Source organism: Pseudomonas sp. UBA6323, from assembly GCF_002439135.1.
Lineage (GTDB): Bacteria > Pseudomonadota > Gammaproteobacteria > Pseudomonadales > Pseudomonadaceae > Aquipseudomonas.
This window is the reverse complement of record NZ_DJSX01000034.1, coordinates 167051-258972: the sequence shown is the minus strand read 5'-3', so window position 1 is coordinate 258972 and position 91922 is coordinate 167051. Positions and strand designations below refer to the sequence as shown.

Annotated in this window: 76 protein-coding genes, 3 tRNA genes and 1 pseudogene; 39 read left to right on the top strand and 41 right to left on the bottom strand. The window is 62.7% G+C overall.

What is annotated here, in order from left to right:
- The 5 genes from pepN to B3P22_RS07870 form a co-directional block, all read left to right on the top strand.
- The coding region (gene pepN, locus B3P22_RS07890; RefSeq protein WP_296270601.1) for an aminopeptidase N at positions 1-2133 on the top strand (2133 nt) is incomplete at its 5' end.
- A gap of 473 nt (positions 2134-2606) precedes the next feature.
- On the top strand, positions 2607-4577 hold the full coding sequence (locus B3P22_RS07885) for a DUF1302 domain-containing protein (RefSeq protein ID WP_280087215.1): 1971 nt from the start codon (positions 2607-2609) through the stop codon (positions 4575-4577).
- A 68-nt stretch (positions 4578-4645) separates the two neighbouring features.
- Positions 4646-6016: a DUF1329 domain-containing protein gene (locus tag B3P22_RS07880; RefSeq protein WP_296270600.1), complete on the top strand. Its 1371-nt coding sequence runs from the start codon at positions 4646-4648 to the stop codon at positions 6014-6016.
- 198 nt (positions 6017-6214) lie between these two features.
- A complete protein-coding gene (locus B3P22_RS07875) occupies positions 6215-7309 on the top strand; it encodes a WD40/YVTN/BNR-like repeat-containing protein (RefSeq protein WP_296270599.1) in 1095 nt (364 codons plus the stop codon).
- An 18-nt stretch (positions 7310-7327) separates the two neighbouring features.
- Positions 7328-9682 carry an efflux RND transporter permease subunit gene (locus tag B3P22_RS07870; protein WP_296270598.1) on the top strand — a complete coding sequence of 785 codons (2355 nt, stop codon included), beginning with the start codon at positions 7328-7330 and terminating at the stop codon, positions 9680-9682.
- 507 nt (positions 9683-10189) lie between these two features.
- Here B3P22_RS07870 and B3P22_RS07865 read toward each other — a convergent pair.
- The 9 genes from B3P22_RS07865 to B3P22_RS07825 form a co-directional block, all read right to left on the bottom strand.
- Positions 10190-11830 (bottom strand): BatD family protein, encoded by a 1641-nt coding sequence (locus B3P22_RS07865; protein WP_296270597.1) that lies wholly within the window; start codon positions 11828-11830, stop codon positions 10190-10192.
- Positions 11827-13587, bottom strand: a complete 1761-nt coding sequence (locus B3P22_RS07860; RefSeq protein WP_296270596.1) for a VWA domain-containing protein — start codon at positions 13585-13587, stop codon at positions 11827-11829. The genes B3P22_RS07865 and B3P22_RS07860 overlap by 4 nt, the downstream gene beginning before the upstream one ends.
- On the bottom strand, positions 13584-14588 hold the full coding sequence (locus B3P22_RS07855) for a vWA domain-containing protein (RefSeq protein ID WP_275546240.1): 1005 nt from the start codon (positions 14586-14588) through the stop codon (positions 13584-13586). The genes B3P22_RS07860 and B3P22_RS07855 overlap by 4 nt, the downstream gene beginning before the upstream one ends.
- Positions 14581-15075, bottom strand: coding sequence for a DUF4381 domain-containing protein (locus tag B3P22_RS07850; RefSeq protein WP_296270595.1), 495 nt, complete (start codon positions 15073-15075; stop codon positions 14581-14583). Before B3P22_RS07850 ends, B3P22_RS07855 begins: the two co-directional genes overlap by 8 nt.
- On the bottom strand, positions 15072-16019 hold the full coding sequence (locus B3P22_RS07845; RefSeq protein ID WP_296270594.1) for a DUF58 domain-containing protein: 948 nt from the start codon (positions 16017-16019) through the stop codon (positions 15072-15074). Before B3P22_RS07845 ends, B3P22_RS07850 begins: the two co-directional genes overlap by 4 nt.
- A gap of 98 nt (positions 16020-16117) precedes the next feature.
- Positions 16118-17077 carry an AAA family ATPase gene (locus tag B3P22_RS07840; RefSeq protein ID WP_013716305.1) on the bottom strand — a complete coding sequence of 320 codons (960 nt, stop codon included), beginning with the start codon at positions 17075-17077 and terminating at the stop codon, positions 16118-16120.
- A gap of 184 nt (positions 17078-17261) precedes the next feature.
- Positions 17262-18191: a biotin-dependent carboxyltransferase family protein gene (locus tag B3P22_RS07835; protein ID WP_296270593.1), complete on the bottom strand. Its 930-nt coding sequence runs from the start codon at positions 18189-18191 to the stop codon at positions 17262-17264.
- On the bottom strand, positions 18188-18901 hold the full coding sequence (locus tag B3P22_RS07830) for a 5-oxoprolinase subunit B family protein (protein ID WP_296270592.1): 714 nt from the start codon (positions 18899-18901) through the stop codon (positions 18188-18190). The genes B3P22_RS07835 and B3P22_RS07830 overlap by 4 nt, the downstream gene beginning before the upstream one ends.
- Positions 18898-19650 carry a 5-oxoprolinase subunit PxpA gene (locus B3P22_RS07825; protein WP_143497831.1) on the bottom strand — a complete coding sequence of 251 codons (753 nt, stop codon included), beginning with the start codon at positions 19648-19650 and terminating at the stop codon, positions 18898-18900. The genes B3P22_RS07830 and B3P22_RS07825 overlap by 4 nt, the downstream gene beginning before the upstream one ends.
- Positions 19651-20039: 389 nt before the next feature.
- Here B3P22_RS07825 and B3P22_RS07820 point away from each other — a divergent pair, with 389 nt between their 5' ends.
- The gene (locus B3P22_RS07820) at positions 20040-20981 is read left to right on the top strand and encodes a TRAP transporter substrate-binding protein (RefSeq protein WP_296270591.1); all 942 of its coding nucleotides are present in this window, start codon (positions 20040-20042) and stop codon (positions 20979-20981) included.
- Between the two features lie 50 nt (positions 20982-21031).
- Here B3P22_RS07820 and B3P22_RS07815 read toward each other — a convergent pair whose 3' ends face one another.
- Positions 21032-22915: a methyl-accepting chemotaxis protein gene (locus tag B3P22_RS07815; RefSeq protein WP_296270590.1), complete on the bottom strand. Its 1884-nt coding sequence runs from the start codon at positions 22913-22915 to the stop codon at positions 21032-21034.
- A gap of 138 nt (positions 22916-23053) precedes the next feature.
- Positions 23054-24277: an OprD family porin gene (locus tag B3P22_RS07810; RefSeq protein ID WP_296270589.1), complete on the bottom strand. Its 1224-nt coding sequence runs from the start codon at positions 24275-24277 to the stop codon at positions 23054-23056.
- Positions 24278-24548: 271 nt separating this feature from the next.
- Here B3P22_RS07810 and B3P22_RS07805 point away from each other — a divergent pair, with 271 nt between their 5' ends.
- The 5 genes from B3P22_RS07805 to B3P22_RS07785 all read left to right on the top strand — a co-directional run bounded on the left by B3P22_RS07805 (position 24549) and on the right by B3P22_RS07785 (position 33736).
- Positions 24549-25493 carry a LysR family transcriptional regulator gene (locus B3P22_RS07805; protein WP_197857949.1) on the top strand — a complete coding sequence of 315 codons (945 nt, stop codon included), beginning with the start codon at positions 24549-24551 and terminating at the stop codon, positions 25491-25493.
- A 208-nt stretch (positions 25494-25701) separates the two neighbouring features.
- Positions 25702-26679, top strand: coding sequence for a TRAP transporter substrate-binding protein (locus B3P22_RS07800; protein WP_296270588.1), 978 nt, complete (start codon positions 25702-25704; stop codon positions 26677-26679).
- Between the two features lie 66 nt (positions 26680-26745).
- A complete protein-coding gene (locus B3P22_RS07795; protein ID WP_197857951.1) occupies positions 26746-27252 on the top strand; it encodes a TRAP transporter small permease in 507 nt (168 codons plus the stop codon).
- A gap of 58 nt (positions 27253-27310) precedes the next feature.
- Positions 27311-28615 (top strand): TRAP transporter large permease, encoded by a 1305-nt coding sequence (locus B3P22_RS07790; protein ID WP_296270587.1) that lies wholly within the window; start codon positions 27311-27313, stop codon positions 28613-28615.
- Between the two features lie 279 nt (positions 28616-28894).
- Positions 28895-33736 (top strand): NAD-glutamate dehydrogenase, encoded by a 4842-nt coding sequence (locus B3P22_RS07785; RefSeq protein WP_296270586.1) that lies wholly within the window; start codon positions 28895-28897, stop codon positions 33734-33736.
- 497 nt (positions 33737-34233) lie between these two features.
- Here the strand turns inward: B3P22_RS07785 and B3P22_RS07780 are convergent, their stop codons facing one another.
- A complete protein-coding gene (locus B3P22_RS07780) occupies positions 34234-35667 on the bottom strand; it encodes a M48 family metalloprotease (protein WP_296270585.1) in 1434 nt (477 codons plus the stop codon).
- A 108-nt stretch (positions 35668-35775) separates the two neighbouring features.
- Here B3P22_RS07780 and B3P22_RS07775 point away from each other — a divergent pair, with 108 nt between their 5' ends.
- Both B3P22_RS07775 and B3P22_RS07770 read left to right on the top strand, forming a co-directional pair.
- Positions 35776-36015: a sulfurtransferase TusA family protein gene (locus tag B3P22_RS07775; protein ID WP_296270584.1), complete on the top strand. Its 240-nt coding sequence runs from the start codon at positions 35776-35778 to the stop codon at positions 36013-36015.
- Between the two features lie 63 nt (positions 36016-36078).
- Complete coding sequence (locus tag B3P22_RS07770; protein ID WP_296270583.1) at positions 36079-37143, top strand: AI-2E family transporter; 1065 nt, start codon at positions 36079-36081, stop codon at positions 37141-37143.
- Between the two features lie 62 nt (positions 37144-37205).
- On the opposite strand, the gene B3P22_RS07765 is transcribed toward B3P22_RS07770, so the two are convergent.
- Both B3P22_RS07765 and B3P22_RS07760 read right to left on the bottom strand, forming a co-directional pair.
- Positions 37206-37679: a peroxiredoxin gene (locus B3P22_RS07765; protein WP_296270582.1), complete on the bottom strand. Its 474-nt coding sequence runs from the start codon at positions 37677-37679 to the stop codon at positions 37206-37208.
- Between the two features lie 171 nt (positions 37680-37850).
- Entirely contained in the window at positions 37851-38408 is a 558-nt protein-coding gene (locus B3P22_RS07760) for a glycine cleavage system protein R (protein WP_296270581.1), read from the bottom strand.
- 200 nt (positions 38409-38608) lie between these two features.
- Between B3P22_RS07760 and dapA the strand changes: the two genes are divergently transcribed.
- From dapA to B3P22_RS07735, 5 genes are all read left to right on the top strand, one after another.
- A complete protein-coding gene (gene dapA, locus B3P22_RS07755) occupies positions 38609-39487 on the top strand; it encodes a 4-hydroxy-tetrahydrodipicolinate synthase (RefSeq protein ID WP_296270580.1) in 879 nt (292 codons plus the stop codon).
- A gap of 16 nt (positions 39488-39503) precedes the next feature.
- A complete protein-coding gene (gene bamC / locus B3P22_RS07750) occupies positions 39504-40625 on the top strand; it encodes an outer membrane protein assembly factor BamC (RefSeq protein ID WP_296270579.1) in 1122 nt (373 codons plus the stop codon).
- An 89-nt stretch (positions 40626-40714) separates the two neighbouring features.
- Positions 40715-41584: a phosphoribosylaminoimidazolesuccinocarboxamide synthase gene (locus B3P22_RS07745; protein WP_275546224.1), complete on the top strand. Its 870-nt coding sequence runs from the start codon at positions 40715-40717 to the stop codon at positions 41582-41584.
- Between the two features lie 126 nt (positions 41585-41710).
- Positions 41711-41800, top strand: a tRNA-Ser gene (locus B3P22_RS07740).
- A gap of 243 nt (positions 41801-42043) precedes the next feature.
- On the top strand, positions 42044-42424 hold the full coding sequence (locus B3P22_RS07735; protein ID WP_349681626.1) for an HNH endonuclease: 381 nt from the start codon (positions 42044-42046) through the stop codon (positions 42422-42424).
- Here B3P22_RS07735 and B3P22_RS07730 read toward each other — a convergent pair.
- The 6 genes from B3P22_RS07730 to B3P22_RS07705 form a co-directional block, all read right to left on the bottom strand.
- Positions 42369-43382, bottom strand: coding sequence for a phage integrase (locus B3P22_RS07730; protein ID WP_296270578.1), 1014 nt, complete (start codon positions 43380-43382; stop codon positions 42369-42371). The genes B3P22_RS07735 and B3P22_RS07730 overlap by 56 nt on opposite strands.
- Entirely contained in the window at positions 43382-44659 is a 1278-nt protein-coding gene (locus B3P22_RS07725) for a hypothetical protein (RefSeq protein ID WP_296270577.1), read from the bottom strand. Before B3P22_RS07725 ends, B3P22_RS07730 begins: the two co-directional genes overlap by 1 nt.
- A gap of 452 nt (positions 44660-45111) precedes the next feature.
- A complete protein-coding gene (locus tag B3P22_RS07720) occupies positions 45112-45510 on the bottom strand; it encodes a hypothetical protein (RefSeq protein WP_296270576.1) in 399 nt (132 codons plus the stop codon).
- The gene (locus B3P22_RS07715) at positions 45503-45844 is read right to left on the bottom strand and encodes a hypothetical protein (protein ID WP_296270575.1); all 342 of its coding nucleotides are present in this window, start codon (positions 45842-45844) and stop codon (positions 45503-45505) included. Before B3P22_RS07715 ends, B3P22_RS07720 begins: the two co-directional genes overlap by 8 nt.
- Positions 45837-46052 (bottom strand): hypothetical protein, encoded by a 216-nt coding sequence (locus tag B3P22_RS07710; RefSeq protein ID WP_220803498.1) that lies wholly within the window; start codon positions 46050-46052, stop codon positions 45837-45839. Before B3P22_RS07710 ends, B3P22_RS07715 begins: the two co-directional genes overlap by 8 nt.
- Positions 46049-46267 (bottom strand): hypothetical protein, encoded by a 219-nt coding sequence (locus tag B3P22_RS07705; RefSeq protein WP_074937196.1) that lies wholly within the window; start codon positions 46265-46267, stop codon positions 46049-46051. The genes B3P22_RS07710 and B3P22_RS07705 overlap by 4 nt, the downstream gene beginning before the upstream one ends.
- 456 nt (positions 46268-46723) lie before the next feature.
- On the opposite strand from B3P22_RS07705, the gene B3P22_RS07700 reads away from it, so the two are divergent.
- The gene (locus B3P22_RS07700) at positions 46724-47272 is read left to right on the top strand and encodes a hypothetical protein (RefSeq protein ID WP_296270574.1); all 549 of its coding nucleotides are present in this window, start codon (positions 46724-46726) and stop codon (positions 47270-47272) included.
- A gap of 71 nt (positions 47273-47343) precedes the next feature.
- On the opposite strand, the gene B3P22_RS07695 is transcribed toward B3P22_RS07700, so the two are convergent.
- The 6 genes from B3P22_RS07695 to metR all read right to left on the bottom strand — a co-directional run bounded on the left by B3P22_RS07695 (position 47344) and on the right by metR (position 56247).
- Positions 47344-48204, bottom strand: coding sequence for a hypothetical protein (locus B3P22_RS07695; RefSeq protein ID WP_296270573.1), 861 nt, complete (start codon positions 48202-48204; stop codon positions 47344-47346).
- A gap of 492 nt (positions 48205-48696) precedes the next feature.
- Positions 48697-49536, bottom strand: coding sequence for a glutathione-dependent disulfide-bond oxidoreductase (gene yghU / locus B3P22_RS07690; protein ID WP_296270572.1), 840 nt, complete (start codon positions 49534-49536; stop codon positions 48697-48699).
- Between the two features lie 566 nt (positions 49537-50102).
- Positions 50103-53258 (bottom strand): efflux RND transporter permease subunit, encoded by a 3156-nt coding sequence (locus tag B3P22_RS07685; RefSeq protein WP_296270571.1) that lies wholly within the window; start codon positions 53256-53258, stop codon positions 50103-50105.
- A gap of 1 nt (position 53259) precedes the next feature.
- Positions 53260-54348 (bottom strand): efflux RND transporter periplasmic adaptor subunit, encoded by a 1089-nt coding sequence (locus B3P22_RS07680; RefSeq protein ID WP_296270570.1) that lies wholly within the window; start codon positions 54346-54348, stop codon positions 53260-53262.
- 9 nt (positions 54349-54357) lie between these two features.
- Positions 54358-55014 carry a TetR/AcrR family transcriptional regulator gene (locus tag B3P22_RS07675; protein ID WP_197856735.1) on the bottom strand — a complete coding sequence of 219 codons (657 nt, stop codon included), beginning with the start codon at positions 55012-55014 and terminating at the stop codon, positions 54358-54360.
- Between the two features lie 315 nt (positions 55015-55329).
- Positions 55330-56247: a transcriptional regulator MetR gene (metR, locus tag B3P22_RS07670; RefSeq protein WP_197856742.1), complete on the bottom strand. Its 918-nt coding sequence runs from the start codon at positions 56245-56247 to the stop codon at positions 55330-55332.
- A gap of 167 nt (positions 56248-56414) precedes the next feature.
- On the opposite strand from metR, the gene metE reads away from it, so the two are divergent.
- The gene (metE, locus tag B3P22_RS07665) at positions 56415-58703 is read left to right on the top strand and encodes a 5-methyltetrahydropteroyltriglutamate--homocysteine S-methyltransferase (RefSeq protein ID WP_296270569.1); all 2289 of its coding nucleotides are present in this window, start codon (positions 56415-56417) and stop codon (positions 58701-58703) included.
- Between the two features lie 198 nt (positions 58704-58901).
- Positions 58902-59891, top strand: coding sequence for an alpha/beta fold hydrolase (locus B3P22_RS07660; RefSeq protein ID WP_296270568.1), 990 nt, complete (start codon positions 58902-58904; stop codon positions 59889-59891).
- An 11-nt stretch (positions 59892-59902) separates the two neighbouring features.
- On the opposite strand, the gene B3P22_RS07655 is transcribed toward B3P22_RS07660, so the two are convergent.
- Positions 59903-60163, bottom strand: a complete 261-nt coding sequence (locus tag B3P22_RS07655; RefSeq protein WP_296270567.1) for a DUF6316 family protein — start codon at positions 60161-60163, stop codon at positions 59903-59905.
- Between the two features lie 276 nt (positions 60164-60439).
- Here B3P22_RS07655 and B3P22_RS07650 point away from each other — a divergent pair, with 276 nt between their 5' ends.
- Positions 60440-61390: a DMT family transporter gene (locus tag B3P22_RS07650; protein WP_296270566.1), complete on the top strand. Its 951-nt coding sequence runs from the start codon at positions 60440-60442 to the stop codon at positions 61388-61390.
- Positions 61391-61395: 5 nt separating this feature from the next.
- On the opposite strand, the gene B3P22_RS07645 is transcribed toward B3P22_RS07650, so the two are convergent.
- The 3 genes from B3P22_RS07645 to B3P22_RS07635 form a co-directional block, all read right to left on the bottom strand.
- Complete coding sequence (locus B3P22_RS07645) at positions 61396-62013, bottom strand: NAD(P)H-dependent oxidoreductase (RefSeq protein WP_296270565.1); 618 nt, start codon at positions 62011-62013, stop codon at positions 61396-61398.
- Positions 62006-63400: a class II fumarate hydratase gene (locus B3P22_RS07640; RefSeq protein ID WP_296270564.1), complete on the bottom strand. Its 1395-nt coding sequence runs from the start codon at positions 63398-63400 to the stop codon at positions 62006-62008. Before B3P22_RS07640 ends, B3P22_RS07645 begins: the two co-directional genes overlap by 8 nt.
- 84 nt (positions 63401-63484) lie before the next feature.
- The gene (locus tag B3P22_RS07635) at positions 63485-64495 is read right to left on the bottom strand and encodes a DUF2804 domain-containing protein (protein ID WP_296270563.1); all 1011 of its coding nucleotides are present in this window, start codon (positions 64493-64495) and stop codon (positions 63485-63487) included.
- A 275-nt stretch (positions 64496-64770) separates the two neighbouring features.
- On the opposite strand from B3P22_RS07635, the gene B3P22_RS07630 reads away from it, so the two are divergent.
- The 5 genes from B3P22_RS07630 to B3P22_RS07605 all read left to right on the top strand — a co-directional run bounded on the left by B3P22_RS07630 (position 64771) and on the right by B3P22_RS07605 (position 69291).
- Positions 64771-65268, top strand: coding sequence for a DUF2059 domain-containing protein (locus B3P22_RS07630; RefSeq protein ID WP_197856727.1), 498 nt, complete (start codon positions 64771-64773; stop codon positions 65266-65268).
- Positions 65269-65279: 11 nt separating this feature from the next.
- The gene (locus tag B3P22_RS07625) at positions 65280-65573 is read left to right on the top strand and encodes a BolA family protein (protein ID WP_275546214.1); all 294 of its coding nucleotides are present in this window, start codon (positions 65280-65282) and stop codon (positions 65571-65573) included.
- Positions 65574-65942: 369 nt separating this feature from the next.
- On the top strand, positions 65943-66866 hold the full coding sequence (locus B3P22_RS07615) for a rhodanese-related sulfurtransferase (protein ID WP_296270562.1): 924 nt from the start codon (positions 65943-65945) through the stop codon (positions 66864-66866).
- 18 nt (positions 66867-66884) lie between these two features.
- On the top strand, positions 66885-67517 hold the full coding sequence (locus B3P22_RS07610) for a DsbA family protein (protein ID WP_296270561.1): 633 nt from the start codon (positions 66885-66887) through the stop codon (positions 67515-67517).
- A complete protein-coding gene (locus tag B3P22_RS07605; RefSeq protein ID WP_296270560.1) occupies positions 67510-69291 on the top strand; it encodes an ABC transporter ATP-binding protein in 1782 nt (593 codons plus the stop codon). The genes B3P22_RS07610 and B3P22_RS07605 overlap by 8 nt, the downstream gene beginning before the upstream one ends.
- Before the next feature lie 292 nt (positions 69292-69583).
- Here the strand turns inward: B3P22_RS07605 and B3P22_RS07600 are convergent, their stop codons facing one another.
- Positions 69584-70447, bottom strand: coding sequence for a LysR family transcriptional regulator (locus tag B3P22_RS07600; RefSeq protein ID WP_296270559.1), 864 nt, complete (start codon positions 70445-70447; stop codon positions 69584-69586).
- Between the two features lie 96 nt (positions 70448-70543).
- Here B3P22_RS07600 and B3P22_RS07595 point away from each other — a divergent pair, with 96 nt between their 5' ends.
- The 9 genes and pseudogenes from B3P22_RS07595 (at position 70544) to B3P22_RS23840 (ending at position 79705) form a co-directional block, all read left to right on the top strand.
- On the top strand, positions 70544-71281 hold the full coding sequence (locus B3P22_RS07595) for a CTP synthase C-terminal region-related (seleno)protein (protein WP_197856721.1): 738 nt from the start codon (positions 70544-70546) through the stop codon (positions 71279-71281).
- Positions 71278-71604 carry an antibiotic biosynthesis monooxygenase family protein gene (locus B3P22_RS07590; protein ID WP_197856720.1) on the top strand — a complete coding sequence of 109 codons (327 nt, stop codon included), beginning with the start codon at positions 71278-71280 and terminating at the stop codon, positions 71602-71604. The genes B3P22_RS07595 and B3P22_RS07590 overlap by 4 nt, the downstream gene beginning before the upstream one ends.
- 224 nt (positions 71605-71828) lie before the next feature.
- On the top strand, positions 71829-72926 hold the full coding sequence (hppD, locus tag B3P22_RS07585) for a 4-hydroxyphenylpyruvate dioxygenase (RefSeq protein ID WP_296270558.1): 1098 nt from the start codon (positions 71829-71831) through the stop codon (positions 72924-72926).
- A 4-nt stretch (positions 72927-72930) separates the two neighbouring features.
- Positions 72931-74064, top strand: coding sequence for a homogentisate 1,2-dioxygenase (locus B3P22_RS07580; RefSeq protein WP_197856718.1), 1134 nt, complete (start codon positions 72931-72933; stop codon positions 74062-74064).
- 103 nt (positions 74065-74167) lie between these two features.
- Positions 74168-75151, top strand: a complete 984-nt coding sequence (locus B3P22_RS07575; RefSeq protein ID WP_197856717.1) for a fumarylacetoacetate hydrolase family protein — start codon at positions 74168-74170, stop codon at positions 75149-75151.
- An 87-nt stretch (positions 75152-75238) separates the two neighbouring features.
- Complete coding sequence (maiA, locus tag B3P22_RS07570; RefSeq protein ID WP_197856716.1) at positions 75239-75889, top strand: maleylacetoacetate isomerase; 651 nt, start codon at positions 75239-75241, stop codon at positions 75887-75889.
- 91 nt (positions 75890-75980) lie between these two features.
- A complete protein-coding gene (locus tag B3P22_RS07565) occupies positions 75981-77441 on the top strand; it encodes a sodium-dependent transporter (protein WP_296270557.1) in 1461 nt (486 codons plus the stop codon).
- Between the two features lie 314 nt (positions 77442-77755).
- Positions 77756-78847, top strand: a pseudogene (locus B3P22_RS23845) (HAMP domain-containing protein); the annotation flags it as partial.
- A complete protein-coding gene (locus B3P22_RS23840) occupies positions 78833-79705 on the top strand; it encodes a methyl-accepting chemotaxis protein (RefSeq protein ID WP_419096423.1) in 873 nt (290 codons plus the stop codon). The pseudogene B3P22_RS23845 and the gene B3P22_RS23840, both read left to right, overlap by 15 nt.
- A gap of 3 nt (positions 79706-79708) precedes the next feature.
- Here the strand turns inward: B3P22_RS23840 and B3P22_RS07555 are convergent, their stop codons facing one another.
- The 7 genes from B3P22_RS07555 to B3P22_RS07525 all read right to left on the bottom strand — a co-directional run bounded on the left by B3P22_RS07555 (position 79709) and on the right by B3P22_RS07525 (position 84505).
- Entirely contained in the window at positions 79709-80482 is a 774-nt protein-coding gene (locus tag B3P22_RS07555; RefSeq protein WP_296270555.1) for an SDR family oxidoreductase, read from the bottom strand.
- Between the two features lie 93 nt (positions 80483-80575).
- Positions 80576-81277 (bottom strand): tRNA (N6-threonylcarbamoyladenosine(37)-N6)-methyltransferase TrmO, encoded by a 702-nt coding sequence (tsaA, locus tag B3P22_RS07550; RefSeq protein WP_296270554.1) that lies wholly within the window; start codon positions 81275-81277, stop codon positions 80576-80578.
- A gap of 10 nt (positions 81278-81287) precedes the next feature.
- Positions 81288-81494 (bottom strand): hypothetical protein, encoded by a 207-nt coding sequence (locus tag B3P22_RS07545; RefSeq protein WP_197856711.1) that lies wholly within the window; start codon positions 81492-81494, stop codon positions 81288-81290.
- A 43-nt stretch (positions 81495-81537) separates the two neighbouring features.
- Positions 81538-82248 carry an RNA pseudouridine synthase gene (locus tag B3P22_RS07540; RefSeq protein WP_296270553.1) on the bottom strand — a complete coding sequence of 237 codons (711 nt, stop codon included), beginning with the start codon at positions 82246-82248 and terminating at the stop codon, positions 81538-81540.
- A 523-nt stretch (positions 82249-82771) separates the two neighbouring features.
- Complete coding sequence (rimO, locus tag B3P22_RS07535; protein ID WP_296270552.1) at positions 82772-84094, bottom strand: 30S ribosomal protein S12 methylthiotransferase RimO; 1323 nt, start codon at positions 84092-84094, stop codon at positions 82772-82774.
- A 142-nt stretch (positions 84095-84236) separates the two neighbouring features.
- Positions 84237-84313 (bottom strand) — tRNA-Met (locus B3P22_RS07530).
- Between the two features lie 115 nt (positions 84314-84428).
- Positions 84429-84505 (bottom strand) — tRNA-Met (locus B3P22_RS07525).
- 144 nt (positions 84506-84649) lie between these two features.
- Between B3P22_RS07525 and dinB the strand changes: the two genes are divergently transcribed.
- Positions 84650-85702, top strand: coding sequence for a DNA polymerase IV (dinB, locus tag B3P22_RS07520; RefSeq protein WP_296270551.1), 1053 nt, complete (start codon positions 84650-84652; stop codon positions 85700-85702).
- Positions 85703-85928: 226 nt separating this feature from the next.
- Here dinB and B3P22_RS07515 read toward each other — a convergent pair whose 3' ends face one another.
- The 3 genes from B3P22_RS07515 to B3P22_RS07505 all read right to left on the bottom strand — a co-directional run bounded on the left by B3P22_RS07515 (position 85929) and on the right by B3P22_RS07505 (position 89681).
- Positions 85929-86327, bottom strand: a complete 399-nt coding sequence (locus tag B3P22_RS07515; RefSeq protein ID WP_296270550.1) for an META domain-containing protein — start codon at positions 86325-86327, stop codon at positions 85929-85931.
- 4 nt (positions 86328-86331) lie between these two features.
- A complete protein-coding gene (locus B3P22_RS07510; protein WP_296270549.1) occupies positions 86332-86763 on the bottom strand; it encodes a hypothetical protein in 432 nt (143 codons plus the stop codon).
- A 167-nt stretch (positions 86764-86930) separates the two neighbouring features.
- The gene (locus B3P22_RS07505) at positions 86931-89681 is read right to left on the bottom strand and encodes a response regulator (RefSeq protein ID WP_296270548.1); all 2751 of its coding nucleotides are present in this window, start codon (positions 89679-89681) and stop codon (positions 86931-86933) included.
- Between the two features lie 119 nt (positions 89682-89800).
- Here B3P22_RS07505 and B3P22_RS07500 point away from each other — a divergent pair, with 119 nt between their 5' ends.
- Both B3P22_RS07500 and B3P22_RS07495 read left to right on the top strand, forming a co-directional pair.
- On the top strand, positions 89801-90511 hold the full coding sequence (locus B3P22_RS07500) for a response regulator transcription factor (protein ID WP_296270547.1): 711 nt from the start codon (positions 89801-89803) through the stop codon (positions 90509-90511).
- Entirely contained in the window at positions 90508-91845 is a 1338-nt protein-coding gene (locus B3P22_RS07495) for a sensor histidine kinase (RefSeq protein ID WP_296270546.1), read from the top strand. Before B3P22_RS07500 ends, B3P22_RS07495 begins: the two co-directional genes overlap by 4 nt.
- The last annotated feature ends 77 nt before the right edge of the window (positions 91846-91922 follow it).

Genomic DNA, 91922 nt, shown 5'->3' with positions numbered 1-91922 from the left:
GGTCGTCATTGGGCCACCTGGGAAGACCCGTTCAAGAAACCGGCCTACCTGTTCGCCCTGGTCGCCGGTGACCTCTGGTGCGTGGAGGACAGCTTCACCACCATGAGCAACCGCGAAGTGGCGCTGCGCATTTATGTCGAGCCGGAGAACATCGACAAGGTGCAGCACGCCATGGACAGCCTCAAGCGCTCGATGAAATGGGACGAGGAGGTCTACGGCCGTGAGTACGACCTGGACATCTTCATGATCGTGGCGGTCAACGACTTCAACATGGGCGCCATGGAGAACAAGGGCCTCAACATCTTCAACTCCAGCTGCGTGCTGGCCAAGGCTGAGACCGCCACCGATGCTGCGCACCAGCGCGTCGAGGCGGTGGTAGCGCATGAATACTTCCACAACTGGTCGGGCAACCGCGTGACCTGTCGCGACTGGTTCCAGCTGTCGCTCAAGGAAGGCTTCACTGTGTTCCGCGACAGCGAGTTCTCCGCCGATACCCACTCGCGCGTGGTCAAGCGTATCGAAGACGTGGCCTACCTGCGCACCCACCAGTTCGCCGAAGACGCCGGCCCCATGGCCCACCCGGTGCGCCCGGACGCGTACATGGAAATCTCCAACTTCTACACCCTGACCATCTACGAGAAGGGTGCCGAAGTGCTGCGGATGATACACACCCTGCTCGGGCCGCAGTTGTTCCGCAAGGGCTCGGATCTGTACTTCGAGCGCCACGACGGCCAGGCCGTGACCTGCGACGATTTCGTCAAGGCCATGGAGGATGCCAGCGGTATCGATCTGACCCAGTTCAAGCGCTGGTACACCCAGGCCGGCACGCCGCGCCTGGAGGTCAGCGAAGCTTATGACGCCGCCGCGCAGACCTACAGCCTGACCTTCCGACAGAGCTGCCCGGCCACACCGGGGCAGAGCGAGAAGCTGTCGTTCGTGATTCCGGTTGCGCTCGGCCTGCTCGATGCTCAAGGCAATGAGCTGCCGCTGCGCCTGCTGGGCGAAAGCGCCGCACAGGGCACCAGTCGTGTTTTGTCGGTGACTGAAGCCGAGCAGACCTTCACCTTCGAAGGCGTCGCCGAGAAGCCACTGCCCTCCTTGCTGCGCGGCTTCAGTGCGCCGGTCAAGCTGCACTTCCCCTACAGCCGTGACCAACTGATGTTCCTCATGCAGCACGACAGTGATGGCTTCAACCGCTGGGAGGCCGGCCAGCAGCTTTCTGTACAAGTGCTGCAGGAGCTGATTGGCCAGCACCAGCGTGGCGAAGCCCTGGTGCTGGATCAGCGCCTGGTCGCCGCGCTGCGTACCCTGCTTGAAGACGAGTCGCTGGATCAGGCCATGGTCGCCGAGATGCTCTCGCTGCCGGGCGAGGCCTACCTGACCGAGATCAGCGAGGTCGCAGATGTCGAGGCCATCCACGCCGCGCGCGAATTCGCCCGCAAGGAGCTGGCTTCCGCGCTGTTCGCCCCGCTGTGGGCGCGCTACCAAGCCAATCGTGAAGTCTCCAAGGCCACCCCTTACGTGGCCGAGGCCGCGCACTTCGCTCGCCGCAGCCTGCAGAACATCGCGTTGTCCTATCTGATGCTCAGCGAGAAGCCCGAGGTGCTGGCGGCCTGCGTCGACCAGTTCGACAGCGCCGACAACATGACCGAGCGCCTGGCGGCGCTGGCGGTGCTGGTCAACTCCCCGTTCGAGGTTGAGCGCAGCCAAGCGCTGGCGTCCTTCGCCGAGTTCTTCAAGGACAACGCGCTGGTCATGGATCAGTGGTTCAGCGTGCAGGCTGGTTGCCCGCTGCCGGGTGGTCTGGAGCGTGTGCATGCACTGATGCAGCACGAAGCCTTCACCCTGAAGAACCCGAACAAGGTGCGCGCGCTGATCGGTGCTTTTGCCAATCAGAACCTGATCAACTTTCACCGCGCGGACGGGGCGGGCTACCGCTTTCTTGCCGACCAGGTGATCACCCTCAATGCCCTCAACCCGCAGATCGCTTCGCGTCTGCTGGCTCCGCTGACCCGCTGGCGCAAGTACGGTTCGGCGCGTCAGGCACTGATGAAGGCCGAGCTGGAGCGCATCCTCGCTTCCGGCGAGCTTTCCAGTGATGTCTATGAAGTGGTGAGTAAAAGCCTGGCGTAAGACGGTTTTGGCTTTACAGGAAGTGTTACCGGCCTATGGCTGGTAACACTTTTTTGTTACCCAACGAAATATGCGGGCCGCTGGTTATGTGTTTGTACACTTAAATTCGAGTGTCGGTGCTTGACAATGAGACGTTATTTTTAGCCGCTAACCCATGCATAGCAGGGGGGGATTGGCATAAATCGTCGGATCGTAGGACAAAGTGCGCCACTTTTTCTCGTCTTTTGGTCAGTGGCTGATCAGTCACGAAAAGAAACCACCCAGCGGCTCTCCCACGGCTGTTTGCGCTGATACAACTGTTTGAATTGGCACCATGGTTGCAGTACTGAGCAGGACTTGACCGCGTGCAAGCTCTCGCTGGTCGTTGGAACATGTCGCTACAAAATAAAAACACAAGCCGTCGTCAGTACGGCAATTCGCGACCCGGCTACGGGATCGCCCAAAAGAATGATCTGTCCACGGAGTGAGTCTCGATGGAAATTAAGTCCCGCAAGCCCGTTCTACGTTTTGCCCCGGCCAAGGCCGGCTTTGCGTTCGCAGGCGTTCTGCCGTTGCTGGTCGCCGCCCAGGCTCAAGCGGTGGAGTTCAGCTTCGCCGATAACGAAATCACCGGTTCCATTGACACCACCATCTCCTACGGCCAGCTGTGGCGCGTACAGGGGCAGGACAAGACCAACAACGATATCAACATCAACGACGGCAACCGTAATTTCGATACCGGCCTGGTTTCCGAAGTGTTCAAAATTACCTCGGATCTCGAGGCGTCTTACCGTAACTACGGCGTCTTTATCCGTGGTACTGCGTTCTATGACACCCAGATCATGGATAAGCGCAACGACTATTACGACGCCAACACGCCGGCTCAGCCCAGCCAAAGCTATCCGCGGGATAACAGCTTCACTCGCGAAACCCGCCACAAGGCAGGTCGCGATGCGCAGATTCTTGACGCCTACGTCTATGGCAACTGGGACGTGGCCAACATGCCGGTCTCCGGTCGTTTCGGTAAGCAGGTATTCAACTGGGGTGAAGGTTTGTACTACCGTGGTGGGGTGAACACCACCAACCCGGTCGATGCTGCCAAGTTCCGCCTTCCAGGCTCCGAAGTGAAAGAAGTATTGGTGCCGGTCGAGGCTTTGAGCTTCAACATCGGTTTGACCGATAACTTGTCGATGGAAGCGTTCTACCAGTTCAACTGGAAAGAGTCTGCTATCGATCCGGTCGGTACCTATTTCTCGGAGACCGACTTGTTCGCTGATGGCGGCCATACCGCTTATAACGAAAGTGGTGCGCTAGCTGGGGCCCTGACACCGAACCCGCTGTTCGGTGGTCTTTCGCTTTATCAAGCCTCCGTATTGAACCCTGCTTATGGGCTGAATGGGAGTTCATTTGCCACGTCTGACGCTTTCAAGGTCGCCTCTATCAAGAGCGACCTTAACGCCAAGAATGATGGGCAATTTGGCGTTGCATTCCGCTATATCGCCGAAGAGCTCAACTCGACAGAGTTTGGCTTCTACTTCGTGAATTACCACGCGAAAGAGCCATCCATCTATGCTCAGCTCGATGACTCTTACGCTGGGCTAACGCCTGTACAGTTTGGTGCGCTGGTCGGTAGCACTCCGGTACAAGGGGCGGCCGGCGGTGATGCTGCACTTGCGCAGCAAATTGCCGGTGGCTTGGTCTCGGTTGACGTAGCTAATCAGATCCAGGCAAGCCGTCAGTACGCTGAAGACATTCGAATGATGGGTCTGAGCTTCAACACCACCGTGGGCAATGCGTCGGTATTCGGCGAATTTTCCTATCGTCCCAACCTGCCAATCGGTATCGCGACTACCAACGACCTTCTTGGGCAGGTACTTCAGCAAGCACCGCAGATCGCTCTGGGACAGCAGGTTCAGGTCGGTGGCCAAACGGTAAGTTTGGGCAACCGTCGTTTGAGCAACTACGAGCGCGTAGAAGCGTTCAATACCTCCTTGGGCACCATCTATAACTTCGGCCCGACGCTCGGATTCGACTCCTTGTTTGGTGTGGCGGAGCTCGGCTCCGAACACATTCGCGGCAGCAGCCTCAAGTACACGGACTTCCAGGGTAATACGCGTTACTACTCTGGCCGTGCGAACGGGTCCTACGTCTCCGGCTACGATCGCGACGACCAGATCAACAAGAACGCTTACGGCTATACCCTGGTGCTCTCCGGCACCTGGAACGACGTTTACGCTGGCGTGAACCTGTCGCCCTTCGCCGTGTTCAAGCACGACTTCGAAGGCAACTCGCACCAGACCGGCAACTTCATCGAAGGTCGTAAGGCGTACACCGTCGGTATGCGCGCTAGCTACCTGAACAGCCTGGAAGCCGAGATTCAGTACACCGAGTTCTATGGCGCTGGCCAGAACAACGGTGCGCGCGATCGCGACAATATCGGCGTCAACGTCAAGTACTCCTTCTAATAACCAAAATCGGAAAGAACGCCGGGCGCTTGCGGGCGCCCGTCACGACTCTTCATGGAGAATTACCCATGCTGAACAAGCACAGGCTGATGGCCGTAGCCGTTGCGCTGGCATTTTCCGCCAGCTCCGCGCTGGCTGCCGTTTCCCCGCAGGAAGCCGCCAAGCTCGGCGATACCCTGACCCCCTTCGGCGCCGAAAAAGCCGGCAACGCTGCCGGCACCATTCCGGCCTGGACCGGCGGCATCACCCAGGCGCCGGCTGGCTACACCCGTTCGGGCCAGCACCACGTCAATCCGTTCCCGGAAGACAAGCCGCTGTTCACCATCACCGCGGCCAACCTGAGCCAGTACGAGGCCAATCTGACGCCGGGTCAGATCGCCATGTTCAAGGCTTACCCGGAAACCTATCAGATGCCGGTCTACCAGACCCGCCGCTCCGGCTCCGCGCCGCAGTGGGTCTATGACAACACCATCAAGAACGCCACCAGCGCCAAGCTGGCCGATGGTGGTAACGGCTTTATCGACGCTTACGGCGGTATTCCGTTCCCGATTCCGCAGAGCGGTGTCGAGGCGCTGTGGAACCACATCGCCCGTTACCGTGGCACCTACATCGTGCGCCGTGCCTCGGAAGTGGCCGTGCAGCGCAATGGCGCCTATTCGCTGGTGACCTCGCAGCAGGAAGCGCTGTTCAAGTACTACCTGCAGAACGGCTCGTTCGCCGATCTGAACAACATCATGTTCTATTACCTGTCGTTCACCACCAGCCCGGCACGTCTGGCCGGTGGCGCGACCCTGGTTCATGAAACCCTCGATCAGGTGAAGGAACCGCGTCAGGCCTGGGGTTACAACGCCGGCCAGCGCCGTGTGCGTCGTGCGCCCAACCTGGCCTACGACACCCCGATTGCCGCCGCCGATGGCCTGCGTACCGCCGATGACACCGACATGTTCAACGGTGCCCCGGATCGCTATGACTGGAAGCTGATCGGCAAGAAGGAAATCTACATCCCGTACAACAACTACCAGGTCACCAGCCCTGACGTTAAGTACAAGGATCTGCTGCAGGTCGGTCACCTCAATCCGGCGCTGACCCGCAACGAGCTGCACCGCGTTTGGGTCGTCGAGGGCACGCTGAAATCCGGCGCCCGCCATATCTACTCCAAGCGTACCCTGTTCCTCGATGAGGACAGCTGGCAGGCTGCGGTAGTGGATCAGTACGACGGTCGTGGTGAGCTGTGGCGCGTGTCCATCGCCTACCTGAAGAACTACTACGACCTGCCGACCACCTGGTCTGCACTCGATGTGTTCCACGATCTGCAGGCGCGTCGTTACCACGTGCAGAACCTGGATAACGAAGAGAGCAACACCATCGACTTCACCCAGGCAGTGCCGGACGACGGCTATTTCAAGCCGGCCGCCCTGCGTCGCCGCGGCACCCGATAATAGTTGTGTAGTCTCGCGCCAAGGCCGCTACAGTAGTAGCGGCCTTTTCGTATCAGCTTGGCGAATAGGCTTCTATAACGCGGGTTCTGCCTTAACAAAACATAACGTCGCGCCAATTGTCAGGGCTTTCCGAAGCTCGCTAGGATGAGCGGCCTGCTAATCAGCAGTACCGCCTATAACAAGAAAGGGGGAAGGTATATGAGTGAGCCCGTCATGCGGCGCACCCAGTCCGGTCTGGCGCCCAACCTGGCGCGCAAATCGGCGCTCCGTGTCCATTCACCGCTGGCTAAAGCGCTCTCGCTGTGCAGTGTGCTTTCCATTCTGGCTTTCGCTGCCGCACCCTTGCAGGCCGAGACCTCGGCTGCGGCTGACGCCGGTTACGCCATCGAGTCGCCCAAGGCCGTGCATAGCCTGCTGCTCGATGTGGTCAACACCGGTGAGCGCCTGGTTGCCGTGGGCGACCGTGGCCACATTCTCTATTCCAACGATCAGGGACAAAGCTGGCAGCAGGCCAAGGTGCCTACGCGGCAGATGCTGACTTCGCTGTTCTTCGTCGATGCTCAGCATGGCTGGGTGGTCGGTCATGATGCGCAGGTTCTCACGACGGCCGATGGCGGCCTGACCTGGACTAAACAGTACGAAGATCTTGAGCTCGAAGCGCCGCTGCTGGATGTCTGGTTCAAGGATCTTCAGACCGGTTACGCCGTGGGCGCCTATGGCGTGCTGCTGGAAACCACCGACGGTGGCCAGAACTGGGAAGACGTCAGCGACCGTCTCGACAACGAAGACGCCTATCACCTCAACGCCATCACCGCGGTGAAGGGCGCCGGGCTGTTCGTTGTCGGCGAGCTGGGTGGCATGTTCCGTTCGCGCGACTGGGGCGAAACCTGGGAGACCGTCGAAGACAAACCCTACGAGGGCTCGCTGTTCGGCGCGCTGGGCACCGACGAAGCCGGCACGCTGCTGGTTTACGGCCTGCGCGGCCACCTGTTCCGCTCCACCGATTTCGGTGACAGCTGGCAGCAGATCTCCCTCAACACACCGAACAATGGTCCGCTGGAATTCGGTCTCGCCGATGGCACGCTGCTCGGCGATGGTAGCGTCGCGGTGGTGGGGCATGGCGGTACGGTGCTGCGCAGCACGGATCACGGCCAGACGTTCAGCCTGATCAATCGTCCCGACCGCCTTTCGCTGGCCGGGGTAACTGCACTGGATAACGGCAACCTGATCCTGGTGGGGCAGGGCGGCGTTCACCTCGCCGCTTCGACCGGCGCCGATCTGGGCCAACAATAACAAGCCGGGAGCCTTTGCATGACCAAGCATCAACAACAGCCCGCGTCCTTCCTCGAGCGGCTGATTTTCAACAATCGCCCGGCGGTGATCCTGATCTGCCTGCTGATCAGCATCTTCCTGTTCTATCAGGCTGCGCAGGTACGCCCGCAGACCAGCTTCGAGAAGATGATCCCGCTGGGCCATCCGTACATCCAGAAGATGCTCGAACACCGTAACGACCTGGCCAACCTGGGCAACACGGTGCGTATCTCGGTGGAAGCCACCGATGGCGACATTTTCAGCAAGGATTACATGGAAACGCTGCGGCAGATCCATGACGAGGCCTTCTACATCCCCGGCGTCGACCGCTCCGGTCTGAAGTCGTTGTGGAGCCCCAGCGTGCGCTGGACCGAAGTGACCGAGGAAGGCTTCGCCGGTGGCGAGGTGATCCCGCAGACCTACGACGGTTCTACCGACAGCCTCGAGGATCTGCGTAGCAACATTCTCAAGTCCGGGCAGATCGGTCGTCTGGTGGCGAATAACTTCAAGTCCACCATCGTCGATATCCCGCTGCTGGAGTCCTATCCGGACCCGAACGACCAGAGCAAGCTGATCAAACTGGACTATCAGAAGTTCTCCCACGAGCTGGAAGAGAAGATTCGCGACAAGTACGAAGCGCAGAATCCCAATGTCCAGGTGCACATCATCGGCTTCGCCAAGAAGGTCGGTGACCTGATCGACGGCCTGGTGGGCGTGGCACTGTTCTTCGCCGTGGCCATCGGCATCACCTTCGTGCTGCTGCTGTGGTTCACCCATTGCTTCAAGAGCACCCTGGCAGTGGTCATCACCACGCTGATCGCGGTGATCTGGCAGCTGGGCCTGCTGCATACCCTGGGCTTCGGCCTCGACCCCTACTCGATGCTGGTGCCGTTCCTGGTATTTGCCATCGGTATTTCCCACGGTGTGCAGAAGATCAACGGCATCGCCATGGCGTCCGGCGAGGCGACTGACGCCTTGTCTGCTGCGCGCATGGCGTTCCGTCAGCTGTTCATTCCCGGGCTGGTGGCGCTGCTGTCCGATGCGGTCGGCTTCGTGACCCTGCTGCTGATCGATATCGGCGTGATTCGCGAACTGGCCATCGGCGCGTCGATGGGCGTTGCGGTGATCATCCTGACCAACCTGATCCTGCTGCCGGTGATGATTTCCTACATCGGTATCAGCCAGAAGGCGGTTAAGATCAGCCGCGAAGAGGCTGCCAAGGATCATCCGTTCTGGCGCGCGATTTCCAATTGCGCCCATCCGATGGTCGCGCCCATTTCCGTCGTGGTTGCCGTGGTGGCGCTGGCTGGCGGTGTCTGGTACGGGCAGAACCTGAAGATCGGCGACCTCGATCAGGGTGCGCCGGAACTGCACCCGGACTCGCGCTACAACCTGGATAACGACTTCGTCATCCGCAACTACTCGACCAGCTCCGACGTGCTGGTGGTGATGATCAAGACGCCCACCGAGGGCTGCTCCACCTACGAAGCGCTGTCCGCCATGGATGAGCTGATGTGGAAGATGGAGAACACCGCAGGCGTGCAGTCGGCCATCTCCATGGTCACCGTGTCCAAGCAGGTGATCAAGGGCATGAACGAGGGCAACCTGAAATGGGAAACCCTGTCGCGCAATCAGGACGTGCTGAACAACTCCATCGCCCGTGCTGAAGGCCTGTACAACGCAGACTGCTCGGTTGCGCCGGTGCTGATCTTCCTTGAGGACCACAAGGCCGAAACCCTGTCGCGCGCCGTGGCCGCTGCCGAAGAGTTCGCCGCGCAGCACAGCACCGACGAGCTGCAGGTGGTACTGGCAGCGGGTAACGCCGGTATCGAGGCTGCCACCAACGAGGTGATCGCGGCGTCCGAGACCACCATGCTGATCGCGGTCTATGCGGCGGTGCGCATCATGTGCCTGCTGACCTTCCGTTCGCTGGCGGCGACCCTCTGCGTGATCCTGCCGCTGGTGCTGACTTCGGTGCTGGGCAACGCGCTGATGGCCTTCATGGGCATCGGCGTGAAGGTCGCCACCCTGCCGGTGATCGCCCTGGGTGTGGGGATCGGTGTCGACTACGGCATCTACATCTACAGCCGTCTGGAGACCTACCTGCGTCAGGGCATGCCGCTGCAGGAAGCCTACTACGAGACCCTGAAGTCCACCGGTAAGGCGGTGCTGTTCACCGGCGTCTGCCTGGCCATCGGCGTGGCGACCTGGATCTTCTCGGCGATCAAGTTCCAGGCCGACATGGGCCTGATGCTGACCTTCATGTTCCTGTGGAACATGATCGGCGCGATCTGGCTGCTGCCGGCACTGGCCCGCTTCCTGATCAACCCAGAGAAGCTGCGCGCCAAGGGCTGATGCCCTTTGCGCAAAACGAAAACCGCGGCCCTGGCCGCGGTTTTTTGTTTTAAGGCTCTGCAGTGACGAGACGGCTGCATGGCCTGCCCGAGCCAGTCGGTAGCCCGGATGAAATCCTGGGCTTCGCCGGCAATTATGTCGACAAGGCCAGGGTCAGGCTGCGTGAGTGAGTTTACGGCTATCGACCAGGCGAATGCTCGATTGCCGGCCAGGGCGCCGCCCTGATGGGCACAGCGCCGTGATCGATCGTTCCCACGCTCTGCGGGAGAGTGCAGCCCAGGACGCTTCGCGTCCGCTACGGTCTGTAAGACATCCCGTGCTGCCAAGCACGACGCGCAGCGTGCCAAAAACAGGTGCCCACGCAGAGCGTGGTTACTATCTCCATAGATCCAGCGGCCTACTACGTACCTGTAGGAGCGGATTTATCCGCGATCCTTGCCAGCCCATACGAGTCACTCGCACCGGCAAGCGCTTGAAACAATCGACAAGACTGCACGCGCTTACCCGCTAGCGCGGGTACAGCGGCGGCAGTGCACTGTTGTCCTGCGGCGCAGCGCTTGGTTCCTGCGTGGCAGGCAGGTTGCGAATCGCTTTCCACAGCTCCTCGCCTTGCCACTGCTGGCCCGTTTCGCTGTACAGCGCGCCATTGAGGCCGTCCAGTGCGTCCGACAGCGGCACGTAGCGCGCCGCCATGTCGGCGAGCGTCTCCGGTTGCTGTCGCGCCCAGGCATCGAGGGCATGGCGGGTCGCCTGGGCGTCGCCAGCCTGACAGGCACGCTTGAGGTCGTCGAGCAGCGTGCGCGGGCTCGGGCCCGCCTGCGCTGCGCGCTGGATCGCCGGTTGCCGGCGCGCGTGCCACCACAGGCCGAAGCCGAGCAGGGTGGTCAGGCCCAGCAGGGCGCAGGCCAGTTGCCAGGGCCAGAGTTCCGGCCCCTCGATCACCTGCGTCGTCACCATCGGCGTGTTGGGTTGCTCGTCGTTCTGCAACTGCGGGTTCTCCGCAACCTGCAGGGTACGGGCAGAAAGTGTGGTGCGTTCCAGCGTGTCGGTCTGGGTGTTCCACCAAAACACTTCCAGCGGTGGCAGGTCGAAACTGCCGGCACGGCTGGGCACCAGCGCTTCGCGTTCTTCGCGGGTGCCGATGATGCCGTTCTCGCTTTTCTGATCATCCATCTGCGGCTGATCCGGATAACGCCGCAGGCCGTCGACCTGCGTCGCTGGCAGCGGCGGCAGCTGGGCGCTGGAGAGGCCGTCGACCTTGAGAATCAGGCGGCGGGTCAGCGAGTCGCCGACCTGGCTCTGCTCTGGCTGCGGGTTCCAGGTTTCCGCCAGGCCCAGGGCCCGCGCCGGTAACCAGGGCGCGTCGGCGGGATAGTCGGCGGGCTTGGGTTTGACCTGCAGGGAAATGTCCGGCGATTTGACCCGCGTGACCTTGCCGGAGCGCGGCCCGAAGGGCAGGAAGTCATTATTGCGCGAGCGGTCGACCAGCGTGGCGCTGAAGGTCTGCCCGGGGATCAGCAGTTGGCCACTGCGTTGCGGATAGATGGCGTACTGCAGTTCGATCACGCCGTGCAGCACACCACCGATGCTCTTCTCGTAGGTGCGCGGCTCGCCCAGTTGTTCGGCGCGTGCGTCCTCGATGCGCAGAGGCGTCAGGTTGCTGTCGTCATACATCGAAACCGAGTGATAGATGCGCAGGGTCAGCACCGCCTGAGCCTGTACGTAGACGCTTGGCTGATCGAGGCTGGCATCGATGAACACCGGCGCCAGCTTGTCGCCATCGCCAGCGCTGACGGCCTCCTCGACGTTCAGCGTAATGGGCAGGGTTTCGGCATCCTCCAGGCGAATCGCCGGGATGATCACCTCGCCGCTGTGGCGCGGTTGCAGGGTGAGGATCCAGCGGGTGCTGGCACGTGGCGTATCGCCAATGCTGCTCAGGCGGTTGACCTGGCGGCTGCCGAGCACCTCGAAGTCCTTGTCCAGCGGGCTCAGGTCGGGGCGACCGAAGCGGGTCGGGTCGGTGGACTCCAGCGTCAGCACCACGGTCTCGCCTTCGCTCAGGCGGGCGCGATCGACGCTGGCGAAAAAGCCTTCGGCACAAGCCTGCCCGGCGAGCAGTAGAAGAAGCAGGGAGAGCAGATGCTTCATCGGTTGGAGTCCTGACGCTGTTGCTGTTCATACCAGAATTTGCGCCGCAGCAGCTCGGCCGGGTCGTCCGGGATTTGCCGCAGCCATTGTTCCAGCGCTTGTCGCCGTTCGGCCGCGGTGCCCAGGTCGATTTCCGCACGGGGTTGCGCAACGGGCTCCGCGGCGTCCAGGGTTTCATTGTCGGTGCCTGGCTGAGTGTCGTCTTCGCCGGCGCCGTTAGCGCTGCGCGGCGTTTCGCTGCTTTCACTGTTCTCGCCGCTGCTGCCCGCTTGGGCCGGCTGCGCGGTAGCGCCCTCGGCGGGCTGGCCGGCCGAAGATTCATTCGCCTGCGGCTGCTCGTCGGCAGGCTCCTGTTGCTCGTCCGCATCGCCATTGCCGCTCTGCTGCTGATTGTCGCGTTGGCGCAGGGCTTCTTCCACCAGTGCCTTATTGTACTGCGCGGCGGCCAGCTCCGGCTGGCGCTCCAGCGCCTGCTCGTAGGCATCCAGCGCTGCCTCCAGCTCTCCGGCCTTGGCCAGGGCGTTGCCGCGGTTGTAATGGTCGGTAGCGCTGTCGCCCTTGGCGAAACGTTCTGCAGCGGCTGAGTAATCTGCAGCCTCGTAGAGCGCCTTGCCTTGCCACTGTGGATCGACGAAGCGTTGCGCGGCCTCGGCCGGACGTTGAGCTTGCAGCAGGCGCTGGCCCTGTTGATCGGGGCGCAGCCAGAGGTCGTCGAACTCGAAGGCCTGGCTGCTTTGCGGTGGCAGCATCAGCAACAGCGGCAGGCAGAACAGCCAGCCGCGGCGCCCGGCGCAGGCGGCCAGCAACAGCAGCGGCAGCAACAGCCAGTAGCCCTGGTCGATACGGCTGTCGAGCCGTGTCGGCTCCCCGGCGGCGCGCATGGCCTGCGGGCCGTCGAGTAGGCCGAGGCGGCGCAGGTCTTCGTCGTCCAGGCGGATCGGCGCGTAGCGGCCACCATGAGCCTCGGCGGCTTCCCGCAGGCCATGGGCATCGAGGCGCGGGATCAGGATGGCGCCGCGCGAGTCCTTGAGAAAGCTGCCGTCCTCCTGCACCACCGGAGCGCCTTCACGGCTGCCCACGCCGAGCACCAGCAGCGGTACCGAGCGCTTTGCCAGCGCTTGCTGGATGCCGCTGCGCTCCTCGTCATCCAGGGCGCTGGTGATCAGCAGCAGGCGACCCTGACCCAGTTGCGCCTGGTCGAGCAGTTGCAGTGCGCGCGCCACGGCCAGGTCGGCGCGCCGGCCCGGCTCGGGCATCAGTGAGGGTTTCAGTGCCTCGAGCAGGTTGCGGCTGGTGGCCAGGTCATCGGACAGCGGCACCAGGCTGTGCGCACTGCCGGCATAGACGATGATCGCCGTCTGCGCATCGCGGCGCGCCTCGAGCAGATCGAGCAGCTTGCGCCGGGTCTGTTCCAGGCGATTGGGGCGGCCGTCGGTGGCGAGCATTTGCGGGGTCAGTTCGAGCAGAATCACCAACGGATCGGCGGGCTTCTGGTTGCTTTGCTCGACGCGCTGCCAGCTGGGGCCGAGCAGCGCCAGCACCGCCAGCAGCCAGGCCAGGCCGAGTGCCAGCCAGGGCAATTTGCTGGAGCGGCCACTGCCGCCCTTGAGCAGCGCCTGGTGGAACGCCGCCGGCAACAACAGTTGCCAGCGCCCGCTCTGGCGCTCGCGATGCCACAGGCGCCAGAGCAACCAGGCCAGCACGGGTACGGCCAGCAGCCACAATGGACGCAGCCATTCCGGCCAGAGCATGCTCATGTCCGTCTCCTTAGCCGCAGCAGCAAGTCAGGCCAGAGCACCTGGCCGACCAGCAGCAGCGAGCCCAGCAGCGCCAGCGTCAGTGGCCAGGCGTAAAGCGCCTGGGCAGGGCGGGCGAGGGTGGGTTGCTGGGCGACCGGCTCGAGGCGGTCGAGGGTCAGCTCGATCTGCTGCAGCTCGGCCTGATTGCGTGCGCGGAAATACTCGCCGCCGGTGGTGTCGCTGATCGCACGCAGGCTGGTCTCATCCAGGTCCAGCGCGCTGAAGCCGAAGCTGCCGTACGCGCCGCTTTGTTGTGGATCGGCGCCGATGCCGATGGTGTAGATGCGTACACCTTCATCGGCGGCGAGTTGCGCGGCGACCAGCGGATCGATTTCGCCGCCGTTGTTCGCGCCGTCGGTGATCAGCACCAGCACCCGGCTTTGCGCCGGACGTTGGCGCAGGCGCTTGACTGCCAGGCCGATGGCGTCGCCGATGGCGGTGTTCTTGCCGGCGATGCCGATCAGCGCCTCGTCCAGCCAGGTGCGCACAGTGTGGCGGTCGAAGGTCAGCGGTGCCTGCAGATAGGCCTGGCTGCCGAACAGGATCAGGCCGACGCGATCACCACGGCGACCTTCGATAAAGTCGCCGAGCAAGCGTTTGACCAGATCCAGGCGGCTGATCGGCTCGTCGTCCCACTGCATGTCGGCGTAATCCATGGAGCCGGAGACATCGACCGCGAGCAGCAAATCACGGCCGCTGGCTGGCAGCGGCAGCGGCTCGCCGACCCATTGCGGCCGCGCCGCAGCGCACAACAGCAGGCACCAGAGCAGCACCAGCGGCGCTTGCTGGCGCCAGCTGGGCAGGGCGGCGCGGGCGCGGCGACCGCTGAGTGCCTGCAGTTCGTCCAAAAAACCGACCCGCAGCGCCGCATCACCACTGTCGGCTGCGGGCAGCAGCAGACGCAGCAGCCAGGGCAGTGGCGCGAGCAGAAAGACCCAGGGCCAGGCGAACTCAAACATGCTTGCGAATCCAGGTGGCGACGGCCTGATCGAGTTCTACGATGGCTTTGTCGCTCAGCGTGCATTGCGGCCTGTAGCTGCCGTCGACGAGGATCATCCAGCGGGTCAGGCCGGCTGCCGGGCAGCGGTTGTCGAGAAAGGCCAGCCAGGCGCGGCTGCTTAGGGTGTGGCTGGCGCTGTCCGGGTAGCGTTCGCGGCACAGGCGCTTGAGAAGGGCATTGAGCTGCTGTAGCCAGGGGCCGGCAGGTGCTCCGTCGTAGGGTTTGCGCAAGCTGGCCAACTCGTCGAGTGCCGCCTGGCGCAGTGGCTCTAGCGCCTGCTGCGTGGTCATCTTGGGCGGACACCGCCGCCAGTTGCGCAGCGCGCGCCAGAGTCCCCAGCCCAGCAGCGGCAGCAGCACGGCAAGCAACCACCAGCCCGGTGCAGGCGGCCACCAGGGCACGGGCGCTGGGTCGATCAGCGGCTGCAACTGGTCGATGGGGTTCATAGGGATCTTCTCGCGTGCAGGGGGCTGAGCTGTTCCTGCAATTGCTCGACCAGTTCGAACTGCGTGCTCAACGGTAGCAGCGGCACGCCGAGTTTCTGCGCCAGACGCTGCCAGAGTGCCTCGCGCGCCTGCGCCTGGGCGCGATAAGCCTGACGCAAATCGCCGTTATGGCTGTCGAGCTCAAGCTGCGCGCCATTTTGGGTGAAGCGCAGCAGGCCAGCTGCCGGCAGGGCGTGATCAAGTGGATCGGACAACGGCAGCAGCAATAGATCGGTGTGGCGGGCGAGCAGCGTCAGTTGCTGCTCGGCATTGTCGCTAAGGGCACGCTCATCGCACAGTACGATCACCAGGCTGCCCGGGCGCAGCACCTCGCGGGCGCGACGCAGGGCCAGGCCGAAGTTGTCGCGGCCGGCACTGGCCTGGCTCTCCGGTCCGAGCGCCTGGTTGGCGCGGGCCAGCAGGTTGAGCAGTTGCAGCAGGCTCTGCTTGCTGCGCCGTGGTTTGACCTCATGATGCTCGTTGTCGGCGAATACCAGGCCGCCGATACGGTCGTTGTGGCCCAGCGCGGCCCAGCCGATCAGCGCCGCGGCGCGTGCGGCCAGCACCGACTTGAAGCACAGGCCGGAGCCGAAGAACAGGCGTTGGCTCTGCTCGCTGATGATGAAGATGGGGCGCTCGCGCTCCTCATGGAACAGCTTGGTGTGCGGCTCCTGGGTGCGCGCGGTGACGCGCCAGTCGATGGTGCGCACGTCGTCGCCCGGTTGGTAGACGCGCACTTGGTCGAAGTCCACGCCGCGCCCACGCAGCTTGGAGTGATGCAGGCCGGTCAGCGGGCTGCGCCGCGCCGGAGTGGAGAACAGCGGCACTTCATGCACCTTGTGGCGCATGTCGATGAGCTCGCCGAGGGCGATATGGATGCCGGGTGTCGGGGTTGGGCTGGACATACTTCAGTCCGTAGCCCGGATGCAATCCGGGGAAGACACGCGAGCGGTCCCGGATTGCATCCGGGCTACGCAAGACAAGCGCGGAGCGCGCGGCTGCATCAGGCCACCGCCACCACGTCGAGGATGCGCTGGATCACGCGATCCTGATCGACGCCCGAGGCCTCGGCCTCGAAGGACAGGATGATGCGGTGGCGCAGCACGTCGAACAGCACCGCCTGGATGTCTTCCGGGCTGACGAAGTCGCGTCCGGCCAGCCAGGCATGGGCACGCGCGCAGCGGTCGAGGGCGATGGAGCCGCGCGGGCTGGCGCCGTAGGCGATCCAGTCGGCCAGCTCGGCGTCGAACTTGGCCGGGGTGCGGCTGGCCATCACCAGTTGCACCAGGTATTCCTCCACCGCATCGGCCATGTACAGGCCGAGGATTTCCTTGCGTGCGGCGAACACCGCCTGCTGGCTGACCCGGTGCTCGGGTTTGACCTCGCCATTGAGCGCATCGCCCCGGGCCTGGGCGAGGATCTTGCGCTCCACCGCCGCGTCAGGAAAACCGATCTTCACGTGCATCAGGAAGCGGTCGAGCTGGGCCTCGGGCAGCGGGTAGGTGCCTTCCTGCTCGATGGGGTTCTGCGTGGCCATGACCAGAAACAGCGGCGACAGGTCATAGGTCGAGCGGCCGACCGAGACCTGGCGCTCGGCCATGGCCTCAAGCAGTGCCGATTGCACTTTGGCCGGTGCGCGGTTGATCTCGTCGGCCAGCACCAGGTTGTGGAAGATCGGCCCCTGCTGGAACACGAAGCTCCCGGTTTCCGGACGGTAGATCTCGGTGCCGGTGATGTCCGCAGGCAGCAGGTCCGGGGTGAACTGGATGCGATGGAACTCGCCTTCGATGCCTTCGGCCAGTTCCTTGATCGCCTTGGTCTTGGCCAGACCGGGGGCGCCTTCGACCAGCAGATGGCCGTCGGCGAGCAGGGCGATCAGCAAACGCTCGATAAGCTTTTCCTGGCCGAGAATCTGGGTGGAGAGAAATTGGCGTAACGCGACCAGCGCTTCACGGTGTTCCATCGTCGGGCTCTTGTGGCGGATGAGCGGGCTTGCGAAGCCGCGCGTGCAGACCGTCGACTTTAATGCATTTGCCGCTTCAGCCGCTATCTGCGGCGCGGGTCATGAACCGTCCGGCAGCAGAAATGCGAGGTATGTCGCTAGCGCTGAAATGCCCGCCATCAATGATGGCGGGACGGGCGCGAGCTTATTGCCACTGCATCAGTAACCGGCGCTGGGCAAACTGTGCGCTGTCCTGCGTGATGGGCGTCAGGTACAGCGTCTGGCCTGGCAGGCATTGCGCCAGCCGCGCCACGGCTTGCGGCGTCAGTGCGCCCAGGCGCGGGTAACCACCGATGGTCTGGCGGTCGTTGAGCAGGATGATGGGCTGGCCGTCCGGCGGCACCTGCACGGCGCCCAAAGGGATGCCCTCGGAGATCATCGAGCCACGCTGGCATTGCAGCTGCGGACCGTTGAGACGGATGCCCATGCGGTCGGCGCGCTGGTCGATCAGCCACTCGCTGTTGAAGGCATCGAACAGGCTCTGTCCGCGAAAATCGCCAATCTGCGCGCCCAGCACCAAGTGCAGGCGGGGCGTGGTCTGGTACTCGGGAATGAACTCGGCGGGCATCTGCCGTGTTGCATCGGCATTGCCACTCCAGCCCAGAGCATCGCCGACAGCGATGGCGCGGCCATCGCCGTGCAGACCCCCTAGGCCTTCACGCAGCATGCTCGCGCAACTGCCAAGCACCACTGGCGCCTGGAATCCACCTGGTGCGGCCAGGTAGGCACGCGCGCCCTGGCGCGGCTGGGCGAAGCTCAGGCGCTGGCCTTTGCGCACTTCGAAGCTGCGCCAAGGGGCCAGCAATTGGTCATCCAGCCGTGCGCCGAGATCGGCCCCGGTCAGCGCGAGGGTCGCGTCGCGAGTGCATTCGAACTCGGCGTTGCCCAGGGTGATCTCTACCACCGCGGCGGTAAGAGCGTTACCCAGCAGCCAGTTGGCCCAGCGATGGGCGATCCAGTCCAGGGCGCCGCACTGGGTCACACCAAGATGACGCACACCGAAGCGGCCAGCATCCTGGAGTTGAATGAAAGGGCTGCTGCGCAATACACGCAGGCCACCATCGATGGCACTCATTGACTGGCCTCCAGCGGGCTGTCGTCGCCGCCGAGGCGGATGAATTCGGCGCGCTCGATGGGCACGAAACGCACACGGTCACCCGGTTGCAGCAGGCTGTAGCCTTCGATATCGCTGCCGAACAGACGACTGGGCGTGCGCCCGATCAGGTTCCAGCCGCCGGGCGATACCACCGGGTACGCGGCCGTCTGCCGTTCGGCGATACCGACGCTGCCAGCGGCGATGCGCTTGCGCGGCGTGCTCAGGCGCGGCGCTGCGAGGATTTCCTCGACCAGGCCCATGAAGGCGAAGCCGGGGGCGAAGCCCAGGGCGAATACCTGATAGGCATGGCCGCTGTGTCGGGCGATCACTTCGGCTTCGCTCAGCCCGCTGCGTCGGGCCAGCAGTTGCAGCTCCGGGCCGACGCTGCGGTCGTACCAGGTGGGCAACTGGTGCTCGCGGCCGCCGTGCAGATCGGCAGGCTGCAAGCCATCGAGCGCCCCGGCGATCTTCGCTCGCGCCTGCTCGCTGTCTAGCTGGCACAGGTCGTAATGCAGCAGCAGCGTGGTGTAGGAGGGCACCAGGTCCAGCAGTGCACTGCCGAATGCCTCCTGCAGGCGCGTGCGCGCTGCCAGCATCCACGGCATGTTGGCTTCATCGATATGGTCGAACAGGCGCAGGATCAGGCTGTCGATGCCGGCGACTTCCAGCCGGGCGTTGGGCGACTTCATGCCTGTGTCAGGCCGTCGAAGGCCTGCCGGATACGTTGCACGGCAGCCACCGAACTGGCGTTGTCGCCATGCACGCACAAGGTCTGCGCGTTCAGATACAGCGCGCTGCCGTCGCTGGTCTGCAGCGCCTCGCCACGTGCCAGGGTGACCGCCTGATTGACGATCACTTCGCTGTCGTGATGCACGGCGCCCGGCAGGCTGCGGCTGACCAGGAAGCCGGCGGCATCATAGGCGCGGTCGGCGAACGCCTCGAACCACAGGGTCAGGCCGAATTCGTCGCCGAGTGCCTGCGCCGCGCTGTTGTCGCGGGTGCACATCAGCATCAGCGGCAGGTGGCGATTGTACTTCGCGACTGCACTCATCACCGCGCGCAGGGTGGCCGGCTTGCGCATCATGTCCTGATACAGCGCGCCGTGCGGTTTGACGTAGCTGACGTGGGCGCCCTGGCTGCGGCAGAGGCCTTCCAGCGCGCCGATCTGGTAGAGCATCAGGTCTTCGACCTCCTGCGGTGTGCAGTCCATCGAACGGCGGCCGAAACCGACCAGGTCCTGATAGGCCGTGTGCGCACCGATGCGTACGTCGTGGGCCACGGCCAGGGCCACGGTCTTGCGCATCACGCTGGGGTCGGAGGCGTGGAAGCCGCAGGCGATGTTGGCGCAGTCGATATAGGGCATGACCTCGGCGTCCAGGCCCATGGTCCAGGCGCCGAAGCTTTCACCGATGTCGCAATTCAAAAGCAGGCTGTTCAAGTGAGCATCCTAATCATGAGGTGCATGGATAGGGTCCGACAGCTTTGAGCTGTTCTGGCAGTGGCTTCATTTTTCCGACGCCGCCTGGGGGCGTCCAACTAATAAAAACATCCGCCGGAGATAGGAAAAGCTGATGGTGTCGGGCATCGGATTTTCTGATCGCCAGGCGCCGGTTTTTCCCGTTGGACAGTGGCGGCCGTCGCGCTCGACAGTGAATCGGGTGAACGCTCCCTGGCGCCGTTCTGGCGCACCCCCGGTGTGTCCCGCACCCGGGGGCTTTTGCGTTCCTTTCGAGTCGACTCAGTACCTGGCCACCAGTCTACGGGGGAATCCCAGTGAAGACCGCACCCTGTCTGTCCGCGTTCTGCGCGTTGCTTGTCGCTCTACCCATGGCTTTACCCGTTTACGGCAGCGAACGCTGGTCGATGTCGGTGGAGCAGCCAGCCGGCAATTTCATCAGTCGCGTGGCGGTGGAGTTTGCCAGGAATGTTCGCCAGGCGACCAACGGCCAGCTGAACATTCGCGTTCACCCCAACTCCACGCTGTACCGCCGCCCTGAGGTGAAGGCAGCGGTGACCCGTGGTGATATTCAGCTTGGCGACGTGTTCATGTCTGCGCTGGGCAATGAGGATCCGATTTTCGAGCTGGACAGCCTGCCGTTTCTCGCCAGCGACTACGAGCAGGCCCGCAAGCTCTGGGCGGTAAGCCGTGAGGCGGTGGAGCAGCGCCTGCTGGCCGATGGCGTGCGCCTGGTTTACGCCGTGCCGTGGCCGGCACAGAGCCTGTTCAGCAATCGCCCGCTGCAGGCCGTCGAGGATGTTCGCGACCTGCGCTTTCGCAGCTACAACCCGACCATCTCGCGCCTGGCCCATTTGCTCCATGCCCAGCCGACGACCATCAACACCGAGGATGTGCCGCAGGCGTTTCGCGATGGCCTGGTGGATATCATGCTGACCTCCAGCGCCACAGGCATGGACCTGCGCGCCTGGGACTTCGTCTCGCACTTCTACGACGTGCGCGCCTTTATCCCGAAGAACATCGTCATCGTCAACGAGCACGCCTTCCAGCGTCTACCCGAGGCTCAGCGCCAGGCGCTGCTGCATGCCGGTGAACGGGCCGAGCGGGCGGGGTGGGAGTTGTCCTGGGCATTGACCGGCTATCAGACGCGGATGCTCGCCAGGCGTGGCATGACCGTGGTGCAGGCGATCAACCCGCAGCTGCGCCAGGAACTGATCGAGGTCGGCCAGCAGATTACCGAGGAATGGCTGGCGCGTGCCGGCGAAGAGCACGCGCAGGTTATCGAGGCGTATCTCGACGGGCAGCCGCGTTAGCCGGCCCGTGCGAATGCCCGGTCGCCATTGCGACCGGGCTCTCGCCGTACTCAGGCGAGGCGGAACTGGCTGGCGCTGCGCCCGAGGGCGTCGACCTGGGACGACAGGCCCTCGGTATGGCCGCCCAGAGTGTGGCGCATTTCCTTGCTCTGTCCGGTATGTACGTGGATGGTTTCGATCTTGTCGGCGATGTCCTCGGTGGTGGTGGAGACCTCTTCGATGGCCACCACCACCTGGTTCATTTCGCCGGTCAATCGCTCCATCGCCGAGGTGATGGAGGTGATCGCATCGGCCACCTGAGCGGCATGTCGTTCGCTGTCGGCGGCCAGGTTCAGGCCGTTGCTCATCAATTGGTGCATGTGCCGGGTCTGCTGCTGGAACTCACCGACGATGGCGCTGATATCGGTGGTCGCCGCGACGGTCTTCTGCGCCAGGGAGCGCACCTCATCGGCGACCACCGAGAAGCCTCGACCGGCCTCGCCGGCACGGGCAGCCTCGATGGCCGCGTTGAGCGCGAGCAGGTTGGTCTGATCGGCGAGGCTGTTGATCACGTCGACGATACCGTTGACCCGTGCACTGCTCTGGCCAAGGGCGTCGACCTGACTGTGGGTGTCCTGGATCAGCTGCGCCAGGCGACTCATGCTGTCGACGCTGGCAGCTATCACTTCGCCGCCATTGCGCGCGGCATCGTAGGCGCTGGTGGTGGCGCTGCCGACTTCGGCCGTACGCTGCGCCATGTCGTTGAGAGTGGCGCTGATCTGGTGCGAGGCCGAGGCAGCCTGCTCGGTCTGCATCTCCACCTGGGTGCTGTTGTCGCCCAACTGGCGCATGGCGTCGCCCAGGTGGTTGTGCAGGCGGCTCAGTTCGCCATTGGCTCGCACCACTTCGGCAACGATGCCGCCGATGCCTTGAATCATGCGATTGGCAGCGTCGGCCAACTGGTTGAATTCGTCGCGCGGGTTGCTGCCCACCGGCAACTTGCCGGTGAGATCGCCGGAGGCGACCTGGCTGAGCAATTGAATGACGTTACGCAGCCGAGTGACCAGGGTGCGTGACGCTTGCAGCAGGGTGAAGCAGAGCAGGGCGGCGACGGCGAGGAAGCTCAGCCCCATCACCCACAGTGCCGACAGGCGCGCCTGTTCGGCCTCCTGCGTGCGGCGCAGCAACAGGCCGCTTTGCAGGGCCTGTGCCTGCTCATCGATACGCGCCTGCAGTTGCTCGCCGAGCTGGCGCAGGTGCTGATTGGTCGCATTGATGCGCTCGATGCTGCCATTGGCATCGGCGAAGGCCTGCGCGTAGCCCTGCACGTTCTTGCCGATCGGCGTGTCCTGCCATTCCAGGTCGGCGATCTGCTCCTGCAGCTTGCCGATGGCCGTCAGGGCGATCTGCGCGAACGCCGGGTCGAAGGTCGACAGATAGTCGCGCTGGCCGCTCAGGGCGCCGGTAATGAAGGGTTTGATCAGGTCGAAACTGATTGCCTCCAGAGCCTTGCCTTTCTCGCTCAGCATTTTGCGCTGGCCTTCAAAAGGCGTCAGCCCCAGCGCCTGGTTGAGGCTCAGCCATTGGCGCTGCTGGGCCAGCTCCTCCAGCAGCACGGCCTGAATCTGCTGGGCATGCTGCAAGGTGGCGTCGTCTTCCAACGCTTGCGCTTGTGTCAACAGTTGTCCGACGAGTTCCTGCAGTTCACCGAGGCCCTCATCGAAGGCTTGCTGCCGCTCTGGGGTGATCTGCTGGCGCAACGCGTTCTGCCGCCACCAGTGGTTCATCAGCTCGGTACTGGCGCTGGCGTAGGCGGCTGCCTGTTCCCTTGCCTGTGATGCACTGCTGACGCTATGGCTGGCCCACAGGGAGGCAATGGCCATGAGCATCAGGCTGATCAGGGTGAGCGCGATAAGGGCGCGGAATTTTTGTTGCCAGGACAGTAAAAAGCTCACGATAACGCCTCGCCATCTTCTTCAGGATGATTCTCAGGAATCGGCAAGTTGTCATACAACTTTATTAAAAGTCTATGGCCTTCTTGCTTTCCGAGAAATGCGAACGGGGCCGCGAGGGCCCCGTCATCGGTTGAGTGCTTACCAAAGCGGCAGGGTATAACTGAGAATCAGGCGATTCTCGTCGAGATCGTTGGCGAAATTGGAGCGAACGGTGGCGTTACGCCATTTCAGCCCCAGATTCTTCAGCGGGCCGTTCTGCACCACGTAGGCAATATCAGTATTGCGTTCCCATTCCTTGCCTTCGCTGCTACGGCCGGCGACTTCGACGTTGTCACCGGAGATATAGCGGGTCATGAAGGTCAGACCGGGTATGCCGATGCTGGCGAAGTTGTAGTCGTAGCGGACCTGCCAGGAGCGTTCCTCGACGTTGGCGAAGTCGTTGATCTGCACGAAGTTGACCAGGAACGGGTCGCTGCTGGCGATGTACGGGAACGGGTCGTCACCGCTCATGCGCTGGTAGCCCGCGCCGAAGGCGTGACCGCCCAGGCTGTAGGTGAACATGGCGCCGAAGGCCTTGTTGTCGAGGTCGCGGAAGTTACCGTCCTCGCGGCTTTGCGAGTAGCGCAGGTCGCTCTTGAACGACTGGCCATCGCCCAGCGGCAGTACGTGCACCAGAGTGCCGTAGTACTGCTGGTAAATGTCCTCCAGGGTCCCGTAATGCAGGCCGGCCGTAAGCTGCGGAGTGATCTTGTACTCGCCGCCGCCGAACACGAAGGAGTCGCTGCTGCCGCCGATGCGGTTGCCGGTCATCTCGGTGTAGTCGGTGGAGCTGTTGGCCTTGATGCGGTTGATCTTGCCGCCCTGCAGGGTAAGGTTGTCGATCTCCTGAACGTTGAGCAGCGCGCCCTGGAAAGTCTGCGGCAGCAGGCGCGAGTCGTTGGCCGAGACGATCGGGCTGCGAAAGTGCAGGGCGCCAGCTTTCAGCGTGCTGTTGGAGACCTTCACTTTGGCGGTCAGGCCGAGCTTGGAGTACTCATCCTGCGAACCGCCGGAACGGTCGGCCGGGAGCAGGCCGCTGCCAGCGGTGCCGTCGCCGGAATCGAGTTTCAGGCCGAGCATCCCCAATGCGTCGATACCGAAACCGACGGTGCCCTCGGTGTAGCCCGACTCCATGCGCAGCAGAAAGCCTTGCGCCCATTCCTCGGCCTTGTCACGGGCGCCGCTCTGGCGGAAATCACGGTTGAAATAGAAGTTGCGCATCTCGACGCTGGCTTTGCTGTCAGCGATGAAATCGGCATGCGCGAGGATTGGCAGGCCGCCGCCGAGCAGCAGTGCGGATGCCAATGGGTAATGGGGTTTCATGGTGCGGTGTCTCCTGTTGGGAGCGCGCAGCCGACGTGAGCGGCTGCTTGGCAGAGCGCGTTTTGAATGATGTTGTTGTGGTCTGCGCAGAGCGCGGCGCCATTCTTCAAAGCGTTGTTCGGCGGCGTCCAACGAGAAAAAACAGGGGGCCAGCGATAGGAAAATTCATCGGCTGGGCGAAAAACCTCTGGCATACAACCTGCTACGCCTGAGGCAGCGTGGGCGCTGCCAATCAGCCCCTGAGAAGAACATTGCGAAGAGGCGTTGCGGCATGAACCTGAGATTTCTCGAAACCTTCGTTTGGGTGGCACGGCTCAAGAGTTTCCGCCTGACAGCCGAGAAGCTGTTCAGCACCCAGGCGTCCATTTCCAGCCGTATCGCTGCGCTCGAGGATGAACTCGGTACCCGCCTTTTCCTGCGCGATTCAAAGGGCGTATCGCTGACTCCGGAAGGGCAGAAGGTGCTCGAATATGCCGAGCGCATGATCGACACCATGCAGGCTCTGAAGCAGTCGATCAGCGACACCGGCAACATCCAGGGGCGCATACGTGTCGGCGCGATGGATACCGTCATTCACACCTGGTTGAGTCCGTTCGTAACACGGGTGATGGAGCGCTACCCCGCGGTGGAGATCGAACTGACGGCCGACACCGCGCGCAACCTCAACGAGCAATTGCTCAAGGGCTATCTGGATATCGTGTTCCAGACCGACATGGTCAACGGCGACAGCGTGCGCAATCTGGAGCTGGCTGCCTTTCCAGTGCGCTGGATCGTGCCGACCGGCTCGCTGTACCACCGCAGCTATGCCTCGATGGAGGAACTGGCCCGCGAGCGCATCATCACCTTCTCGAAGAATTCGCGACCGCATCAGGACATTCTCAACCTGCTGCATGCCGGCAGCGTCAGTGCGCCACGCATCAACTGCGTCAATTCCATCGCCGCGATGACCCGTCTTATCCGTGATGGTTTCGGCATCGGCGCGCTGCCGCCGGCGCTGGTGCATGACGAACTCAAGCAGGGGCTGCTGACCATTCTCGACGAGGTACCCGAGCCGCCGCCCTTGCCGGTGGTCGCCACCTGGCGCACGGGCGTGGGCCTGGAACTCAGTGAAGACATCATCGCCCTGGCCTGCGAAGCACTCGATGTCTACGCCGAGGAAATGGGCGAGGCCTGCATGGCGCGAGTCGCGCCAGCGCCTGAGCAGCAGAGCGCCTGAACACCTTCATCGAACGGCTGCGGGCCCGGAAACGGTTGCCCGCTGCTGGTGCATTCGCAGCAGAAATGCCCCCTTTCATCCCATAACGATTTCCGATCATGCGCCTCCGGTTTTTCTAGTTGGACAGGGTAGGGCGATGCGCTGAGACTCGAAATCGTCTTCCAGCCGCGCCATGCGGCGCACAAAAAACAATGAACAGGAGAGCACCATGAAAAGCATCGCATCGCGTTTCGCCATGACCGCCCTGGCTTGCGCACTGGGCTTCGGCGCCCAGGCCGCCGAACGCTGGAACATGACCGCCGAGAACCCCGACGGCAATTTCATCACCACCGTGGCCAAGGAGTTCGCCCAGGATGTGGAGAAGGCCAGCAATGGCGAGCTGCAGATTCGTGTGCACGGCAACTCGGTGCTGTTCAAGCGTCCGGAGGTCAAGCGCGCCGTGCAGACCGGCCAGGTGCAGGTGGGTGACGTACTGATGTCGGTGCTGGGCAACGAAGATCCGATCTTCGAGATCGACAGCGTGCCGTTCCTGGTGCGCAACTACGAGCAGGCCCTGGCCCTGTGGGCGGCGAGCCGCCCGGCGGTGGAAGAGCGCTTGAACAAGCAGGGCATCAAGCTGTTGTACGCCATGCCCTGGTCGCCGCAGAGCATCTTCACCAAAACGCCGGTGACTAGCATGGATGACTTCAAGGGCATGAAATTCCGAGCCTACAACCCGGCCACCTCGCGCATGACCGAGCTGATGGGAGCCGTGCCGACGGTCATCCAGACCGGCGAAATCCCGCAGGCCTTCAGCACCGGCATGATCAACGGCATGCTCACGTCGCCGACCACTGGCGTGGACTCCCAGGCCTGGGATTTCTCCTCCTACTATTATGACGTCAAGGCCTTCATTCCGAAGAACTTCGTCATCGTCAACGCCCGTGCCTTCGCCCGCCTGCCGGAAGCGACCCAGACAGCGGTGCTGGAGGCGGCCAAGCGTGCCGAGGAACGTGGCTGGGCGATTGCCCAGGAGAAGACCGGTGAGCTGGTCAAGACCCTGGCCGACAATGGCATGCAGGTGGCCGAGCAGGCGCCCGCGGCGGTGGAGAGCGGCTTCGAGCAGATCGGTCAGACCATGACCGAAGAGTGGCTCAAGCGCGCCGGAGCCGATGGCAAGGCGATTCTCGATAGCTACCAGCGTTGATCCTGTTGCCCGCCGCGCTGATTGCGGCGGGCTTTTCTTGTGGCTTGCCCAGGGAGCCCGTAGTTCATGACCCCACTGCACAAGCTCTACACCCTGTCCGGATGGTTGTCCGGTGTGTTTCTCGTCCTGATCTGCCTGCTCGTCGTGGCGCAGATCGTCGCCCGCCAGTTGGGCACCATGGTGCCCGCTGCCGATGAGTTCGCCGCCTACGCGATGGCTGCGTCGGGGTTTCTCGCTTTGCCCTACGCGCTACAGCGCGGCGCGCACATCCGCGTGGAACTGATGTTGCGGCTGCTGCCTGCTGGCGGCCGGCGCGTGATCGATGTGCTGGCCACGTTGGTTGGTCTGGGTATCGCCGGCTATATGGCCTGGTACTGCGCGTTGTTCGTTCTGGAGTCCTACGAGTTCAAGGAGGTGTCTTCCGGTCTGCTGCCGATTCCGATGTGGTTGCCGCAGCTGCCGATGTTGCTTGGCACGCTGATTCTGGTGGTGGCGATGGCCGAGCGCCTGGTGCTGACCTGCCAGGGCAAGCGCTTCGAAGCTGCCGAAGCCGGCACGGCGATGAGCGAGTGAGCCTGCGCGCTCGACCTTTAATTGCGGCCATCGCCGCACTGCATTCGTGAGTGAACCCGTGGACTACACAATCATTACAATCACCCTGCTGCTGGCGCTGTTCGTGCTGCTTGGCGGTGGCGTCTGGGTTGCCCTGTCGTTGCTTGGCGTCGGCATCATCGGCATGGAGCTGTTCGGTGGTGCGCCGGCCGGCTCGATTCTCGCTTCCACCAGTTGGGCTTCCAGCGCCAGCTGGACATTGACGGCACTGCCGCTGTTCATCTGGATGGGCGAGATTCTCTATCGCACCCGACTTTCCGAAGACATGTTCAACGGTCTGGCGCCCTGGATGCGTGGGCTACCGGGGCGGTTGCTGCACGTCAACGTGTTCGGCTGCGGCATGTTCGCGGCGGTCAGCGGCTCTTCCGCAGCGACGGCGGCCACCATCGGCCGTATCTCCCTACCGGAGCTGAAGTCGCGCGGCTACCCCGAGTCCATCGCCATGGGCTCGCTGGCCGGTGCCGGCACGCTCGGCCTGCTGATCCCGCCTTCGATCATGATGATCGTCTACGGTGTGGCGGCGCAGGTCTCGATCTCGCGCCTGTTCATCGCGGGCATCCTGCCGGGGCTGTTGCTGCTGGCCATCTTCAGCGGCTACCTGATGCTCTGGGCCGCCTGCAATCGCAGCAAGCTGCCGGAAGAGGGCGAACGCCTGCCGTTCTTGGACAAACTGCGTCGGGCCAAACTGCTGATTCCGGTATTGGGCCTGATCGTCGCGGTGATCGGATCGATCTACGGTGGCATCGCCACGGCCACCGAGGCGGCTGCAGTTGGCGTGGTTGGCGCGCTGCTGATCGCGCTTTGCTCAGGTGCGCTGACTCGTGAAACCTTCATGGCCAGTCTGATGGGGGCGGTGTCCACGTCGTGCATGATCTTCTTCATCCTGCTCGGTGCGGCGTACCTGACCTCGGCCATGAGTTTCACCGGCCTGCCGGCGGCGCTGGCCGACTGGATCATCGCCAAGCAGCTTTCGCCTTACCTGTTGCTGCTGGCGCTGACGCTGTTCTTCATCGCCCTGGGCTGCTTCCTTGACGGCATCTCCATCATCCTGCTTACCACTGCAGTGATTCTGCCGGCGGTGCAGGCCGCAGGGATCGACCTGCTGTGGTTCGGCATCTTCGTCATCCTGGTGGTGGAAATGGCGCAGATCACCCCACCAGTGGGGTTCAACCTGTTCGTCATCCAGAACCTGACCGGGCGCAACCTGGGCGCCGTTGCGCGCGCCAGTTTTCCGTTCTTCCTGCTGCTGGTGCTGGCGGCAATCCTCATCACCCTGTTCCCGCAGATCGTGCTGGCGCTGCCCGAAGCCATGCGCGGCGCCTGACCTCTCGCCATGGCTCATTCGCTCTCTGGTGGCGGGCCATGGCTTCTCTTTTTGCACCGTATCGGTGCAGCCTTGAAAGAAAATGTCGCAGCGTCGCAAGCGGCCTTCCGGTGTCCCTCGTTAAGCTCGTCGGCTATATGTGACCAGTCGGTCGCTCCTTTCGCCGGTCCGCATGCGACTCGCAAGTGTCATTGTCGCTTCATGGACTAACGTTGAACTAACACCCAGCGGCAGCGATCCAGACGTCCTGTCGAACCACCAGCCCAATGGAGCAAAACCATGGCGTTCTTTACGGCGGCCAGCAAAGCCGACTTCCAGCACCAACTGCAAGCGGCCCTGGCACAGCACGTGAGTGAGCAGGCATTACCTCAAGTCGTCCTTTTCGCCGAACAGTTCTTCGGCATCGTCGCCCTCGAGGAGCTGACCCAGCGGCGCCTGTCCGATCTGGTCGGTTCCACCTTGTCGGCCTGGCGCATGCTGGAGCAGTTCGATCACGCCAAGCCGCAAGTGCGCGCCTTCAATCCCGATTACGAGAAGCACGGCTGGCAGTCCACCCACACCGCGGTGGAAATCCTGCATGGCGACATTCCGTTCCTGGTCGACTCGGTGCGCATGGAGCTCAACCGCCACGGCTACAGCATTCACACACTGCAGAACAGCGTATTCAGCGTGCGACGTGACCAGAACGGTCAGTTGCTGGAAATTCTGCCGCGCGGCACCCAGGGCGAGGGCGTGCTGCAGGAAGCGCTGATGTTCCTGGAGATCGACCGCTGCTCCAGCGCTGCCGAGCTGAAAACCCTGGAGAAAGCCATCCATGAGGTCTTCGGCGACGTGCGCATGAGCGTCGCCGACTTCCAGCCGATGAAGGCCAAGGCACGCGAGCTGCTGGCTTGGCTGGATCGCGCCAAGCTCAATGTGGACAAGACCGAGCTGGATGAAATCAAGGTCTACCTCAACTGGCTGCTGGACAACCACTTCACCTTCCTCGGTTACGAAGAGTTCACCGTCGCGCCGACCGCCGATGGCGGCACCATGGTCTATGACGAGAAATCCCTGCTCGGCCTGTCCAAGCGCCTGCGCACCGGATTGTCCGCCGAGGAGCTGCATATCGAACCGGAAGCGGTGGCCTACCTGCGTGAACCGCAGCTGCTGTCGTTCGCCAAGGCTGCGGTGCCCAGCCGTGTGCATCGCCCGGCCTACCCGGATTTCGTCTCCATTCGTGAACTCGATGCCAAGGGCAACGTGGTCAAGGAATGCCGCTTCATGGGCTTGTACACCTCGGCGGTCTACGCCGAGAGCGTGTGGAACATCCCCTACATCCGCCGCAAGGTGGATGTGATCAAGCAGCGCTCGGGCTTCGACAGCAGTGCCCACCTCGGCAAGGAACTGGCCCAGGTGCTGGAAGTGCTGCCGCGCGACGATCTGTTCCAGACACCGGTGGACGACCTGTTCAACACCGCGCTGGCCATCGTGCAGATCCAGGAGCGCAACAAGATCCGTGTGTTCCTGCGCCGCGACCCGTACGGCCGTTTCTGCTACTGCCTGGCCTACGTGCCGCGCGACGTCTACTCCACCGAAACGCGGATGAAGATCCAGCAGGTGCTGATGGAGCGCCTACAGGCCACCGATTGCGAGTTCTGGACCTTCTTCTCCGAGTCGGTGCTGGCGCGGGTGCAGTTCATCCTGCGCGTCGACCCGAAGAACAAGACCCAGATCGACCCGGTGCGTCTGGAGAAGGAAGTCGTTCAGGCCTGCCGTTCGTGGAAGGACGACTATGCCGGCCTGATGGTGGAAAGCCTCGGCGAAGCCCAGGGCACCAGTGTGTTGGCCGATTTCCCCGGCGGCTTCCCCGCCGGCTATCGCGAGCGTTTCGCCCCGCATTCGGCCGTGGTGGACATGCAGCACCTGCTCAGCCTGAGCAACGACAAGCCGCTGGTGATGAGCTTCTACCAGCCGCTGGCGCAGGGCGACCAGCAACTGCACTGCAAGCTGTATCACGCCGACACGCCGCTGCCGCTGTCCGACGTGCTGCCGATTCTGGAGAACCTCGGCCTGCGTGTGCTCGGCGAATTCCCCTACAAGCTGCGTCGTGCCGATGGTCGCGAGTTCTGGATTCATGACTTCGCCTTCACCTACGCCGAAGGGCTCGACGTCGATATCCAGCAGCTCAACGACACCCTGCAGGACGCCTTCATCCATATCGTCGGCGGCGATGCCGAGAACGATGCGTTCAACCGCCTGGTGCTCACCGCCGCCATGCCCTGGCGCGAGGTGGCGCTGCTGCGCGCCTATGCCCGCTATCTCAAGCAGATTCGCCTGGGCTTCGATCTGAGCTACATCGCCTCGACCCTGATCAACCACGCCGATATCGCCAAGGAGCTGGTGCGTCTGTTCCGCACCCGTTTCTACCTCGCGCGCAAGCTCACCGCCGAGGACCTGGAAGACAAACAGCAGAAGCTCGAGCAGGCCATCCTGGCTGCGCTGGACAACGTCGCCGTGCTCAACGAAGACCGCATCCTGCGCCGCTACCTGGACCTGATCAAGGCGACCCTGCGCACCAACTTCTTCCAGGCCGATGCCAGTGGCGCGGCCAAGTCCTATTTCAGCTTCAAGCTCAGCCCGCGCCTGATTCCGGAAATCCCGCGGCCGGTGCCGAAGTTCGAGATTTTCGTCTACAGCCCGCGCGTCGAGGGTGTGCACCTGCGCTTCGGCGACGTTGCTCGCGGCGGCCTGCGCTGGTCGGATCGCGAAGAGGACTTCCGCACCGAAGTGCTCGGCCTAGTCAAGGCGCAGCAGGTGAAGAACGCGGTGATCGTACCCATGGGCGCCAAGGGCGGCTTCGTGCCGCGCCGTATGCCGGTCGGCGGTTCGCGTGACGAGGTGATGGCCGAGGGCATCGCCTGCTACCGCATCTTCATCAGCGGCCTGCTGGACATCACCGACAATCTCAAGGAAGGCGAAGTGGTGCCGCCGCAGAATGTGGTGCGTCACGACGCTGACGACCCCTACCTAGTGGTGGCGGCGGACAAGGGCACCGCGACCTTCTCCGATATCGCCAACGGCATCGCTGCCGAGTACGGCTTCTGGCTCGGCGACGCGTTTGCCTCAGGCGGCTCGGCCGGTTACGACCACAAGGGCATGGGCATCACCGCCAAGGGCGGTTGGGTTTCGGTGCAGCGTCACTTCCGCGAGCGCGGCATCGACGTGCAGAAGGACAACGTTACCGTGATCGGCATCGGTGACATGGCCGGCGACGTTTTCGGCAACGGCCTGTTGCTGTCGCAAAGCCTCCAGCTGGTGGCGGCGTTCAACCACCTGCACATCTTCATCGACCCGAACCCGGACGCGGCCAAAAGCTTCGCCGAGCGCAAGCGCCTGTTCGAGTTGCCGCGTTCGAGCTGGGCCGACTACGACAGCAAGCTGATCTCCGAAGGTGGCGGCATCTTCCTGCGCAGCGCCAAGAGCATCGCCATCACCCCGCAGATGAAGGCGCGCTTCGACATCACGGCCGACAAGCTGGCGCCCACCGAGCTGCTCAACGCGCTGCTCAAGGCCCCGGTCGACCTGCTGTGGAACGGCGGCATCGGCACCTACGTCAAGTCCAGCAAGGAAAGCCACGCCGACGTCGGCGACAAGGCCAACGATGCGCTGCGCGTGGACGGTCGTGAACTGCGCGCCAAGGTGGTGGGCGAGGGTGGCAACCTGGGTATGACCCAGCTCGGCCGCGTCGAGTTCGGCCTGCATGGCGGCGCCAGCAACACCGACTTCATCGACAACGCTGGTGGCGTGGACTGCTCCGACCACGAAGTGAACATCAAGATTCTGCTGGGCGAGATCGTCTCCGGTGGCGACATGACCGAGAAGCAGCGCAACAAGCTGCTGGCCGAGATGACCGATGACGTGTCCGAGCTGGTGCTGGGCAACAACTACAAGCAGACCCAGGCGCTGTCACTGGCCGAGCGTCGCGCCCGCGAGCGCGTCGGCGAGTACAAGCGCCTGATGAATGCACTGGAAAGCGCCGGCAAGCTGGACCGCGCCCTGGAGTTCCTGCCCTCGGACGAGGAGCTGAACGAGCGCGCCACCAACGGCCAGGGCCTGACCCGCCCGGAGCTATCGGTGCTGATCTCCTACAGCAAGATCGACCTCAAGGAATCCTTGCTCAAGTCCCTGGTGCCGGACGACGACTACCTGGCGCGCGAGATGGAGACCGCCTTCCCGGAAATCCTCACCGAGAAATTCGGCGACGCCATGCGCCGTCATCGCCTCAAGCGCGAGATCGTCAGCACGCAGATCGCCAACGACCTGGTCAACCACATGGGCATCACCTTCGTGCAGCGCCTGAAGGAGTCCACCGGCATGAGCGCGGCCAACGTCGCCGGCGCCTACGTCATCGTGCGTGATCTGTTCCGCCTGCCGCACTGGTGGGCACAGATCGAGGCGCTGGACTACAAGGTGCCGGCCGAGCTGCAACTGCAGCTGATGGACGAGCTGATGCGTCTGGGCCGTCGTGCCACCCGCTGGTTCCTGCGCAGCCGCCGTAACGAGCTGGACGCCGCCCGCGATGTGGCACATTTCACACCGCGTATCGAAGCGCTGGTCGGTCGTCTGGACGAGCTGCTCGAAGGCCCGGCTCGCGAGCAGTGGCTGGCGCGTTACCAGAGCTTCGTCGAAGCCGGCACGCCGGAGGAGCTGGCGCGCGTCGTCGCCGGCACCAGCCACCTGTATACGCTGCTGCCGATCATCGAAGCCGCGGACGTCACCGGCAAGGACACCAGTGAAGTGGCGACGGCTTACTTCGCCGTTGGCGGTGCGCTGGAGCTGTCCTGGTACCTGCAGCAGATTACCAACCTGCCGGTGGAGAACAACTGGCAGGCGCTGGCTCGCGAAGCCTTCCGTGACGATCTGGACTGGCAGCAGCGAGCGATCACCGTGTCGGTGCTGCAGATGGCCGAGGGGCCGCAGGAGATTGAGGCGCGCGTGGCCCTGTGGCTCGATCAGCATCAACGCCTGGTCGACCGCTGGAAGGCGATGCTGGCCGAGCTGCGCTCTGCGACCGGCACCGACTACGCCATGTATGCGGTGGCCAACCGTGAGTTGATGGACCTGGCGCAAAGCGCCTGAGGCGTCCGCTGAAATGAAAGAGCCCCGCCAAGTGCGGGGCTTCTTTTTGTTGGGGAGCGAAGGAAGCTGGGCGCGCTGACAGTAATGGCGGATTTGTAGCCGCAGCCTTGTGGGAACAGACGGCGAGGGCGGGCTCTGTGAGGAGCGGACTTGTCCGCGAACAGGGTGCAGAAGAAATATCGCGGCCGAGGCCGCTCCCACAGTTTCGTAGCCGGATCAATCCGGGGATTTCCGACCGTTGCCCCGGATTGCATCCGTGCTATCCGCTTCTTTCAATTTGGGGATGAGCCTGTCGTGCGCTGAATGTGAGGGCGGGTTTGTAGCTGCAGTCTTGTGGAGCAGGTTGCGAGGACGGGCTCTGTGGGAGCGGACTTGTCCGCGAACGGGGTGCAGAAGAAACATCGCGGCCAAGGCCGCTCCCACAGTTTTGTAGCCGGATCAATCCGGGGTCAGGCTCAGGAACGCCCCCGGATTTCATCCGGGCTACGCACCCAAGCTCAACGCAGCATCTGCTCGACCAGGCGTTTCTCCTCGGCGAGTTCGCGTTGCCGCGCATCAATGCGCGAGGCCAGCTGGAAGTTGTTGCTGGCGCGGCGCTTGGCGAAGTCCAGTTGCTCGATGGCCTGGTTGTAATCGCCGACCAGGGCGAAGAACTCCGCGCGTGCCTGGTGCAGGCCGATGGTGTTGCCGCTCAGGCCGCGTACCTCGGCGACCTGATACCAGATGTCCGGATCCTTGGTGCGGCTCTTGAGCAGATCGTCCAGGGCGCGTTCGGCGTCGGCGATGCGCCGTTGCTTGAGCAGCAGGTCGATTTGCGTCTGCTGCAGCGGGTAGTTGCTCGGGTAGAGGGTGAGCAGGCGTTTCTGCCGGCGCTCGGCGGCATCCAGGCGATTGGCCGCCATGTCCAGCTCGATCTGCGCCAGGTTGTAGGTGATGTCGTCCGGGGCCTTGCTCAGCAGCGGTGCCAGGGTTTCGCCGGCCTCGGCGAGCTGGCCGGTTTTCATCTGCGCCAGTACCAGGCCGTAGCGAGCGGCATCGAGGCCGGGGTTCTCGTCGAGCATGGCGCGAAAGCGCTTGGCGGCGACGCCCGGGGTTTCCTCGTAGGTCAGTTGTACGCGGGCGCGCATCAGCTGGTAGCGCAGGCTGTCTTCACGCCCCTGGGCCGGGTACTGTTCAGCGCGGTTGCGGGTATCGGCGATACGCGATTCCGACACCGGGTGAGTCAGCAGAAATTCCGGCGGCTTGGCGTCGTAGCGGTATTGACGCATCAGCCGTTCGAACATCATCGGCATGGCACGCGGGTCGTAACCGGCTTTTTCCAGGTTGACCAGGCCGATGCGGTCGGCCTCCTGCTCGTTCTGTCGGGAGAAGCGCCGTTGCTCCTGAATCGCTGCGGCCTGGGTCGACATGATGGTGGCGATACCGGCGTCACCCGCACCTGTCGCCGCGGCGACGATGCCTGCGAGCATCGCTGCCATCAGCGGTAACTGCATGCGTTGCTGGGCCTCGACGCCACGGGCGAAGTGGCGTTGCGACAAGTGCGCCAGTTCGTGCGCCATGACCGACGCGTACTCGGCTTCGGTCTGCGCATAAAGGAACAGGCCGCCGTTGACCCCGACTATCCCGCCGGGTGCGGCAAAGGCGTTCAACTGGGGGCTGTTGAGCAGCACGAACTCCAGGCGGCGGTCCTGCAACTGGCTGGTTTCCGACAGGCGATAGACGCTGGACTCGACGAAGTCCTTGAGTTGTGGGTCGTCCAGTTGCGAAACCTGACCACGCAGCAGGCCGAGCCAGGCGCGGCCTAGCTGGTGTTCTTGCTGCGGCGAGACGATCGAGGAGCTGGCGTCGCCAAGCGACGGCAGATCACTGGCGCCCGTATGGGCGGCGAACAGGCAGGCCAGCGTCAGCAGGGTGGGGCGCAGAAAAGTCATGCACTCAGGGTTCTCGAGAAGCAAAGTCGTTACTGTAGCCGGCCAGCTACCGCGCTGGCCAGGGTTGCGGCGCCTTGGTTATCCTAGCCGGCCTATCAGGAGTAGATGATGACAGACGTACCGGCCTTCGATGCCGAACTCGATGCCTGCGGGCTGAACTGCCCGCTGCCTTTGCTCAAAGCCAAGCTCGAGCTCAATCGCCTGACCAGCGGCGCCGTACTCAAGGTCAGCGCCACTGATGCCGGCTCGCAGCGTGATTTTCGCGCCTTCGCCAGTCTCGCCGGGCATGCGCTGCTGCATGAAGAGGTCGAGGCGGGTATTTATCGTTACTGGTTGCGTAAGGCCTGAACCGCGCTCGGTGCAGCAGGCTAGAAGATAGCGAGCGCTCTTTTGCAGATTTAAGGATTGTTGATGGTCAAGGTTATTCGCGACTGGTTGTACCGCTACTTCTCCGATGAGCAGGCCGTGGTGCTGGCGGTGCTACTGGTGTTGGGCTTTGCGGTGGTGCTGACGCTGGGCGGCATGCTCGCGCCAGTGCTGACCGGCCTGGTGCTGGCCTTCCTCATGCAGGGTCTGGTCAACGGTCTGGAACGTCTCAAGGTGCCGCAGGTGCTGGCGGTCTGGCTGGTGTTCACCCTGTTCATGGGCGGCCTGGCGGTGTTCTTGCTGGTGCTGATGCCGCTGCTGTGGCAGCAATTGAGCACGCTGTTCAATGAACTGCCGCGCATGGCCGCCGAATGGCAGGCGGTATTCCTGCTGCTGCCGGAGCGTTACCCGAACCTGATCACTGATGCGCAAGTTGTGCAACTGATCGACAGCACGCGGGGTGAAGCCGGCAAATTTGGCCAGTGGGCGCTGTCGTTCTCCCTGTCCAGCCTGCCGGTGCTGGTCAGCGTGATGATCTATCTGGTGCTGGTGCCGATTCTGGTGTTCTTCTTCCTCAAGGACCGCGAGCAGATCGGCCAGTGGTTCCGCGGCTACCTGCCGCGCGAGCGTGCGCTGATCACCCAGGTGGCGCAGGAGATGAACCAGCAGATCGCCAACTACATCCGCGGCAAGTTCATCGAGATCATCATTTGCGGCGTGGTCACCTACATCGCTTTCGCCTACCTGGGGCTCAACTATGCGGCGCTGTTGGCCTTGCTGGTCGGGCTGTCGGTGGTGGTGCCTTATATCGGCGCGGTGGTGGTGACGGTGCCGGTGGCGCTGATCGGCCTGTTCCAATGGGGCTGGAGCGACCAGTTTCTCTACCTGATGGTGATCTACGGCATCATCCAGGCGCTCGACGGCAACGTACTGGTGCCGTTGCTGTTCTCCGAGGCCGTCAACCTGCATCCGGTGGCGATCATCTGCGCGGTGCTGCTGTTCGGCGGGCTGTGGGGCTTCTGGGGCGTATTCTTCGCCATTCCGCTGGCGACCCTCTTCAAGGCCGTGATCAACGCCTGGCCGCGTACCGAGCTTGTGGCTGTCGAGTAAAGGTGGAATACGCAGATAGAAAGAAGGCCGCAATAGCGGCCTTTTTTCGATAGCGGCGAGGGTCAGGCCTTGTTCAGAGCCTCGGCCGCTGCCAGCACCTTGTCGACATGGCCAGCGACCTTGAGGTTGCGCCACTCCTGACGCAGCACGCCGTCCTTGTCGATGAGGAAGGTGCTGCGCACGATGCCCATGTATTCCTTGCCGTAGTTCTTCTTCAGCTGATAAACGCCGAACTGATCGCACAGCTGATGCTCTTCGTCGCTGATCAGCTCGAAGGGGAAGGCCTGCTTGCACTTGAAGCTCTCGTGCTTCTTGAGGCTGTCCATCGACACGCCGAAGATCAGCGTGTTGGCTGCCTTGAACTGCTCGAAGCGGGCACTGAAGTCCATCCCTTCGGTGGTGCAGCCCGGAGTGGCGTCCTTCGGGTAGAAATACAGCACGACCTGTTGGCCCTTGAGGGCGGACAGCTTGACCTGCTGGCCGCTGGTGGCCTCGGCCTGGAAGTCGGCAACGGGTTTGTCGAGTTCAACGGACATGGAAGCTCCTTCATTCATACGTCAACGGCGATCTCGCGAGCCAGAGCCATGCAATATCGACGGCGGCCCCGAAGCCGATGAAGGTCGCTCGGCGTCACGCTCGACTCTGCGAGTTTTAATCAGCACGCCGAACCCGTTGCTAACGCGGCAGGGCCGGCGCGCAGCAGGGCGTTAGGGATTCTGCGGGCGCCAGGGTTCGATCAGTGCATCCAGGTTCAGCGCGTCGGCGAAGTCGAGGAACTGATCGCGCAGCCAGCTGATCTGCGTGCCGGCCGGCAGCGTTACGGTCAGCGTGGCGTTGAGCATGGTGCCGCCGGTCTGTGGCGCCTGATAAGTGTCGCAGGTCAGGCTTTCCAGCTCGACGCGGTGATCGATGAAGAACTGGCACAACTCGTTGAGAATGTCCGGGCGGTACACGGCGCTGACGTAGGCCACATAAGGCAGCGCCTGCGGGCGCACTTCAGCGGCGGCGCTGCGAACCAGGTCCACGGTGAAGTCATGCTTCTTGGCCAGCAGCGGCAGGCTCGACTCCAGGCGCGCCAGCGCATCCCAACTGCCCGACACCTGCAGCACCAGGGCGCTGAATTCACCGTGACGGCTCAGACGGGTGCCGATCACCGCGCAACGGTTCTCGTGGCTGGTGCGGCTGAGCAGGTTGGTCAGGGCCATGGCATCGCGGCCGAGAGCACTGATGACGAGGAATTGTTCGCGAACGGGGGGGGGGGACATGCAGCCTTCCTAAAGCGATGAACGATCCGCGCACGAGTAGCCGCAGATCAAAGGCAGCAGGTTAGCGAAAAGCGTCGCCAAGGGGAATGGCACCGCCATGTCCATCGGACGACGGCCAGCAGGTATAACGGGCCGTTGCTTGTGCCGGACTGGTGGCCCCAGTACCATTACGGCTCAATTTTTCCGGCAGGAGCGGTTGCATGATTGCGGGCAGTATGGTGGCACTGGTCACGCCCATGGATGCGCAGGGTGGTCTGGATTGGGAGGCCCTGAGCAAATTGGTGGATTTCCACCTTCAGGAGGGCACCAATGCCATCGTCGCGGTCGGCACCACTGGTGAGTCCGCCACGCTGGAAGTGGCTGAGCACATCGAAGTGATCAAGCGGGTGGTCAAGCAGGTCGCCGGTCGTGTCCCGGTGATCGCCGGTACCGGCGGCAACTCCACTCGCGAGTCGGTCGAGCTGACCCGTGCCGCCCAGGAAGTCGGCGCCGACGCGGCCCTGCTGGTCACCCCGTACTACAACAAGCCGACTCAGGAAGGCCTGTACCTGCACTTCCGCCATATCGCCGAAGCCGTATCCATCCCGCAGATTCTGTACAACGTGCCGGGTCGCACCGTGTGCGACATGCTGCCGGAGACCGTCGAGCGCCTGTCGAAGATCGACAACATCATCGGCATCAAGGAAGCCACCGGCGATCTGCAACGCGCTCAGGACGTGCTGGATCGCGTCAGCAAGGACTTCCTCGTCTACTCCGGTGACGACGCCACCGCTGTCGAGCTGATGCTGCTGGGCGGCAAGGGCAACATCTCGGTTACCGCCAACGTTGCGCCGCGCGCCATGAGCGACCTGTGCGCGGCTGCCATGCGTGGCGAGGCGGCCATCGCCCGCGCCATCAACGACCGTCTGATGCCGCTGCACAAGGCGCTGTTCCTCGAATCCAACCCGATTCCGGTGAAATGGGCGCTGCACGAAATGGGCTTGATGGGCGACGGTATTCGCCTGCCGCTGACCTGGCTCAGCCCGCGCTGTCACGAACCGCTGCGCCAGGCCATGCGCCAGTGCGGTGTATTGGCTTAACTCAAGGATTCTACGCATGAAGCGACTGGCCGGATTCTCCGCCCTTGCTCTGATCGTCTCCAGCACCAGCGGTTGCGGCTGGCTCTGGGGTGAAAATGGCTACTTCCGTGATCGCGGCAGCGACTACCTGGAAGCGCGCCAGACTGCACCGATGCAATTGCCGGCCGACGTCCAGGCCAAGCGCCTCGATCCGCTGCTGCCAGTGCCTGCGCAGGTTGCCAGCAGCACCGAAACCTCCGGCAAGTTCGACGTACCGCGTCCGCAAGGCCTGCAGGTACGTGCCGACGAGCGCGAGTTCAGCCTGCAGCGCAGCGGCGACTCGCGTTGGGTGGTGGCCCAGCGCGTGCCGGCCGAAGTCTGGCCGCTGGCGCGTCAGTTCTTCGAAGACAACGGCTTCCGCATCGCCAACGAGCGCCCGCAGGTCGGTGAGTTCACTACCTCCTGGCAGCGTTTCGACGAACTCTCCACTGGCATGGCCAGCCGCCTGAGCAGCCGCGTTTCCGGTGTTGCGCCGGATGCGGAAACCCGCGTGCGCGTGCGCATCGAGCCGGGCGTGCAACGCAATACCAGCGAAGTCTTCGTCACCAGCGCCGAGCGTCCTGCCGGCAGCACGGCCGATGTCGATTTCGCATCGCGTAGCGGCAATGCCAGCCTCGAAGCTGCACTGCTCGACGAAATGCTGGTGAGCATGGCCCGTGGCGTGGAGCAGGGCGGTTCCGTTTCGCTGCTCGCCGCGCGCGACTTCGACGCTCCCAGCCGCGTCAGTCTGAGCGAAGACGGCAACGGCAATCCGGTGCTCAACCTGGGCGCCGATTTCGACCGCGCCTGGTCCGGTGTCGGTCGCTCGTTGGAGCTTGGCGACGTACGCGTCGACGACCTCAACCGCAGCCTCGGCCTGTACTACATCAACATGGCCGAAGGCGCTCAGGTCAACGAGGAGAAGCCCGGCTTCTTCGGTCGCCTGTTCGGCAGCGCGCCGAGCAAGGAAGAGATCGAAGCCCGCGCAGAACGCTATCAGGTGCGCTTGACTCCGGTTGGCGATGGCGTTCAGGTCACCGTGGAAAAAGACCTCAACACTATTGCCCCGGCCGATGTATCGCGCCGCGTGCTGAGCCTGATTCAGGATAACCTTGGCTGATCGGGTGCAACGCGCCTCCAGCCGTTAATCGATGGGCGAAACCCTACAAGGTTTCGCCTGTTTTGTTTGCCAGAAACGGAAATGCCGACATGAGCACACCCACCACCCTGAGCCTGAAGAAGATCTACTCGGGCAAGGTCCGCGACCTCTACGAAATCGACGACAAGCGCATGCTGATGGTGGCCACCGATCGTCTGTCGGCATTCGACGTCATCCTCGAACAGCCGATCCCGGAGAAGGGCAAGATCCTCACCGCGATTTCCAACTTCTGGTTCGACAAGCTGGCTGACGTAGTGCCCAACCACTTCACTGGCGATAAGGTCGAGGACGTCGTATCGGCTGCCGAGCTGCCGCTGGTCGAAGGCCGCGCGGTCGTCGCCAAGCGCCTCAAACCCGTCGCCGTGGAGGCCATCGTGCGTGGCTACATCGTCGGTTCCGGTTGGAAGGAATACCAGAAGAGCGGCACCGTCTGCGGTATCGTGCTGCCGGCTGGCCTGAAGGAAGCGGCCAAGCTGCCGCAACCGATCTTCACTCCCTCGACCAAGGCCGCTGTGGGCGACCATGACGAGAACATCAGCTTCGAACAGTGCGAAGCCATCATCGGCGCCGAACTGGCCGCCAAGGTGCGTGATACGGCGATCAAGCTGTACACCACGGCAGTCGAGTACGCCGCTACCCGCGGCATCATCATCGCCGATACCAAGTTCGAATTCGGCCTGGACGAAGACGGCACCCTGACCCTTATGGACGAAGTGCTGACCCCTGATTCCAGCCGCTTCTGGCCGGCTGACAGCTATGCCGAAGGCAGCAACCCGCCGAGCTTCGACAAACAGTTCGTGCGCGACTGGCTGGAATCCACCGGCTGGAACAAGCAGGCCCCGGCCCCGGCAGTGCCGGCAGACGTGGCGCAGAAAACCGCTGACAAGTACCGCGAAGCGCTGACTCGTCTGACGGCCTGAGGCTGAAGCCCTCTACTGAAAAGGCCGAGCACTGCTCGGTTTTTTCACAAGCGCCTGATAGAACAAGAAAAATTTTAAAAATAAGCTTCGCCAAAGCGCATTCAGCTGTTATCATGCGCGCCGCTTGGGAAGATGCCGGAGTGGTCGAACGGGACGGATTCGAAATCCGTTGTGTCAGCAATGGCACCTAGGGTTCAAATCCCTATCTTCCCGCCATATCTCAAGCGTAAGCCCCTGAAATTCCTAGAGTTTCGGGGGCTTTTGCTATCTGCGGCATGCAAGGTGTCGAAGAAGTGTCGAAAAATCGCAGGGTTGCACTAATCATCCTTGTAAGGATATTTTCGATTTGCTGTCGCCATAAGGCGCAGTGCTTAGCCAGACAGCGTAAACCTGCTGGCACCGTCTAGTTCCAGCTATTGGGCAGCGGATTCCTTCTTTATCATTGGAGGGCCGTCGGCCATGTCGAATCTTCAAAAACTCCGCAAATCCGCATTCATGCAGCAGAACGGCAAATGCTGTTATTGCAGTTTCCATATGTGGCTGGACTCAGCCGAATCCTTCGCAAAGCTGCATGGAATCACCACCAAGCAAGCCAGGCATTTTCAGTGCACTGCTGAGCATCTCCACGCTCGCCAAGACGGTGGGCGGGATGTTCGCGAAAACATTGCGGCAGCGTGCATCCGATGCAACCAGCTAAGGCACCAGCGGAAAAAGCCTATGGCTCCTGAGCAGTATCAGCAGCATGTGATAAGCCGCGTGCACAAAGGTGGCTGGCATCCATTGCCTAAGTCGGCCATGTGTCGAAGAAGCTCTGATAGTCAGATACAGGGCCGAGCTTAACAGCGTCCTGCAGGTGATCAGGTGCAAGGTGCGTATAGCGCATGGTCATGGCCAGGGTGGTATGACCCAGGATTTTCTGTAGCGTCAGGATATTCCCGCCGTTCATTACAAACCGGCTGGCGAAGGTGTGCCGCAGCACGTGTGAGGACTGGCCAGCAGGGACGGGCAAGCGAGACTCAGCCAAGGCCTTGTCGAAGCTGTTCAGGCAGTTGCTGAACAGGCCGTGCAGCTTGAAATGCCGGTGTATCTGCTGCTGCAGCTCCAGGGCGATGGGAATCGAGCGGACCCGCTTGCCTTTGGTGTTCACGAATGTAACCAGCTGGTTGCGTACCTTGTCAGGAGTCAGGGCCTGAGCCTCACCCCAACGGGCACCCGTAGCCAAGCAGATAGCGGCGACCATGGCGACATGAGGTGTCCGGCAATAGCGGTGAATGGTGGTGAACAGCGTCTCTATCTGGTCATCGGTCAGGTAGGTCAGTTCCTTTTCCTGCAGACGCAGCGGTCGGACGCGAGCAAGCGGATTGGCATAGTCGATTTCACCAAGCTGGTACAGCACATTGAACACCGAACGCAGGTAGCCAAGGCGGTTGTTCAAGGTCTTGGGGTTGATGCCGGCCTTGATCGCCTGGGTTCGATGTTCGGCGTACTCGTTGCCAGTCATCTTGATGGCTACCGGGTCGCCGAGCTCTTTGGCCAGCGCATCCAGAAGACGACGCCTTGCCTGACCATCGCTCAAGGTGTGTGCATGCAGTGCTGCCCAGCGGTCGATTAACTGGGAGAGCCTACGGCGGTCCTTTGGCTTGGGTGCCCAATCAGGTGCAGTGATAACTTTGGCGCGGCAGGTCGCTTCGAAGCGTTGAGCTTCGCTCTTGGTTTTGAAGGTCTTGCGAAAGCGCTTGCCCTTGATGGGTTCAACGTCGACTTTCCAGCGCCCATCAGGCAGTTGCTCTATTGCCATCAGACAGCACGCCCCCAGCGTACATGCCGTTCCTCAAGGATGCCTTTGATGTGCTTATACAGCCCGTCTTCATCCATGCCCTTGGCGGCATAGTGGTCGCGGATCACCGGCCAGCACTCCCAATCCTTGAGCCGGTAGAAAGCCTTTCTAGCGCCCACTCGCTCCCGTGCCAGCAGGCTGACGAAGTTTCCCAGGAATAGCTCGACGTTCTTACCGGAGAAGCCCCGCGAGGTCTTGTATTGGCGCTTGTACTCGGTTTCATCCACCAGGGAATCGACTGGCAGATCTACGCGCACGTCATCACGGATCAGGGTCCAAATGGGCTCAAAGTAGCCAGGGCGAGCCAGTAGCTTGAATTGGCGCAGGCCATAGCGCCACAGGCCATCTAGGTGCGGAGCAAAGGCGGCATAGCTGTTGGTTTCGATGGTCTCGCCGGTGTGCAGGTCGAACGAGCCGGAGGCGAATTGCTGGATCACCGAGTGGTGGTAACGCAGCTCTACGCGCCACACGTCTTGCTCGGGGTTGTAGTTATCAGGGTCGGCTTCGTCGAAGCTGTCGCGGCGTCTCCAGACGTTTTCCCAGTAGTCGAGCTTGTCGATGGAACGGGCCTGTTCGGTCTTGTTGTAGATCCCGAGCTGGACGCCACCAGCCGAGCCGAACAGGTAGGACTGACCTTTGCCGTAGGTGGCAGACTCCAGGGTCCACTGGATTTCCTTGATGCCGGAGATATCACGGGCGGCGCGTGCGCGGCAGTGCATGCGGGCGACCAGATCGGCGGGCGGTTGCCAGCCTTGGAGGTCTAGCGCGAGGTGGACAGCGCATTGGTTGCGCTCGATGTTGGTCAGCACGTGGTCGGCGTAGTAGTCCAGGCGCTCTTGCAGGCGCTCGGGGCAGAACTGGTCGATGGCATGGGGTGACACTTCGATTTTCAGGTGAGGGCCGATGTTCTCGATTTTGGCGTTGAAGTTCTTCACCAGCAGGATGATGCCCAGGTCAGCGTTCTGCAGCTTGTACTGGTACCCGGAATCCTTGCTGACACGCCCGGAGTGCCAACGCTGGCCAGCGAAGTCGACGATGGTCCCTGGCTTCTCGAACAGGCACATGATTTCCGGGCGGATCAGGCCGCGATACAACTGGCGGACGGTATCGACGCTGCAGGCCAGGATTTTGGCTTTCGACAGATCGACGATTTCAGCAGTACCAGGATCAACGAAGATTCGTCCAAGGCTGTTGTGCTCACCGTTGAGGTCGAGACGGGCAAAATCTTTGATCTTCATGCTTTGGTTTCCTTACTGGCCATTACTTGCCATTTCGAAATCGGTTTATCTGACGTGCTACAGGGACGTCAGCGGGCCGGCGGCGCGCACCCGCGCTCGTGCCTCGCACGCAACCCCACCGCCGGCCCGCATCCTTCTTCTGTCACTGTCCAGGCATAGGGCGAAGGACTTCCCGGGCTCATCATGGCCACCCACCCGTTGCCCCAGGCGGAGAGAATCAGGAACAGGATCAACGCGAGAAAACCCGGCAAGGTGTCGGGCGTAGGCGGTAGGAGGTGCAGGCGGGAACGCCCAGGATCGGGCGTGGAGCTGGTGCGGCGCTGGCGGGCGTTGAAGATCAACACCAAGGGCTTTGCCCTTGTCATCCCACTCTTGCCGCCGAGGGCTCGGGAGCGCGGGGTGGTGAAGCTACCCCACACTCCCGTGGTCAGGCTGATAGTCATGGTGGAGGGTCAAGGGTGCGCTTCGCCCGTGCTTCCGTTCGCCGGAACGGTGAAGCTGTTCCGACGAGCCGGGAGCGCGGCCCCTGACCCGGAACCATCGGGGGAATGGGTCAGGGTCATGCGGTCCAGTACGTTGCCGGAACCATGCCGGTCGCGGTGCCGCATCGCCCTGATAGAGCAGATATCGTCGAAGTAGAACTCGTTTGGGTTGCGCGTGCTGGAGCTGAGTTCGACACCCAGGAAGCACGGGGCGCCCTGCATATCCGGCGTCGGGATCAGCACGCCCACAATCTGGATGCATTGCCAGAAGGATTCCGGCTCAGCATCCCAGGCGGTTTCGACCAGTACGGTCTGGCCGACATAGCTAAGAGCGGTGGCAGAATCGAGCTGGATACGTGGCTTACGCATGGTGGCGTTCTCCTTCCTTGGTTTGGCCCTGGAGCAATTGCGGCAGCGGCAGGCGGTCCAGCACCTTGCCGACTGCATGACGGTCGCGAATGCTCTGGATGGTGTTGATGCTGTCGAAGTAGACCTCTAGCGGTAGGTCTTCGCCGCCATCGAACGGCATGATCAGGAAGTAGCCTTGTTCGAATACACCCGGCACCGGAAGCACCACGCCTACGATGTGGTAGCAGCGCCAAAGCATTTCGTTGTCGTCGTCCCAGCGCAGTTCCATAAGCACGGTCTGGCCGATGAAGCCGATAGCGGTGATGGGATCGAACACCAGCGCGGGCTTAGACATGGGCGTAGTCCCCTGCGCTGAATACGGTTTTGCCCTTCTCCAGATCGGCCCGGAGGCGGGCGAGGTTGACCATGCGGAAGTCGGCCAGCTTCATGCTGGGGATGGTCTGGCTGTCTACCCAGTTGATGACCTCTTCGACCGTCACGCCGCTTAGCTCGGCGAAGGTCTTCACGCTGCACAGGTCGAGGCTTTCGTTCGTGGCGGTCATTCGTCCCACTCCTGTTCCAACAACTTTTGAGTGAGCAGCGCGACGTTAACCATCACGTGGCGCCCGACCTTGCGGTGCGGGATGTAGCCGTTGCGCATCCAGCCGCGAACGGTGTCGTGGTCTTCACTCATGCGAATCCAGTTTGCGAACTCGCGCCACGGCATCATCGGCGGCGGGTTCACAAGGTCTTTCAGCGTCAGGGGGATTCCTTCCATCGGAGTGGCCTTTGTTGCACTATGTTGGTCTTTGTTGGCAAAGCTAAGCTTTGCGTAAAATTTACTCCTGCGTAATATTTACACGGCATCGCGTCTGCGTAAAGGTTACGCATAATGATTTGTGTCTATATGGACTCTGTTCGAGATAGAGCGCTTCAATTGATTAGGGCCGTAGGGCCGAAACGCCTAAGCGAAAAGGGCGGGAAGAATTACGACCGCTGGCGGAACATCAGCAGCGAGAAAATTCGTATCGGTACGGAGGAAATCGGCATCCTTGCAGAGGCCTTTCCTGAGTACGCGCTTTGGCTTGTGAGCGGCAGGGTTGAGCCCGAGGGCGGACACAGAAGCCCGGATTACGACGAGGCCAACCGAAACTTGACCGATCAAGACGCGGGATAGCGATCACCCAGGAAGTAGCTAGGCGCTGGTATGCCCGTAAGGAAGGGAGATTCAAGGATGAAGGCTGACAGAGAAGACGCACCGGAATGGCTGACCAGCAAACCGCGCAAAAGCGTCAACATGGCCGCAATAGTAGCTGGGGTGATAGGCATGGTCATCACCCTTGGCGCCCTAACACTGGGCGGCCAGGCGTTCATGAAGAACACCGTGAAGAACCTGGCTGCGAACAGTCAGCAGCCGAAGCCCAAGCCGGTTGCAGAAATCACCCGATCAGAGCCAACGCCCAGGAGCGACTGGGACAGGATCGTAGAAGAACAGGCAAGGCGAGACGCAATGTCTCAGCAGCAAACTGAGCAGCCCACTGGCTCAGATAACCCAGCAGTCAAACAAACCGTATTCAACGATCAGAACTACACCCCGAGAGGGGCTGACAACGTGCTCAGCCTTCACGATACTTATCAGCCCGCAGAACCGGAAAAACAGGCTGGAAAGGTACGTGTAACGGTTATCAAGGAAACCAAGGATCAAACGTGCTGGCCTCTGAAAGAAGGGAGCATTGAGCGACGTAACTGTAAGTCACATATTGGGCTTAATTACAGGGACTAACGTTTGGTTAAGGGGCGGGCTTTAGCCCCGTCCCAGTGAACGAAGTGAGCGGTTTGAACCACTTGCTAGGCTTACCTATCACGTTTAATGAAATCGTTAAATTGTTTTTCATTTAACTTACTTAGAACATCCAGCAGCTCGACAGCTGTAAACTCTATTTCCTCTTTTTCATCAATGAAAAAATCAATATCAAGTTTAGATATCATGATCAAAAAATGCTCAACACAAGTTAAAAATAGCCAAAGCTTATCTTTAAACCATTCATCATATTCTTTTGTTGCTGTGATTGTTTCGTCAAAATAATAATTTATTTTAGGAGAAAACAAACACTCTCCTTCATCCGTTGTCTCACCTTTGCTCGCTTGCGCATAAAATTTAATGCCCGCTGGGTTAGGATGTAAAAGCAAGCTTAACTCATCATATACTGCCTTATACGGAATATAAGATTCATCTAACTTGCTCACTAAAGTGTTTATGTTGATAACTGTTTTTAAATCCTTTGCCTTTGATCTATCTTCATTGAGGGTTAAGTGTTCCTTTGCGTATGCCTTATCTAAAAGAAATTTATTAAGCAAGGCATTTAACTCAACCTGTGATCTAACAGCCTGAATAAAAACAGTTAAGTTATATGGTTTCAAGCCCAGCAAAATAGCTCGTAAGTTTTCGTTTACTTTTGAAAAGAGAAAGTTATAAACAATTTGCGATGTTTTTTTATATCGCGAACCCTGAATTACTCGAAGATAATGAAGAGCATGAATTTCTTTAAAGTAATAACTAAAGTAATTCTTTTGATTTCTATCTAACGACTTCGAATTTACCAGCTTTCGCCACTTCCTAAAGTAGATCATCCGAATGGTAAATTTTTCTGCTTTACTTAATTTATCAAAACAATGATAAGGGTATTTTTGAGGATCATATTTTTTATCATCCATTAACTCTAAGCCTCATCAATGTAAGCCTAACAGTGATTAGATAGTATTACGTACTAATACATTAGCTAGGAAAGCGGTATAACTCCGGGAAAAGGCAGCGCCAAAATCAGAAAAAAGAGCTGTCTTTCAATGGCTTGGAAAACGCAGCACAGATAAAGACGTATTCGCTTGACCTCAACATTCCACGATTTCATTACTACTGGATAGGTATACACAAAGGCACAGGGAAGGTGCAAGGTAGGCGAGGAAAACGTGTCGAAAAAGTGTCGAAATCAATGGGCGGCAGAGTGCTGCAATGGGCAGATGGCATCTGGCGAAAGCCCCGATTTTGCTGGCTTTGGGCAACGATGGGCAGCAACGGGCACACGCCAAAACGGGTTCAAATCCCCATCTTTCCCGCCACATCAAAAGCCCCGAATCGTAATAAGGTTCGGGGCTTTTTCGTGTCTGGGAATCAGCAGCTTTTGTTCCGGTGCTTTCCCGTATCAGGTCTTAATCCAAATCAGCAGGTTGATGCCGTTCGGGCACTTGCTCTGATTGGTCGCCCCATGTGCGATTGACGCGGCGGCCGCGTTGTACGGCTTCGCGTTTGGCGATCTCTTCGGCCCAGCGCAGTACGTGCGGGTATTCATGAACGGCGAGGAACTCCGCTGCCGAGTAGACGTTGTTCCTGACCACTTCACCGTACCAGGGCCATACGGCGATATCGGCGATGGTGTAGGTGTCACCGGCCAGGTAGCGGTTATTGGCGAGGCGCTGGTTAAGCACGTCGAGCTGGCGCTTGGCTTCCATGGTGAAGCGGTTGATGGCGTATTCGAACTTCTCCGGGGCATAGACGTAAAAGTGCCCGAAGCCGCCGCCCAGGTAGGGCGCCGAGCCCATTTGCCAGAACAGCCAGTTGAGGGTTTCGGTGCGGCCTGCCGGATCCTTTGGCAGGAAGGCGCCGAATTTCTCCGCTAGGTAGAGCAGGATCGAGCCGGATTCGAACACGCGGATGGGGGTAGCCGTGCTGCGGTCGAGCAGGGCGGGGATCTTCGAGTTCGGATTGACCCCGACGAAGCCGCTGGAGAACTGGTCGCCCTCGCCAATGCGGATAAGCCAGGCATCGTATTCGGCGCCGCTGTGTCCCAGCGCGAGCAGCTCTTCCAGCAGTATGGTCACCTTCACGCCGTTGGGGGTGGCCAGGGAGTAGAGCTGCAGCGGGTGCTTGCCGACCGGCAATTCCTTCTCGTGGGTGGCGCCTGCGACAGGGCGGTTGATCTTGGAGAACTGGCCGCCGGACGCTTCCAGATGTTGCCAGACCTTCGGCGGTACGTAGGTGGATTGGGTCATCGCTGCCTCGCTTTGTCGACGTGTGAAGGGTGCTGTCGCAGCCAAGACTATCTGGATTGCGCCCGACATTTGAATGCTGTCGGTGCATTTGAATTATCGGCCTGGGTGATAGCGCTGGTCGGCATAGATATCAGCAGGCGTTGGCAATCGCTGCTAGGCAGGAAAACGGCCGCGCGTTCGACCTGATCGGCTTCGGATACCTGTATGCGCAGCTGCTGCAGGAGTTTTGTGTTGCGCAGAGCAGTTTCAAGCTTCTCTCGACAGGCTTCGCCCCAAAGACATTGGCACAATGCCACCGTCTGGACTACTCTCTGGTCACCGGGCTAACGAAGTGGCCTACAGGCAGGACGCCGACCCCACACACTTCGTTAGCTCGGTGTTTATTGCTTGCGCTGGCCGATGTGAGGCAAGCGGAAAAACAAAGCCCTCCGAGAGAGGGCTTTGTCGTTTCTGCGATGCGCATCGTGTTGATAAAGCATCCCTGCTGCTTTTCCATTCCCGCCCTTAACCTTCATTGCTGATTAGCCTAGGCGATATCTGGCGTTTTGCCATATCGCCCGCTCGCATCAGTCGGTGCGTTGAAGGTGCGACTTTCCCTCGCCACGGGCAATGAGATGCTCGGGCAGGTCGAGCAGGTCGGTGTCGTAGCTCTCCAGCGGTGGCGGGCGGCGTTCGAAGCGGGCGCCCAGCACCAGCAGGCAGGGCGTGAGCAGCAGGGTCAGCACCGTGGCAAAGGCCAGGCCGCCGGCGATGGCGCTCGACAGTTGCGTCCACCATTGAGTCGAGGGGGCACCAAAGCCAAGGCTTGGGGTTACCAGGTCGACGTTGATGCTGAGTACCATCGGCATCAGGCCGAGGATGGTGGTCACCGCGGTGAGCAGCACCGGGCGCAGGCGCAGGCAGCCGGTTTCCAGCGCCGCTTCGCGCGGCTGCAGGCCCTGAAGGCGTAGCTGGTTGTAAGTGTCGATTAGGATGATGTTGTTGTTCACCACGATGCCGGCCAGGGCGATCAGGCCCATGCCAACCATGACGATGCCGAACGACTGGCCGTTGACCAGCAGCCCCATCAGCACGCCGGCGGTGGACAGGACGATGGCCGACAGTACCAGTGCCGCCTGGTAGAGACTGTTGAACTGGGTCACCAGGATGATCGCCATGAGGAAGATGGCGACGACGAAGGCGGTCATCAGGAAGGTGGCGGCCTCACGCTGGTCGGCATCTTCACCGGCAAATTGCACCTTGACCTCGGCCGGTACATCGCCGAGTGCTCCGCGCAGCGCCCTGAGACGTTCGTCGAGGCGGGCGCCTTCAGCCAGATCGGCCTGCAGGGTGATGGTGCGGTCGCCGTCGACGCGGCGCAGGGTACCGACCTTGGGTGCCGGCTGCAGGTCGACGAAGTTGCTCAGCGGCACCTGGCCGGAAGGCGTGTTGAGCGTCAGGCGGCCGAGTTGGTCGAGCGAACGCCAGTTGCCGGGCAGGCGCACGCGGATGTCGACCTCATCGGTGGCATCCTCGGGCCGGTAGGTGGCCAGCTTCAGGCCGTTGGTGATCATCTGCACCGCGTTGCCGACGCTGAGCACATCGGCGCCGAAGCGCGCGGCGGCCTCGCGATCGACCTTGATGCGCCACTCGATGCCGGGCAGGGCGCGGTCGTCCTCGATATCGACGAAACCGCCGAGACGCTGCATTTCGCCGCGGATGCGTTCGACCCATTGCTCGCCCAGCGCCGGGTCCAGCGAGCTGATCTGCAGCTTCACCGGCTTGCCCTCCGTGGGCCCCTGTTCCTGCTTGCGAAATTCCAGAATGACGCCGGGAATGCCTGCGGTGCGCTGGCTCATTTCGGCGAGAATCTCCTTGGCTGGCCGGCGCTGGTGCCAGTCGACGAACTGGAACTGCAGGGTGCCGATCACGTCGGCGCCGAGCTGGCCCTGCTGGCCTTCCGGCTGGGCCAGAGAGCGTGCATACAGCGCCTTGACTTCACGCATGCCGATCACCTGTTTTTCCACCTGCTGGAGCAGAGCGTCCTTCTCCTGCACCGACAGATCACCGCGGGCGCGCAGCCAGATCTGCGCGCTTTCCGGCTCGACGTCGGGGAAGAATTCCACGCCATGGTTGAAGCGCCCGTAACCGACGTAGATCAGGGCGATCAGCGCCAGCATGCCGAGTAGGGTCAGGCCTGGGCGCTTGAGCAGCGTCGCAAGCAGGTTACGGTAGGCGTTGCCGGCGCGGTTGGCGGCGGGAGCTTGTGGACGTGCCTGGCCGCCGGTGACGGCGCCGAGCACGGGCAGGAACACCAGCGCCATGGCCAGCGATGCCAGCAGGCAGAGAATTACCGTCGCCGGCAGATACTTCATGAATTGGCCGACCACGCCGGGCCAGAACAGCAGTGGCAGGAACACCACGAGGGTGGTGGCGGTGGAGGCGATCACCGGCCAGGCCATCCGTGTGGCCGCGTTGGCCCAGGCCTGGCGTGGCGTCTGGCCCTGTTGCAGATAGCGGTCGGCCAGCTCGGAGACGACGATGGCGCCATCCACCAGCATGCCCGCCACCAGAATCAGGCTGAACAGCACGACGATATTGAGGGTGAAGCCGAGCATCCAGATCAGCAGGATGCCGCTGAGGAAGGCGCCGGGAATGGTCAGGCCGACCAGCAGCGCCGAGCGCATACCCATGCTTGCCACGACCAGAATCAGCACCAGAACGATGGCGGTCAGCACGTTGTTGAGGAGGTCGCCGAGCATGCTCTGCACCTCCTGCGACTGGTCCATGATGTAGCTGACTTCCACGCCCGGCGGCAGCAGGGGTTTGGCCTGTTCCATCAGCGCCTTGACCTGGTCGATGGTCTCGATGATGTTGGCGCCGCTGCGCTTGGCCACTTCTAGCACGATGGCCGGCTGGCCGTTGATGCGGGCGAAGCCAGTAGGGTCCTTGAAGGTGCGGCGGATGGTGGCGACGTCGGCGAAGGTGACCACGCTGGTGCCGACCACCTTGATCGGCATGCGCATCACGTCTTCGAGGTCTTCGATGACGCCGGGCACCTTCATGCTCATACGCCCGGCGCCGGTATCCAGGCTGCCAGCGGCGACCAAGCGGTTGTTGCGGCTGACCAGATTGAACAGCTCGTTGTAGTCGATGCCGTAGCTGTCCAGCACTTGCGGGTCGACGACGATTTCCAGCAGGTCTTCGCGGTCGCCACCGATTTCCACCGACAGCACCTCGGCGATGCCCTCAATGTTCTCCTTCAGGCGCCGGGCGATGTACACCAGTTCGGTTTCGGCAATCGGCCCGGACAAGCCCACCGACAGCACCGGGAACAGCGCCACGTTGACCTCGGTGACGGTCGGCTCGTCGGCCTCCTCGGGCAGCTTGCTGCGCGCGGTGTCGACCTTCTCGCGGACGTCGGCCAGCGCCACCTTGGCGTCGAAGCCGGCATCGAACTCCAGGATCACCGAGGCGTGACCCTCGCTGGACATCGAGCGCATTTCCTTGACCCCTTCCAGGCTGCGCAGCTCCTGCTCCAGTGGGCGCACCAGCAGGCGCTCGCCATCTTCCGGGCTGATGCCTTCGAGGGTCACCGAGACGTAGATCATCGGGATGGTGACGTCGGGATTGGATTCCTTGGGCATGGCGACGTAGGCCACCAGCCCGCCGCAGAGCAGGAACAATAGGATCAGGATGGTGGTGCGGCTGCGGTCGAGCGCGGCGGCGATCAGTGCGTGCATTTCAACTGCCCTCTGCCGCGAGTTGCGCATTCACCTGCTGGCCGGGCTGGACGAAGCCCTGGCCAAGGGTGATCAACGCCACCTTGGACGGCAGGCCGCTGACCCAGGCGCCCTGGTTGTCGACGCTGATCAGCTCGACTGGGGTGAACTCCACGCGCTGCGCATCGTTGACCCACTTGACTCCGTGGCGGCCGTTTTCGTCCAGGCTAAGCAGGGCAGGGGAGAGACGATGAGCCATGGCTTCGCCGGTCTGGATATGCAGGGTGGCGCTGGCACCGGCCAGGCGCAGGCCGTCCGGGTTGTCCACTTTGACCTCGATGCGGAAGCTGCGCGAGCCCGGGTCGGCGGCGGCAGCGATGAAGTGCAGTTCGCCCTGCAGCGTGCGGCCGTCAAGCAGCTCCGCTTTCACCGGCTGGCCCAGTTCGAGCTGGGTCACCTGCTGCTGGGCGATCTGCGCGCTGACCTTGAGGCGGTCGATGTCCACCAGGGTCAGCAGGCTCTGGCCGGGTTGAACGAAGTCGCCCAGCTCGACCATGCGCTGGTCGTAGATGCCGGCGAACGGTGCCCTGATCTTGGTGTTGCGTTGCTGCAGGCGGGCGCTGTCGAGTTCGGCGCGGGCCTTGGCCAGCTCGCTCTCCAGGCGCATCAGTTCGTTGGCCGAAACCAGGCTGCGCTCACGCAGGCGTTTGGCCGCGGTGACGTCGCTTTGCCGCTGACGAACATCGGCCTCGCTGCGCGCGACCTGGGCCGGGCGGTCATCCGGCGAGAGGCTGAGCAGCACCTGGTCGGCGGCGACGCGGTTGCCCTTGTCCTGATCCAGATTCTGCACGCTGCCGCTGACCTGGGCGCGCAGTTCCACGCGGCGCCAGGCCTCGATCTGCCCCTGCACCACATGCTGGCGCTGCATGGGCTGAGCTGTCAGCCATGTCACTTCTACACGGGCCGGTTCGGCGCTCGTGGCCGGTTTATCGGGTTCGGCCTCTACCTTGTCGCGTGCGACGAAGCGGTCGCCGCTGAGCAGCCAGAGCAGCAGCACGATGGCGATAATGACGGCGATGATCCAGGGACGTTTGCTGAGTTGCGCGAACATGGCGATGGCTTACTCGTTGGTGGCGGGCGCTGCCAGCAGCGCGGCAGCCTGGCCCTGCAGGCCGGCGATGATGAAGTCGGTAACGCGGTCGAAGTACGCGCCCAGTTCGATGTATTCGGCCCAGTGCGCGAAACCGCCGGAGGCGATGCGCGTCATGACGCCGTTGACGCAGGCCTCCACGCCCCACAAAAGGTGTTGGCAGTGCGCGGGGGAGAGCTGCAGGTCGCTGAAGCTGTCTTGCAGAAGGCCGCTGAACAGCTTCATGTAATGGCCTTCCAACTCGACGAACTGGGCGCGGTAGGGCGCCTCCAGGCGCTCCTGAAAGGCCGGGCGGTCACACAGCAGGCAAAGCTGCGCCTGCAGTGGGTCGGCCTGCAGCAATTCGAAGGCGCGGCGAATGACCCGGCGCATGGCAGTTTCCGTGGGCGCGTTGCGGGCGATGTCCTGCAGCTCGGCCAGGTGCTGGCGCGAGCAATCCAGCACCAGGCGCGCATAGAGCGCTTCCTTGCTGGAGAAGTGCTTGTAAACGGTGCCTTTACCGATGCCGGCATGGCGCGCCACCTCGGCAATGGTGACGCGATCCCAGGAGTGATTCTGGAACAGCTGGCGGGCGGCTTCGAGCAGAGCGCTTTCGCGTTGCTGGAAGAGTTGATCCTGGTAGCGCATGGGCTTTCCACCAAAGATTGTGACCGGTGGTCATGATATGACTGTTGGTCACGATGCGGCAAGGTGGGAGTTGTAACAAGGAAATTGGTGAGTGGCCGTTCACTGCCTCATTCGCCGCGAGGCGCGGCTCCTACAGGGGATATTTGAGTGTAGGAGCCCCGCCCCGGGGCGAAGCCTCTAACCCACCAGGCGATGAAACGCGTTGCGCCGATGGCGGGTACGCCGCAGCAGACATTGCAGGGTTGATTGCGGAAAGGGGCAGGCGGCTAACCCGCCCTACGACTGTCGCTCGATCCTTGCCCCGTGAGGCGACACCTAGCGCGCCACGCTGACACCCTCAAGGCTGGCGAAGGAGGTGTCCTTGGCCGTCAGCAGGAAGTCGCGCATGAAGGGCGCGTCGAGCATGTCGCTGCGGATCGCCGCGTACAGCGTGCAGTACAGGCCTTTTTCGCCCAGACGCTTGGCGCTGACGTAGCCCCGCGAGCTGTATTCGTGCAGCGCCCAGTTGGGTAGGCCACAGACGCCACGGCCGCTGGCCACCAGTTGCATCATCATTACCGTCAGCTCGGAGGTACGAACCTGCGCCGGCTCGACGTCGGCTGGTTCGAGAAAGCGGGTGAAGATGTCCAGGCGGTCGCGCTCGATGGGGTAGGTGATCAGGGTTTCACTGGCCAGGTCCTCGGGCTGGATGAAGGCCCTGGAGGCCAGGCGATGCTGATTGGCGACCGCCAGCTGGGCTTCGTAGGTGAACAGCGGCACGTATGTGATGCCCGCCAGCTCGATCGGATCTGAGGTCACCACCAGATCCAGGTCGCCACGGGCCAGTGCCGGCAGCGGGGCGAAGGAGAAACCCGAGGCCAGGTCCAGCTCCACTTCCGGCCAGGCATCGCGGAACTGGTCGATGGTCGGCATCAGCCACTGGAAGCAGCTGTGGCATTCGATGGCCATATGCAGGCGGCCGGCAGTGCCGCCGGCCAGGCGCGCCAGGTCGCGTTCGGCGCCGCGCAGCAGGGGCAGGGTAGCGTCGGCCAGCTGCAGCAGGCGCAGGCCGGCACTGGTGAAGCGCACCGGCTTGGTCTTGCGCACGAACAACTGCAGGCCAAGGCGCTCCTCCAGTTCCTTGAACTGATGAGACAGGGCCGACTGGGTCAGGTGCAAGCGCTCGGCTGCCTCTACCAGGCTGTCGGTTTCGCGCAGGGCGTGCAGGGTCTTCAAGTGGCGTAGCTCGAGCATGGCGGTCTCTGCGAAGGTTTCACTCATCCAGTTTCAGAGCTGGATGAATATGCTTCATACAGCCTACATGAGTAAATCTATAGATCAAGGCGAAAATCTTGAGTTTGTCTCACTCATGGCCGATGCCGAGAATGGCGCCATCTCGATTTATTGTGGAGCGTCAAGTCATGGCCCTGTCTCATTCCCTCGGTTTCCCGCGCATCGGTCGTGACCGTGAACTGAAAAAAGCTCTCGAAGCGCACTGGCAAGGCGAGCTGGATGAAGCCGGGCTGCGTGCGGTCGGTCAGCGCCTGCGCGCCGAGCACTGGCAGTTGCAAAAGGACGCCGGCATCGACCTGTTGCCGGTGGGCGACTTTGCCTGGTACGACCAGGTGCTCGGTCATTCGCTGGCTTTCGGCGTGATTCCCGAGCGCTTCCGTCCGGCGGACGGCAAGCCGACACTGGAGACGCTGTTCGCCATGGCCCGCGGCGTCACAAACAGCTGCTGCGGCGGCGCTCATGCGCAGGAGCTGACCAAGTGGTTCGACACCAACTACCACTACCTAGTACCGGAATTCAGCGCTGACCAGCAGTTCGCCCTGAGCTGGGAGCAGTTGTTCGAAGAAGTAGAGGAGGCGCACGCCCTTGACCATCAGGTCAAACCGATACTGATCGGCCCGCTGACCTATCTGTGGCTGGGCAAGGCCAAAGGCGCTGATTTCGACAGGCTGGAGCTGCTCGAGCGGCTGCTGCCGGTGTATGGCGAAATTCTCCAGCGCCTGGCTGCGCAAGGCGTGGAGTGGGTGCAGATCGACGAGCCGATCCTGGTGCTGGATCTGCCGCAGGACTGGAAGAACGCCTTCGAGCGTGCCTACAACCTGATCCAGCGCGAACCCTGCAAGAAGCTGATCGCCACCTATTTCGGTGGCCTGGAAGACAACCTCGGCCTGGCTGCCAATCTGCCGGTGGATGGCCTGCATATCGACCTGGTGCGGGCGCCAGAGCAGTACCCGACCATTCTCGATCGCCTGCCGGCCTACAAGGTGCTGTCGCTGGGCGTAGTCAACGGCCGCAATGTCTGGCGCTGCGATCTGGACAAGGCCCTGGAGGTGCTGCGTCACGCTCACGAACGCCTGGGCGAGCGCTTGTGGGTGGCGCCGTCCTGCTCGCTGCTGCACAGCCCGGTGGACCTGGCGCGCGAGGATCAACTCGACGCCGAACTGAAGGGCTGGCTCGCCTTCGCCGTACAGAAATGCGCGGAGGTTGCCGTGCTCGGCAGGGCACTGGAGGCGCCGGATGATGCCTCTGTACAGGCTGCACTGGAGGCCAGCCGTGCGGTACAGGCTGCTCGCGCTGCATCGACGCGCATTCACAAGCCTGAGGTGCAGGCGCGTCTGGCGGCGACTCGCCCGCGTCATGCCCAGCGTCAGTCGCCATTCGCCGAGCGTATCGGCAAACAGCGCGAGCGCCTGCAGTTGCCGGTGCTGCCGACTACCAGCATCGGCTCCTTCCCGCAGACTTCGGCCATCCGCCTGGCACGCCAGGCGTTCAGGCAGGGCAAACTCGGCGCTGCCGATTACCTTGAGGCCATGCACGGCGAAATACGTGAAGCCGTACGGACGCAGGAACGCCTTGGCCTGGATGTGCTGGTGCATGGTGAGGCCGAGCGCAATGACATGGTCGAGTACTTCGCCGAGCAACTCGACGGTTACGCCTTCACCCGCTTCGGCTGGGTGCAGAGCTATGGCTCGCGTTGCGTCAAACCGGCGGTGATCGTCGGCGACCTGAGTCGCCCACAGGCGATGACCGTGGAGTGGATCCGCTATGCCCAGAGCCTGACCGACAAGGTGGTGAAGGGTATGTTGACCGGCCCGGTGACCATGCTGATGTGGTCCTTCCCGCGCGAGGATGTGTCCCGCGAAGTGCAGGTGCGGCAGCTGGCGTTGGCGATTCGCGACGAGGTGGTGGATCTGGAGGCCGCGGGCATCAGAATCATCCAGATCGACGAAGCTGCGTTCCGCGAAGGCCTGCCGCTGCGCAAGGCCGCCTGGCAGCATTACCTGGACTGGGCCACCGAAGCCTTCCGCTTGACCGCCAGTGGCGTGCGTGACGAAACCCAGATCCACACCCACATGTGCTACAGCGAGTTCAACGACGTGATCGAGTCCATCGCGGCGATGGATGCCGACGTGATCACCATCGAGACGTCACGTTCGGACATGGAGTTGTTGGAGGCCTTCGAGCGCTTCGATTATCCCAACGAGATTGGCCCGGGCGTCTATGACATTCACTCGCCACGTGTGCCAGACAGCACTGAGATGCTCGGCCTGCTGCGCAAGGCGGCGCAGCGCATTCCACTGGAGCGGTTGTGGGTCAACCCCGATTGCGGCCTGAAAACCCGCGCCTGGCCGGAGACCGAGGCAGCACTGGTGAATATGGTCGCGGCGGCCAGGCAATTGCGTGCCGAGCTGGCCTGATGCTCCATATTGTCGCGGCTAAGGCCCCTCCCTCATAGCGAGGGGCTTCATGGCGCGACGCTCTGGCTGGCCGCTATCGTCACCTGACCGCCGACCGTTCGTCCTCCTTCATCAAACTGTCATGCTTGTGTGGCAGCGCCGTCGAACGACTTTCACCAGAATCGCGTTCCAGTGGGGTTCTGCGTTTCTGGTGTTTTCATGCGTGCATTCATTTTTGTGGTCGCGATGCTGTGCGGCCTGCCGTCTTTTGCGGCCAACCGTTGTGATATTTCCGAGCCAACCCGGTATGCCGACGTCGGCGACGTGCGCCTGGCCTACCAGAGTGTCGGTAGCGAGCGCGACCCGACGCTGCTGCTGGTCATGGGCCTGGGCGGACAGTTGATCCACTGGCCTGACGAGGTGGTCGAGCGCCTGTGTCAGCAGGGCTTTCGCGTCGTGCGTTTCGACAATCGCGATGTGGGGCTGAGCAGCTGGCGCAAGCCAGCACCGAGCATCAACCTGCCTTACGAAGTGCTGCGTTACCGCCTTGGGCTGTCGCTCGGCGCGCCTTATCACCTGCGTGACATGGCGGGAGATGCCCTGGCGTTGATGGACAGTCTCGGTGTCGATGCCTTCCACGTCCTGGGCGCGAGCATGGGCGGAATGATTGCCCAGCACCTGGCCGATCTGTCGCCGCAGCGCGTCCTCAGCCTGACGTTGGTGATGACCAGCTCGGGTGCGCAAGGCTTGCCGGCGCCCAGCGATGCCCTGGTGGCCCTGCTGGCGCGGCGCGAGGCGGGCAGTCGCGAGGCTGCTCTGCAGCAGCAGGCCGATCTGCTCGCAGCGCTCGGCAGCCCTTCGGTACATGATGATCGCGCCTTGCTGCTGCACCAGGCCGAGGTGGCCTATGACCGGTCGTTCAATCCCGAAGGCGTGCAACGTCAGTTGCTGGCGATTCTCGCCGAGTCGAGCCGGGTCGAGCTGCTCAATCGTCTGAAAGTGCCGACGCTGGTGGTGCATGGCACGGCCGACCCGCTGTTGCCGGTGATGCATGGCGTGCATGTGGCGGCGCATATCAAGGGCGCCGAACTCAAGCTGATTCCGGGGCTGGCGCATCGCTTTCAGGATGCCTTCAAGGAGCCGCTGCTGGCCGCGGTGCTGCCGCACCTTGCGGCGCATCGGGAAGATCTGGGGCTGGCACGTTTGTAGCGCGCGAGCGTTCAGAGCTCCTGATTGTGCTTGATCGCTTCGCGGCGCTGCAGGTTGTCGATGTGTTCGCTGCTGTGGCGCAGCAGCTTGTCGGCCATGGCCGTGCGCTCGATATAGCGCGTGATGCTTTGCTCGGCATCGTGGCGGGAGAGAAACGGACCTTCCAGCGTGCCTTCGCGGGTGGCAAAGAAATACTGGCCATTGACGGCGCTGACGCGAGAACTGCGGTAATGCGTGCCTGGGTGCGAGTCAGCGATACGTTGGCCGAACATGATGAAAGCTCCATCTGAGGGGCTGGATGATTCAAGCCTAATACAAGCGAAACGGTGCACCTGGCAAAACGACAAATGGTCGATTTTGGCCGCATTTTTTGTAGATTTAGCGATTTTTTTGGATATTTGACGCCAATCTGTCGGCAGGTGTGAATCTTGAGCAGTACAGTTGGGCTCGTCTGCCCGTTCGAACTGTTGCTGTGTCGATGACCTCACCTCTCCTAAAATGGTCGGCTGCGGACGACGTGCTCTGTCGACCGCTTGCCAGAGGTCACCATGCACATTTCCTCCGGCCGTTGGATGTACGGCCTGCTGCTCGCCCTGATCACTTCCGTGCTCTGGGGCATCCTGCCAATCAAGCTCAAAGAAGTTCTCCAAGTGATGGACCCGGTAACCGTCACCTGGTATCGCCTGGCCGTGGCGGGCTCCTTGTTGTTCGCCTATCTGGCGGCGACTCGGCGCTTACCGCGTTTTCGCCCGCTCGGGCGCAAGGGCTGCTGGCTGCTGGCGCTGGCCATCGGTGGGCTGACGTGCAACTACGTGCTGTATCTGGTCGGGCTCAATCTGCTGAGTCCAGGAACCACACAGCTGGTCATTCAGGTCGCACCGATTCTGTTGCTTATCAGCAGTCTGTTCGTCTTTCGCGAGCGTTTCAGTCTGGGCCAGGCGCTGGGCCTGATGGTGATGCTGCTGGGCTTCGGTCTGTTCTTCAATCAGCGCCTGGGTGAGCTGCTGACCTCGCTCACGACCTACACCACCGGCGTGTTGACCGTGCTGGCGGCGGCCTTCGTCTGGACTTTCTATGGCCTGGCGCAGAAGCAGCTGCTCACCTCGTGGAGCTCCGTGCAGGTGATGATGGTCATTTACCTGGCCTGCGCTCTGTTGCTGACGCCCTGGGCGCATCCCTTGCAAGTGCTGGAGCTGAGCCCGCTCCAGGGTTGGCTGCTGCTGGCCTGCTGCCTGAACACCCTGGTGGCCTACGGCGCTTTTGCCGAGGCCTTGGCGCACTGGGAAGCCTCCAGGGTCAGTGCGACCCTGGCGCTGACCCCGCTGGTGACGTTCGTTTCCGTAGCCCTGGCTTCGACCTGGTGGCCGGACCATGTGCTGCCCGAACAGGTCAACTGGATCGCCTATGCCGGTGCGGTGGTGGTCGTGCTCGGCTCGGCACTCACCGCGCTTGGCCCGTCGCTGATGGCGGCTCTGCGGGCGCGCAAGGCCAGGTTCTGAGGACGTTAAACGCTGCTTCCCAGCGTTTCAGCCTTGCGCAGCCAGCTCTGACGCTGCTCTTCGCCGGACGGGCGCACCGGGGCGAACTCGTTCAGGCGGCGGGTCTTGATACCGCAGAAACCGAGGATGGTGCGCACCATCTGCCGATGCGCCGGGGCTCCGTAGATCCAGCGGAAGTACCAGCGTGGCGTGTCCATGGTCACCAGCAGGTCGGCGCTGCGGCCGCTGAGCAGCTTGTCCCAGAGCTGCGAGCGGTTGCGGTATTTGAAGGCGAAACCGGGTAGGAATACCCGGTCGAAGAAGCCCTTGAGCAAGGCCGGTATGCCGCCCCACCACACCGGGTAGACGAACACCAGATGTTCGGCCCAGTGGATCAGGCGCTGTGCTTCCAGCAGGTCCGGCTCCAGGTTCTGGCTCTGTTCGTAACCGTCGCGCAGTATCGGGTCGAACTGCATTTCACCCAGCCTCAACTGGCGGACTACATGGCCCTTGCTGCGTGCGCCGTGGGTATAGGCCTCAGCCAGGGCATGGCAGAGGCTGTCCTTTTTCGGCGTGCCGAGAATCAGCAGGATTCGTTTGCCATCGCCTTCCAGCGGTGTGGCGCCGCTCTTGCCCTCACTCATGCCGCCCGGCTCCGAGCATGTCTTGCGGCCTGACCCATTGGTCGAACTCCTCTTCGTTCAGATAACCGAGTTGCAGCGCTGCCTGGCGCAACGTGCTGCCTTCGGCGTAGGCCTTCTTGGCGATCTCAGCGGCTTTGTCGTAGCCGATATGGGGATTGAGCGCTGTCACCAGCATCAGGCCGTTTTCCAGGTGCGCGGCCATCTGTGCAGCATCCGGCTGCAGGTCGGCCACGCAGTGCTGCTGGAAGTTACGGCAGCCGTCGGCGAGCAGGCGGATCGACTGCAGCAGGTTATGGATGATCACCGGCTTGAACACGTTGAGTTGCAAGTGCCCCTGGCTGGCGGCGAAGCTGATGGTGGCATCGTTGCCCAGCACCTGGCAGGCGAGCATCGACAGCGCTTCGCACTGGGTCGGGTTGACCTTGCCGGGCATGATCGAACTGCCTGGCTCGTTGGCCGGCAGGCGTACCTCGGCGAAGCCGGCGCGCGGGCCCGAGCCGAGCAGGCGCAGGTCGTTGGCCAGTTTCATCAAGGCCACGGCGAGGGTTTTCAGCGCGCCGGAGAGTTGCACCAGCGGCTCATGCCCGGACAGTGCGGCGAACTTGTTCGGTGCGCTGGTCAGCGGCAGGCCGGAGAGGGCCGCCAGTTCGGCGGCAATGGCCTCGGCGAAACCGGCCGGCGCATTCAAACCCGTGCCGACGGCGGTGCCGCCCTGGGCCAGTTCACAGACGGCGGGCAGGGCGGCGCGAATCGCCGCTTCGGCATGGCCGAGCTGGGCGACGAAGGCAGACAGCTCCTGGCCGAAGGTGATTGGCGTGGCGTCCATCATATGGGTGCGCCCGGTCTTGACCAGGTTGGCGTGGCGCTGCGCCTGCTCCTGCAGACCGTCACGCAGCTCGGCCAGCGCCGGCAGCAGGCAATGGCGAACGCCCTGGACGGCGGCAATATGCATGGCAGTGGGGAAGCAGTCGTTGGAGCTCTGCGCGCGGTTGACGTGGTCGTTAGGGTGGACCGGAGTCTTGCCGCCGCGCTGGCCACCAGCCAATTCGTTGGCGCGGCCTGCGATCACCTCGTTGACGTTCATGTTGCTCTGCGTACCGCTGCCGGTCTGCCAGACCACCAGGGGGAACTGCGAGTCGTGCTGGCCTTCGAGCACTTCGTCGGCGGCCTGCTCGATAAGCCGGGCGATATCGGCCGGCAGCTCTCCGCTGCGGCTGTTGACCCGTGCAGTGGCTTTCTTGATTAGCGCCAGCGCGTGCAGCACGGCCAGCGGCATGCGCTCCTGGCCGATGGCAAAGTTGATCAGCGAACGCTGGGTCTGCGCGCCCCAGTAGGCGTCGTTGGGGACTTCGATGGGGCCGATGCTGTCAGTTTCGGTGCGGCTCATGGCGTTCTCCGGGCATGTTCGAGGTTGCTGGCAGTTTAGGTCGCGCCGCCGGAGACTGGTTCCGCAACTTATCTATCGCTCCGATTACCAGCGGGCGTGGGTTTCGCCCAGCCAGCCCAGCGCGCGATCTACCGGAACGCGCTCGCCCTTCGGGCCGCGCAGCACACCATCATAGTGGCCGAAGCGCTGTGCGGTGTTGGCGCGGAAGGGGCCGAACTTGGGACAGGCTCTATGTAGCTGGCGGGGGGTGAAGCGCAGGGACACGCAGTCGTCTTCGCTGTCCAGGCGCCAGGGGGCCAGCGGCGCCTGCGAGCTGCGGACGATATGCAGCGGGCTGTCGAGCAGCTGTACTTCACCGCCGAACCACAGGGCGTTTTCCGACAGGCCGCTGTGATCCAGCCAGCCCGTACCGAAATTGCCGGCGATACCGCCCGCGGCGGCGAAAGCGGCTCGCTGCCAGTGACTGTGCAGCGGCCAGACGCCACGACCGAAATCCAGCGCGGCGAAGCTTTGGCCAGGCACGCAGCTGTAATGCTTGTTCCCCAGTTGCAGGCTGCCGGCGGTGGGCAGCCCGAGGTGGCGACTGGTGGCATGGAAACCACCATTTTTCAGTGGCGCCACCAGATTGACCGATTGCAGGTGCGCAGGTCGCTGAATGTCCAGGGCAATCTGCAGCGGTTGGCCGCCGATATCAGGCGCTGATGCGGTAAGACGCAGACGCCCGGGATGTTCATCGGCACGCAACTGCAGACGAGAGTGGTTGAAGGCGTGACTCTCCTGCGGTAGGTCGGGCAGTTGGCAGCCGAGGGCGAAAAGGCGGAACCGAGCGTGGGCGACCGACTGGCCGGACTCCAGATCGAGAAAATAGGCGGCGCCGTAGCCAAGGTAGTCAAGGTCGGCCAGGGTCAGCGCGAGCATCCATTGCGGAGTGGTGATGCACCAGTGGTTCCAGCGTTTGCGCCGTCCCAGATGGCCGCGTAGGGCGCAGTCCACTTGCGGGCGGCTGGACCAGCCAATGGCCTCGTCCAGCAAGCGGCCCTTGCTGTCGCAGAGTGGCTGGCGCGGAAGCGGCTCATGTGAGGTGAGACTGGTCATCGGGCACGTCCATGTTTGTGCGCAGGCTGGCGATCAATTGCCGAGTCCGGGAAGTGCGCACGCCTTGATAAGAATGGTGAATATCACGCAGGATGCCGAGCTCGCCCAAGGATGAGCAAGTACTGGCATTTTGGCAACTGACCAGCGGGTGCGCCGGTCTGCATGGCTGCTGTGAGCCAGTGCACAACTCGCATCGCTTGAGGGTTTTGGGCGCAGGGCACAAAATGCCGCCACCGCAGTCTACCCAGACTCATTCATAACCCTGGACGCCTCCCATGCTCCGTTTCTCCACACTCTGCACCGCCGTTCTGCTCAGCGCGAGCGCATCCCTGGCCATGGCCGATGCCGCCAGCCACGCCGCCGATGCCGAGCGTTTTCTCAAGCTGGCCCATGCCGACAAGCTGACCGTGCCCGTGTACGGCCAGGTGCAGCAGATGTTCGCCCAGCGTTTCGCCGAGGCGCCGGACGGCAAGAAGGCGGTACTGGAGAGCTATCAGGCCAAGGCCAATGCCGCGCTGGACAAGGCGGTGGGCTGGGACAAGCTGAAGCCGGACATGGTCAAGCTCTACACCAGCAACTTCAACGAGCAGGAGCTCAAGGACCTGATTGCCTTCTACGAGTCGCCGCTGGGGCAGAAGGTGCTGCAGAAGATGCCGACTTTGACCGCGCAATCCGCGCAGATTACCCAGAGCAAGCTGGAAGCCGCGGTGCCTGAGGTGAACAAGCTGCTGGCCGACATGAGCGGCGAGCTCGGCCTGCCGAAACAACCCTGATGGAGCCCAAGATGTCCAAGCAAGACCTGATCACCGCTGCCCTCGCTGCGCTGGAGCCCGAGCATCTCGAGGTGCTGGACGAGAGCCATATGCACAGCCGCGGCCTGGAGACTCACTACAAGGCGGTGATTGTCAGCCCGGCGTTTGCCGGGCTGAATGCGGTCAAGCGACATCAGAAGGTCTATGCCACTGTCGGCGAGCTGATGGAGCAGATCCACGCCTTGGCGCTACACACCTATACCCCGCAGGAATGGGCGGCGCAGGGCGTGGCCCCGGCCTCGCCGACCTGCCGCGGCGGTCATTGAGGTAGCCCGGATGCAATCCGGGGAAACCCATCGGCAGTTCCCGGATTGCATCCGGGCTACGTGACTGATGGGGCAGATCCACGCGCTGGCGCTGCACACCTACACGCCGCAAGAGTGGGCGGCGCAGGGCGTAACCCCCGCCTCGCCGACCTGCCGTGGTGGTCATTGAGGTAGCCCGGATGAAATCCGGGGAAACCCATCGGCAGTTCCCGGATTGCAGCCGGGCTACGTGACAGGCTGTCGCGCCTTGTCGCCAACCCGCCCCGGCGATTCTCTGCTTTGTTACAATCCCCTCCGCGCCGGCTATGCCGGCGTTTTTCATGTCACGCCAGTCCGCCCTTTACGTGGGTGACTACTGAGAGAACATTCATGACCGACAAGATCGTCGTCGCGGCGCTGTATAAATTCGTCTCCCTGCCGGATTACCAGGCGCTGCGCGAGCCTTTGCTGCAAACCCTTATCGACAATGGCATCAAGGGCACGCTGTTGCTCGCCGAAGAAGGTATCAACGGCACCGTGTCCGGCAGCCGCGCCGGCATCGATGCGCTGCTCGCCTGGTTCCACCTGGATGCTCGCCTGGCCGATATCGACCACAAGGAATCCTATTGCGATGAACAGCCGTTCTATCGCACCAAGGTCAAGCTGAAGAAGGAAATCGTCACCCTTGGCGTGCCGGGCGTCGATCCCAACCAGCGCGTGGGTACCTACGTCGAACCACAGGACTGGAACGCCCTGATCAGCGACCCGGAAGTGCTGCTGATCGATACCCGTAACGACTACGAAGTGGCCATCGGTACCTTTGAGGGCGCCATCGACCCCAGGACCAAGTCGTTCCGCGAGTTTCCGGAGTACATCAAGGCCCACTTCGACCCGAGCAAACACAAGAAGGTGGCGATGTTCTGTACCGGCGGTATCCGCTGCGAGAAAGCCTCCAGCTACATGCTCGGCGAAGGCTTCGAGGAGGTCTATCACCTCAAGGGCGGCATCCTCAAGTACCTCGAGGAAGTGCCGCAGGATCAGACCAAGTGGCAAGGCGACTGCTTCGTCTTCGACAACCGCGTGACCGTGCGCCACGACCTGTCCGAAGGCGACTACGATCAGTGTCATGCCTGTCGCACCCCGATCTCCGTGGAGGACCGCCAGTCCGAGTTCTACAGCCCCGGCGTCAGTTGCCCGCACTGCTGGGATTCGCTGCCGGAAAAGACCCGCGAGAGCGCCCGCGAGCGGCAGAAGCAGATCGAGCTGGCGCGCCAGCGCAACCAGCCGCATCCCATCGGCCGTGACCCCCGCTAACTGAACGAGGCCTGACCCATGGCGAGCCGCCTGCTCTACGTAATGGACCCGATGTGCTCCTGGTGCTGGGGCTTTGCCCCGGTGGTCGAAGCGCTGGCGGAGCAGGCGGCGGCAGCCGGCGTGCCGCTGCAGATCGTGGTGGGCGGCCTGCGCCGCGATCAGGTGGCGATCGACGCCGCCGCGCGCGTGCGTTACCTGGGTTATTGGCAGGCGGTGAATGCCAGCACCGGGCAGCTGTTCGATTTCGACCGAGGCCTGCCCGAGGGGCTGGTGTATGACACAGAGCCGGCCTGCCGCGCGCTGGTCACTGCGCGCAACCTCGATACGCCCAGCGCCTGGACGCTGCTCAAGCTGATCCAGCGCGCCTTCTACACCGAGGGCGCCGACGTCACCCAGGCCAGCGTGCTGGTACAGCTGGCCGAGCAGGCCGGGATTCCGCGCATCGAGTTCGCCGAGGCCTTCGACAGCCAGGCCATGCATGAGGCCACGGCCGCGGATTTCAGCTGGGTGCAGGATCTGGGCATCGCTGGTTTTCCCACCTTGCTGGCCGAGCGCGATGGTCAGCTGGCGCTGCTGACCAATGGCTACCAGCCACTCGATGCCTTGTCTCCGCTGCTGGGCCGTTGGCTGGAGCGCGCCGCCAATGCCTGATCGGTTGAGCTGGGCAGAAATCCGCCGCCTGGCCCTGCGTCACAAGAAAGCGCTGATTCTGGCCAACCTGGTCGCCGTGCTGGCGACCTTGTGCAGCGTGCCGATCCCGTTGCTGTTGCCGTTGCTGGTGGACGAAGTGCTGCTGCACGACGGCGATGCGGCGCTCAAGGTGATGGACAACTTCCTGCCGGCCCACTGGGAAACGGCCGCCGGCTATATCGGCCTGATGCTGTTGCTGACCCTGCTGCTGCGCGGCTCGGCGCTGATTTTCAACGTGCTGCAGGCACGCCTGTTCGCCAGGCTGTCGAAGGACATCGTCTACCGCATCCGCATGCGGCTGATCGAACGGCTCAAGCGCATTTCCCTCGGCGAATACGAGAGTTTGGGCGGCGGCACGGTGACCACCCATCTGGTCACCGATCTGGATACCCTCGACAAGTTCGTCGGCGAGACCCTGAGCCGCTTTCTGGTGGCGATCCTGACCCTGGTCGGCACCTCGGCCATCCTGATCTGGATGCACTGGCAGCTGGCCTTGCTGATCCTGCTGTTCAACCCGCTGGTGATCTACGCCACCGTGCTGCTGGGCAAGAAGGTCAAGCACCTGAAGAAGCTGGAGAACGACAGCACCTCGCGCTTCACCCAGGCTTTGACCGAGACTCTGGAGGCGATCCAGGAAGTGCGCGCCGGCAACCGCCAGGGCTACTTCCTCGGCCGTCTCGGCGGGCGGGCGCGCGAGGTACGTGACTACGCCGTGGCTTCGCAGTGGAAGAGCGATGCCTCCAACCGCGCCAGCGGCCTGCTATTCCAGTTCGGTATCGACGTGTTCCGCGCCGCGGCGATGCTCACCGTGCTGTTCTCCGACCTGTCCATCGGCCAGATGCTCGCGGTGTTCAGCTACCTGTGGTTCATGATCGGCCCGGTGGAGCAACTGCTCAGCCTGCAGTACGCCTTCTATGCCGCTGGTGGCGCGCTGACGCGGATCAATGAGCTGCTGGCGCGCAAGGATGAGCCGCAGTACGAAGGGCGCGTCGATCCCTTCAAGGGCCGTGACACGGTGGGTATCGAGGTGCGCGGGCTGACCTTCGGCTATGGCGACGAGCCGGTGCTGGATCGTCTCGACCTGTCCATCGGCCCGGGCGAGAAGGTCGCCATCGTCGGTGCATCGGGCGGCGGCAAGAGCACCTTGGTGCAACTACTGTTGGGACTCTATACGCCGCAGGCCGGCAGCATCCGCTTCGGCGGCAGTACGCTGGAGGAGATCGGCCTGGATGGCGTGCGCGACAACGTCGCGGTGGTGCTGCAGCACCCGGCGCTGTTCAACGACACGGTGCGCGCCAACCTCACCATGGGCCGCGAGCGCAGCGACGAGGCCTGCTGGCAGGCGCTGCGCATCGCCCAGCTGCACGACACCATTGCGCAACTGCCGCAGGGGCTGGACAGCGTGGTCGGGCGTAGCGGTGTGCGCCTGTCAGGCGGGCAGCGCCAGCGCTTGGCGATCGCCCGCATGGTACTCGCAGAACCCAAGGTGGTGATCCTCGACGAAGCCACTTCGGCGCTGGATGCGGCGACCGAGTACGCCCTGCACGAAGCGCTGGCGCAATTTCTCGAAGGCCGCACCACGCTGATCATCGCCCACCGCCTGAGTGCGGTGAAGCAGGCCGATCGAGTATTGGTGTTCGATGGCGGCAGCGTTGCCGAGGATGGCGACCATCAGCAACTGATCGCCGAAGGCGGGCTGTACGCCAAGCTGTATGGGCATTTGCAGCAGGGGTGAGTTGCTACTTCGCGGTTGAATCGGAATGGCCGTTCCAAGGAATGACAGTTGTAGGGCGGGTGTAACCCGCCATCAGCGGCCTGGCGGGTTGCACCCGCCCTACGGATCTTCTACGGGATAGGTAGGAGCGGCTTCAGCCGCGATGCTCTTTTGCGCAACCAATGTCCCCGGATTGCATCCGGGCTACGCAGCTTCCTGGACAGTCGCGGCTAAAGCCCCTCCCACAAGATTCCAGCGCTACAACGACTGCTCTCCTGCTCTGTGGGAGGCGCTTTAGCGGCGACGTTCCGCCTCAGCTATCGCTCATCAACGCTTCGCTCAACTCCTCGAACAGCGTCTGCACCGAGCGCAACGCCCGGCAGTCGGGGCGGGTCAGCAGCCAGAGCTCGGTGTCGCAGCTGGCCAGGGGCGGGCCGAGTGCCTTGAGCTCCGGATGGGCGCGCAGTACAAAGTCTGGCAGGGCGGCAACGCCCAGGCCGGCGCGCGCCAGTTGTGCTACGGCGTACATGCTGCTGCAGCGGTAGTTGGGCGTGACGCCTGGCAATTCGCGCAGGCGCCAAAGCACCGTGCTGTGATCCGGCATCGCCTCGTCCGGGGCGATCCAGCTCTGCCGCGCCAGGTCACTGCGATCCTGGCCATCATCGCGGGCGCAAACCAGATATGACACCTTGGCGAGACGCCGGCCCACCAGGTGCTCCGGTGGCTGATTGGTCAGGCGTAGGGCAAGGTCGGCGTCGCGCCGGCTGAGGTTGGCGAAGTCATTGGACGTTACCAACTCCAGCGCCAGGGCCGGGTAGTTGGGCATGAAACGCGCCATAGCCGGTAGCAGCAGGCTGCTCAGTACGGCGTCGGTGCAGGTCAGGCGCACCGTACCGCTGACTACCTGCTTGCCCAGTTCCAGTGCGACGCGTGCGGCATCCAGTGCCTGCTCGGCACGTTCGGCCTGTTCCGCCAGGGCGCGTGCGGTTTCGCTGGGTTCGTAGCCGCGCCGACTCTTTTCGAACAGCGCCACACCCAATGCCGCTTCGAGCCGGCGTACGGCGCGAAATACGGTGGAGACGTCCACCTGCAGCAGTTCTGCAGCCCGCGCCAGGGAGCGGCCGCGCACCAGAGCGAGTACCAGAGAGAGGTCGGTGTGGTCGATTTGATATTGCATAGCTGCAATCTCTGCTTGTCTATTCGCCAATTATTATTGCGCGAGCGCCATCTTATAGTGGCAAGGAGGCTGCCATGCAAGTTGGAGGGAAAGCGTATGTACAGCAAGTGTCGAGTCAGGGTTGCGCTGGTCGGTGATTACGATCCGGCGATCACCGCGCACCGGGCCATCCCCGAGGCGTTGCGCCTGGCCAGTGAAGCCCTGGGAGTGGCGGTCGAGCATGATTGGCTGGCCACTGACGGCATTCTCGAGGATGCAGCCCTGATGGCCTATGACGGCATCTGGTGCGTGCCTGGCAGCCCCTATGTCGCGACCGAGGGCGCGCTACGCGCCATTCGCTTTGCCCGTGAGCAGGGCGTGCCGTTTCTCGGTACCTGTGGCGGCTTCCAGCACGCGCTGCTCGAATACGCGCGTAACCGCCTGGGTTGGGTCGATGCCGAGCACGCCGAACTGTCGCCGCAGGCGCAGACACAGCTGATCGCGCCGCTGACTTGTGCACTGCTGGACGTCAGCGAGCACGTGCATCTGGTTTCTGGTTCACGCATCGCCGAGTTGTACGGCGTGCGCGAGATCAGTGAGCAGTATCTGTGCCGCTACGGCTTGAGTGACGCTTTCGTCGAGCCGCTGATGGCGCAGGCGCTGAAGGCCTCCGGGCATGACGAAGCGGGCGCAGTACGCGCCATCGAGCTTGAGGATCATCCTTTCTTCATCGCCACTCTGTTCCAGCCCGAGCGCGCGGCGCTGGAAGGTCGCCTGCCGCCGGTCGTGGCCGGTTTGGTCGGGGCCTGTGCGGTGCAGTCGGTACACGAAGCCCATCTGGCCGTGGCCTCGTGATCGCCGCCACGCCGGAGCCACCCTATTACGTGGTGATCTTCACCTCCCAGCGCACGGAGATGGACGCCGGCTACGCCGAGGCCGCGCAACGCATGCTGGAACTGGCCGCGCAACAACCCGGTTTTCTCGGCGTGGAGTCGGCGCGCAGCGATGGCCTGGGTATCACGCTGTCCTATTGGCAGAGCGAGGAGGCGATCCGCGCCTGGCGTGAGCACGCCGAGCACAGCGCCGTGCGTGAGCAAGGACGAGCCGATTGGTACGCCGCATTTGCCACACGGGTGGCCAAGGTCGAACGCGCCTACACCTTCTCACGTTCTGGCTGAATGTCAACGGCAAGCCGGCAGACCGGTCTGTAAGGTTTCCTTTACGCCAAGCGGGGCGATGTCTGCATGAGTGGCCTGGCGTAACGAAAATTTTCCGGTGCTGCGCTTGCCTACTGTGTCGAAGTGTCGCAAGCCATCTTGAGAGCGGGTCTGCGCTCGGTTGTCATGAGGTTGTCCGCAGCGCATTCGTGCGTTCGCCATAACAATGACAATCAGGAGGCAAGATGAACGCCGTGAACAAGATCGAGCAGCACAATCCCATCGGCACCGACGGCTTCGAGTTCGTCGAATTCACCGCACCGACTGCCGAAGGCATCGAGCAACTGCGCGGGTTGTTCACCGCCATGGGCTTTACCGAAACTGCCAAGCACCGCTCCAAAGAGGTGTGGCTGTTCCAGCAGAACGACATCAACATCGTGCTCAATGGCAGCCCCACCGGGCATGTGCGTGCCTTTGGCGAGAAGCACGGCCCCAGCGCCTGCGCCATGGCGTTCCGGGTCAAGAACGCCGCGCAGGCCGCTGCTTACGTCGAGCAGCAGGGCGCTACTCTGGTGGGCAGTCACGCTAACTTCGGCGAGCTGAACATTCCCTGCGTCGAAGGCATCGGCGGCTCGCTGCTGTATCTCGTCGATCGCTATGGCGACAAGACCATCTACGACGTCGACTTCGAGTACGTCGAAGGCCGCAGCCCCAACGACAACGCCGTCGGCCTGCAGTGCATCGACCACCTGACCCACAACGTGCGCCGTGGGCAGATGGATGTCTGGTCCGGTTTCTATGAGCGTATCGCCAACTTCCGCGAGATCCGCTACTTCGACATCGAAGGCAAGCTCACCGGCCTGTTCTCCCGCGCCATGACCGCGCCGTGCGGCAAGATCCGCATCCCGATCAACGAGTCGGCCGATGACAAGTCGCAGATCGAGGAATTTATCCGCGAGTACCACGGCGAAGGCATCCAGCACATCGCCCTGAGCACCGACGACATCTACGCCACCGTGCGCCAACTGCGCGCCAACGGCGTCGACTTCATGACCACCCCGGACACCTACTACGAGAAGGTCGACACCCGCGTTGCCGGCCATGGCGAGCCACTCGATCAACTGCGCGAACTGAACCTGCTGATTGACGGAGCTCCGGGCGTCGGTACGTCGGGTGATGACGGCATCCTGCTGCAGATCTTCACCAACACGGTGATCGGCCCGATCTTCTTCGAGATCATCCAGCGCAAGGGCAACCAGGGCTTCGGCGAGGGCAACTTCAAGGCGCTGTTCGAGTCGATCGAGGAAGACCAGCTGCGTCGCGGTGTGATCTCCGAGGAGTGATGCCATGAGCCGTCAATGGATCCGCTTTCCCCTGCGTGAAGGCGAGTGCTCGCGCCAGGCGCACTGCGATCTGCCGCAGGGCACCTACGAGCGAGAAATGGGCCGCGAGGGCTTCTTCGGCCCCACCGCGCACTTGCACCACAAGCATCCGCCGACCGGCTGGATCGACTGGCAAGGCCCGCTGCGCCCGCACGCGTTCAACTTCAACGACATCCCCAGCGAGCGCGATTGCCCGCTGGCAGCGCCACTGACGCTGCACAACGCCGACGTCAAGCTGCGCGTCTGGCGCACCCACGGCGCCATGCGCCATCTGGTGCGCAATGCCGATGGCGACGAGCTGCTGTTCGTCCATGAAGGCAGCGGGCATTTCTATTGCGACTTCGGCCATCTGGAATACCGCGACGGCGACTACCTGTTGATCCCCCGTGGCACCGCCTGGCGTATCGAGGCCAGCACGCCGAGTTACTTCCTGCTGATCGAGAACACCGACGGCGCCTACCAGTTGCCGGACAAGGGCCTGCTCGGCCCGCAGGCAATCTTCGACCTAGCGGTGCTGGAGCATCCGCATATCGATAACGCCTTCAAGGCGCAGCAGGACGAAAACACCTGGCAGATTCGCATCAAGCGGCGCGGCCAGATCAGTACCGTGACCTATCCCTACAATCCGCTGGACGTGGTCGGCTGGCACGGCGACAACACCGTGGTGCGCCTGAACTGGCGCGACATCCGTCCGCTGGTCAGTCATCGCTATCACCTGCCGCCGTCGGCGCACACCACCTTCGTTGCCAATGGTTTTGTGGTTTGCACCTTTACCCCGCGGCCGGTGGAATCCGACCCCGGTGCGCTCAAGGTACCGTTCTTCCACAACAACGACGACTACGACGAAGTGCTGTTCTACCACCGTGGCAATTTCTTCAGCCGCGACAACATCGAGCAGGGCATGGTCACCCTGCACCCCTGTGGCTTCCCGCACGGTCCGCATCCCAAGGCGTTGAAGAAGAGTCTGGAGGACCCGGCCACCTTCATCGACGAGGTGGCCGTGATGATTGACACCCGCCGCGCCCTGGAAGTGGCCGATGCCGCCGGTGCGGTGGATGTCGCCGAGTACGTCAATTCCTGGCGCGCGCCGGGGCTGTAGGGTTAAACAAACCTGTAGGAGCGAGCTCTGCTCGCGAAGCTTTTTATTCGGTCCGGGTTCGCGAGCAGAGCTCGCTCCTACCTCAGAATTCGAAGGATTACTGATGAAACTCGCATCACTGAACCAAGGCCGCGATGGCGTGCTGATCGTGGTTTCCCGCGATCTGACCCGCGCCGTGCTTGCGCCGCAGATCGCCATCACCCTGCAGGCCGCGCTGGACGACTGGGCCGTGGCCCGACCCAGGCTGGAGGCGGTCTATCAGCGCCTTAACGATGGCCTGGAGGAGGGCGCGTTCGCTTTCGATCAGGCGGCCTGCCACAGCCCGCTGCCGCGTGCCTACCATTGGGCCGACGGCAGCGCCTACGTCAATCACGTCGAGCTGGTGCGCAAGGCCCGCGGCGCCGAGATGCCCGAATCCTTCTGGCACGATCCGCTGATGTATCAGGGCGGCGCCGATGCCTTCATCCCGCCGCATAGCCCGATCTGCCTGGCCGACGAAGCCTGGGGCATCGATCTGGAAGCCGAGCTGGCGGTAATCACCGATGACGTGCCGATGGGCGCCACTCCAGCCGAGGCGGGCGGACACATCCGTCTGCTGATGCTGGTCAACGACGTTTCGCTACGCAACCTGATCCCTGGCGAACTGGCCAAGGGCTTTGGTTTCTACCAGAGCAAGCCCTCGTCTAGCTTCTCCCCGGTCGCCATCACCCCGGACGAGCTGGGCGAGAGCTGGAAGGACGGCAAGGTGCACCGGCCGCTGGTCTCGCATATCAACGGCGCGCTGTTCGGCCAGCCGGATGCTGGCGTGGACATGACCTTCAACTTCCCGACCCTCGTGGCACACGCCGCCAAGACCCGCCCGCTGGGCGCCGGCACCATCATCGGTTCGGGCACCGTGTCCAACTATGACCGTAGCGCCGGCTCCAGCTGCCTGGCGGAGAAACGCATGCTGGAAATCGTCGAGCAGGGCGAGGCGAAAACGCCGTTCCTCAAGTTCGGCGACCGGGTGCGCATCGAGATGTTCGACGCAGCTGGCCAGAGCATTTTCGGCGCCATCGACCAGGTGGTGGAACGTTATGAGCCATAAGCTGCAAGCCACAAGCTGCAAGCAGGGTGCGCGCAGGCTTTTGCTTGAGGCTTGTCGCTTGCGGCTTGCCGCTGGAGGCGCAGCCTCATGTTGAAACTCTACGGCTACTGGCGCTCCAGCGCCGCCTACCGTGTGCGCATCGCCCTGAACCTCAAGGGCCTGGCCTACGAGCAAGTGCCGGTGCATCTGGTCAAGGATGGCGGCCAGCAGCATGGCGCCGACTACCGCACGCTGAACCCGCAGGGCCTGCTACCGCTTTTGCTGGACGAGGAAAACGGTGGCGTACGCATCGCCCAGTCCCTGGCGATCATCGAGTACCTTGAGGAAATCTTCCCGGTGCCGGCGCTGTTGCCGGCCGATCCGGCCGAGCGTGCGCAGGTACGGGCGCTGGCGCTGCATCTGGCCTGCGACGTGCACCCGCTGAACAACCTGCGCGTGCTGCAGTACTTGTCCAGTGAACTGGGCGCCTCCGACGAGGCGAAGAACGCCTGGTATCGGCACTGGGTCGCGCTCGGTCTTACAGCGGTGGAGGAGGGCCTGGCCGTATTCGACGGCCGCCTGTCGCTCGGCCAGCGCCCCGGATATCTGGAAGCCTGTCTGGTTCCGCAGCTGTATAATGCGCGGCGTTTTAACTGTGACCTTGCCGCGTATCCACGCATTGTCGCCATGGCGGCGCGCTGTGAACCCCTGGAGGCCTTTCAACTGGCCGCGCCGGAGGTGCAAGCCGACGCCCAGTGACACCTCCGGCTTCAACCCAAGCCTTGCATTCCGCTGCGCCACGAGCGCGGCGGGTCCGATTCCGTCACAGATAAAAACAAGCAGGTGACGCATGACCCGTGAAAAACCGAAGAACCTCTGGCTCTCACGCTGGGGCTTCATTCTCGCAGCAACCGGCTCGGCCGTTGGCCTGGGCAATATCTGGAAATTCCCCTACATCACCGGCGAGTACGGCGGCGGCGCCTTCGTGCTGATGTACCTGGCGTGCATCCTGGCCATCGGTATTCCGGTGATGATGACCGAGATCGCCATTGGCCGTCGTGGCCGTGGCAGCCCGATCGACGCCATTGGCCGCGTGGTCCGCGAGAACGGTGGCAACCCGTTGTGGAAGGCCGTCGGCGGCATGGCCATGCTCGCCGGCTTCATGATCCTGTGCTTCTACGTGGTCGTCGCCGGCTGGGCATTCGCCTACACCTGGAAGATGCTCGACGGCTCCCTGGCTGCCACCAGCGTCGAGGCCCTCGGCGGGGTGTTCGAGGCGCACAATGCCAACCCCTGGCAACTCGGTGGCTGGAGCGTGCTGGTGGCGTTGCTGACCCTGTGGATCGTAGCCAAGGGTGTACAGAAGGGCATCGAGAACGCGGTGCGCTGGATGATGCCGGGCCTGGCCCTGATGCTCATCGTACTGGTCGGCTACGCCTTCACCAGCGGCAGTTTCAAGGCCGGTTTCGATTTCCTGTTCCATTTCGATGCCTCGAAGATCACCGGCGAGGCGCTGCTGGCCGCATTGGGGCATGCCTTCTTCACCCTGAGTCTGGCGTCGGGTGCCATCCTTACATACGGCTCGTACATTCCCGACGGCCAGTCTATTGCCCGCACCACTTTCCTGGTCGCCATCTGCGACACCTGTGTGGCCTTGCTCGCCGGCCTGGCGATCTTCCCGATCATCTTCGCCAACGGCATGAGCCCCGGGGCAGGGCCAGGTTTGATCTTCATGAGCCTGCCGCTTGCCTTCCAGCAGATGCCATTGGGTACCGCATTCGGCGTGCTGTTCTTCGCAATGGTGTCGATCGCCGCGCTGACCTCGGCCATCTCGATGATCGAAGCCACGGTCGCCTACCTGAATGAGAAACACGGCATCAGCCGTCTGCGTGCCGCCCTGGCTTCCGGCGCTGTGCTGCTGGTGATCAGCCTGCTGGCGATGCTGTCGTTCAACCTGCTGTCGGGCTGGACGCCTTTGGGCAAGAACCTCTTCGACTGGCTGGACTACCTCACCTCGCGCTGGATGATGCCGCTGGGTGGCATCTTCATCGTGCTGCTGGCCGGCTACGCGCTGCGCAGCGAGATTATGCGCGAGGAGCTGGACCTGCCGCCGGCTGGCTACGCCCTGTGGCTGTTCATGGCGCGCTACGTCAGCCCGGTGCTAATCATGGTGGTGTTCCTGCATGCGCTGGGCTGGCTGTCGTTCGACCCGGTCGCGCAGTGGTACTGGATCGCGGGCGCCATCGGCCTGCTGGCTGTGGCCGGGGAAATGCTGCGACCGCGGGTGGTGCCGGTGCTCGCCGGACGTTGATGCACAAGCGAGTCGATAAAGGCGCAGTTTCGCCTGAAGCTGCGCTTTTTCTGGAGTAAGGACTGCCTCAGCCATCGGCGGTTAATCGCCAGCAGTTGGGCATCGATAAGCGGATAATTGCCGAATAGTCCATTTTCCATGTAAGACATTGGCTATGCGGCCAGTAATTTATTGGCGAATTGCCAGCACTCAAGCGGCTCCCACTTCCTGCCGATAGGCTGTATGCGCAATGGCACAGCTGTTGCCTAGTCAGTCGAATAAAGTCGAGCCCACGAGGCGCGGCTGCAATAAGAAGAACTCGGAGCTATCCCCTTATGTTCACGTCTGCCACACGCTTTTTCGCCAACCTTGCCGTGGGCAAGAAGCTTTTCATCGGTTTCGGTTTGGTCCTGTTGCTTACCGCTGCCATGACGGTCATCGGCTATCTGGCCGTGCAGGCGGTGTTGAAGGGGCACGAGCAGGTCGGACAACTGGCCCAGGTAAACCAGGAAATTCTCCAGGCTCGTCGCCTCGAGCGCAGTTTCGCCATCGAGCAGACTCAGGAGAGCGCGGCGCAAGTGCGCGAAAGCCTGCTCAAGGTGCAAGGCATGCTGGAGCGCCTGAGTCAGGATGCGGCCGAAGGTACGCGCGTAAAGACCATGCAGCAGGCCACTGCCGAGTACCTGAAACAGTTCGACAATTATGTCGAGCAGCAGGACAAGGCGCGCGAAGCCCGTCAGGACATGCGCACCGCCGCAGCAGAAACCCGTGACCAGTTCGAGGTGATCGAGCTGGACATGTACGACGCCGTGCGTGAGCTGCGCCTGCAGGGTGACAACCTGCGCGGCAGCGACCCGCTGACCCTGGCGGAAACCGCCTCCGGCCTGAGCAAGCGCATGCTCGACCTGCGAGGCCACGAGAGCCTGTACATCATCGACGGCTCCGCTGAAGCGCTGGAAGAGTGGGAATACGTCAGCGAAGACCTGCAATCCGTTGCCGGCAGCCTGAAGGTCTGGCTCGACGATGATCAGAAAGCCGCCATCGACACCGCCTTGCAGGCGCTGACCCTGTATCAGCGCTCCTTCCTCTACTACCAGCAGCTTCGTGAGCAGAACCAGGCAACCGAAAAAGCCATGATCGAGCGTGCGCGTTCGGTGGTCGACCTGGCCGAGTCGGCTGAAGCCAGCGCCGACGAACACATGCTCGTCGACACGCGGCGTGCGCTGGTAATGCTCGGCATCATGGGCGCTGCGGCAGTGGTGCTGGGCTTGTGCGCTGCATTGTTGATCACCCGCCTGATCGTCGCACCGCTGCGCCAGACCGTGACCTTTGCCCAGCGTATCGCCGCCGGCGATCTCAGCCAGGACATTCCGCTGGATCGCCGCGACGAAGTTGGGCAACTGCTCGCCGCCATGCAGGACATGACCGTCAGCCTGCGCAATCTGGTCAGTCGCATTGGTGGCGGCGTCGGGCAGATCGCCGCGGCTGCCGAGCAGTTGTCAGCGATCACCGCGCAGACCAGCGCCGGTGTGCAGACGCAGAAACTGGAGACTGAACAGACCGCCACGGCCATGCACCAAATGGCGGCGACCGTGCAGGAGGTCGCGCAGAATGCCGAGCAGGCCTCGCTGGCGGCGCGTGATGCCGACCTCGAGGCGCAGCAGGGCAACCGTGTGGTACAGCAGGCCGTGGATCAGATCGACAGCCTGGCCAGCGAAGTGGAGCAGTCGGCCAAGGCCATTGCCGACCTGAATCAGGAGAGCGCGCGTATCGGTACCGTGCTGGAGGTGATTCGCAACGTCGCCGAGCAGACCAACCTGCTGGCGCTCAATGCGGCCATCGAAGCGGCGCGGGCGGGCGAGCAGGGTCGCGGTTTCGCCGTGGTCGCTGATGAAGTACGGGCACTGGCCAAGCGCGCTCAGGACAGCACCGAGGAGATCGAAAGCCTGATTGCCGGCCTGCAGCGCATGGCCAAGGGCGCAGTGCAGCAGATGGACAGCAGCCGCGATCTGACCCGCCGCACCGTCGAGCTGGCCGGTGAAGCCGGTGATGCCCTGGGCCGTATCACCCAGGCGGTCAGCACCATCGAACAGATGAATCAGCAGATTGCCGCTGCCGCCGAAGAGCAAAGCGCAGTAGCCGAGGCGATCAACGAAAGCGTGACCCGCGTGCGTGACATCGGCGAACAGAGCGCCACCGCCAGCGAGCAGACTGCCGCTTCCAGCGCCGAGCTGGCGCGCCTGGGTGTGGAGTTGCAGGGGTTGGTGCGACAGTTCCGCACCTGACCCTCAGCCCAGGTGAAAACCGCCGTCGATGGGGATGATGGCGCCGGTCATGTAGGCGCCGGCGCTGCCGGCCAGGCTCAGCGCCAGGGCGGCCATTTCCTCTTCACGGCCCCAACGCCTCATCGGAATCACCGCGGTGTCGGCGGCCAGCGCGGCTTCGTCCTCGGCGATGAAGCGCGTCATCTTGCTCGGGAAGCGCCCCGGTGCGATCACATTGACGTTGATGTGTTCGCTCACCAGCTCCTTGGCCAGCATGCGCGACAGCTGATGCAGCGCGGCCTTGCTGGGGCCGTATGCGTAGGCTTGCTCGCCCATGGCGCTAATGCCGGCTACCGAGCCGATATTGATCACACGCGCCGGGCATTGCGTAGAGCCTGCCTTGCGCAGCAGCGGTAGCAACTGCTGGATGCAGCCGAACACCGAGGTGACGTTGAGCTGCATGACTTTATCCCAGCCCTTGGCCGGATAGCTTTCCAGCGGCGCGCCCCAGGTGGTGCCGGCGTTGTTGACCAGAATATCCAGCTGATCGATGCGCCCGGTAAGTTCGGCAGCCAGCGCCTGCACACCTTCCTCGCTGGCCAGGTTGGCTGCTATGCCGGTGCATTGGCCCAGCGCCGACAGCTCGCTGGCGGTTTGCGCGCAGGCTTCGCCGTCACGGGCACAAACGTAGACATGAGCGCCTGCCTCGACGAAAGCCTTGGCGATCATCAGGCCAATACCGCGGGTGCCGCCAGTGACCAGGGCGGTGCGGCCGACAAGGGAGAAATACGGATGCATGAGAAGGCCTCGATGAATGGTGAGGTCTTCACCCTAGGGCCTGGCTCCGAGGAAAGCAGGCATCATTGCCGGCCGAAATGACACTTCATGCGCTCAGTTGGCTGTAGCCAATTGCATATCCAGTACGCGGATGTGCCCTGGCTCCGGGTAATGCCAGTGCACGTCCAGATCCCAGAAGCGCGCGCCGTAGCGTCTTTCGGGTTGCGGTTGCTGATAGGCCGGGCGCGGGTCCTGCGCCAGGCATTGCTCTATCAGTTCCACCAGGGGCTCGGCCAGACGCAGCGCATGCTGACGCGCCAACGCTAGCGCATCTTTCTGCCAGTCCACCGCGATCAGCGGTGGCGGCGTCTCGGCCATGTCATTTCGTGCATCGGCCACGGCATCGGCATAGGGCACATAGGGCTTGATATCCAGCACCGGCGTGCCATCGAGCAGATCGATACCGGATAGGTGCAGGCGGCCCGCCTCCACGCGCTCCAGGCGCACCACCGACTGGCCGATGCCGTTGGGCCTATGGGTTGCACGTGTGCTGAACACGCCGACCGACTGATTGCCGCCCAGGCGCGGCGGACGCACCTTCAGACGCGGCTTGTCTTCCAGCGCCTGGTGGAACAAAAACAGCAGCCAGACATGGCTGACCTGCTCAAGCCCCTGAACGGCTTCGCCCTGATCGAAGGGCGGCAGCAGTTCCAGCACGCCACGCGCGGCGGGTGCGAGATGCGGCTGGCGGGGAATGGCAAACTTTTCCTTGAAACAGGAGCGGACGATACCGACCGGGGAGACCAGATGCTGCATGGCGTTCTGCTTAGCGGCGGTTGACGGGCGCGTCGTGTGCCACCCGGCAACCGGCGTCGCGGAACGGGCCGGTGAAACGAATCCAGCCTTCGCCAGGGCTGGTCTGGGCGCAGGTCAGGTGACCGTCGACCTTGCTCTGCCAGAGAAAGAAGGGCGCTGGCGCGGCGAGGCTCGGCAGGCTCATGGCGAGGAGGGCGGTAAGGAGCAGGGTACGCATGATGGTGGTCTCCAGAGCGTGACGGGCACAGCCTAACACGGCCTTAGAATCGTTCCTTCTCACCCAGGTAGCGCCATTGCCCGGAGGGTAGCTTGGCCATCGGCACACCGCCGATACGGATGCGCTTCATGCCCAGTACGCTCAGGCCCAATGCCTTGCAGATCTGTTGCAGCAGATCGGGCGCAGAATTCTTCAGGGCGAAGCGTAGGCATTGCTCGCTCTGCCAACTGGCCTTGCACGGTGGGAACTGCGTGCCCTTGTGGATCAGGCCCTTCTTCAGGCGCTCGAAGGTGCTGGCTGGCAGTTCGCCGGTGACATGGATCAGGTATTCCTGCTCCAACTTGGCGCCGTCCTCACGCAGCTTGCGCTGGGCGCGCCAGTCCTGGCTAAGCACCACCAGGCCGCTGGCGCCGTTCTGCAATGGCAGGCTTTGTTCCTGGCGCAGGAAGTGACCATGCAGAATGCGCTGGGCGTGCGGATCGTCCTCCCAGTGCTGCTCGCGCACCAGCAGGTGCTGCAGCTGCGCGGCGCTGCTACCGGCCGGGCAATGCACCAGCAGGGTGACCGGATCTACCGGCTCGAGGCTGGCGCCGGGCAGCAGCTCGACACGCTGCGCCTCGACCTTGAACTGCGGCGCCTCGACCACCTGGCCATCCACCGTGACCCAGCCACCGGTGATGTACAGGTCAGCCTCGCGTCGGGAGCAGCCGAACAGTTCGATGACGCGTTTGGACAGGCGGGTGGGTTCGCTCATGGGCTGGCTCGGCAGGAAAAGGAGGCCATTGTACCGGTGATGGTGCAGGCTGGGGGCGAGAAAGCTGCGTCCGGAGTGTGACATCCGTAGGAGTGGCTTCAGCCACGAACAGGCGCACCATGAATTTCGCGGCTGAAGCCAGTGCGGTGCATCGGTTTTTTGTGGGAGAGGCTTTAGCCGCGATCAGCGGTGTTACCGCTGAAAAAAGCTCGCCGCTGAAGCGTCTCCCGCAGGTGCCGTAGCCAATCGGTTCAGCGGTTATCAGGATGCTGCGCTGGACAAAAAAAGCCCCGCACTGACGGTAATGCTGTTCACATAAGAAAGGGTTGAACGCAATCAGTCCCCTCGCCCCTCTGGGGAGAGGGTTAGGGCGGGCCGCGTTCGGCGAGGGGAAAATGGCAGTCTCGCGGTGTTTTCGGCCCTCCCAACCCTTTCCCATAAATGGGAGAGGGGAGCCAAGCGTGTGCAACCTTAAGTGAACAGCATTACCGCACTGAGCGGGGCTCCTGCAAGGCGTGGTCGATCAGACCAGCTCGCCCCACATGTCGTACTCGTCGGCATCGACGATACGCACGCGCACCTTGTCGCCCGGCTTGACGCTGGTGGAATCGATGAACACGCTGCCGTCGATTTCCGGGGCATCGGCCCAGGAGCGAGCCACGGCGCCTTCGCCGTCCACTTCGTCGACCAATACGTCCATTTCCAGGCCGATCTTGGCCTGCAGGCGCGCCGAGCTGATCGCCTGTTGGTGCGCCATAAAGCGCTCCCAGCGTTCCTGCTTGACGTCATCCGGCACCGGCTCCAGACCCAGGTCGTTGGCCGGTGCGCCTTCTACCGGGGAATACTGGAAGCAGCCGACGCGGTCGAGCTGGGCTTCGGTCAGCCAGTCCAGCAGGTACTGGAAGTCTTCTTCGGTCTCGCCCGGGAAGCCGACGATGAAGGTGGAGCGGATGGTCAGCTCCGGGCAGATCTCGCGCCACTTCTTGATGCGCGCCAGGGTCTTGTCTTCGAAGGCTGGACGCTTCATCGACTTGAGTACTTTCGGGCTGGCGTGCTGGAAGGGGATGTCCAGGTATGGCAGCAGCTTGCCGGTGGCCATCAGCGGGATCACGTCGTCGACGTTGGGGTAGGGATATACATAATGCAGACGTACCCAGACGCCCATCGACGACAGCGCCTCGCACAGCTCGAGCATGCGCGTCTTCACCGGCTGGCCGTTCCAGAAGTCCAGTTTGTATTTCATGTCGACGCCGTAGGCGCTGGTGTCCTGGCTGATCACCAGCAGCTCTTTCACGCCGGCCTTGACCAGACGCTCCGCTTCGCTGAGCACGTCGCCCACCGGGCGGCTGACCAGCTTGCCGCGCATCGACGGGATGATGCAGAAGCTGCAGGTATGGTTGCAGCCTTCGGAAATCTTCAGGTAGGCGTAGTGACGCGGCGTGAGCTTGATGCCCTGCGGCGGCACCAGATCGATCAGCGGGTTGTGCTCGGTCTTCGGTGGAATCACCTCGTGCACAGCGCTGACCACTTGCTCGTACTGCTGCGGGCCGGTGACGGCCAGCACGCTCGGGTGCACGTCGCGGATGCTGTCCTCGGCCACGCCCATGCAACCGGTGACGATCACCTTGCCGTTCTCGGCCAGCGCCTCACCAATGGCGTCCAGCGACTCGGCCTTGGCGCTGTCGATAAAGCCGCAGGTATTGACCACCACTACGTCGGCATCCTGGTAGGTCGGTACGATCTCGTAACCTTCCATGCGCAGCTGGGTCAGGATTCGTTCTGAGTCTACCGTGGCCTTGGGGCAGCCAAGGGAGACGAACCCTACTTTGGGAGTGGCGGTGGACATGCGGGCTAACCTCTAAGGGCGCCTGGTTGGCGCCTCTGATCAAAAAGTGCGCAATTCTAGCGATGGATCATACGCTTGACCAGTGCTGGTCAACGGGCGCAAACGAAAAAGGCCACTCGTTTGAGTGGCCTTTTTCTGAAGGTGGTTGCGGGAGCAGGATTTGAACCTACGACCTTCGGGTTATGAGCCCGACGAGCTACCAGACTGCTCCATCCCGCGGCAACAATTCTACGCCTGCTTAAAGCGTTGTCAATCGATTTATTGCTTTTGATCGAAAATATTAATTTTCGAACAAACAAAAAGGCCACTCGTTTGAGTGGCCTTTTCGTAAAGCTGGTTGCGGGAGCAGGATTTGAACCTACGACCTTCGGGTTATGAGCCCGACGAGCTACCAGACTGCTCCATCCCGCGTCTGTGGGGCGGCATTCTACAGCCAGATGCTTCGGTGTCAATCGCTATTTGCGAGAAAAGTGTTTTCAACTCAGATGCTTAGCATCAAACAGCTGTTAGACTGCAATGCTCCAGGCCAGGCCGGACAAGGCTTCCGAGGATGTTGTGCGCAAGATAATCCACGTTGACTGCGACTGCTTTTACGCCGCCATCGAGATGCGTGACGATCCGAGCCTGGCCAATCGTCCGCTGGCCGTAGGCGGTTCGGCGGAGCGTCGCGGGGTGATCGCCACCTGTAATTACGAGGCGCGTGCCTATGGGGTGCGTTCGGCGATGTCGTCCCGTCATGCGCTGAAGTTGTGTCCGGACTTGCTGATCGTCAAGCCGCGCTTCGAGGTCTACCGCAGCGTCTCGCGTGAGATCCACGGCATCTTTCGCCAGTTCACCGATCTGATCGAGCCGCTGTCGCTGGATGAGGCCTATCTCGATGTTAGCGACTCCCCGCATTTTTCCGGCAGCGCCACGCGCATTGCCCAGGAAATTCGCCGTTGCGTGGCGCAGGAGCTGCACATCACAGTGTCAGCCGGTGTGGCGCCGAACAAGTTCCTGGCCAAGATCGCCAGCGACTGGCGCAAACCCAATGGGTTGTTCGTCATCACCCCGGATCAGGTCGATGCTTTTGTTGCCGAGTTGCCGGTGAACAAGCTGCACGGGGTCGGCAAGGTTACGGCCGACAAGCTGACGCGCATGGGCATTCGCACCTGCCTGGATCTGCGCGACTGGAACAAGCTGGCGCTGGTGCGCGAGTTCGGCAGTTTCGGTGAGCGCCTGTGGCGCCTGGCCCAGGGCATCGACGAACGCGAAGTGAAGGTGGACAGCCGCCGCCAGTCGCTGAGCGTGGAGCACACCTATGATCAGGATCTGCCTGATCTGGACGCCTGCCTGGAAAAATTGCCAGCGCTGCTGGAAGAGATGAACGGCCGTCTGCAGCGCCTGGACGCCAGCTATCGGCCGGACAAGCCCTTCGTCAAGGTCAAGTTCCACGACTTCACCCAGACCACGCTGGAGCAGGCGGGGGCGAGCCGGGATCTGGAAAGCTATCGAGTATTGCTGAGCAACGCCTTTGCCCGCGGCGACAAGCCGGTGCGCCTGCTGGGCGTTGGGGTCAGGCTGCATGACCTGCGTGGGCGGCAGGAGCAGTTGGAGCTGTTTGCGTAACGCGGATGCAATCGCAAGCGTTCTGCGTTATCTGTTGATGTGCCGATCTGACTGGTAGGAGAAGGGGCGATGCACCGCTTCAGTCGCCTCATTTCGCGGATAAATCCGCTCCTACAACAGCCCTGCCTGACTGCAGTACGCCCTTGTAGGAGCGGATTTATCCGCGATTTCTTTGCCAGAGTTGGGCACCAATTGGGTAACCCCGGATTGCATCCGGACTACCTTCTCATTCCGCCCATAGGCGGATCGGCTTGCCGCTGGCCGGCCACAGCTGCAGCTGGCCGATGCCATTGAAGTCCCAGCGCTGCACCTCGCCGAGCGCTGCGAGGAAGCGCTGCTCCTGTTCCATCAGCGCCGGTGCGCACATCTTGCGGGTGCTGCCCGGTGCCTCGAAACGGATCGCGTCATCCTTGAGCGAATAACCGGCGAACCAGTGATTGCAGCCGGCATGCCCGTGCGCCCGGCCGTCGGCGGCGAAGGTGATGGTCAGGTGGCTGCGATCGATCAACGGGCGCTCGCCGATCCACTCCACGCGATAGCTGCGTTCGGTTTCCAGTTGCGGCGTGTCGCTGGCGCAGCCGGCCAGTGTGGTGGCGAGCAGGGCAAGGGGCAGGGCGCGGTGCATGGGGTCAGGCCTCCTGGCAGGTGCGGCACAGATGACGACCGGCGTCGTTGCGCCAGCCCAGTTCGGCAATGCGAGCCTCGGCAGCCGGTGCTTGCGCGGCTTTGCCGAGGGCAGCATCGACGGCGAATTCGAAATCCAGTTGCTTGCCGCAGCCCTCGCAGTTCACCTGCCAGTTATGGATGGCCAACTCCTTGAACTGCGGCCCTTTGCACACCGCCAGCCACTGGCCAGGTGGGTTGATCAGGTGGCGAACCTTTTCCACGTCTAGGCGCATGTGCAGGTCGCGGCTACCTTTGAGGGTGACCAGCAGCGTGTCACTGGCCTGGATCGAGCCGCCGTTGCCGGTGACCTGGTAGCGGCCCGGTGCCAGGGCGCGGCATTCGGTAAGGGTGTGCTGCGGGTTGAGCAGGGAATAACGGAAATCGTGTTCGGCCATAGGTCCTCCGGTTCAGCCGGCATGCTATCACGCGGGGCTGCGCGCTATGGCGTCTGCTAGGTGCAGATTTATCCGCGATATTCGCGCTGCAATCGCGAATAAATTCGCGCCTACAAAAGCTGCGTAGCCCGGATACCCTGGACTGCACCCGGGCCACAGCTCTGGCCCTATGCGCTCTGGGCGGCTGCTTCGGTCAGGCGTGCAATCGCGTCGTCCAATTCGTCCAGCGCGCGTTGAGCCTCGGGATCATCCTGCTTGAGCAGCGTCTCGCTGCGCTGGCAGGCGGCGCGCAGCTGTGGCACACCACAATAGCGGGTGGCGCCGTGCAGCCGATGAACCCGCTCGATCAATGCGGTGCGCTCGCCGGCGTCGCGTGCCTGGCGGATGGCCTGGCGGTCGCCCGGCAGGCCGGCCAGCAACATGCTCAGCATGTCTGCCGCCAGGTCGGCTTTGCCCGCGGCCAGGCGCAGGCCTTCCTCGGCGTCGAGCACCTTGGGTTGCAGCTGGGGCGGCGCAGGTGGCGCGGCCTTGTGGCTCGGCTGGTTGCGCAGGTTCAGGCCGGTCCACTTGAGCACTACCTGGGCCAGCTGGCGTTCATTGATCGGCTTGGTCAGGTAGTCGTCCATACCGCTTTGCAGCAGGGCGCGCTTCTCATTGGCCAGGGCGTGGGCGGTCAAGGCGATGATCGGCGTGGCGCTGCGGGCTTCTTCGCTTTCCCACAGACGAATCGCTTCGGTGGCTTCACGGCCATCCATGCCGGGCATCTGCACGTCCATGAATACCAGGTCGAAGCTGCCTTGCTGGACGGCTTCTATTGCGGCGTACCCGCTATCCACAGCCTTGACCTGGGCGCCCAGATCATCGAGCAGGGTTTGCACCAACAGCAGGTTGGCCGGGTTGTCATCGACGCAGAGGATCTGCGGTCGGCGCGTGTCGCCGATGGCGACCGGCTCGCTGGCCGAGCGTTGCGGGCTGACCATTTCCACCAGCGCCTTGTGCAGTTTGCGCGTGCAGGGAGGCTTGGCCTGCAGTTGGGTGTAAGCGTCGGGCAGCGATTCGTGGAACAGCCCCAGCTCGGTGGTCGGGCACAGCACCAGGGCCTTGCAGCCGAGGTGGTCGAGCTCATGGATACGCTGGCCGAGGACATCGGGCGGCATCTGGCCGGCGGTGATGCCCAGCACCGCCAGGCTCAGCGGCGGTTGGCCATGCTGCTGGTCGTGCACGGCCTCGAAGAGCTGGCCAGGGTCGGCGAAGCTCTGCACTTCCAGGCCGCAGTCCTCGAGCTGGTGGGCCAGTGCCTGACGCGCTAGCTCGTGGCTTTCCAATACGGCCACGCGACGGCCCTGCAGGGCAGTGCGCGGCAGGTCTTCGGCGTCGTCGCGGGCCTTGGGCAGGGTCAGGGTGATCCAGAATTCGGACCCTTCGCCCGGGGTGCTGTCGACGCCGATCTCGCCGCCCATCTGCTCGATCAGGCGCTTGGAAATCACCAGACCAAGGCCGGTGCCGCCGGCCTGGCGGCTTAGCGAGTTGTCGGCCTGGCTGAAGGCCTGGAACAGCGCGCGCAGGTCTTCATCCGACAGGCCGATGCCGGTGTCCATCACGCTGATGCGCAGCTGCGCGGTGTCGGCGCTTTCATCCTCGACCATGGCACGCATGACGATGGTGCCTTCGCGAGTGAACTTGATCGCGTTGCTCACCAGATTGGTCAGCACCTGCTTCAGGCGCTGCGGGTCGCCGCGCAGGGCCAGCGGGGTGTCGCGGTAGATCAGGCTGACCAGCTCCAGCTGCTTTTCATGGGCGGCGGGGGCGAGGATGGTCAGGGTGTCCTGCAACAGGTCGCGCAGGTTGAAGGGGATGGACTCGAGCACCAGCTTGCCGGCTTCGATCTTGGAGAAGTCGAGCACCTCGTTGATGATGCCGAGCAGGCTGTCGGCGGATTTTTCGATGGTCGACAGGTAATCATGCTGGCGCGGGCTGAGCTCGCTTTTCTGCAGCAGGTTGGTGAAGCCGAGAATGCCGTTGAGCGGGGTGCGAATCTCATGGCTCATGTTGGCCAGGAATTCGGACTTGATGCGGCTGGCCTCCAGGGCCTCCTTGCGCGCAAAGTCCAGCTCGATGTTCTGGATCTCGATGGTCTCAAGGTTCTGGCGCACGTCCTCGGTGGCCTGTTCGATGCTGTGCTGCAGTTCTTCGTGGGCGTTCTGCAGGGCTTCGGCCATGCGGTTGATGCCGGCGGCCAGCTCGTCCATCTCGTGGCTGCCCAGCGGCGGCAGGCGGGTCTGCAGATTACCGTCCTTGAGCTGGGCGACGCCGGCCTTGATCTCGCGCAGCGGGCCGTTGATGCTGCGGCTCATGCGCAAGGCGAGCAGGGCGGTGACGGCGAGGCCGCCGACGATCAGCAGCAGGCTGGCGAACAGACTGCGATAACCGCTGAGCAGCGTGCCCTGGTGCGAGAGCTCCAGCTCGACCCAGCCGAGCAGCTCCAGCGTGCGCTCATCATCCAGGCTGTCGCTGAGCACCAGGTGCTGGTCGTAGACCGGCAGCAGAAAGCGCGTGGCGTCCTGCCCACTGAGCAGGCTGACGCCCGGTTGGCCGGTGGGCGACGGGTTGAGCATGCTTGGCCCGGCATGCGCCAGTAACGCACGCTCGGGGGCGAGAAAACCTACCGCGCGAACGTCCGGATGCTCCAGCGCCTGCCGGGCGATGCGCTCGAGCTTTTTCACGTCGTTCTGTTCCAGCGCCGGGGCTGCCAACGGCGCCAGGTGTTCGACCAGCATCTCGCCACGCTGCAACAGCTGCGTCTGCAGACCCGACAACTGCACCCAGGTGAAATACCCGCCCAGCACCAGCGCCAGCAGGCTGGTGGGCAGCAGGGTGAGCAGCAATACGCGCCCCTTGATGCTGAGATCCTTGAACACGATCTTCCTCCTTCAGAACATCTGGGCAGTGTAGCGATTCGGCACGCCGGAATCTGTAGGTGAGCGATTGTCGTTTAGTAGGTAGAATTGTTCTCATTCTGCCTGTTCGGTTTTTCGCCATGATGACCTCCACTCCTGCCTCGGCTCGAATCCTCGCAGTCGAGGACGATCCCCTGCTTGCCAGCCATCTGCAGTCCCACCTGATAGGCTGCGGCTTCGATGTGACGCTCAGCCATGACGGCAGCGAGGGCCTGCAATTGGCCGAAAACGAGGATTTCGACCTGATCCTGATGGATATCCTGCTACCCGGCACCAACGGTCTCGAAGTGTTGCAGCGCCTGCGTCGGCAGCGCAGCGTGCCGGTGTTGCTGATGTCGGCGCTGGGCGACGAGCAGAACCGTATCGCCGGTTTCAGTCAGGGCGCCGATGACTATCTGCCCAAACCCTTCAGTCTGGGCGAGCTGAGTGTGCGGGTGGAGGCCATTCTGCGGCGTGTCGCCTATGAGCGTCGCGAGCCGCAGCCGAGCACCGAGGGCAGTGGCTTGCAGTTCGACGAAGGGCGTAGCGACGTCGCCTTCCGTGGCAACTGGGTTGGCCTGACGCCCAGCGAATACCGCGTACTGGAGCTGCTTTGGCGGCACAAGGACGAGGCCCTGAGCAAACCCTTCCTTTATCAGCAGGCGCTACGCCGCGCCTACGCCCAGCATGATCGCAGCCTGGATATGCACGTCAGTCATATCCGCCGCAAGCTGCAGGCTGTCGGTCATGAGGCCACGCGCGTCGATACCGTGTGGGGCAAGGGATACATCCTGGTGCAGGCCGGCGCATGAGTCTGCCAGGGAAACACTCGCTGCTGTGGCGCCTGGCTGGTGCGCTGGCACTGTTCTGCCTGCTGCTGGTCAGCCTGCATGTGGATGTCGGGCGCGAGCTGATCGATGCGACGTCCTACCTGTCCGAGTCGACCCGCAAGACGCTTAAGGGCTATGCCCAGGAGGCGGAAACCAGCTGGCGTGAGCAGGGTGCGCCTGGCGTCGATGAGTTTCTCCAGAAGCTGCAGGCGCGCGAACAGATCTGGGCCGTGGTGGTTGACGCGCACAAGGATTCGCTATCGTCGCAACCCTTGACCGACGAGCAGGCGCAGCGCCTGGATTTCGTCCGCAGGCTGGAGTTTCCCGTGGGGCGACCAGGCGGCACGCCGACCTTCTATATCCCCTTCGCCGACAGCGATGCCCGTCTGGTAATGGAGTTGCCGCAGCGCCTGAACCCGCGCAGGTACAACGAGCTATGGGAGTTGCTACTGCAGCGCGTACTGCCGGCGATCCTGGCGGTGGTCGTGGCGCTGCTGCTGTACCGCCTGCTGATTGCGCCGCTGGCGATCCTGAGGCGTCAGGCTACTGCACTCAGCGCAGGCGATCTGTCCGCCCGGCTCGGGCCGCAGGTGACGCGACGCAAGGATGAGCTGGGTGAACTGGCGCGCACCTTCGATCATATGGCCGAGCGGCTGGATCGCACCGTGGCGTTCCAGCGTCAGCTGCTGCGCGACCTGTCCCACGAACTGCGCACGCCCCTGGCCCGCCTGCGCGTGGCCGGGGAGAGCGAGCAGGACATCGAGGCCCTGCGCCAGCGCCTGGCGCGTGAGGTCGCGGAGATGGAAAAGCTGGTCGGCGATGCGCTGGAGCTGGTCTGGCTGGATACCGAGCGTCCCAGCTTGCCGCTCGAGGAAGTGGACATCGTCAGGCTCTGGGACGTGCTGCGGGAGAACGCCGGCTTCGAGACGGGCTGGCCGATCGAGCGCATGCCCTGCGAGCTGCCCGCCGATTGCCGGGTGCTGGGCAATCTCAATGGCCTGGCGCAGGCGCTGGAAAACATCCTGCGTAATGCCATTCGCCACTCGCCGGAAGGTGGGGTGGTGCGCCTGGCTGGTCGGCGCGAAGACGACCAGTGGCTGCTGTGGATCGAGGACCAGGGGGCGGGTGTCGCCGAAGGCGAGCTGGAGACCATCTTCCGGCCCTTTACCCGCCTCAGTGCTGCCCGTCCGGGTGGGGATGGCTTTGGCCTTGGGTTGGCCATCGCACGCAGCATGATCGCCACCCAGGGCGGGCGCCTGTGGGCAGAGAATGCCCGGCCCGGTCTGCGGCTCAAGCTCTGCCTGCAAAGTGTATAGTTCGTAAATTAGATTTACTCTCAAATGTAAATTCTTACTATTTGCACCTGACCCGAGAGGGCCGGCAAATAGTGGCG

What these genes read in the sequence shown, in the direction of transcription:
- B3P22_RS07735 (WP_349681626.1), top strand. Translation starts at nt 42,044, where the DNA reads ATGTCGAATCTTCAAAAACTCCGCAAATCCGCATTCATGCAGCAGAAC.
- B3P22_RS07675 (WP_197856735.1), bottom strand. Translation starts at nt 55,014, where the DNA reads ATGCGCTACCAGGATCAACTCTTCCAGCAACGCGAAAGCGCTCTGCTC.
- B3P22_RS07780 (WP_296270585.1), bottom strand. Translation starts at nt 35,667, where the DNA reads ATGACTTTTCTGCGCCCCACCCTGCTGACGCTGGCCTGCCTGTTCGCC.
- B3P22_RS07540 (WP_296270553.1), bottom strand. Translation starts at nt 82,248, where the DNA reads ATGAGCGAACCCACCCGCCTGTCCAAACGCGTCATCGAACTGTTCGGC.
- B3P22_RS07640 (WP_296270564.1), bottom strand. Translation starts at nt 63,400, where the DNA reads ATGAGCCGCACCGAAACTGACAGCATCGGCCCCATCGAAGTCCCCAAC.
- B3P22_RS07885 (WP_280087215.1), top strand. Translation starts at nt 2,607, where the DNA reads ATGGAAATTAAGTCCCGCAAGCCCGTTCTACGTTTTGCCCCGGCCAAG.
- B3P22_RS07565 (WP_296270557.1), top strand. Translation starts at nt 75,981, where the DNA reads ATGACCCGTGAAAAACCGAAGAACCTCTGGCTCTCACGCTGGGGCTTC.
- B3P22_RS07625 (WP_275546214.1), top strand. Translation starts at nt 65,280, where the DNA reads ATGTCCAAGCAAGACCTGATCACCGCTGCCCTCGCTGCGCTGGAGCCC.
- B3P22_RS07575 (WP_197856717.1), top strand. Translation starts at nt 74,168, where the DNA reads ATGAAACTCGCATCACTGAACCAAGGCCGCGATGGCGTGCTGATCGTG.
- B3P22_RS07745 (WP_275546224.1), top strand. Translation starts at nt 40,715, where the DNA reads ATGAGCACACCCACCACCCTGAGCCTGAAGAAGATCTACTCGGGCAAG.
- B3P22_RS07515 (WP_296270550.1), bottom strand. Translation starts at nt 86,327, where the DNA reads ATGCACCGCGCCCTGCCCCTTGCCCTGCTCGCCACCACACTGGCCGGC.
- metE (WP_296270569.1), top strand. Translation starts at nt 56,415, where the DNA reads ATGGCCCTGTCTCATTCCCTCGGTTTCCCGCGCATCGGTCGTGACCGT.
- B3P22_RS07615 (WP_296270562.1), top strand. Translation starts at nt 65,943, where the DNA reads ATGACCGACAAGATCGTCGTCGCGGCGCTGTATAAATTCGTCTCCCTG.
- B3P22_RS07715 (WP_296270575.1), bottom strand. Translation starts at nt 45,844, where the DNA reads ATGTCTAAGCCCGCGCTGGTGTTCGATCCCATCACCGCTATCGGCTTC.
- B3P22_RS07830 (WP_296270592.1), bottom strand. Translation starts at nt 18,901, where the DNA reads ATGAAGTCGCCCAACGCCCGGCTGGAAGTCGCCGGCATCGACAGCCTG.
- tsaA (WP_296270554.1), bottom strand. Translation starts at nt 81,277, where the DNA reads ATGCAGCATCTGGTCTCCCCGGTCGGTATCGTCCGCTCCTGTTTCAAG.
- hppD (WP_296270558.1), top strand. Translation starts at nt 71,829, where the DNA reads ATGAACGCCGTGAACAAGATCGAGCAGCACAATCCCATCGGCACCGAC.
- B3P22_RS07725 (WP_296270577.1), bottom strand. Translation starts at nt 44,659, where the DNA reads ATGAAGATCAAAGATTTTGCCCGTCTCGACCTCAACGGTGAGCACAAC.
- B3P22_RS07555 (WP_296270555.1), bottom strand. Translation starts at nt 80,482, where the DNA reads ATGCATCCGTATTTCTCCCTTGTCGGCCGCACCGCCCTGGTCACTGGC.
- B3P22_RS07765 (WP_296270582.1), bottom strand. Translation starts at nt 37,679, where the DNA reads ATGTCCGTTGAACTCGACAAACCCGTTGCCGACTTCCAGGCCGAGGCC.
- B3P22_RS07630 (WP_197856727.1), top strand. Translation starts at nt 64,771, where the DNA reads ATGCTCCGTTTCTCCACACTCTGCACCGCCGTTCTGCTCAGCGCGAGC.
- B3P22_RS07680 (WP_296270570.1), bottom strand. Translation starts at nt 54,348, where the DNA reads ATGTTCGCGCAACTCAGCAAACGTCCCTGGATCATCGCCGTCATTATC.
- B3P22_RS07580 (WP_197856718.1), top strand. Translation starts at nt 72,931, where the DNA reads ATGAGCCGTCAATGGATCCGCTTTCCCCTGCGTGAAGGCGAGTGCTCG.
- metR (WP_197856742.1), bottom strand. Translation starts at nt 56,247, where the DNA reads ATGCTCGAGCTACGCCACTTGAAGACCCTGCACGCCCTGCGCGAAACC.
- B3P22_RS07660 (WP_296270568.1), top strand. Translation starts at nt 58,902, where the DNA reads ATGCGTGCATTCATTTTTGTGGTCGCGATGCTGTGCGGCCTGCCGTCT.
- B3P22_RS07635 (WP_296270563.1), bottom strand. Translation starts at nt 64,495, where the DNA reads ATGACCAGTCTCACCTCACATGAGCCGCTTCCGCGCCAGCCACTCTGC.
- B3P22_RS07840 (WP_013716305.1), bottom strand. Translation starts at nt 17,077, where the DNA reads ATGGAACACCGTGAAGCGCTGGTCGCGTTACGCCAATTTCTCTCCACC.
- B3P22_RS07610 (WP_296270561.1), top strand. Translation starts at nt 66,885, where the DNA reads ATGGCGAGCCGCCTGCTCTACGTAATGGACCCGATGTGCTCCTGGTGC.
- B3P22_RS07545 (WP_197856711.1), bottom strand. Translation starts at nt 81,494, where the DNA reads ATGCGTACCCTGCTCCTTACCGCCCTCCTCGCCATGAGCCTGCCGAGC.
- B3P22_RS07695 (WP_296270573.1), bottom strand. Translation starts at nt 48,204, where the DNA reads ATGGATGATAAAAAATATGATCCTCAAAAATACCCTTATCATTGTTTT.
- B3P22_RS07860 (WP_296270596.1), bottom strand. Translation starts at nt 13,587, where the DNA reads ATGAGCATGCTCTGGCCGGAATGGCTGCGTCCATTGTGGCTGCTGGCC.
- B3P22_RS07875 (WP_296270599.1), top strand. Translation starts at nt 6,215, where the DNA reads ATGAGTGAGCCCGTCATGCGGCGCACCCAGTCCGGTCTGGCGCCCAAC.
- B3P22_RS23840 (WP_419096423.1), top strand. Translation starts at nt 78,833, where the DNA reads ATGCAGGACATGACCGTCAGCCTGCGCAATCTGGTCAGTCGCATTGGT.
- B3P22_RS07595 (WP_197856721.1), top strand. Translation starts at nt 70,544, where the DNA reads ATGTACAGCAAGTGTCGAGTCAGGGTTGCGCTGGTCGGTGATTACGAT.
- bamC (WP_296270579.1), top strand. Translation starts at nt 39,504, where the DNA reads ATGAAGCGACTGGCCGGATTCTCCGCCCTTGCTCTGATCGTCTCCAGC.
- B3P22_RS07605 (WP_296270560.1), top strand. Translation starts at nt 67,510, where the DNA reads ATGCCTGATCGGTTGAGCTGGGCAGAAATCCGCCGCCTGGCCCTGCGT.
- B3P22_RS07710 (WP_220803498.1), bottom strand. Translation starts at nt 46,052, where the DNA reads ATGACCGCCACGAACGAAAGCCTCGACCTGTGCAGCGTGAAGACCTTC.
- B3P22_RS07720 (WP_296270576.1), bottom strand. Translation starts at nt 45,510, where the DNA reads ATGCGTAAGCCACGTATCCAGCTCGATTCTGCCACCGCTCTTAGCTAT.
- B3P22_RS07870 (WP_296270598.1), top strand. Translation starts at nt 7,328, where the DNA reads ATGACCAAGCATCAACAACAGCCCGCGTCCTTCCTCGAGCGGCTGATT.
- rimO (WP_296270552.1), bottom strand. Translation starts at nt 84,094, where the DNA reads ATGTCCACCGCCACTCCCAAAGTAGGGTTCGTCTCCCTTGGCTGCCCC.
- B3P22_RS07600 (WP_296270559.1), bottom strand. Translation starts at nt 70,447, where the DNA reads ATGCAATATCAAATCGACCACACCGACCTCTCTCTGGTACTCGCTCTG.
- B3P22_RS07705 (WP_074937196.1), bottom strand. Translation starts at nt 46,267, where the DNA reads ATGGAAGGAATCCCCCTGACGCTGAAAGACCTTGTGAACCCGCCGCCG.
- B3P22_RS07795 (WP_197857951.1), top strand. Translation starts at nt 26,746, where the DNA reads ATGACCCCACTGCACAAGCTCTACACCCTGTCCGGATGGTTGTCCGGT.
- B3P22_RS07820 (WP_296270591.1), top strand. Translation starts at nt 20,040, where the DNA reads ATGGCTTTACCCGTTTACGGCAGCGAACGCTGGTCGATGTCGGTGGAG.
- B3P22_RS07775 (WP_296270584.1), top strand. Translation starts at nt 35,776, where the DNA reads ATGACAGACGTACCGGCCTTCGATGCCGAACTCGATGCCTGCGGGCTG.
- B3P22_RS07730 (WP_296270578.1), bottom strand. Translation starts at nt 43,382, where the DNA reads ATGGCAATAGAGCAACTGCCTGATGGGCGCTGGAAAGTCGACGTTGAA.
- B3P22_RS07650 (WP_296270566.1), top strand. Translation starts at nt 60,440, where the DNA reads ATGCACATTTCCTCCGGCCGTTGGATGTACGGCCTGCTGCTCGCCCTG.
- B3P22_RS07785 (WP_296270586.1), top strand. Translation starts at nt 28,895, where the DNA reads ATGGCGTTCTTTACGGCGGCCAGCAAAGCCGACTTCCAGCACCAACTG.
- B3P22_RS07770 (WP_296270583.1), top strand. Translation starts at nt 36,079, where the DNA reads ATGGTCAAGGTTATTCGCGACTGGTTGTACCGCTACTTCTCCGATGAG.
- B3P22_RS07800 (WP_296270588.1), top strand. Translation starts at nt 25,702, where the DNA reads ATGAAAAGCATCGCATCGCGTTTCGCCATGACCGCCCTGGCTTGCGCA.
- B3P22_RS07495 (WP_296270546.1), top strand. Translation starts at nt 90,508, where the DNA reads ATGAGTCTGCCAGGGAAACACTCGCTGCTGTGGCGCCTGGCTGGTGCG.
- B3P22_RS07645 (WP_296270565.1), bottom strand. Translation starts at nt 62,013, where the DNA reads ATGAGTGAGGGCAAGAGCGGCGCCACACCGCTGGAAGGCGATGGCAAA.
- dapA (WP_296270580.1), top strand. Translation starts at nt 38,609, where the DNA reads ATGATTGCGGGCAGTATGGTGGCACTGGTCACGCCCATGGATGCGCAG.
- B3P22_RS07845 (WP_296270594.1), bottom strand. Translation starts at nt 16,019, where the DNA reads ATGTCCAGCCCAACCCCGACACCCGGCATCCATATCGCCCTCGGCGAG.
- maiA (WP_197856716.1), top strand. Translation starts at nt 75,239, where the DNA reads ATGTTGAAACTCTACGGCTACTGGCGCTCCAGCGCCGCCTACCGTGTG.
- B3P22_RS07835 (WP_296270593.1), bottom strand. Translation starts at nt 18,191, where the DNA reads ATGAGTGCCATCGATGGTGGCCTGCGTGTATTGCGCAGCAGCCCTTTC.
- B3P22_RS07760 (WP_296270581.1), bottom strand. Translation starts at nt 38,408, where the DNA reads ATGTCCCCCCCCCCCGTTCGCGAACAATTCCTCGTCATCAGTGCTCTC.
- B3P22_RS07685 (WP_296270571.1), bottom strand. Translation starts at nt 53,258, where the DNA reads ATGCACGCACTGATCGCCGCCGCGCTCGACCGCAGCCGCACCACCATC.
- B3P22_RS07700 (WP_296270574.1), top strand. Translation starts at nt 46,724, where the DNA reads ATGAAGGCTGACAGAGAAGACGCACCGGAATGGCTGACCAGCAAACCG.
- B3P22_RS07805 (WP_197857949.1), top strand. Translation starts at nt 24,549, where the DNA reads ATGAACCTGAGATTTCTCGAAACCTTCGTTTGGGTGGCACGGCTCAAG.
- B3P22_RS07655 (WP_296270567.1), bottom strand. Translation starts at nt 60,163, where the DNA reads ATGTTCGGCCAACGTATCGCTGACTCGCACCCAGGCACGCATTACCGC.
- B3P22_RS07855 (WP_275546240.1), bottom strand. Translation starts at nt 14,588, where the DNA reads ATGTTTGAGTTCGCCTGGCCCTGGGTCTTTCTGCTCGCGCCACTGCCC.
- B3P22_RS07880 (WP_296270600.1), top strand. Translation starts at nt 4,646, where the DNA reads ATGCTGAACAAGCACAGGCTGATGGCCGTAGCCGTTGCGCTGGCATTT.
- B3P22_RS07865 (WP_296270597.1), bottom strand. Translation starts at nt 11,830, where the DNA reads ATGAAGCATCTGCTCTCCCTGCTTCTTCTACTGCTCGCCGGGCAGGCT.
- B3P22_RS07850 (WP_296270595.1), bottom strand. Translation starts at nt 15,075, where the DNA reads ATGAACCCCATCGACCAGTTGCAGCCGCTGATCGACCCAGCGCCCGTG.
- yghU (WP_296270572.1), bottom strand. Translation starts at nt 49,536, where the DNA reads ATGACCCAATCCACCTACGTACCGCCGAAGGTCTGGCAACATCTGGAA.
- B3P22_RS07510 (WP_296270549.1), bottom strand. Translation starts at nt 86,763, where the DNA reads ATGGCCGAACACGATTTCCGTTATTCCCTGCTCAACCCGCAGCACACC.
- B3P22_RS07810 (WP_296270589.1), bottom strand. Translation starts at nt 24,277, where the DNA reads ATGAAACCCCATTACCCATTGGCATCCGCACTGCTGCTCGGCGGCGGC.
- B3P22_RS07500 (WP_296270547.1), top strand. Translation starts at nt 89,801, where the DNA reads ATGATGACCTCCACTCCTGCCTCGGCTCGAATCCTCGCAGTCGAGGAC.